Source organism: Photorhabdus luminescens subsp. luminescens (assembly GCF_001083805.1).
Classification (GTDB): domain Bacteria; phylum Pseudomonadota; class Gammaproteobacteria; order Enterobacterales; family Enterobacteriaceae; genus Photorhabdus; species Photorhabdus luminescens.
On the sequence record NZ_JXSK01000001.1, the window covers coordinates 461,372 to 576,714 of the forward strand.

Here is a 115,343-nt window from a genome sequence, read left to right on the forward strand (position 1 = left end):
TGCGGCTATGTGTTATCAGGAAGAAAAAACACCATTAGCTATTATTGCGGGTAAAGAATATGGTTCCGGTTCGAGCCGCGACTGGGCAGCGAAAGGGACTCGGTTATTGGGCGTTAGAGTGGTGATTGCGGAATCATTTGAGCGTATTCATCGTTCGAACCTGATTGGTATGGGTGTATTGCCATTGGAATTTCCTCAGGGCATAAATCGTAAAACGCTAAATCTGCAAGGTGATGAAACAATTGATATTGAGGGGATGAATAACCTCAAGCCGGGGCAGATTGTACCGGTGAAAGTGACTTATGTGGATGGGCGTAAGGAAATCATTAATGCTCAGTGCCGTATTGATACCAGAACTGAATTAGATTATTTCCGCCACGGTGGCATTTTGCATTATGTTATTCGCCACATGTTGAAATAGTCTTTACAGTATATACTAAAGACGGCACTGATTATTTAAGCGCCGTCTTTTCCGCTAGCTTACTGGAAAACTAATTTTTCTCAGGTAACAAATGACCCATTTTTCTGGCTTTGGTATCCAGATAATAAGCATTTTTAGGATTACGGCCAGTAATTAATGGAACACGTTCTACAATGTTAATCCCTGCTTCGGTCATAGTTTCCACTTTTTGGGGATTATTTGTCAGCAGACGAATAGCTTGAACGCCGAGTAATTTATACATATCTGCACATAAGGTAAAATCACGTTCATCAGCGGCAAAACCTAACTGATGGTTAGCTTCTACGGTATCGATACCGTTATCCTGTAATGCGTAAGCTCGAATTTTATTGATTAAGCCAATATTACGACCTTCTTGCCGATGGTAAAGTAATACGCCTCGTCCTTCTTTAGCAATCTGAGCAAGGGCGGCTTCAAGTTGAAAACCGCAATCACAACGTAGACTAAACAGGGCGTCACCGGTCAGACATTCTGAATGGATTCTGGAAAGAACAGGCTCATTGCCAGAAATAGTACCGTATATTAGTGCGACATGATCTTGACCTGTGGCGACTTCTTCAAAGCCGACCATTAAAAAATCGCCCCAGGGAGTGGGTAACTTGGCTTCAGCGACTCGTTTTAATTGCATTTTATTGTTCATATGTTGACTCAGACTCGTTACAAGACATAGATGCGAAAAACAATACCGGTCTGGGAAATTCAGCGGACACTGCGTAAAAGATTTTCTCTGATTATAATGTGGCGATATTTTGCCATATTTACCGCAAATTATCTGTCAAAAAATTTCAAATAATCATATATAAATGGCAGCTATGGCACTAACATGTTAACGCTGAACAGGTTTTTAAAATGTGTATAAAAATAGTCTGGTGTTAGATATGAGTCAATTTATCAAACCTATTGTTATCGCAACATTGATTTTATTGCTACCGCCTGTAGCAGTATTGATGTCAGGTTGGCAATGGCAGCCTATGGGAGAATATTTATGGCTTGAAATACTGTATTGGATTACTAATACTTCTGGTAAGCCGTGGTGTTATCTGGTTTTTCTGTTTTTTATTTTAGGGCTGCTGCTGTTCGCTACTTCGGCCAGACAGGGGGGAATATTGGTTGCTATTGTTATAGCGCTCCTTTTAACAGGGCAAGGCATAAAGGTTTTGGTAAAAAATACCACTAAAGAGCCTCGCCCATATGTTGTTTGGTTAGAAAAAAACTATCGGGTGCCGACAGATGAGTTTTATCAGCATCAGCGAAAACAGCGGGCCGAGTTGTTGCAACGCTATTTAAAAGCTGATGACCGTATTCCACAATGGCAACTCACGCATTGGAAAAGAGAGACCGGATATGCTTTTCCTTCTGGGCATACCTTGTTTGCTGCCAGTTTGTCACTACTTTTAGTAGGTTTTTTATGGCCGCGTCGTCGCTATATTTTATCTATAATTGTGACGATATGGGCAATGTGTGTTTTGATTAGCAGGATGGCATTAGGTATGCACTGGCCGCAGGATATTATCACATCAACGTTAATTAGTGCGGTATTAGTGATGGCTATTTGTTATCTCACAGAAAAACGGCGGTTGATTAACGACAAAAAGGATTTTGTGGTGTAATTGCTTCTTATTTACACTTAATCGATGGGAAGATATCGTAAAAAAGCTGAAAGACGCATTTATCATGATAAATTGCTTCCTATATCCAGACTGGAAATGCTAATTTAATGAGCCGTTATCCAGCATAATGTCCAAGCAACAATAGATAACAGGAAGAAATGTGAAATATTTTCTGATTTTATTACTGGTGTTGGTGATCTTTGTCATTTCGGTGACTCTTGGATCAAATAACGATCAGGTTGTTACATTTAACTATCTGATTGCTAAAGGGAATTACTCTGTATCTACACTTTTGGCTGTATTGTTTGCTAGCGGTTTCGTGTTAGGTTGGGTTATTTGTGGATTATTTTATCTTCGTGCTCGTTTGTCATTAGGAAGAGCGGAACGAAAGATTAAGCGACTTGAAGCGCAACTGGAGCAACCTGCTGAGCCTTCGGTTACTCATTCATCGCTTGCACTTAGCAAGGAATAAACTCCTATGTTAGAGCTGCTGTTTCTGTTGCTTCCTGTGGCCGCTGCTTATGGCTGGTATATGGGGCGCAGAAGTGCTCAACAAGATAAGCAACAAAATGCTGATCGCTTATCACGGGAATATGTTGCCGGAGTTAACTTTCTCCTTTCAAACCAGCAAGATAAAGCCGTAGATCTGTTTCTTGAAATGCTTAAAGAGGACAGCTCCGCTTTTGAAGCGCATTTGACCTTGGGGAATTTATTCCGTTCCAGAGGGGAAGTAGAGCGGGCTATCCGTATTCATCAATCTCTCATGGAAAGCGCTTCTCTGACATTTGATCAGCGTCTGCTTGCGACGCAACAATTGGGCCGCGATTATATGTCTGCGGGTTTGTATGATCGCGCTGAAAATATGTTCGCTCAGTTGGTGAATGAAAAAGATTTTCGGGAAAATGCGCTTCAATCGTTGCTGGCTATTTATCAATTAACCAGTGATTGGAAAAAAGCCATTGATATCGCTGAAAAATTAGTTAAATCCGGCAAACATGATTTACGGGAAAAAATTGCCCATTTTTATTGTGAACTCGCTTTGCAGGAGATGAGCGGCGATGATCTTGATGAGGCTATCAGTTATCTCAATAAAGCGGTTCAGGCAGATAAAAACTGCGCCAGAGTTTCTATCATGTTGGGGCGCCTGTTTATGGCCCGACAAGAATACATCAAAGCGGCGGATGCTTTAAAATCTGTTCTTGAGCAAGATAAAAAGTTGGTTAGTGAGGTGTTGCCTATTCTCCAGGAGTGTTACCAGCATCTGAATCAGATTGATGAATGGGAAGATTTCCTGAGACGTTGTGTAGAGGAAGATTGTGGGGCCACGGCCGAGCTTTTGCTGGCGGATATTATTGAGCAACAAAAAGGACATGAAGTCGCGCAAATTTATATCAACCATCGATTAGAGCGCCATCCGACCATGCGCCTGTTTTATCGCCTGATGGATTACCATTTAGCTGAGGCAGAAGAGGGGCGGGCGAAAGAAAGTATTATCTTGTTGCGGGACATGGTTGGTGAGCAAATTCGAACCAAACCTAATTATCGCTGCCACAAATGCGGCTTTACTTCCCATTCACTTTATTGGCACTGTCCATCATGTCGTTCGTGGGATTCAATTAAACCAATCCGTGGATTAGATGGTCAGTGACAGTGTCACTATAATGTTGCTTTGTTAGTCAAAAAGGTTAAAAAATGACATCTCATACCTTAACATCGTTCGGTAGACAGATTAGCTCGCCTGTCATTGTTGCTTTAGATTACGACAATCAGGATGCGGCGCTGGCTTTTGCCGACAAAATTGATCCACAGGATTGCCGTCTGAAAGTAGGTAAAGAGATGTTTACCCTTCATGGTCCGCAGTTTGTTAAGTTGCTGCGCCAACGTGGTTTTGAAGTATTTTTGGACTTGAAATTCCATGATATTCCTAATACCACCGCCAGAGCGGTAGCTGCTGCTGCTGAGATGGGGGTTTGGATGGTAAACGTACATGCTAGTGGCGGCGCCAGAATGATGACAGCGGCGAAAGAAGCTCTGCGACCTTATGGTCATGAGGCGCCGTTGTTAATTGCTGTCACGGTATTAACCAGCATGGAACAATCGGATCTACAAGGTATTGGTATTGATATGACACCAGCGCAACAAGCTGAAAGGTTGGCAAAACTGACTCAGGCATGTGGGCTGGATGGTGTGGTTTGCTCTGCGCATGAAGCTCAGCAACTGAAAAAGGTTTGTGGTCAGAATTTTCAATTAATTACTCCCGGAATTCGCCCGACGGGCAGTGATGCAGGCGATCAGCGGCGTATCATGACCCCAGAGCAGGCGATATTGGCTGGCGTTGATTATATGGTTATTGGGCGCCCGATTACCCGTGCCGCTGATCCTGCGGCAGCATTGCGTCAGATTAATCAATCTATTGCAGGAGTTATTAATGCAAGATAGTAATTCACGGTTAGTCTATTCCACAGACAGAGGGCGCATTCAGGAAGAAACAGTTAAACCTCAGCGTCCAAAAGGGGATGGCATTGTTCGTATTCAACGTCAAACCAGTGGCCGTAAAGGAAAAGGGGTTTGTGTAATTACCGGGATTGATACTGATGATGAAACGCTAGCTAAGCTGGCGGCTGAGTTGAAGAAAAAATGCGGCTGTGGTGGTTCAGTGAAAGAGGGTGAGATCGAAATTCAGGGCGATAAAAGAGATTTATTGAAACAGTTACTTGAAGCCAAAGGCATGACAGTTAAATTAGCTGGCGGCTGATAGAAGGGCGAATATTCGCCCTTTATTTATATTCCTGATTTTAATTATTGGTAGTATTTTAAGATATTTAATAATAATATTCCTGACTATTTAAATTAAAATTTATTAACGATAAAGAATCAAGTTTTATTATATGGAAATAATTTTATGATATTATTTTTTTTGCGCTTAAAAATAAATTTCAATTTTTAATTGAAATAATAAGTAAAAAACAGCAGTAGGAAATTTAATATTATTTTCTCATTTCTCTGATAAGATCATTATTTAAAGCTATTCTCATGTATAAATGAGCAGTTTTGATGATAAAGGCAGAGAGTATTATAATTACTTTTTAAATCATAGAGATAACAATTTAAATCCATTTTTTTAGTAAAGAGGTTGACTATGGAGAATGATCGTTCTACCATGAAAAACATGGAAGGTGAGCAAGTGCCTAACATCAGGGAAAACATGTTGGATGCTGTAGAGGAATTAATTTACACAAGGGGGATTGCGGCTACAGGTATCGATCTGATAACGCGCACAACAGGTTCTTCACGTAAGACGATTTATCGTTACTTCGGTACGAAAGAGGGGTTGATTGAAGAAGTTCTGCGTCGGCGAGATGAACGATGGATGCGGTGGTTTACTTCATCACTAGCTGAATATAAAACGCCTAAAGAGAAATTGCTGAATATTTTTCTGATATTACAAAGATGGTTCGCAAGTGATGATTTTCGAGGATGCGCATTTATCAATACATCCGGTGAGCGCCCTAATCCTGATGATCCGGTAAGAATAATTGCTAAGGAACATAAAGAGAAAGTTTTTACTTACGTACTTTCTATTTGTGAAGAAATATCGCCAGATTCATCGGTGGATTTAGCGAGGAAATTCCTACTTTTAATGGAAGGCGCAATTACAACTGCGCATGTAATGAATGATACACATTTTGCTTTAGAGGCAATGAATATTGCCAGGGCATTGCTGAATAAATGCGATGTGAGTTAATGAAATTAAATTGTAATTAATCAGGAGACAATATGTCTGATACAAAAGAAATTCGCCAGCCGGTACCGCCATTTACCCGGGAAACTGCTATTCAAAAAGTCCGTTTAGCGGAAGATGGATGGAATAGCCGTGATCCTGAAAAGGTTGCATTGGCTTATTCATTGGATACCCATTGGCGTAATCGTGCTGAATTTGTGCGTAGCCGTAAAGAGGCTCAGGATTTATTAACCAGAAAATGGGCGAAAGAGCATGAATATCGCTTAATTAAAGAACTTTGGGCATTTACTGATAATAGAATAGCGGTTCGTTATGCTTATGAATGGCATGATGATTCTGGTAATTGGTTTCGTTCGTATGGTAATGAAAACTGGGAATTTAACGAAGATGGCTTGATGTATAACCGCTATGCTTGCATTAATGACCTTCCGATAAAAGAGTCTGAACGTAAATTTCATTGGCCTTTAGGTCGCCGTCCTGATGATCATCCTGGATTATCTGAATTGGGATTGTAATTTAATCGCAGATATAAAGCCGTAGATTTGGTTGCCACCCTTTTCAGGAGACGGCCGGGACGCTGCCGATATGCGGTACTCCCTGCCGTTGGTCTTCTGATTAACAGAAGAATCCAGAAGGCCTGTACCTTGAATTTATCGTTTTAAACAGGACAGATTTCGGTTAATGCAGTCCGTGACCTGATGAAGTTCATCAGTGGGAATATCATCAGTTACATTCTGTGCAATATGAGCGAAGTTGGCGACGATATCCGCTACTTCATCAATGATGTTGTTCATTCTGGCCGACGTGATGCTCGCATCTTTGGCAACCTTCAACAACATGGTGCGGGTGATATCTGTTCCGTGGCCAGTCACTGAGGTTTGATGCTGTCCGCCGGGGCCGTCCGCAAAGGTCAGGTCATAGGCGGGGGAAACTATCCACTCATTGTTTTCATTCAAAATGAAGGAGAAATTCTTCACATGATCATCACGATTATGCATTAACACATTGAACACCATACGCCGGGCCTGGATTTCTCGCTCAATAACAGAGCGCGTTATGGAGCCAGTCGCCCGTAAGATATCTATGTAATCCATACAGGGTAATCGGAAGTCGGCATGTAGGGCGCCGGCCATACTCAGTACTGGCACTCGCATGCCATTCTCACGATCAAACCGCCGGACACCGAATGCAGCAAGTTCCCCTTCAAGGCGGAAATAGCGACTTGTGGGGAAATCAATGCCCGCCATTCTGGCGGTACAGGCATATGCTTCTTCAAGGGCGCAGACCCAAGGATTTTCCTCTGCTGCGGGGAATTTGACCAACCAAGGCTCACTTCCTGGGAACGCAGTCGTTTTCATCTGGCTGGTGGATGGATTATATTCTACCTGTGCTTTTGGTCTGGCCCCGTGAGGCGAACCGCCAAGCAGGAAAAGTTCACGCAGCGCCTCCGAGTCCTGACTAGTTACTTCCTGACGGATTTGTTGGGCCAGCCCGGTCAAGTTCAGAATACTATATTTGTCTTCTTGATCGTCTGGTAAAGGCAGAGTAGGTTGATAGGTTAGAGCCCCCATCGTGTTGTCGCCTAGCAATGCCAGGCGTTCCAGGACGGAAATCCGACCAGGATCGATGTGATTACGGCGAAGGAACCGGTCCATAAGCAGCCGTCCCCACCCATCTGGCAGGGAATCTGCGATGAAGCCGGGGAGCCAGTCTTGAAAGTATTCAAAATTCGCGTAAGTATCAGTGGAAAGCGGTAGTTGTAGAGGCGAGAATTCGATGCCGTTATCAAGAGCTTTGTGGGTGTACTCAAATAAATAGCGGCCACGCCCGGTACTTTCGGCCAGATGACCCAATACCCACTGTTCTCCATGACCGTGGTAGATCACCTGTAGTTGGCCCAGTGACCGGTACTGAAAGTTTCGCGTCGTCATTTTTTTGCGTCTCCTGATTGATGAGCGGGGCCATTGCCGGAGGGTTTCCGCGATGAACGTTGGATTCGCCGAGCGCGCTGGCGAACCGGCGCTTTCATGGCTTCGAGCTGCGCAATGCTGGCCGGTTGTAGCATAAACAGGGACTTAATTTCGTTCTCCAGCCGCAGAGCAAAGACGACCTTCATAAAATTCTCAAGCGTGCCTCGCCCGTTGGCTTCAAGTTTTTTGAGCGCAGAGACAGAAATACCGCTCCTGCGAGCCAGTTCTGTCTGGAGCATGTTACGTCGTAGCCGATGTTCCCGGAGACGGCGCCCAAGTTCTGCCAGCAACTCTGATTCGGTATAAAGCATTAGAGCCACGAATACATCTCCTAATGTTCAATTTTATGGTTAAGAGATTCTATTATACCTCTTATTTTGCCAAAATTTGATATTAAAAGATAATATCATAAGAGTGTTATTTGAAGCTTATAAATGTATTTTTTGTATTTTAAAGCTTTGTATGAGTCTTTTATAAAATAAATGTCAGCGATATATTAGCCTACTGGTAGGCAAAACCGGTAATGTTTACTCGCACGTGAGCTGACTAAGCATAAATCTATCGCGGGTAGTTCACGATGTTAAGGAAAAACAGAAACTGAGGGACGAGGATGATGTGGTTTTATCGGGATAGGCCATGTCGATTATCCTAATGAATGGGCAGCTTGCAGTTATCTACAGCCAGTCGACCAAGAACGACTACCGGAGTAGAAATCACAGGATGATTTTTGGATGGTTAAACCCCTAAAATAAGCAAATCAAAATATAGTTTAAAATAAATAAGGCGAGAAAACATTCCTCGCCTCCATTTAGTTTAGTATTTCAAGTAATACCAAAAGACCTTTTAATTATCTATAAATAGGAAAGGGGCTATACCGACGATTTTTTCCGTTATGAGATTATGATGCAGATTTACTGCAATAACAGAATAAATTATTGCTCCGTCGGGCGTGAGGGTTGCCGATCGTTTTGAACGTGAAAGAATTACCGTTGGTTGTAGTTTGGGTTCATAACCACCGCCAAGGCCAGTATCATGTACTGATTTCATGTTTATTCTATTCAATTCTTCACGACAGGCGACAAAGGTTATTTCATCATATTTTGCCATCCTTTCGTCGGTTCTCAGCAGCGTAAAAATATCGGATAATTTTTTACGATTTCCAGCTTCCGGGCTGACCAATAGCGCGTCATATTTATTGATATTCGTACTGTCTGCTCTGTTTTTCCATATTGCCGCCTTCACTTCCTCATCCGGCATTTTCTCATAATATTTGATGCCGTAATTTCTTACCTTACCATGATTGGTTGTATTGGCTTCTACTCCAGTGGCTAGCAGATAATTTTCAATATCATTGGCAGCCATATTCTGAATATCGTTCACGGTAAATGTTTTATCACCTATTTTTACACTGGCTGAACCTGCTTTATTGCCTGATTCTATCGTTGCATAAGGTTGTATCGTAAAGCCACTATTACCTAATGTGACATCAAAAGGGGAGTTTAATGGATTTTCCGGTGCTTCTAATAATGTCTGACCGTGGGGACCAAAAAATTGAATCGTTTTTCCCGCAGGAACTTGCGTCGCGGCACTATCAGAGAAAAAATAGCCATGTGAACTCAACATCAATTTATTCGCAGATTCATTAGGTACTGTCCATAATTCGAATGCGCCACCAAGTTCAATTTTTTGCGGTTCAAATTGAGGGTATTCTTTTTGTAAAAGCCCAATTCTGAATTGTGCTTTTGTTTTTCTAATATCACTTGATCCAATATCTATATCCAGCTCTGGCTTTTTATTGGTTTTTCGCCATTCTCTCACTCTATTACGGTAATCAGTAGCTGATTCACCGGGCATTTTTTCAGGTTTTCCACTACCGACACCCATGACATTGCGGTGTGATTCATTGGTACTTATTTTGATGCTTGTCAATGGTATCTGACTATCGCCTTTACCATAATAAGGTTGAATAACATACTCATTTTCACCTTTGAACAAGGAATATTCAGCTCTGAATCTATTTTCTGTCAACAAGGCTGAATTATTTTCCAATAAATAGTCAGAATTACTGAAATCAAATAACGTATTTTTATCGTTGGCGTAATATTTTGTTCCCACAATCCGTGATTCTTCCAGCAAAGAAGAACCGCCACTAACTTTTTGATCAATTATTTTATTATCGATAGAAGTAAACCATGTTGGGTAACGATTATAATAGATATGTAGCATCTCATGATATAAAGCGATAGCCGGTTCACGGGAACGCCAAGGCTCCTCGGCAAGTTTCTCTTCTGTGCCAATCAGGTGATTCTCTGGATCAAAAGCAATACTGCTACCGGCACTATTACGGGCATAAAATTGACCATCCTTTTCACGCACAATGGCATCCATTGTCGGCGGTTTGATATTTAAACCCTGTTTTTCAAGTTCTTGAATAACGATATTTCCGGAAGGAATTTCACTTATTTCATCTAATACGTGAGTGACTTTATTAATAAATAGATCATTGCCTGTTATTGTGATCCCGACAGGGGGAATGTCTACACGGTTACCCCCTATGGATGTATATTGTATCGTTTTTTGGATATTACCCGAAGAATACTTTGGCATCGGTGTGCTAGATATTTCTTCAATGGCAAGGGCGATTTTATTGATTGCTGATGCATTAGGTAATTGATTTTCAATCGGATAGATTTCCTTCAATAAATAAGGCAGTTCGGTTTTGATGGCATTAATTTTTTCAGCCGAAATACTGAGATTATTCTGTAATGGCAAGGTGACTTCACGTATCCAAGCTTGTTGGATATTCGCTACTTTTATGTTTAGTAGGGCTTCTTTATTGCCAAGTTTTAGCGATTTTTCCAAAAAATGGGTTAATGTATCAGTAATATCCGATAATTTATCGATATCATACTTTTCATAATTTCTGAATGCGGTATTGATATGAATAAATGCATCCACTGTTTTATCGTTATTCATATTACTGCGTGCTGCTTCAAGTTCCTGATCTATTTTTTTACTTTGTTCCAGAATAAGAAGTTTATTAGATACATCGGTATGAGTAACCCAATGTCCATTTTTATCTAATTTCACCGCAGGCCAATAACTAAATTGTTGCGGATAAGCTGGGTTGGCTACGCGCCAGGTGTGGTTTGCTTCATCCCACTTGACTTGATAATTCGCGCCAGATTCCTTTATATAGTAGTTCTGCTTAACTGCTGTTTCTATATTAGCAGGGCGGATTGAATAAATTCCTTTATATATTCTTTCATTTGTATGAGGTGCCATTCCATTGAGTGATATATTGCTGACTTGCCATTCATTTTTAAGTTTGCCAAGCCCTCTGGTACTTTTGCTAAAAATATCAGCGAAACTTTTCTCAAGTTTAATGCTATTTTTTATCGCACCTACTGCGCTGACGACTCCTCGGTAAGTTAAGGTCAGCGTTGATCTAATGGGTAAAGGTTCGATTAAATCGATTAATCCGCCGAGCAGAATGCTAGAAGATTGGCGTAAAGTGATTATGCCATGTTCTGGTAATGTTCTGATAACTGCTGTAATTAATGCTCTTCCGGTCAGACCGGCTTGTCTGAGGCTCAATGTGGTTTGTGCGACTTTTGCAGTCATTGATTCAGTCAATGACATACCCAAGGTAGCAACAACTAACAGCACATTTGCTGTATCAAAGACAATTGAGCCAATATCTTCCCCAGTTAATTTATATTCACTATCGGTTGTTGCTTTATAGATAACATTATAGAAAGGAATAAGAATAGTTGCTGCTATATGCCAGCCAGAGGTAATATCCAGCGCTTGTTTGCTTTTTATTGCAATATCATTTAAACCTTGTTGAATTATCGTTGTGGCAACAGAAAGTAAGTTCTCTTCTTTATAAAAATTAAATTTAGGTGAACCAGTGAAGCTAATTCCTACATTCATTCCTGAAGTTATACCGTAATAATCATTCCAAAATGCGTCGTAGGAATATTTATATCTGCTTGTTTCTGCGAAACCACTTAGCGTTTTAGCTCGTTCATAGCCAATCGGAAACAGTCTTTTTCCGGTATTGACCATCATATTTGGCATTAACATGCCAATGCCTATCTCCATTTTTCGCTCAATTAAAAATAGTGTATTGGGTTTGGACATAGCACGTAAAGTGGGTTGGCTATCAACTTGCTGTTGCGAATACTTTCTTGCTTTCACTCCTCCTTGTATCGTTGAGACCACCAACCAATTACCTTGATACATTTTTATCATGGCGACATTTCCCATACCCTGTTCGACTGAATAGAGAAAAGCCTCTTCTGGGGGATTAACAATCTCTTCGGCCGTTAATTGCGCAGCCGGAGATGAAAGTATTAATCTACTGAGTGAAATGGATTCATAATGACTGTATTTGTTTTTATAGACATTGAATTGCTCATTAAAATTATATTGTGAATCAAATTTATCTCTTTTTTTGAAATCGATAAAAGAAAAGTATCCTGCGGGTTTTACATTATTTTTATTGAAAGGATTAAGTTTTTGCTTGTCATTTTCAAATAATTTTATTGTTTCTAATGTAGAATACTTAAATGCTTGCTCTACATTAGCATTCTCTTTTCTCATTCGATAAATGATTGCTGCGGTTAAAATAATGCAGCCTTCCATTTCAATATGTTTTGATTCTTGGGTAAGAATATGATCAGTATCATAATGAATATTATGTTTTTTAAATAATAACTCAGCCTGATCTTGAGCAAAAATAATATCGCGATAATCACCATGACCTTGAGTCATTTCTCCGACTTTAGGGGCAATCTGATATAATATGGCGCCTAATGAGGATAAGACTAATAAATGATACTTAGCAGCTTGTAGAGTTTGCAGTTCAAAAATATCTTTCTGGCTATATTCGGTACGATATTGTTTTTTTAATGTTATCTCCTCTTTGGCTAGTAGAGCTAATAATATGTCATCTCCAATGCTGATACTTTGGTTGGTTTCTGGGTGAATAATCGGAATGCCTGGATGAATATTATTAACGGCAATTAAACTATTTACCTTTTCAATGCCTTCTTTATAGGATTTGAAAAGATCTTCTTTATCTTTGATTCTTTGGTTATAATCTGATTTTTCTTTATCACTTAACGCTACATTGCCATCTGATATAAAAGTTAGCAATGTATCTGAATAGACCTCATCATCGATCTCTCCGGTAGAGAATGCCTGACGATATATTTTCAGTAAAGGTTCTTCGGCATTGATACCCAATTCATGCCATATGTCGACTTTATTTTGAACGGAATCAGATTTATCCTGATTTATTCTTGCTATTTTTTCATGAATTTCTATTTTTGATATTAAGATATTGATTGCTGTATCGATATCAGGGCTATTATAATTTTTTATAAAAAAAAGATTGAATATATTGTTAATGTTATGCAATAACTCAGAATATTTTATTTCTGAATATTCATTGAAAACAGCGTCCACAGCTTGTTTTAATGTTTGTTGTAATTTAGTTGAGTATTCATTATAAGAAAATAAATTTTCTATAATATATAGACTTACTTCTTTAATATCAGAGGTTATCCAAGTTGGATAGTCTTGATTGCCTTTTAGCAATGAAACAAATGGTTTATCATCATTTTTGTTATCATCTTGCTTATATTCCCAGTATTTCCCATTAACTACGGTATATTCCGTTTTTGTTGACTGATTGGCATCGTTTTTATCTGCGATATCATATTCAGAATGTGACATATAATCCTCCTGGTTGATTAAATTTATTATTTATTTAGCTATATATAGCTACCGCATCCATCTGATTTATAGAAATGATTGTTTATATAAAAATATTATTTTTTAATTTTAAAGTCACAATCGTAAGGCAGGGTGATTATAGTTGATCTTGGTTAATATCAAATATCAATTAATAACATTATAAAATTATTAATTAGTATAACTATATATAAATATTTATTCATAGTTTTTTATAAAGTGGCTAAATATAATTCAGTATCTCCGTTACCAGTTGATAACTGGACTGAAAGGCTTCTGTGGCTAATACGGGATGTTTATTAAAGTTACTCTATGGTGAGTAGTAAACAGTAGAAATAGTAAATGTTTGTAAAGAGGTGGAGGGGGAAATGTTATCGCTATGAGGGGATAATGCTAATTAAGTGTTTTGATTGGAATACAGCCGTATATTTGGGAAATAATTTAATTAAATTACGGCTGCAAAATTTAAAATAAACTTTTATATTAATTTTATCCGTTATTATTTTTATCGATATTAATTGCTGTGGACGCTTTTTCTGATGGCTCGCAAATGATCTCTTTTTCAATACAGACTTCGCTGTCACAGCAATAGTCCTGTTTCATAATCACATGTTCGGCTGCTGATTCAATTAATGTGATTATTTTTGCAACGGTAGCTTCAAGATCGAGAAAAACAGGCGCCGCCTGAATGGCGGCAACACCTGAGTTGTGATGTTATTTTTTGATCATTGAAATTAAAAAATCCCTGACAATATTCGCCAGAGATTTTTTATAACGTACTATTTTTATATACTCTATGGATTTCAAGATGCATCGCGACGGCAAAGGAACGAATCCCCGGGAGAATAGAGAGCTATGTGACCGGGGTGAGTGAGTGCAGCCAACAAAGAGGCAACTTGAAAGATGACGGGTATACTTAATTAATAGCAGTTTATTCTTCTTTACTGCCTCTTGGTCCATTCAGGGGGTCTGATAACCAGTCGATCAATTTTTTTGCTATTGAACTCCTTGTATTCCTTGCGAAGGGATAATAAGAAATCTGGATCTTGTGCGGTGTAGTACAAATATCGTGCTGATAGGGTAAATGAATCGGCATTTTCCAGCGCTTTTCTGGCGCCCGCAGCTCGACGTTGTTTCTCTGTTCGATCCTGCTCATTTGCCGGCGGCATAAGAATATGGAGTAAATCGGTTAAATCGTGTGAGCCAGGGCTGGAGAGAACGCCAATATATTTATGATCTTGGGTCTGCAATACGCCATGTGAGAGCTCATGAATAGCAATATGTGCAACATGTTCACGTCCTAATAGCGGATCTTCATAGACTCTTTTCAGCGTATCAGTATACACATTGAGATAAATACTCTTATCGCCTTTTGACCGTTGTTTATATTCATTAACATCCAAATCGGCGACGGTACTGGATGAACCTGATTTATCCTGTTGATAATTAATATTTTTTGTAGTTTTCAGCTTATCTAATCCATGAATAACTCTGTCAATACGTTTTTTCCATTGCGGTAGTTGATCCGCCTCCTGATGACTACCGAAAAATATCCTGTAGATTTCAAGAGCGCTTTCATCATTTTTGCTCTCTTTCAAAAAGTTGCTGGCTATTTTGAGTTGTTTAATGGCTGTTTTTTTACCTTGTTTAAAAGTAGCTTGAGCTTTATCGTGGGCATTGGCGCCAGACTCATCCTGATAACGAAGCGGGTTATTCTTGACCATGCGGTATAGGTTCAACCCGTCTACGGTTCCCGCGGGATCGGCGCTTAACCACCTTCCCATCCACGGCTGATAGTAACGATATTGGTAGTAATACAACCCGGTTTGGTCTCGCTCTTTACCTGAATACCTGATGGTTTTATAACTGGCTTCAGTTTGGTTTCTGGCTGTCCATATTGCTGTGCCTCCATATGGATAATACTCTTCCTGACTGATAACTTTACCTCTGGCATCCAATTCCACCATGCTGCTGCCAATCAGATTGTTATAACTGTAGCGTATTTGATCTTTGTTGATGTCATTGGACTTTATTGCTTCCCAGTGTAGTACCCGAACTTGTGCCCAGCCGGCTTGCCCAATGGTAATGACTTGTAGGCTTTCGGTGATCTCGGTGCCTGATTTTGTTTCCCGTAGTTCTAGTCCGGGTAGATAAATAACCCGTTGCTGTTGCGTATTATGACTTGTCTGCTGTTCGCTTACTTTCAGCACTCGCGTTGCATCTGCGTTGTAGCGGTACCATTCCTTATCCGTTGCACTATTATTATCGCCCCGATTGATCGTAGTGACCTGTTGCAGTTCGCCTCTTCGGTTCCAGTTTAGGTTTTGTCCTGTTCCGAGTGACATCTGATGCCCTCCGGCATCAAATTGTGCATCGATATTATCTGGCGTTATTCCGTGCTTACTCAGCATGGCTCGATTGTTGCGGTGAGATACGGTGATCTCTGTCGTATAAATATTGCGAGTTGCCGGGGCATTATGTTGGATTTGCGTCAAATTGTTACCTCGGTCATAACGGTAGGTACGGATGTATTTGGTATAGGTATTGTCATCAGAGGGAAGGGGAGCGATAGGAGATGGGAACCGGCGGTTTTGCTGACCTATGTTAGCCATTTCACGGCCGGTAGATTCGATAAGTTGATACAGGGAATCATAAGTGTAGTTATTTTGGCAGGGCACCTTCTGATTACGCCAGAAACGGGTTTCTTCTGCGCTATTACGAATGCTCACCACGTTGCCTACCGGGTCATATTTATAGCGTAAAGATTGTAATAATTTCTCATTAAAGAGGGGTTTTTTGGCACGTAGCATGGAGATATTGATTAATCGCTGAGTTGCAGATTCATAATTGTATTTGGTGATTATGCCGTTACCATGCTCTTCACGTAGTTTTTGGCCTGCTGCTGAATAAGAGAGGGAACTAACTATTGTCTGCTCTGGTTGCCCTTGGATAGTTAACCAACGACCTTTCAATTGTCCGGCGACATTGTACGCCAAACGTTGCATATTGCCTTTAGCATCGATTTGTTTCAGGGGCGCGCCGGTAGCATCGGTGATACTTTTTGTGGTGTAAATCTTATTTTCCAATTTGCTCTGCCAGTCTGATCTGTTATCACCGCTCCAGTCCGGTATTTGATCGTCATTGAGCAGTTGTCGTGATTGGGATTGGCGTACACCGGTCAGAGAAAAACTATTGTATTGATTCAGCCCTGCGGTGTCATAGTGACGCATATACTGACCGGCCAGATTAAGATTTTTTTCTGCCGGAGAATGACTGGCCCAAATAAAACGTTCGATAACTTGTGGTATTTCTTCATCAACGGATTGCTCACTGACTGCTAACAAGCGGCCAGGTAATGAACTATTTTCATACTGCCAGGTTTGCACTGTGCTTGTTGCATTTACATTAAAAACCGGGCGAGCTTCGATATCTCTCAGTGTCACGGTACATCCGGCATCAGCGCTTATTGTGCGTAGTACCGAGCCTGTCAGATCATATTGCCAGTGAAAATTAGGTTGTACCGTATCGTCTGCTTGCATCAAATCATATAAACGTGGGTCAATGCTTTGAGCCAGATTGCCGCGTGAATCATATTGATGGCGAGTAATAAGTATATCGGTATCGTCGGCCGCTTCGGCACGATGGAAAGCAATTTCCCTTACGGTCAGTCCTCGGTTATCCAATATATTGACGGTAGGCGTGCCGGCATATACGGCCGGATCGAAGGTGGATGTCATTTTATTTATGCTCCTTGATTTGATGGTTATCCTAATAGGTGAAAAGGTAAAATCTTTTTCGATTGCGTTCCTTTATCTAGTTGATGCTAAAACAGTCATGGAATTTCAGCTTTAATTCAGCGCGTATATTATTATATTCCTCCCAAAAAAACCGTTTATTATCGGTTATCATTTGTATTGCACGGAATAGCTTATTTCGTCCGGTTTTGTTAAAGGAATTCTTCGATGCTTAATACTTATCTTACAAATTTAAAATATCGCGAGACGGATTATTTTGTTTAGTTGGAGGTAAATCTAATCCTTGTTCAAATTCATTTCGACTAAATTATTTATCTTCGTTAAAAAATTACATTTCATGTAAATCTTTTCTTTTAAATTCATTAATATTCGCATCCTCCTTTGTATTTTATATCCCGCTCTGCATAGAGAGCGGGGAAGAAAATATATCAGGCTGTTTTTTTCATACTCAATTTTCTTACCTTATTAGTCTGTCTTCATTAAACGTCGATTATGTGCTTCAATCGTCTCTATAAATCTTGAGGTTGCACTATGAGTGTCACCGATATAATCCGCACTGATTATTCCCGCATGAGGGATCTTCTCAACAGCATCAGCTAAAACGGCATTATTTCTAGATAGGTAACTTTTTACTCCTGAAGTAAATTGTCTACGTCCAATAGAAGCTACTGGGATATTTGTCTGCATAACATTAAGTTTACCTTCAGGTGCAGGGTTTGCGTGAAATTCACTAAGGAACTTGGCTGTACCTCCTGCGTTCGCTCGATTAGCCCACTTTGTGTGAACTTGTTCTTTGTAGGCCCAATGTGGCTCAGCTCCGTCATAACCATGCACCATAATTCCGATGTTTTTTCCTTTACCCAATAAATCAACCGTTGCTTCGCTTAAACTCGGCGTGTCATTACGGGTAATAAGATTATCACGATGACCTTCGAGTACATTCTCCAAAAAGATATCTGAATCCGACGTTCCAGAAGCGGTGTTCTTTTTCTTACCTTCTCCTTTAAATACAAATTTAATGAGATAAAAATTATCGGTATCTCCTGTTGCATGACTCAACAGTTCCTTAACATCGGCAATGGCATCCCCGGCCGCAACACTAGGGCCATGAAAAAAGCTAAATGAGCCATTTTTGTTCCGTGCTACGCGAATATCGAAGTATTTTGTCCCCGCCTCTGCTTGTTCTCTCAAACTCTTATTTTGGGTTTTAAATGCAAAGGGCAATGCAGCTCCTAAGCTACTGAACATTCCATTTCTTTTTCTACTGTAAGCATAGGTACCTGCATCATGGCTACCTAGCATAGCTATTTGAGATAGCTGAGTGTCAGCAGGTAATTCATTGTGATTTACGGAAGTACGCCCATCCATGATATGACCTGAGCCATTGTTTTTTGGAGCCGTATTTAGTTTTAATTCTAATGAATCGCTTTCATGATGAGTCTCATTCTTTGGCTGTGATGAGCGTCTTTTTTGCCTTTCTTTATATTCATGTTCCATGTTATCACCTACCTATTAGTTTTAAGTAAGAAATGCTTTTGAAATAAACAATATGCTTAGTGATCATATCTAATGCAATAATCTTGTCCCACAGCATAATTATATGTATTTTAACGGGTTATCTCAGATAGCGATTAGATTTTTTCTTTAACTATTTGTTTCAAAATGTGTAATTGGTTTTTGACTTCTGGTGTGTTAAATCTCCCCTTATCTCCCCATTCTTTTAGAAAGAACTTAAAATGCTCCTTGAGTATTTCATTAAATTTACGTATATGACGTTTGACTTAGTTTCATCATAGACTCATTTAGCATATCAAATTCATATGACAGTTTTATTTCCTCTTTGATGAAACCTTCAAATCTATTAATTTTCTTTTTAAATAAATTTTGAGTTGTGCTATTTATATGATTTTAATCATATTCTAGTAATATTCTTTCAGGTAAGATGTTGTTATAAAAAATTTATTGAATGAAATACAATTTTAAATTGGCGATTCTTGCGATGCTTTGTATTGAGCTAATGTTAGTGAGAAATTACTTCCTGCACTGGCTACCTTACCCGTTATAACGTTGGCTGGTGTTGATAATATTCCAGAGCAATTATGGCAAGCAGCAAAATCATCTCCAGCTTGTTTGGTTGTCAGTCGTTGGGTAAAGATGGATGATTCCAGCATATCCCGCATATATTCTCCTATCTTGCGGCTGCCAATCGGTTTTCCTGCTCTTTCATCCGCTAAGATCAATAAATTGTTAAGGGCTTGCACCTCTGCATGTAAACCGGCAATACCCGCCATTGTGGGTAATACGCCTTCGTTGTTAGCAATATGATCTCTGATCAGGGATTCGGTTATTGGATGTAAAGGTTTATTTGCTTGCTTATACATATCTTTTATTTCTGAGATAAAGGATTCAATATTATTGACCTTATAAGCTTCCGCTTCATCTCTTAATTGTGTTTCCCATTTTTTGGTTTTTTCATTTTTTACTTTTGATAATTTCTGGCGTTTAATTAGATTAATGCCAGGGAATAACTTCCCATCTGCTAAATTTTTTTCATTATTCTTAAGATTGACAAATTCATCGTCATAGTGACCATGATGCTCATATCCCGCATGGGCAGCGAAATTTTCCAAAGATTTTTTTGCATAGGTAAATCGTCCATCAGAAATACCATCGGCTTTTAGGCCAGCTTTAGAAAAGCTACGTTGCTTCGCTGGTTTCAGTTGTCCAAATTCTTTTGAGGCATTGAGGATTAATTGTGTTTTTTTACTAAAATCTTTTAACTCAGGGATATGTTGTTGATAAGCTGATGTTACCGCCTTATTATCAGGAAGTTCCAAGTGTAATCCGTCTAATCTAGTGATATCTGGATTTTTATCTTTGAAATGCAATTTTTTAATTGCTTTTTCACGAATATTATTTTTAAACATTTATAAACCTCTCGTTATGGTTGCTTGTATTTTTTATTTAATTGAAATCTAAATCGGCACATAATTTATCAAATAAAGTTTGATCTATCTATGAATTATCTAGAGTTGATTTTTGTTCTACAGATGCAGAAATTTGGCTAATTGGTTTTATATCGTCTTTATTGTTTTGCAGTTTTACCGGGGCAGTAATGGAATATAATAAAGAAAGGCGAGGGCGATTGCCGAGCGCTTGCCAAAAGTTGCCTAGACTATTTAAATTCTCTTGCGGTGGGATCACTCTGGTATATGCGCCAGGAATTTTAGGTAATTGTCGGTTATTAATTAATGCATTCAAAATAGCTGTCATGACTCGCGCAGCCTGATTATTAGGTTGACTGTCAGGGCTAGAGCCATCTCCTGGTGATTGACGCGAATGCCAGTAAGTAATTAAATAATTATAATTAATATTTACCCATCCTGGTAATAGTGAGCTGGTGGTAGGATTATAACTCCTTGGTTCGGCAGAACGTAGTTGTAGGTCTTCGTGTATATCATAAAGAAATACGCTGACTGTAGGCTTAGAAGGGATTGAATTAATTTCAGGTAGATCAAAACGGATATCAATTCCTTGATTAGAAATGTTGGGATGCTGAGATAAGATTTCATCTAATGCGGTATTCACTGCAATAATAGCATCATTAGGATCAATTATATTTTTCATATCGACTCCAATCTTATTAAACGTTTAAAAAATTAACCGGCCAGTTTTATTCAATTCGAGAATAATTGCCCGTTCTATATGTTTATTTTCAACTCTATTATTATTACCATTTACCGATAATATTGATGATAATAGCGCAATATTTCTGATATTTGCGCCGGTTAGATCGGCCTGTTTAGCCAAATATTCAAAATCAATCTCATCCGATAAATGCAGTTGTTCAGGCCAAATTGTTTGCCACATTTGTTGACGTAATATTTCATCGGGATAAGTAAAATGGGTAATAAAGGTGAAACGGCGGTTAAAAGCACTATCTAAATGACTGCGGTTATTAGTGGCTAAAATCACCAATCCGGGGTAATCTTCCAATCGTTGTAGTAAATAAGAAACTTCAATATTGGCATGTCTATCTTGGGCATCTTTGGTTTCGCTGCGTTTACCAAATAAGGCGTCGGCTTCATCGAAAAACAGCACGCCGGAATCCGCTTCCGCCAGATCGAAAATTCGAGAGATATTTTTTTCCGTTTCACCGATATATTTATTCACCACGGTAGAAAGATCGACTTTAATCAGATCAACGCCAAGATGCCCGGCAATCACTTCTGCGGCCATCGTTTTTCCGGTACCAGATTCACCGTAAAATAGGGCGCTAATACCGGTACCATAACCTATTTTTTCCTGAAAACCGGAGTTTAATATTTGGTCACGGTAATTAATCGCGGCAATAATTTCTCTCAATTGTTGTGTTAATCCTTCTGAAACGACTAAATCATTAAAACTGCGTTTTGGGGTTATTCGTTGGGCTAATTTACCGAAATTTTGCTGAGCGCGTAGACTTAATGCCTTACGTAAATCAATTTCTGCTAATTGTCCTTCTGATTGCCGTAATATTTGATATTGAATGGCTTCTTTAATAATTAAAGGTAACGTTTCGGGAGTAAATGAAAAGCGCTGACATAACTGAGTAAGATTAATGTCCCGATCGGCATTATCCGGCAAATTTTCTTTCATCATCGCTTTTTTTTCTGCCAGTGTAGCTACCGGCATCTCAATTTGTACCATTGGCAGGTGTTGAATCCATACAAATGAATCGCTCGGTTCTGCCAGACAAACCACGCGTAATTTGGGTTGATTTAACAGGGTGGATAATTGGCTTTGCCATATTTTTTTTTCCTCTGCAAGCAAAGAGAAATTACGGATTAATAAGCAGGCATTGTGTAGCTGAACTTCCCGTATTGCATCGATTAACAAGTCAGGTATTGTATTAGTGTTCTCTTCGTCCGGTAGGCAGGCTAAATCAAGAATTAAGGTACTGATGTTATGCAATGCCATAATATTACTGACCGCTAATTCTCTGGCGCTATCCTGTTTTCCTTTGAGGATCACCAGTGGGCGTACTTCGTCTATTTCATTTAATAATATTTTCTTAAATGAATGATAAAGGGTTTGCGGATACCAAGTTTGTGGAGTAGAAGAATACCAATAAGCACAAGTTGTCAAGGGAGGAAGAATAACTCGCTGGCCGGATAAGAAATGCCAGACAGCGCTGTGCGTTAAGAATTGCGTTTGCAGCCAAATAGATTCCTCGTGGTTATTGAGCCGTAACAGACGGTGATTGATTAATGGTGTTTGCGGCAGAAAGCTATTTTGTAGTAATTGCCAATCACTTTGGCGTTGGCTAAATAATTCAATCGCTAAAGCAAAACTTGGCCACTGTTTTTTACTGTTACCATGTAGAAAAGCAAACAGTACATGATAACGGCTGTCAAAATGGGGTAATAAACCTAACAGTAAAATATCACGCTCAAATTCAGTGAGTTCAAAACGTTCTATCAACAATGATATGGTACCAGAAATAGATTTATTCTCTGTTTTCCCATGATTAATGATGTCATTCTGTTTTAACCAATGAGGTATGCCTAATGGTTTTATCAAACGTTGTTCTATTTCATCTTCGGTCAGTAAAAAGCTTTCTGGTAAGGAATCGTGCCAATCTCGCTTTTGATAATAGTAGCGTTGTAATAGCAGATCAATACGCTCCAAATGAGGATAAATCCAATGTAATTCTGCTGCCATATAATGGCTATCTGTCAGAGGAAATTTCATATAAACCTTTTAAATATTTTTCCAGTAGATTAATAAAGGTCGATCCAGCCAAGGTAATTTGGCGATATTTAACGGCCAGGGCCAGTCAGTTAATAGTGCATCAAATGGTTGAGGCTGGATTGTAATTTTGATTTCCTGTTCATTTATTCGTAATTCTCCCGGACGTTGCAGAAACAATTGGCGAGCATCATTGCGACTTAATTTTTTCCAGGCAGGAAGTTGGGCGATAACCGTATCCAGCCACTGTTCTACTACCAACTTTTTTTCTGGTTCAATAGGCATTGATTCGATATTTTCATCAGTCATGAGTCCGCATAAAATATGATTTAATCCCTTACGTTCTATCGGTGTCTTTTCGGTTCCCCAAATTAGATAATCAAGCAGGACAACGGCACTGAATTGAGCTTGATGATGGATAAATTTTTGCTTTTCAAGTAGACCGAGTTGATTAAATAGGGCAGGTAATATCGGCCATAAAACTAATATTCCAGCATTGTTTACCTGACGTGGTAAGGCTTGTTCAGGTAATGAAGTCGGCTCAGGTTGTTGTGTGTCGTCAGTTAGATATTGGTTATGGTTATTTTCTCCTGTTGTAATAAAGTATTTTGACAGGTATTTGTATTCTTCAACCGATAGATGTTTTTTACAACGTTGTGAAATTGGTGATGCTTGCCAGAGTTGTTTTAACCAGTCATTTAATGGGATGTGATGGGCTACAGCATGGTGAAATAATTCAACAATAGATGTTATATTAATCGCACCGTTATTAAGTTCAGTTGTAATACGTGAGATAATTTTCGCATCGGGTTTGGGAATTTCTTGCGTATTATGTTGTTGTATATATTTCAACGCATTTAATATCAGTTGGCAGGAGGAAACAGGTTCCTCCTGATGTTGCGGTGTAATTATGCTTTCCGATAACTTACGATTAATGGCAGTTAATAAAGCGGGTTCTCTGGTAGCCAGAAGTTTTTGTAGACTGTGTTCGGATAAACAGATTTTTGCTAATAATAATGCCCAGTTATTTTGTACATGTGTTAATTGATTAATGAATTGTTTAATGTTGATATCAGTAATTTTACTATTCTTCATTATTTCCATTGAGTTTGATGTAGAGTCTTTCTGATGTAAGTAATGAATAAAGTTCTCAATATCCGTTTGATTATTTATCTGATATTGGTTTAATGCTTGACTTAATTTATCGTTAAGTCGAGTAGAAAACAGTGAATTAAAATCATCTAATCTTATTTCTCCAAGGTTCAGAATGAGTTCCTCCAAATAGATATTTGTATTAATGGTAGATAAGTTAAAACAGGAATTGATTAACTTATTTATATTGAATTGATTAAGCAAGGAGCCATGCAATATTTTTTTAGCTACCTGTGTGTTATTGGCTTCAATAATAATGATTATCCGGTTTAACAGATTTATATTTGACCTCATATTAATATTCTCTTTTCTTAACTAATAAATATGGGGAAATTGGTCATTATAGTTAATAATCATTAAGGTCTACTTCAACTATATTGTAGGTTATGTCTTCTGAAATAGAAGGTTTTTTTCCTAGCGTTAACATTTCTAAAATGTTGTATGCTTGATCCCCTAAAGGTGCGCCATTATTTTGCCAATGTTTGTATATCTTGGCAAAGTTGTTGAAGTGTGATTCTGGTAACCAGTGAATAACTAATGAGATATGAGCAGGTAGCTCAGCTAAAATCTCATATTTTACCCAAAATTCTAATTTGTAAAGATTGATTGTGCTATTCTCAAATAATCCTTGATTCAGTACTACACTAATTACAAATGAAAAGCGATCGGCTTTGATATATCTATTGCCGGAGAAATACCATTGATAATTCGATGCATTGCTTTCTTGTGGAAAATCGTTTTCTTGATTTGTTATTTTTTCAACTAATATTTTTCTATTAATGCGATCAAATTCTTTTACCTGCACTTTAAGTGTGTCATTGTTAATTTCTAGTGTAATTTCGTCATTCTTTTCGATCATGGCAGGGAAGGAGTTTTGGTTATTAATAGTAATCCATCGTTCATTTTCTGTTGCCTTTTTGGTGTGTATTTTATTATCATAAACTAATTGATACTTCATATCTTCCAGCCATATTTTGCTGTTTTTCCAGCTCAGAGCATATTTTTTTCCGCTATTTTACTCAATGTGTTTTTCAGATCCTCACTGTTATCCGCATTTAGGGTGAATCTGTCTTCTCTCACTTCTGTGATCATTAGATTATTCGCTGTGATTGTCTCTTGGTTGAAGTTAAATTCTAGGTCAATTAATTGATGTTTCTGTAATTTGGCTTCACCATTATTTTTCCACATGATTTCTAATTTATTATTTTCAACCACCTTAAAATTAGCTTGTTGATCCTCATTGAATTTATTATGTGGTTTTACCGGCAAGAGTTGACGATGCTCAATCAGATAAAAGGGAAGTTTATCCAGCTCCGGGTTTTCACTGAAACATTCTCCTCCCAGACCAAGTCGGGCAGCAATGCGTTTCTGAAGGGCTGATACCCGATCAATACGAATATTGTTACGTTGGTAGGCTAGGTTAGGTTGTTGAGTAAGATATTCTCGCTGGGTAGATAGAAAATCTTCTTTTAGTGCCAGAGATTGCTGTGAGTTTGCCTGTAGGAGAGGGATTGAACATTGAGCTCCAAAATATCGTAACAGATAATCTATAATTACCAATTCTCTGGCATAGTTTTTATCATTATTTTCGATTTTCGCCCCATTATTTATCTGATCAATTAAATTAGGTTTTATGCTTTGATGAATATTCTGACCCACACTATTTTCTTTAAAAGGCCATTGAGTTCCATATACAGTATTTCCTCGTTGTTTAAAAGCCAATAATTTTGGTAATAAAGCGAGATCAGCACAGCTATTAGCCAGCATTTGTTCAAAAGGCAACATAAACTGGTGTAATGGTATTTGTTGATGGGTATTAGTTTGTAATCCATAGCAAGAGGGTAATTTATTGCTTACCGGATGGTAATTCAGAACCTTACGATGTTTACCCCAATTCATCAATTCAGGTTGTGTATTAATCAGTGGCTCTGGAATAATCTTGTTTTCTATATCTTGTTTAGAAATCGTAACTTTAATCCCACCTTTAGCGGTAATAGTGAGTGGACTGTCTGGTGAGGTAATCAATTGTAAGGGATTGTCGCCCCATAATCTGGGGTAGTGCTCTTTTTCGATTGTCCAAGACCAGTTATCATTTTTTTCTTGATTATGTTCATCTAATGTGAATTTGGTAATGCTCTTGATTCCTTTGATCCTTAATAATTGATTAACCAGAGGACTTAAATTTAATTCTTTAGGTTCGGTGTAATCTTTGATTGAAGGTAACTTAGGTAGCCAACCATGACGTAAATAAGGTCCATCAAAAATTTCTTCATTACTGTAACCCATTTCTTTCATAGCTTGGATAGTATAACGTAGTGGCTTTTCAAGAACCATTTGTTCCGCTGTTGTATAAATTTTAGCGAATATATCAGCGATATCTTTGACATCATCATTAAGCTGAATATCAATCTTCAATGATATATCGGTGGGTTTTAGCCAAATAATTTTACTGACGGATTCTCCTAAATTGCGGTTATCTTCCAAGAAGGTCTTTAGTTTTGTCTGAGCGAGTGTATTATTAGCCTGAGTTTCCCGGCTAGGTAGCAGATAAAGCCAATAGTTTCCCCTTAGTGTTAATTTTAACTGTTGTGTATCTCTGTATTTGTCTTTGGTGAAACTGTATTGTCGTTCTTGTTTGTTATACCAGTATGTGTAGCGTTGATCTTCAGGTTCTCGAATAAGCTGTGCATCATTAAAGAGAAAATAACCATTACTTTGATCGTTGCTGTGCAAATCTAATAAAGCCCGGCGATAATCCTCTGCGGTAATGGGACCACAGGTCAGCGTTTGTTGTGGGCCAAACTCCTTAGGGAAAATACCATCGCCGGATGTCTGTTGATTTTGTTCAGGAGTAAGAAGATCTTTCAATGGTAATGAATGGCGGTAAGCTAAATCTGATGCGCCATAACAACAGGCTTCTAATAAGGTAATGCCGGGGTCATTTTCCCCCGTATCATTCCAATATTGACCGGATTGTTGTTCAATAACGGTTTTTGCCTGAGCAAGTAAGGTATCAAAGGTAATATCGTCTTTAATAATGGGAAATAGCGTATCTCGATTATTCATTTTTTAACTCCTTCGTTTAGGGGGTTTTATTCCAGACTAAAATCAATACTTCGTTATCGTCGGCTTCTACGCTTTTACCTGCGGCATCAGTGGATGGACTGCCTTTTTTTAAAGTCAAGCTAGTGACCCGTTCAACCCAAGGTGATTGTTGAATCGTGGCTAATAACTGGTAATAATCAATGTGATTACCTGGTGTTACGTTAATAGCCGTATTTTCTCCCCACGGTATGTAGATTCGACTCAGTTCCTGCTGTAATTGCTGGCGGCCATAATCGGGATTAACATTTGGAGCAAATACCAATTCATAGTTAATTGTGACATCAGCGTATTTGGGGTTCTTAATTTCAATGGTTGTCCAGGGACTGCTTAATTGATCTAACCATTCGACCATTTCAGTTAATCGGGCTTGATTCAATTCTGGGCGGAGTGAATCATCGTTATCTTTGTAGCGGTTATCAGGGATGACAATTAATTGGCGCTTTTCTGGCGCGGGTATTTTGGTTAATTCACTGGTTGAAGGATATTTAACATCAAATATACTGACAAACCGCTCTTTTAATAAGGTGACAATATCGTCCCAATTCAATGCCCGGTTACGATGAGACAATCGGGTGGGAACCCGTTTCAGGAAGGTTTGCTCATTTTCTTTCGGCCGACCGTTCCAAGATGCCCAAGGTTGAGTGACTTCACTGATTGCATAGGATGAATTCACCGGCTGTTTAATGCTGCCGGCGGCTAATCCATTTAGCAAGTGATCCGACTCAATAGTTTCTGCGTTAATTAGAGTAGCGGTTATAGCGTTATACAACAGTCCTTTAATTTTTGGATAATTAGGTGGTTTTTCACTAGGTATCTTTGGCGCCATATTAGCTTTTAGCCAGTATTTATCTGTTGGCATTAGAGAGGTTTGGTTTGAAGCATTTTGTGGTAATAACGTTCGTAAGGTTCCCCGATCAAACAGGTTGCGAGTTTGGTCGTGAACCAGTTGGGTTAATGGCTGCCATGTATTGTTTCTACTAAGATAAAACCAAGATATGGAGAATTGTTCAAAGCCTTCTAACTGCCAGTACAGGGATAAAGTTTGTCCCGGTAATACATCGGTAAAGCCTAAATAGAATGTATCATTGGTTAATGACGATATATTTGCTTCTCCCCAATCTATGGTAGTAGATTGAACTCTGGCATCGTTGGGTGTTGCGCTAAAAAGCCGAATACCGTTTTTAGGTAATTTAATGTTATCTGAGTGGCTTAATATTATTGCTGATTTCCAGTCGGTGTTGTCTTTCCGATACCAACGTAGGTCGGTTAATTTCCCTTGGTTCGCTAATAAATCAGCATCTGATGCATACTGTAACGGGTTTCCGGCGCTGTCCTGCCCGGCATCAAACAGGGTCCCTTTTGGGATAAGATATTCTGCATTATCTGTATTTAAGGTAATGCCTAAAGCAACGTTATCCGCTTGGGCATTTCTGGGTTTTAAACCTAATAATTCCCGGTAATAAAGATCACGATGTCGTGCCGGAAAAGTATTAAATAAAACTTTGGTTGTTTCTAACAGTTTTAAAAAAGCTAATATAAAAGCTTGATGAGCCGGTAAATGTCCATCTGCTTTATTAATGTTTTGGTAAATATCCGCTAATTTCTCAGGAGTATTTTCCTGAATAAAGTAGAAACTGTCCCAGAATTTATTTCTATCTTGATCAAAAGGGATTTTTGCCGCATATTCTTTAAGCCAATTTAAAATATCCAGTGTACTTCTTTCATCAAGTTTAAAATCTGTCTCTGGTACGATAGCGGCGAGTTTATTTTTTAATTCGGTAAGTCCCATATTATACCACCTGTTATTTGAATATATTGCTGATAGCTTTGTACAATAGGATGGTTATTTAATAATGAATTTTAAGGAGTTATTTATCCGGCACTGACAGCATATTGGCTGGCAATAAAACGGCCTTTTCCCATACTGGGTGTTGTTATATCCGGTACGCCTGACGGATTAATCGCTGGTTGTGTCGGGGTAAAACGAGCAGTAAATTGTTGCCCGACAATAATCACTGAGTCAGGGCTACAGCAAAAGTTTACTTGCTGGCTGGTATCCAATTGGGCAATGGTGACTATACCCATGCCGAGTGTTGGATGGCTGGAAGTAATGTATTGCGCTTGAAGTTGTACCTTTTTTTCATCACCCACAATGGCGATCTTTTTGCCCTGTATTTGCGCGTGTCCGCTGCCTTTAATAATTGCTGGTCCCAAAATGGTGACCTGCCGATTACCAAATAATGGCTCAAATAGCAGACTATCACCATCGATGATCAGTTGTTTGCTCATTGGTTCACCTTTGCTTGACCTTCATTGACTTCAAGAATGCTTTCAAGTTGTTGAGTGATTTCGCTACCTCTTAGGGCATAGGTCACTTGAATATGTAGGGTATTCGGTGAGTCTGTCTTCTGAGTGACCTGAATATCGGTGATTTCTGCTCTAGGTTCATAACGTAATACTCGTTCTTCAATGCGGGTTTGAATCTCCGACAGTAATTCATCACTGATGTTTTCAAACATATAATCATTTAAACCACAGCCATAATCTTCACGCATAATCCGTTCGCCGGGCTCAGTTAAAAAAAGGATTTTCATACTTTGGCTGACATTTTCGGCGCCTTCGGCCATTGCTATTCCGGTTTCAAGAGAAAACTGCGGCGGAAATTTCCAGCCGCGACCATAAATATCGGCTAATATTTGGTTTGTCATTCCAATACCTCATTACTGTGTTAAGTTAATTTTCGCACCTTTAATATCTACCGCGGATTTTCCTGTGGCGGATAAAGATTTTTCCGCTTGTATATTAATTTCCTGGGCCTGAGTGATGAGATTTTTCGTTGAATTGAGCGTAATATCTTTATCCTGTTGCAGAGAAACTTTATTTTCTCCGCTATTAAGCGCCACGGTGTTTTCTTGGTTATCGAATATTAATGCTTGTTGTTTATCTCCGTGCTTAATAACTAAAGTTTTCACCGGATTTTTTTCACTGGGTTCTAGCGGTGGTTTATTTTTAGGATTATGCATGGAACCTAATATCACCGGAAAACGGGGATCGCATTCAAAGAATCCGATAATTACTTCATCTCCCGGTTCTGGATAAAAGCAAAATCCGCTTTCATGACTGGCGTAAGGTTTACCTAGCCGGGCAAACAGGACACCCTGAGTTAGGTTTAATGCCGGTATTCTGACTGGAATACGGCCTAGCGATTGGCTGTCTTGCTGGTATTTTTCTACGATGCCGATATGCAACTCTTTCACCTGTGGCACCGGGGGTTCCACATCTGGCAACATGCCTAAGGTTAATCGGGTGCGCCAGCCTTGCCTCTGGTTAATTATCTGATTTACGCCAGTGATAATCCCTTGTCCATCCATCCCCTGACCAAAACCGTTTAATGCCAGTACATCTCCTGGTTGATAGCGGTGATTGCCTTCGATTTCAAAACTGCCGGATATATTATGGCTTCGCAGGTTATCCATGATGCCTTGAGCAAGATGTTTAGCTTGTTCATTATCTAGCGGATAGCTGTAAGCCCATTGCCACTCTTTATCAGCCAGTGCGGCGATACTGTCCACGGCCAATTTATGACTGCCAAGTCGGCTATTTTGGGTATTGATTGCTTGAGAAAGTTTCTGTTGCGCAATATTCCAGGCGCGTACACTCACTGTTTTGGGGCTATGTTGGTTATTCCACTGGAGATCCGCCTCAAATAGCACAATATCTTGATCGTCGGCCTGTCGATTAAGAGTATGTACCGTTGACTGATTCAGGGCCTTAGGCGTTATCAAGGTAACCGATTCATTGCCCGGCAACAGCCAGATGTTAGTAGCAACCAATCGGCTTTTTAAGAATGCCCAATCATTGCAACGAAATTGCACCATTTGTTCATGCACCGCTTTAAGCTGAGGCGCCTGCTTTATCGTCGTTTGGATACCATTCTGATTGAAGAGTTTCTTGATAATCGCTTCATCACTCTGTTTATTAAATAGCTGTGAGTGAAAGCTGTGGGTTAATTTTTGCAGATGATGTTTTGCTGTCAGGGTAATGATGCTGTCCTGACCTTTAAGCCCCAGTGTTTGCCGAACAATGACGCCTTTAAACAATACGGTTTTTTGCATCTGTACAATAAGCTCATGATTCGGGCGGCAGTTTGCCAATTCAGTCTGTGTTTTGGCGTCAAAAATATGGCTGGCGTCACCGGCGATTCCTAGCGTGATGTTAGCCGAAGGGATGCCGTTGATGTGATGGTTGGTTGTCAGACTGATCACAGTAAATTGATTGAGCGTTTTACCATCTATCTTGATGGTTACTGAGGGTATTTTCATGCATCCCCCTTAGCTTGTAGGGTTTGGCCGGGGGTAAAGTCATCAAGATTATCTAAACCGTTCTGCCAAGCCAATGAGAGATAATCGATACCACCGGCCAGCGAAGCGCCAGCACCTAAGGCGATTAAGGGTAGGGAAAGCATATCGGTTACGCTAACAGCAGTAGCCGGAGGTGATTTTAATTGCCGTTCGGTGGCCTGAATAACAAAGCTTTCGTCTGCCACCAAGGATAAAGTCGCACTGGCCCGTAATGGGGTGGCGTCCCGATCAAACAGAGTGTAATTGATGGTAAGTCCACTGGCCCGGCAGGCAAAATAACCTTTGTTTTCCCAGCGCATTTTGCCCCATTTGATTTTAAGAAAGTGGGGCACTTTGGTGCTGGCATCAACCGCACACAGGGATTTCAGAGTTGCCAGTTGGGTTTCTATGGGCGTGTTATTGCCGGGCATTGATGCATCAAACAGCAGGACTAACGATAATCCGGCAGGTTGGGATAACATATAACGGCTGCTTTGGCTGGCTCGATTAACACTTTCATCCTGTTGGTAGCGGGTTTGGTAATCAAGCTGAATGGTATCGGGGTTATACATCGCCTGTAAGCTACCCACGGAAACTTTGCCTTCCCGATCTTTGAAGGCTGTCAGGGTGAGTCTGGATAAACCACGTTCAATTAAACTCATAATCGCCTCCTGTTTCACGTAATGCCTCTAACACCTCCCGTTTCACCATCTCAATCAAACGGGCATTATCCAGTTTTTCCTGAGCTAGTGTTCGTGGGGAGCATTGTTCACTCGTAGGATCAGTAACTTTCGCCTGAATAATCAGTTCCTTAATTTCGACAGTCATGCTTTTACTCCTAACCAGCGCATATCCTGATAACGTAATTCCAGAGAGCTCACCAGCACGGTGTTGCTATTGGCATCAAAGTCGCTGGTGGACCAACGAACCGGCAGCGCGTTACTCACCGCCCAGCTCGCCACTGGTAGAGCGTTTTCGTTCAGTAGCATGATGACGACGTCGGCATACACCGCTTTCTCGCCACGCAGCACGCGATCAAATACCAAGGTGAGGGGGGTGATGGTCATGACGCCACGCTCCAACACTAAACTGCCATGTTGAATTTTTTCGGCCAGCCAGACGTTTCTGGCATTTTCCCCACCTTGACTGTGTTGGGTGGTTTGCAGTTCTCGACTCAGGCCCGATATACGCTGAAAGGCGATATCGAGCGGGCTTGGAATGTTATTAAACAGAAAACTGGCGATAAAACGGTGTGATACTGACGGGGTGTATAGATTGTGCATGTTTTTCCCCTGTTTAGATTAGCTAGATACGGTGTTGTTACGGATATCAAACGTCAAACTCAGCTCAATAAATTCCGTTGGAATTAACAGGGCCAGCTTGATTTTCATGATCATTTTTCCGGCCAATATATCTGCTTCGCTCATTGATTCATTGACACCCAGTAATACCTCAAATGCCTGATCTTCCTGAGTGCCTCGCAATCCACCTTTTAACCATAATTGCCGCAGCCAATTGTGGGCCTGACCTTTAAATTTCATCCAAGTGATGGCGTTGTTGGGTTCAAAGACAAAGGCTTGGCCGAGTTGGGTCATATGGGTTTCGATATAGGAAACCAGACGACGCAGTTGGGTATAACGCCAGGGCGAAGCGGGATCGTTGTCCAGAGTACGGCAGCCCCAGATTTTAATGCCTTTGCCGGGGAAGCTGCGAACCAGATTCAACGCAGGGCCTTCTTGATTAAACAGGACTCCAGCTTCAATGAAAGAGCGCACCGGACCGATCACTTTGGCTAAAGCGACATTGGCGGGAGCAGTCCATACCCCTTTATGATGGTCGTTATGTTGAATGACGGCAGCAACCGCAGCGGTAGGGGAAAGTACGATATGTTTACCATCTTCTTGGTAGGTGGTTTTTAGCCTTGGCCAGTATACGGAGCCCCATTGGCGATCACTTGAGGAAAAATCAGCCAGACAATTAGCGGCTAATGCCGGATCGTCTGGAGCATCCAATAATCCCATGATGCCGCGCCGACTTTTGCAAAGATCGAGTATTGATTGCCATGCTTGTTGCCAAAGGGCTTTTTGCGTGTCGGTATCATTAAAATGGGCAAGATCAGGTACGACAATTAGCGTAATTTCGCTTTCTGCGGAGATCGCTTGTTTTACCTGCTCCTGTTGTAGAGCGGTAACTAATGATTGAAAATCGGTTAGCGATTTATTATGACCTAGTGATAGTACATAGGCTTGCTGTCCGCCGTTTTCGAAAAAGTGATGCACGGAGTAGTACATTAATCCTGCTTTACCAAAGGGTTGGGTAAACTCGGTCAGGCTGTTTAACTTGACGGCGGTTTTATTGCTTGGGCTTTCTTGGGTATAACCAATAAAAACCGGTATACCGATAAATTCATTGTTTGGCGGCAGGGATATACGGCTTTCCGTTATCGTGACGCCCGGCTGTTTTATTTCCATTATCATCTCCTCAATGACTGAATAGACGCGGTGTTAAACCGCGCCTCAATACGGTTACTGTGCTACGTATTGCGAAAATTGAAGGATAATAAATTCAGCAGGACGAACCGCGGCCATACCGACTTTGACAATCATTTTTCCTTGCTGAATGTCGTCTTCAGACATGGTGATATCTTTACCAATCTGGACAAAGTAGGCTTCCTGCGGTTTATTTCCTGCTAGTGCGCCTTGTTGCCAAAGTTGATAGAGGTAGTTGTCAATGGCTGTTTGTACTCGTTTCCAGGTAGGTTGGCTATTCGGTTCAAAGACAGCAAATCGCATTGCCCGCTTGATATCTCGTTCCGCTGTATTAAATAAACGCCGTACCGGAATGTAGCGCCAGTTGTCCGTTTGATCTAATGTGCGTGCTCCCCAAATCAGTGTGCCTTTGCCGGTAAAGTGACGGATAGCATTAATACCTGCGTCATTCATGGCGCCTTGGCCAGAATCGGTAATTGCTACAGCAGGTTTGGCATTATTCAGTGCTACATTAGCGGGGGCTTTCCAGACGCCACGACTGGCATCAGTTGACGCATAAATACCCGCAACAGCGGCGCTTGGGGTAAGGTAATTTTAGTGGTTTTCAATACGTCATCGACCGCCTTTTTAGCTTTAGTGTGTTCGTCTGGAGAAGCAGTTTTCAGTGCTGCCAGGGTATCGATACCGTCATAACCGCTTAGCGTAATATGGGCATCTGCCGGTTGGCTGTAAGTAAAAGAGGTTTCTAAATTAGGGTAATAGACAGCGGTTTTATCTGGTTGGGTATTGGGTTTATCTGTTTCATTTTTACTATCAGCAATTAGGAAGTAACCTACTTTTTGTTGCAATAAGGAGTTTACTGCATCGTAGACCGCTTGTTTTGTGCAATTTACTAACGTTGTGTCTGTTTCAGAGCAGACCAGTAAAGTGATTTCCTGTTGTTTTTCAATCACCTCTGGTAGTGCCGCTAATTCTGCTGTTGCAGTACTGCTGCTAGCTTCCAGCGGCAACAGATAACAGACTCCACCGCCGTTGTTAAAATAGTGTTGTATTGCAAAGGCGCTCAAAGAAGTGGCTGTGACAGTGGCGACATAGGTATAGGTTTTTTGGGAATTTTCACTCTTACTTGTAGCTTTCACTGACACAGCCGGTGAAAGTGAAAACTGTGAAATAAAATCCAACCAACTGGTGATTCTAATACAGCTCCCCTTTGTGGGTTGACTCCCGTCTTTTTTAAAAAACTTACCAATAAAGACAGGAATGGCGGTTGGGCTATTGCTAATCGATAGCGATAGTGAGGCGTCTTCTTCAATATAAACGCCGGGATGGGTTGTTATTGTCATATATATTGCCTCCAATTATCTGGCGGTATTTTGCATGAACTGTAGCATGAGGAATTCAGCCGTTATTTTGGCGTTTTAAGCTGCCTGAATCATTACTCTATCCGCAGTTAGTTTTATTTCTTGAACTGCAATATCATTGCTGGTGGCATCAAAAGAAGGGGAGGTTAATGAAGTTGGGAACGCATTTGCTACGCTCCAGCTCATTAAAATTTCGGTGCCGGCTTCATTAGTCAGGCTAATTGAAACATCTTTTTTCTCAACTTGATTAAGCTGAATGGAATTAAGCCAATCAAAAAGTTTTGTATCCCCAGGAAATACCCCTTTACGTAGCGTAATATTGATCAACTGACGTTGTCCCGGCATTTTATAGTGATTACCGGTACCATCTTTATATTCTATTACATCATAACTGATATCGAGCCCAGAAACGTTGTTGAAAGGGATTTGTTCATCACCAACGGAAACAACAAATCGATAAGTTGGTATTGGATAATCAACCGCAATTTGTTCTGTAGTTACGGACATGGTTTATTTCCTTAATTTGTTATTTATAGAGTAGGTCAGTGCGGTTATCGCTATACCCTTCATCTTTCAAGCTGCTGCTTTGTTGGCTGCTTTCACTCACCCCAGTCACATAGTTATCTATGCTCCTGGGGATTCGTTCACTTGCCGCCGCGCGGCAACTTGAAATCTATTAGGTATATATTTCTCTTAGCATTTAGCGATAGACAATAGCTACCGCACTAACCTGTTTTGCCTTGGTTACTATTTATATAGGAGCGTTTTACATAGGAACGTTATTTGGTGAATCTAAGATCACATTAATGATCACGGTAAATTATAATCAACGTTTGTTAGTTTTAAATATCAATTGTTAATACATGTGATTATTGGTTATAAAAACAATTCATATTGAAATTGTTTCTTAATCATATTGTTATACTTTTCTAGCAAAGCATGAATAAATATTGTGTTATAACTTTTGACATGAAGGTAATGATTCTTTGTTAATAAAATTATTTATTAACAAATGGTTATGTATTATTTTTTTGGATTTAATCCAGCAGGGCGCTTAGTTTTAATAATGGGAGGTTCATGAAATGAGGATCTCGTTATCTATCGTTAGTCAGCTATGATTCATATCGTTTTGGTTTTATGCATAAAGTTATATTTGATTCGATAGTTAAATATTGCTAAAGGAATATTACCTTATGAATTATAAATACTTACTAGCTATTTCAACCGCAGTGTCGTTTACCCTTTTTACTATGCCAACATTGAGTCACTCTGACCGTTCTCTTCCAGCGACTACAATAACCAAACAAGTCAATGCTGAAATGGCATCTACTTTACCTTTCAACGATAAATCTGATTTTGATGATGCTAAACGTGGTTTTATCGCTAAACCAGATTCTCTGATTATTCGTGATGCTAACGGTAAGGTGGTATTGGATCTTGACAGATATCGTCAATTTATTACCGATAAAACGCCAGCTCCAGATACCGTTAACCCGAGCTTGTGGCGTAATGCCCAACTCAATATGGAATATGGGCTTTATAAAGTGAGTGATCACATTTATCAAGTGCGCGGCTATGACATATCTAATGTGACTTTTGTTGAGGGAAATACCGGGTGGATTGTTTTAGATCCGGCTACGTCTGCGGAAACAGCCAAAGCAGCCTATGATTTAGTCAGCGAAAATTTAGGTAAAAAGCCGGTGGTGGGGGTAGTTTATAGCCATTCTCATGTTGACCATTACGGTGGTGTGCGCGGCATTGTCAATGAGGATGATGTTAAAGCAGGTAAAGTTCAGATCCTAGCGCCGGAAGGTTTTATGGAACATGCCGCTAGTGAGAATGTGATTGCGGGTAATGCGATGGGCCGTCGGGTTGTTTATATGTTTGGTACCTTATTACCCAGTAACCCTCAAGGCAGTGTGAATTCTGGCTTAAGTGCAACAGTACCGACTGGAACGGTAACATTGATCCCACCAACACAGACTATCAAAGTAACCGGTGAGAAAGTGACGGTTGATGGTGTTGAGATGGTATTCCAGATAACGCCTGGCACGGAAGCCCCTTCAGAGATGAATACTTGGTTTCCGCAATGGAAGGCGATGTGGATGGCAGAAAATACGACTAATTCCATGCACAATATTTTATCGTTGCGTGGAGCTCAGGTGCGTAATGCTTTGGCTTGGTCAAAATATATTAATCAGACCATCGATTTGTACGGCGATCAGGTTGAAGTGAAATTCCAGAGTCATAACTGGCCAATGTGGGGCAAAGAGCGGGTGGTGGATTACTTTAAAAAACAACGTGATTTATACAAATATATCCACGACCAGACGGTGAATCTGATGAATAAAGGTTACACCGGTGAGGAGATTTCCGAGATGATAAATTTGCCATCAGAGTTGGCGAGTTATTTTCCGAATCGTGGTTATCATGGCGCATTGCGTCATAATGCCCGCGCGGTTTATCAGTTCTATATGGGGTGGTATAGCGGGAATCCCTCTGATCTAAATAACCTGCCGCCTAAACCTTCTGCGATTAAATATGTGGAATATATGGGGGGCGAGGCAGCGGTAATAAAACGTGCCCAAGCTGATTTTAATAAAGGGGAATATCGTTGGGCGGCACAAGTGCTTAAGCATGTTGTTTTTGCTAATCCTGATAGTGTGGCAGGAAAAAGATTGCTAGCTAAAACCTATGAGCAGTTAGGTTACCAGTCTGAATCAAATTCCTGGCGGTCGGCTTATTTGCAGGGCGCTGCGGAGTTGCGTCGTGGTGTGCCAAAATCCGGTAGCTTGGATATTGCCAGCCCGGATACTATTCGTGCTATGTCGCCTGAAATGTTATTTGATTATTTGGCGGTACGGTTAAACGGGTCTAAGGCTGCCGGTAAGAAATTAGTGATGAATGTTAATTTCACTGATCTCAATAAGCATTACACGTTGACGGTGGAAAATGGTGTGCTGAATTATACTGAGAAGCAGGCGGTACAGGCGGATGTTACCTTGACGTTGACGAAAGCTGTTCTGGATAAGATTCAGTTGGGGGAAGGTAAATTTGACAGTGAGGTGCAAAAACAGAATGTGAAGATTACGGGAAACCGAGCCAAGTTTGATGAATTTATCGGCCTGTTGGACAGCTTCCCATTCTGGTTCAATATAGTGACGCCCCGTGCAGAATAGAAGGTAATGTAACCTGAGGTTTGCTTAAGAAGGGAACTCAGCGCCTGAGGCACGATCAAAGTTTTTGTCAAAGAAAACAAAATCGTGGAGATCCTCAGGCATGCCTAATTTAGAAGAACTTTACTGCTGTGTCGATGATTTTTGCCAACAATTTATCCCTCTCTGGCATCAACAGTTAATTGCAAATAAAATTGGTTATTTTTTTACCCATCCCCCCGATAGGGTTCGCAAGTGCAGTATCAACAAAGTTGATACTTGAAATGAACACGGATAGAGTATCTTCATTGTTGATACTATGAGGATTTAAATATGGCAAAAGTCGTCGTGAAAAAATGGGGAAACAGCCCTTCTGTACGTCTTCCGGTCGCTATTATGCAAGCTGCTTCGCTAAATGTTGATGATACGGTTGATATTGCTGTTGAAGATGGTCGAATTATCATTATTCCGGTCAAAGCGAAAGAGTATTCTCTTGACGCACTATTAGCTGGAATTACACCCGAAAATATTCATGAAAAAATGGATTTTGGTGCTCCAGTTGGTAAGGAATTGATCTGATGGTTTCTCGTTTTGTGCCTGATTCTGGTGATATTATTTGGATTGACTTTGATCCTATGGCTGGGCACGAGCAGGGAGGCCATCGCCCCGCAGTCGTACTGAGTCCATTTGCCTATAACAATAAAGTGGGATTGCTGCTCTGTGTTCCTTGCACAACTAAAGTGAAAGATTATCCTTTTGAAGTTGAATTATCAGGAAGCCGTAATAGTGTTGCCTTAGCTGATCAGGTGACATGTGTTGATTGGCGAGCCAGAAAAGTAACAAAAAAAGGTCATGTTAATTCTTCAGAACTGGAGGATATAAAGGCTAAAGCAAAGGCGCTTATCGGATAACAGGGCACTTTAGGCGGCTTAATTGCTTATACATTCCCACCTAAAAAACCGAGCTTGAATTTACGGGATTGTGATATCGCTATTTTTAAACGAAACTGAGGTTAATGTAATCATTCGCCTTGATTGCGAATTTTTAATATCAAACTACAGCGATTGAGCTGTAGTTTGACGCAGAAAGGGGTTATGAGAAAAATCAGGCCGTAGGGCGGGCGACGATATTACGGGTTTCCATTCTGACTTCCTCAATACGAACATCAATGATATCGTTTAATTGGTAAGCGACTTCACCTTTGATAATCACAGTGCCGGTCTCTTGGCTACATTGCAGTTCATCACGCACGGCATGTAGGAATGGCGCCGGTATAAAGGCCACCGCACCGTTATCGACCAGTCGGACACGTAAACCACCACGGGTAATATCAATGATTTCTGCGGTAAATCGTTGCTCGGTTCCTGCATGTGGTTGCAGGAAGCGTGCATACAGCCAGTCTCCTACATCACGTTCGGCCATACGATTCAATCTGCGACGTTCAGCCAGTTGCAAACAGGTTTCTTCTGAGGGTTGTTCCGCGCCCGTTTTTTGAATAATCGCTTTCAGTAAACGATGGTTAATCATGTCGCTGTATTTACGGATCGGTGATGTCCAGGTGGCGTAAGCATCAAAACCGAGACCAAAATGAGGACCGGGTTCAGGTTTAATTTCTGCGAAAGTCTGGAAACGACGAATGCGACTATCAAGGAATTGGGTTGGTTGTTTATCCAATTCACGGCGTAATTTGCAGAAGCCGTTTAAGGTCAACAATTCTTCTGTGTTGGCATCGATACCATTTTCTTGCAGTAATTCAACTACTTGTTCAATTTGCAGCGGCTCAAAGCCCATATGGACATTGTAAATACCAAAACCTAACTTATCGCGTAGTATTTTTGCGGCGCACAGGTTGGAAGTGATCATTGCTTCTTCAACAATACGGTTGGCTGTACGGCGTTGTTCTACCACGATATCCAGTACGTAACCATTATCATCGAGGATGAAGCGATAATCAGGACGATCTTTGAAAATAAGCGCATTTTGGTGGCGCCATTGGTTACGGCGATCACTCATTTCTTTCAGGAGAGTGATTTGAGTCTTAATCGCTTCAGAAGCAGGTTTCCAAGTTCCGGTTTCTTCCAGCCAGTCAGAAACTTCGTCATAAACCAATTTAGCTTTTGATTCAACCCAGGTAGAAAAAAACGCAATGTCATCACCCAGTTGACCATCTGCCAGAATCGAAACCTGACAAACCAATGCCGGGCGACGGGCGTTAGGGCGCAGAGAGCATAAATTCTCTGACAGGTCGCGGGGCAACATGGGGATATTAAAACCGGGCAGGTAGTTGGTGAAAGCACGTTGATGGGCGATTTGGTCCAGTTCGCTGTCAGCCGCAATATAAGCAGTTGGATCAGCGATGGCGATACTGAGTTTCAGGCTACCATCATTTTGCTTAGCGATATGTAAAGCATCGTCCATATCTTCCGTGGTTGCACTGTCGATAGTAACAAAATCCAGCGACGTTAAGTCAATACGCTCAAGATCGCCATCGTTCATCTGGCAATCAGCAGTCATGGAGGGAGCCTCACGTTCCAGATTATGGCGAGTGAGTGTTACCCACCAAGGGGCGTAGTGATTGTTACCCTCAGTAATATAGCCGGTAATTTCCGCATGAAAACCACGACTGCCTTTCAATGGATGATGGCGCATTTCAGCGACCGCCCAATCACCATGCTGAAATGGATGAATGACCTGATTGGCCGGCCGGCAAGGGATAGCATCTCTTAGCAGTGGGTGATCAGGAACGATCCATAAACGGTTATCATTTTCTTTTTTCTGGATACGGCCAACGAAACGATTGAGAAATGGTTCAATCAAGGTTTCTGGTTCGGCGATCTCTCTTTCTTTATCAGTATGAATAGCGGCAGTGACTCGATCGCCATGCATAACTTTTTTCATGTGTGGAGGAGGAATGAAATAACTTTTTTGCCCATCGACTTCTAAGAATCCGAATCCTTTTTCGGTACCTTTGACCAAACCTTCTACTCGAAGTGTTTGGGAATGAAGTTGCTGTTTTAGCTGTGCAAGCAGCGGGTTGTTTTGAAACATAATATCCGCGGAGAAAGTTGAGGGTTATTATCAGATAGTTTTTGGAATAACAGTTTTACGCGAATTGGCGGTGTCGAGCAAGCAACATCTGCAAAATAGCGTAAGACAGTATGGAAATTGCATTGAAAATTACAATAGTTACTCAGGGTAAATTTTTTCTTTAAATTCGCATAGATCTTCAATAATACAAGAACCACAACGAGGTTTACGGGCTATGCAGGTATAACGACCGTGTAAAATAAGCCAATGATGACAATCAACTTTAAATTCGGCCGGGACGACTTGCAGTAATTTATTTTCGACTTCATCAACATTTTTACCGGGCGCGAATTGAGTACGGTTGCAAACGCGAAAAATATGGGTATCGACCGCAATAGTCGGCCAGCCGAAAGCGGTGTTTAATACCACATTGGCTGTCTTGCGGCCAACACCTGGCAATGCTTCCAATGCAGCGCGATCTTCAGGAACCTCGCCAGCATGTTTTTCTAGCAATATTCGGCAGGTTTTAATTGTGTTTTCCGCTTTGGTGTTATAAAGACCGATAGTTTTTATATACTCTTTTAGCCCATCTACACCAAGGTCAAGTATTGCCTTTGGGGTATTAGCAACCGGATAGAGTTTTGCTGTGGCTTTATTAACACTCACATCTGTCGCTTGTGCTGAAAGTAGTACTGAAATAAGTAACTCAAATGGTGTTGTGAAAACTAATTCAGTTGTTGGCTTTGGGTTGTTATCCCGTAAACGCGTTAGAATTTCGATACGTTTCTGTTTGTTCATATCAAATGGAACTCTCTGATCTTGGTGACACTGTTATTGCACTGCTTTTTTCTTTTATTGCTCTGGTTTTCATTTTTTCGTCAATAAGATATTTCACTGCCAGCATTAATCCTAAACCGATAAAAGCGCCGGGTGGTAAAATCGCTAACAGGAAAGGGGAATCCATATGAACGATTTCTATTCGTAATACTTTAGCCCAATTACCCAGAAGTAAATCCGCGCCATCAAAGAGGGTTCCATTACCGAGAACTTCTCTAATCGCACCGAGAACAAACAGCGCAAAAGTGGCTCCTAACCCCATAGCTAAGCCGTCAATCGTGGAAGGCATAATCGGGTTTTTCGCGGCGTAGGCTTCAGCGCGACCAATAACAATACAGTTAGTCACAATCAGCGGAATGAAAATTCCTAATGATTCATACAGGCCAAAAGCATAGGCGTTAATCAGCATCTGAACAGCACTTACAACCGAGGCGATGATCATAACATAAATTGGAATACGGATCTCATTGGGCACCCAACGACGCAAACTGGAAACTGCAATGTTGGTACAGACAAGAACCAGTGTCGTTGCCAGTCCTAAACCGAGGGCGTTGGTTGCCGTGGAAGATACCGCTAACAGTGGACATAATCCTAGCAGTTGTACTAAAGCAGAGTTATTTTTCCATAACCCTTGGATAAATAAATTTTTGGTTTCACTCATGATTTTTCTCCACAAGATTCTAGAGAAGAGAGATGTTCAGGTAGGGTTTGTAAATAAAGCGCGGTCCGTTTAACGGAGTTTACCACCGCGCGTGGGGTAATAGTGGCGCCGGTAAATTGATCAAACTCACCACCGTCTTTTTTCACCGCCCAGTGCCGGTCATGATTGGATGTGATGGTTTTCCCTGAGAATACATTAATCCAGTCTGAAATCCGGGTTTCAATTTTGTCCCCCAGTCCTGGGGTTTCATGATGTTCTGTAACTCGGACTCCTAGCACTTTTCCTGAGAAATCTGCTCCAACCAGTAACTGAATGGCGCCGGAATAACCATCCGGCGCCGTACTTTCTAGTGCTGCCGCTACGGGCTGACCATTTTTACGGGCCAGGTAGAGACGATGAGGCAAGTTATTGCCCAGAGCATCAGCATTGACTAGATAGCATTCGTTTTGTATATCGTTGTCGTATAAAACAGGCGGAATAACCTGATCAAGCAGCGACTTGTGTTGTAATGCGGCCTGTTCTGCAATAGTACTTTTAGTGAGTGAATTCACGACAGCCGTCAGCCCGGTGGTAATTGCAGCAAAAATGGCTAGCGTGATGCCGTGACGTCGCATGGTTTCTAACATAACGGCTCCTTATTTATGCCCGTAAACGCGGGGTTGGGTGTAATGGTCAATGAGCGGCACGGTGATATTCGCCAATAAGACCGCAAACGCTATGGCATCAGGATAACCACCATAAACACGGATAAGCCAGACTAACAAGCCAATCATGGCGCCAAAAACCAAACGACCTTTAGGTGTCGTGGAAGCACTGACTGGATCGGTTGCAATAAAGAATGCGCCTAGCATGGTTGCACCGGAGAACAGTTGTAATAATGGCGGCGAATAACGGGATGGATCAATCAGCCAGCTTGTAAGTGCGCATAAGCCTAATACCAAGATAAATGCCACAGGAATTTGCCAGGTTATCACTTTTCTGTTCAGTAGAATAAGCCCGCCAACAAGATAAGCAATGTTGACCCATTGCCAGCCAATACCAGCCAGAGATCCTTGTAATATGGGTTGGCGAAGAACGTCATCAATATTGTGAGTCAATAAACCGGTTTTGAAACTATCCAGCGGTGTGGCCTGGCTAATCCCGTCAAAGCCTTGTTGCAATTGCTGTAATGTTGTTCCATCGGGGGTATGGCTGGTGAAAATCACCATCAGGCAGTCTAGTGGTGTAATTTGTGTTGCCAGTAAATCCATCGGCGGCAACCAACTGGTCATTTGCACTGGAAATGATATTAGCAGTACGACATAACCCACCATTGCCGGGTTGAATGGATTTTGACCAAGACCGCCATATAAGTGTTTGGCAATAATCACTGCAAAGGCAGTCCCCAATACAATTAGCCACCAGGGAGCCAGCGGCGGAAGGCTGATTCCTAAAAGTAAGCCTGTTAGTAACGCCGAATTATCCTGTAAACGAGGCATAATTGCCTGTTTACGCAACGACAGGGAAAATGATTCCGCAAGCAGGGCAGTAATCACTGCGAGTAGGATCTGGAACAAGGTACCGTAACTAAAGAAGTAAGTTTGTACGGCAATACCGGGTATCGCTGCCAGCATAACCCACAGCATGATGCGGCTGGTACTTTGCTGATTGTGTGTAAAAGGCGAACTTGCGACTTTTAGTTTTTTGTTGTCAGTCTGAATGGGTCTGAATTTCATTTATAACAATCACTATTCTATTGAAATTTTCTGTTGTTCCTGAGCGTCTTTTTTGGCCTTAACCCTGGCAATGGCAGCAGCGATCGCGGCTTTACGCGGATCAGTTTCTTCCGCTGGCGGTGCTTCTGACTGAATTTCAGTTAATTGCTGTGTTTGGGCTTTCTTAGCTTTAACACGAGCAATAGCGGCGGCGACAGCGGCTTTACGCGGATCAGTTTCTTCCACTGGCGGTGTTGCTGGCTGAGTTTCAGTTAATTGCTGTGTCTGAGCTTTTTTGGCTTTAACGCGAGCAATGGCAGCGGCAACGGCGGCTTTACGCGGATCGGTTTCTTCCACTGGCGGTGTTGCTGCCGGAGCTTCGGTTAATTGCTGTGTCTGGGCTTTTTTGGCTTTAACGCGAGCAATGGCAGCGGCGACGGCGGCTTTACGCGGATCAGTTTCTTCCGCTGGCGGTGTTGCTGGCTGAGTTTCAGTTAATTGCTGTGTCTGGGCTTTTTTGGCTTTAACGCGAGCAATAGCAGCGGCGACGGCATCTTTACGCGGATCTTGTTTTTCACTAGCGGTAGATTCTGGTTCTCTCGCTTCTAGTGAGGGTGCTACTTCCTGATTTTGAGCTGCTTTCTTCGCTTTAGCTCTGGCAATTGCCGCTGCTAATGCGGCTTTGCGTGGATCTTCCGCACTTGTTGGTTCAGATGGAGCAATACTAATATCTTCCGCCGCCTGTTTTTCCGCTTGGCGAGCGCGAAGCTGTTCTTTTCTTGCCTGACGGGCCGCTATTGCTGTGGAATTATCGGGTACTTGTCCTGGTTCGATAGTGACGGTTTTACCCGCGTTAGCCTGTTTTTCTTTCACGCGGGAAAGCGCATTTTGTACAGCGCTTTTATCTTTATCATCAACTTGAACAGCCGATTTTTTATGTCGTTCCTCTCGGGCCAGTTTTTCCCGCTCCATACGAGCCTGTTTAGCTTCGAAACGAATTTTGGCTTCGGTTGAACGGCGGTTTTCCTGATCCAAAGCCCGAATTTCCGCTTTTTCCTGGCGATAATATTGCACCAGAGGAATATTGCTTGGGCAGACATAAGCACAGGCGCCACATTCAATACAGTCAAACAGATTGTGATCTCTGGCTTTTTCGTGCTCTTGTCCACGACTGAACCAATAGAGTTGTTGCGGCAATAAACGGGCAGGGCAGGCTTCCACACATAATCCACAACGGATACAAGCCTCCTCCGCTGTATTTGAGTCCATTTCCTGATGGGATGGCGCCAGAATACAGTTACTTATCTTAACGATGGGTACGTTGAGGTCAGGTAGAGTGAATCCCATTAAAGGGCCACCCATAATGACCATCTGTTCTGATTGTGGTTCAAACCCGGCTAACTGGAGAAGAAATTGTACCGGAGTACCGAGCCGCGCCCAGAAGTTACCCGGTGAGGCGACTGCTTCGCCAGTAAGCGTAACGACTCGCTCAATCAAAGGTTCTCCATCAATAATGGCGCGTTTGATCGCAACCACTGTACCCACGTTTTGCATTAGTACACCGATAGTAGAGGAACGGCCGCCGGAGGGGACCTCTTTACCGGTCAGGATCTTGGTCAGTTGTTTGGCGCCCCCGGAAGGATATTTGGTTGGAATAACCCGGACAATAATCGATTTATCGCCTTTTAGGGCGGTTTTAAGCGCTTTTATCGCTTCGGGCTTATTATCTTCGATACCAATCAGGATCTGCTCTGGTTTAAGCAGATGTTCCAGAATACGAATGCCCTCAATAAGTTCGCCAGCATGTTCCTGCATCAGGCGGTCATCCGCGGTAATATAAGGTTCGCATTCTGCCGCGTTAATAATCAGCGTCTTAAGACCATGACGGCCGCTTTGTAGTTTGGCGGCGGTAGGAAAACCGGCTCCCCCTAAACCTGCGATACCTGCCTGATGGATTCGGTTCAGGATCGTCTCTGTATCCAGTGCTTGATAATCAAGTGTCTGAATGCGTTCACACCATTGATCGGCACCGTCAGGGCATAAACGAACACATAGCTCTTTCAACCCGGATGGGTGCGCGGTAATACACGGTTCAATAGCAATGATGGTGCCGGAAGTCGATGCATGAACCGGTACAATACGGCCAGTGCCAAATGTTAAAGGTTGGCCTTTAAGCACCTTATCACCCGCTTTAACCAGCAACTCGCCTTCCGTACCCAAATGTTGTTGCAATGGGATGATTAACTCTTCTGGTAGTGGCGCAATGCGTAAAGGAGCTTGGCTGGATTGCAGCTTCATTTCAGGTGGATGAATACCACCGGCAAAATCCCAGATTTTGTTTTTATTGAGTAAGTTGAAGAGATTAAACATGATGTTCAGCCTCAATATTTTTAACTGGGATACTGTTGGCGGAAATCGCGTACGACGGCTGAACAGGAATATTTTTGACTGGAATAGCTTTTAAATCCCATTTCCAATTAGCAGTGGTTGTGACTACAGGGATCATCGTAATACAATCTGTCGGGCAAGGAGCAACGCACAGGTCACAACCGGTGCATAAATCTTCAACCACGGTATGCATAGCTCGGGTAGCACCGATAATAGCGTCTACTGGACAGGCCTGAATACATTTGGTGCAGCCAATGCAATTTTCTTCATCAATAAATGCGACTTTGCGAGCAGGGTTTTGTATGCTTGCATCACCGTCTAATGGTTGCGGATCGACACCGAGCAGCTCTGAAATTTTCAGCATGGCTTGTTCGCCGCCGGGTGCGCATTTGTTAATCATCTCACCATTATTCGCTATGGCTTCGGCATAAGGGCGACAGCCAGGGTAACCACATTGCCCACACTGGCTTTGCGGCAAAAGATCATCAATGTTTTCAACAATGGGGTCCTCTTCCACCTGAAAACGGCGGGCAGCAAACCCCAGGATTAACCCAAAAATTAACCCTAGCGCACTGAGTGCGCCAATAGCAATCCATAATGATGTCATCAGAACTTCACCAAACCACTAAAACCCATAAAAGCCAAGGACATTAAACCCGCAGTGATAAGACCAATAGATGATCCCTTGAAAGGGGCGGGTACATCAGCAACAGCCAGACGTTCACGAATAGCGGCAAACAGTACCATAACAAGAGAGAAACCGGCGGCAGCGCCGAAACCATAGATAGCGGATTGTAAAAAATTGTGTGATTGATTGATATTCAGTAGAGCCACACCAAGTACAGCACAGTTAGTCGTAATCAACGGCAGGAAAATACCCAATAACCGGTATAACGTCGGGCTGGTTTTGCGTACAACAAGCTCGGTGAATTGCACGACAACCGCAATGACAAGAATAAAGCTCAGGGTACGCAAATAGATTAAGTCCAGAGGTAATAAAATAAAGGTATTCACCAGCCATGAACATACAGAAGCCAGTGTCATAACGAATGTTGTTGCAAATCCCATCCCGATAGCAGTTTCCAGCTTTTTAGATACGCCCATAAAAGGGCATAAGCCGAGAAATTTCACCAAGACGAAATTGTTAACCAATACGGTTCCAACAAATAAAAGAAAATAGTCAGTCATTGCTGTGCCTGAAAATGGGTTTGTTGACTTTTTATTAAATTATAAGTATGCCCTCGTCTTACCAGGGGCAATCTATTGTTATGATAACAACCAAAGAAAGTTGAGGTTATCGATCTTGTGTGAAAGTCATTTTGACTCGATGAGAGCGTTTAATGTAGGGGACAAAAATAGCGGTTGCCAATAGTGGCCATGCTAATGCACGTAAAGCCATTTGATCAGGAATAGGGGAGAAAGCGAAAGTTTTCAATGCGATTAATACGGTAATAATAAGCCAAATAATAAAAGCTTGCGGGAATTTTTTTGATCGAGTGAAAAGCAGTTTCAATACCCATAGGGTGAAACACCACATTACCGCAGTAATGGCGACAGAAAGAAACCACATTAAAGTAAAGTGATTATTCCCGGCGCTCAGTACATTGTTTTGACTGAAAAATGCCATGATATATAGGGCAAGCATTACACTGGCGCTGAGAAAGGTCATAATCAGATAAGCCGCCGGAGCCAGAACCCAACCATTAATTCGGTGGTAATCATTGGTTTGATACATAAATCATTCCACTTGAAGCTATACGAAAGAAGAATAATAGGCGATTCTAATGACTTAGGAAATAGATTGATTGAAAGATCTTCAAGGCTGGACTTGGAGATAATTTGCGAAACGGTCATCACCGATGATATTTTTTACGGATGCTGAAATTGCTGCATATTATTAATGAGTTTGAGGGGCTGTTATGCGTGAGCTGTTAAAGGTTGGGTTGGTGGGGTATGGTTATGCGAGTAAAACGTTCCATGCACCATTAATTGCTGGCGCTGCTGGTATTAAATTGGCCGCCATTTCCAGTAGTGATGCTGAGAAAGTGAAATCAGATTGGCCAAATATTCCAATGGTATCCTGCCCTGAGGATCTTTTTAATGATCCCGACATTGATTTAATCGTTATTCCGACACCTAATGATACGCATTATCCTCTAGCACAGAAAGCATTGGCAGCGGGTAAGCATGTTGTGGTGGATAAACCATTTACCATCACAGTTGAACAAGCGGAATCTTTAAAAGAGCAGGCAGAAAAGGCGAATTTATTACTTTCTGTATTTCATAACCGCCGTTGGGATTCCGGCTTTCTAACCATAAAATCGTTAATTAAAGAGAATCGTCTGGGCAAATTAAAATATTTTGCCGCCCATTTTGATCGTTATCGTCCGGTTATACGTCAAAGATGGCGTGAAGCGGCGGGGCAAGGGAGTGGGATTTGGTATGATTTAGGTCCTCATTTACTCGATCAAGCGGTTCAACTGTTTGGTAAACCGCAATTTATTACGGCTGATTTAGGGATGATCCGCCCACATGCGGAAGCGGTAGATTATTTCCACGTGTTGTTGAATTATCCGGATATCAAAGTGGTTCTTCATGCAACAACAGTGGCAGCGGCTGAATCTGCTGTTTATACGTTGCATGGTATGGAAGGCAGTTACGTAAAATATGGTCTTGATCCTCAGGAAGAGCGATTGAAAGCAGGGGAAAGGCCCCCGCATGCCGATTGGGGATATGATATTCGTGATGGTATTGTGACGCTGTCACGTGGAGAGGAGTTAGTGACTGAACATGTACCGACTTTGCCTGGTAATTATTCTGCTTATTATGCTGCTATCCGTGATGCGATTACACTAGGTAAACCTAATCCAGTGACGGCAAGTGAAGCAATTCAAATCATGAAATTAATTGAAGCTGGTATTCAATCGGCAGAACAACAACGTACAGTAGCAATTTAAGCTATTTATTGATTAGCCTGGTTTGCCGGGCTAATTATTTGCAAAGCAAGGAAAATGATAAATGATTTGGTGGCAAAGGTTAAGAATAGATCCTTTTTTGATGATATTAGTGACGGTAGTCGTTATTGCGACATTCTTTCCTTGCGAGGGTGAAATTAAAGTTTGGTTTCAACGATTAACCACAGCGGCTATTGCTCTGCTGTTCTTTATGCATGGCGCCAAATTATCTCGTCAAGCTATTATTGCCGGCATAGGACATTGGCGACTTCATTTGTTGGTCTTTCTCAGTACCTTTGTCTTATTTCCGATTATTGGATTAGGATTGAATTTTCTAGTACCCGAAATCATGACGCCAACGGTTTATTGGGGATTCCTTTATCTTTGTGCATTACCGGCTACGGTTCAGTCAGCTATTGCTTTTACCTCGGTTGCTGGTGGTAATGTTGCCGCTGCTATTTGCAGTGCTTCGGCATCCAGTATTTTGGGCGTGTTTTTGTCGCCAATATTAGTTGGACTGATGATCCATATCCAGGGTGAAGGTAGCCCCGATACGTTAGAGGCAATAAAATCTATAATTCTTCAATTAATGGTTCCTTTTATTATCGGGCATCTGTCACGGCCATTAATTGCACGTTGGGTGGAGAAACATAAAAAACTGGTCAATATGACTGACCGGTCATCAATTCTTTTGGTGGTTTATGTGGCGTTTAGTGAGGCGGTTGTAGAAGGTATTTGGCATAAGATTGATGGTTATTCGTTACTGATGATTGGGGTTATTTGCTGCATTATGCTGGCGATTGTGCTGATGATTAATACTTATACTGCTCGCTGGTTGGGTTTTAATAAAGAAGACGAAATCACGATTGTTTTTTGCGGTTCGAAAAAGAGTCTGGCTAATGGCGTGCCAATGGCGAATGTTCTATTCCCGGCGGCGACAGTTGGCGTAATGTTGTTGCCGTTGATGATTTTTCATCAAATTCAGTTGATGGTGTGTGCGGTATTAGCGCAACGTTATGCTCAGAGGTTAAAACGGAAATAGATATAAATCTATAATAGGAAATTGTTGTAAATATATATTAATGATGACGAACGCTCATTAACAAAAGACGCGTTATTGCAGGTCTGGAGGCAGCTAACCGGAGAGAAAAATGAGGTGGACGGCCTTTGGCGATCACGGGTGAAAAATTGGATGCAATCCTTATAGCATTGGAAGGTGGGATGTCTAAAGCTGCAATTTGTCGTAATTTTGGCGTAAAAAGAACAACACTAATTGATACATTGAATCGCATAGATAAAACAGAAAATACAAAGAGAAATTATGTTGAAGATAGTTAAATTGATAACATGAATTTTGGTTAAAAATTAAAATCTTTATATTCAGTAAGTTACCCTTTCGTATAGACCGATTTAAAATCAATTTTTCTTCTTAAAGCCAGACGTAGCAAGGGCTGGGAGGGAACGAAGGAACAAATGGGGCTATGGTCGGAAAACCTCTTACAGGCGAATCAGCTCAAGCATCCACATTAGCTGCTTTTCGCCTATGCTAATTATGTTGTAATACACCACATTAATAGTTAATGTATATATATAACTATAGATTAAAAAATCCAATCAGACAACTACTTAAAATTAAAATTGACAGATGCTTAGATGTATATCTGGACAAAACTTTCGGAGTGTAAGAATATGTCTTACACTATGGAATGTTAATTAATTATCTGAATGAGGTGTACTATGGTATCGCGTACAATGACAGTAGATACCGGCGAAGAATTACGTGGTTTTGTAGAAAGCCTAGTTAAATCAGGTTATTACAAAACTAATAGTGAAGTCGTTCGGGAGGGATTACGGTTATTACAGGAAAAACAAGCTGAGTCTAAACTTGAAGCACTTCGTCAGCTAATTGATGAAGGTGATAACAGTGGAGAAGTTGTAGCGTGGGATCTCAATACTTTCCTTACACGTATGAAAAATAAAACACCCAATGTCCAGTAAAACATTTTTTCTAAAGCCTAAAGCTGAACAGGATTTAGAGGCTATTTTTGAATACAGTTATCAAGAATTTGGCCTGGAAAGAGCGTATCAAGATATTGAATTACGCAGCCATATTGTAACAATATTAATAGTATATATATCCTTTAAACTGAGTCATAAGAAAAATTTATTTTTTGTACATTCAGTCTGGCATCCAATTATATTGTATTTTATATTCCAAATATATAACTACATGGCACTCAGCATAATCAGGAATGGAATTTCCATTCCTGAACTATTTGTATTTAACGATTTGCTGCTTTCACTTGTAATGCTTGTTTTTCTGCATCACTGATAAAAGCGGTTTCCAGCCCATTTATCTGAGCCTGGCGAATTTGAGCAATAGATAAACCGGCGGCAGGGGCGGCAACTTCATATTCATGGCGGATGTCGATACCTTCAACGGCTGGATCATCTGTATTAATGGAAGCAAGAATACCTTTTTCCAAGAATCGTTTGAGTGGATGGTCCAATAAAGAATTAACGGTGCTGGTTTGAAGGTTTGAGGTTAAACAAGATTCAATACCAATACGGTTTTCAACCAAATAATCCATCAATAAGGGATCGGTTATGGCTTTTACTCCATGACCAATACGAGTAGCGCCTAATTCCCTAATTGCTTGCCAAATACTTTCAGCGCCGGCATGGATGGTGAGCTAAATAAGATATATGGACACCGACTTTATTCATTCCTGATTTTTGCTGTGCTGAAATCGATTCCAAGAAAATATCAACATAGCTTAGCAATAGCTACATAGATTGACAGCTATGGTTCCGTGTGGCTGTCTCATGCAACGATTGCTTTTATTCAACTAGGGGGAATAATTCGGTAAAAATAAAAGGGTAAACTTTGGATTCTATTCCAACTAGTCTTTGACTTTATTGACTGTTAAGGTAGTCTGCAAGGTAATAGTTTGGGATTCTGTGATTTTTGTGTGAGAGATAAATTGAGCAATTTATTGGATGGTATGGGTTATTAGGACTTCCAACCAGTAAATTTTTAAGCCCTTTTTATTTACTTTCAATATCGTTGTTTCCTGAAACTAATCCAAATGGGTTCCACCGAAATCAGTCTTCAATGTGTTTCCTATTATTCGCACAAGTAATGGTGGTACAAACAATTAAGAATAAAACGCCAAAGCGGAAATGAGTGACTTTGGGAAACAGTCTCGGAGCTTGTATGCAGCTAAGATAATGTGCAAATACATCAGTAGGCATAATTCGGTCTCCTGTAAAAGGAAGCATAAGGTCATATGTTTCCGTGTGGGGCAAGTCCTTTATGATTTTTTTAAATATCCGTAATTTTGTCTTAGTAGGTAACTATGATGGAAAATAATATATTTAATATTTTACTTCATAAAATAATTAAATTTAACATATAAACTATGAATTAATATAATCATGAGATTGTTATCACAATTTGAAAGTTGTTTTTCTTAAAATTTTCATGTGTTAATTAGGAGGGATTTATAATTTCTTTATGAAAATTTTTATAAGTGTTTTATTATTGATAGGATATAATGTTAAATGATGGCTATATATATTTATTTTTATAAGAAAAAGTGATTTTCACCTATGAATTGGATTTTTATTTTAAATCTTTGATTGTTTTTTTTAATTTTGTATTTATAATGATGATGCGTTGTAAGTGAGCTAATAAGTATTCACATTTATATATCTCAATTATGTTGAGATATATTAAATAGCATTTCGTAATATCGATACAGTAATTAATTTGATTGGCGCCTGAGCTGTGGAAGTTTGACGCCTGATAAACAGTACTAATTCATGGTCTTGCTATAGCTAGTATTCCTTGTTGTACAAGTTATTTTGCAAAGTGATCTAATATTTTGAAAGCTTATTTAGTGCGTATTAGTCTGAAAATGGAGGTGAGGTGAAAAAGTCAAATATTTTAATTGTTGGTTGTGGTTATGCTGCAGATTTCTATGTGTCAAATCTTAATGACTATGATTGCCTAAATATTGTTGGCTGTGTCGATAGAGATAGCAATCGACTTGAAGCTTTCTCAAACTATCATGGTTTCGATGCTTACTCTTCGGTAAGCGATGTGTTAGAAAATGTAAATGTTGACATATTGCTAAACTTGACGAATCCAGAGGAGCACTACAATGTGTCATTGGAAGCTGTGGCTAATGGAATTTCAGTATACAGTGAAAAGCCATTTACTATGGACATTACAGAATCAAGAAAATTGGTAGAAGTTGCCAAAAATAATAACTGTATTATAACAAGTGCACCCTCCTTATTATTAAATCCGCCTATCATCAAGGTAATAGAGATATTGAGCTCTGGCGAAATTGGAGAAATACGTTTAATTAAGAGTGCGATTCATGAGGGACCAGTTCATAAAATGAACTTTGGTAGTTGGATTAGTCCTTCAGGCGCACCTTGGCCGGCAAAGAATGAATTCGAAGTTGGTTGTGGCTTTGAACATGGTTCTTATGTGATTGATTTAATTTTGGCTTTAATGGGGACGCCAGATAGCATGAGCTATAGCTCTGCCTTAATCTACCCGGATAAAGAAGTTACAGATTCACCTGCCCCTGATTGGATTGATCTCACTTTGGAATATTGTGATAGTAGAAGAGCAAAAATTGAGCTTAGCATTGTTGAAAGTGAGGATCATAGTTTTCGGATAATTGGAGATGAAGGTGAAATAATAGTTGAAGATTTATGGATGGCGAATTCTCCAATAATTTTAAGAAAGAATAAAGAAGATAAAATCGATCGCCCCCAGAACACTTTTCGCTAAGAAAAACGCTTCACCCCTACAAGATAGACAGAAGATATGATGATACCCACTTTATTGACCAAGCTACTGGAGTCTTAGATTTAGCCATTTCACTAAATTACAAATTAGAACCTTTACTTGATATTAAACGGTCTTTGGAGTCCATCAATATCATAGAAACAATAATGACGAATAGTAAATTTAGGCCGCTTACTAAAATGAATGAGACGTTATTAGATATAGAATTATTTTCATCAAGGATAAGGAGGTTCTTCTTATGATAACTCTAGGGATTAGCGGTAGTTTCGAAACATTTGAAACACCTGTTATTGGGGATATACCAAATTGGTTTGGTCATGATGCCTCAGCTGCGATCATCAAAGATGGTAAGATTGTTGCTGCTGTGGAGCAAGAGCGTCTGGATAGAATTAAACACTCTAATCAGTTTCCTATTGATGCCATTGTTGAGTGCTTAAAAATCGCACAAGTTGAAATAACTGATGTTGACAAAATTGCATTTTATTTTGAAGAGTTAAATACAGACACGGGACTTGGCTTACAATATATTGAAAGAAAAAATCTTGAGGTTGAAACTTCTAGAAGTTTAATTAACAAGATACTTGTGCGTAAATTTGGTGAAGAAGTTAGAAATATCCCAATTGAATATGTGCGTCATCATGACACCCATGCTATCATGGCGGCTGAAAATTCTGGCTTCGATAGTTCATTAGTTATTGTAATAGATGGAAATGGGGAAGATGAGTCTACATCAATCTATTCATATATCGATGGGGTTGTTAGAAGTATATATAGATATCCAGTTTCTTCATCACTAGGAAGATATTACCTCGATTGTATATCTTTACTAGGATATGAACGATTTGATGAGTATAAGGTAATGGGATTGGCTTCTTATGGCAAACAAAATCAATTTGATGAGCTTTTCGAAGAACTTATAAATTTTGAAGAAGGTGGAAAGGTTTCATTTAATCATACAAATATACCTGCTTACTTTTTAGATAGAGGTATTTTGCCAAGGAGAGAAAATGAATACATTTCAGAAAATCATCAAAACTTTGCGCATTCCATACAAAAGTACCTAGAAAAGATGGCATTCCATATAATATCTTTCTGGTCACAGAAGCTAAGTCAGAGAAACCTATGTCTCAGTGGTGGAGTAGCTCTAAACTGTACATTGAATGGAAAGCTCGCCTTCAGCGAATTGTTTGATAACATTTTTGTTCATCCTGCCTCACACGATGGTGGAAGCGCTGTCGGTGCTGCCATGTGCGCAATGTATCCTAACGCTAGGATTAATGGGAATAAGATCGAGAATGTTTACTTAGGACCTGATATAAATAGTAAATATGCGCTTGAAATAATAGATAGAAACCAAGATATTATAGAAATTATTAATGCTGAAGATGAGTTTCAATTTCTTGCGAATGAAATTAGTAATGGCAAGATAATAGGATGGGCTAGAGGTAGAATGGAATATGGTCCAAGAGCTCTTGGTAGTCGTAGTATTCTAGCTGATCCCAGACCTATTGAATCAAAATATAGAACTAATCAAATTATTAAGCAACGAGAATCCTATCGTCCATTTGCACCCATGGTGTTGGTGGATGAAATTTCAGATTGGTTCCTAGTTCCAGATTGCAAAGTGAACTTGGAATATATGGTATTTAATCTCCCAGTTGTTAAGAAAAACCAACAAAAACTTGCAGCTATAACACATATAGACAACACAGCGAGAGTTCAAGTTGTTGGAGAATATAATAAGGATATCTACCAGCTAATAAAGAATTTTAAAGAAATTACAGGGGTTCCTGTTTTGTTGAATACCTCATTCAATGTAAATGCGGAGCCAATTGTATGTGACGCGTATGATGCTATACAGTGCTTTCTACTTACAGACTTGGACTATCTGGTTGTCGGCGATTTCATTATTAAGAAAAGAATTCGTGGTGATAATCTATACGAGTTATTGCGGCCAATAAAAAAAGAGTTTGTAACTACTATCAAAAAAGTTACAAGTGAATCTTGTTCATACTACATCAATACAGCAACATACAGCGAGTGGGTTACAGAGACAGAGTTGTCCTGTTTTGATGCCGCCGATGGTATTAAAACAATTAGTCAATTTCTACTGGATGGACGTATTCGAGAAGGCGATATCATAAGTGCCTACAAGCGGTTGTTAAGCAAGAGGCTATTAAATTTGGCGTTATAGGAGGATGCATGAAACCTTTTGAGATGAATTGGCCGGTGTGTGATGTTGATCTGCTAACTGATGTAGAAGGAGCACTTAGATCTACGCGTTGGACATTGTCAGGCCAGTCTGAGACATTGCCACACTTTAGTACTCTTTTCTCAAGAAAATGGGCAGACTATATAGGTACTAAACACGCCATTCCATGCACTTCTGGAACAGCGGCGTTGTCCATCGCACTTGAAGCGATAGGTATCTTACCTGGAGATGAAGTTATAGTACCAGGTATGACTTGGGTTGCAGTTGCTCAAGTTGTGTATAATCTAGGTGCCATTCCTGTTTTGACTGATATTGATCCTTTAACCGGACAAATATCAGAGAAGGCAATACGAGAGAATATTACCCAAAACACCAAAGCCATTATTTTGGTACATGCTTATTGCGGCATGGTAGATGTGAAAAAAATTGGTGTTATTGCAAGTAATTATGGTTTAAAAGTTATTGAAGATTGTTCACAAAGTCATGGGGCAACGTGGAAGTCAAAGAAGGCTGGTTCTTTTTTTGATATATCTGTATTTTCTACTCAGCAATCAAAACTGCTTACTAGTGGGGAAGGTGGAGTTATTGCTACGAGCTCGGATGTTTACTATTCCATAATACAAAATTTGATGATGGATGGAAGAGCTAGAACTGATAGTGTAAATCCAAGAAATCTTATGGTTATTTCCGGTAATGGAGAAGTGCAAGGAAGGAACTACAACATTACTGAGATGCAGTGTGCTATTTTGTTAAATGGCCTTAAAAGATTAGATTGCGAGAACGAAAAGCGACGTTTAAACGCCATGGTTCTTGATGACTGCCTTAGAGAAAATAAAATATGTAATATCCTTGACGCAGACGAAAATATTGATCAGAGAGTATATTGGCGTTGTGTCGTGGACTTCAACTGTGAAGTTAAAGATGAACAAGTACAAGAAATATCGAACTATTTCTCAGAGAAATATCGAATACCTTTTGAAAGGCTTGATAAACCTTTAAATAACAATCCACTCTACCAACCAAGTCGAGTTGATAGAAACAAATATTATAGCCATTTTGAAAGGCTGAATAGTATAAATTATAGTCTTCCAGGAGCTGAAAATTTTTACAATCGAACAATGGCGTTCCCTCATCAAGTGTTACTTCAGCCGAAGGATTGGATAGTTGATTTTGCAAAAGAAATAAATAAGGTTGCACATAAATGTCAAATTGGTTTGTGATTCCTCATCATGCAAAGAGCAAGCGAGGTAATGATTATTTGATTGAAACCTTATTTTCAATACATGCTCAGTCAACCCCAGATTGGTGTGTTGTAATAGTGGATGATAATTCAAGTTTCTATGATCGATTGAATGTCAGAATAAAAGACTATTTTCCGAGCGATATAATTGATAATAGATTTCATTTTATAGTTAACGAGAAGAGTGGTGGGGTGTCGTCAGCAAGAAATATTGGGGTTAAGTATGCTCACAAACACGGTGCTAATATCATTTTTTTTCAGGACGATGATGATATTGCTCATCCATATCGTATAGAGAAAACGTTATGTGCTGTAGAACAGATTAATCAACCAGACTTAATTATTAGTACAACCTTTACCGGAATTGATGGAAATAGTAATTCGGTTTCTCTCGAAAACTTTAGGAGTGATATGTTCGACGTCGCTGTTCAGCATAGTCGGTATACTCCAGAAGGAAGCAATAAATACCTAGATATGATTAGGTGCTGTGGGTACATATTTCCGACGTCAGGAACGGCAGTCAATGTTGACTTGGCGCTTAGATGTCCATTTCCAGACTTTTTAGTTTCGGAAGATCATGTCACTTGGATGAATATGGTTGCAGATGGAGCATTTATTAAAATACTAGAAGACATTCCATTTAAATATAGATTCAAAGGAGATGCTGTACATCGTCCTGATACCTTTTTAGCGGAGAAGTATAAGAACGATATTGAAGGCTTTATAATCTCAATGAATTTATATATTGAAAAGTTTGGTGCTTATTTCAATATTAATGAAGTTATAGAGGAATTCCTAAATAGATTAAATAATTGCTTATCTCTGCAAGGAAACTACACCCTATCAGATATGCATAATTTTAAATCCTCTTTTCTTGGAATAAAAAGTAAGATTAAGGAATAAGAAATTTATGACTCTAAGTATAATCATCCCTTCTTATAACAAAAAAGAAAGTCTAATGTCTTTGCTCTCTTTACTAAACAAGCAAAGTGCGGACTTTAATGAATTCGAAGTAATAGTTGTAGATGATGGTTCTAGCGATGAGACTTGTCTTGCTGTTACTAAACGAGTTTACAACTATAAACTCAAGTATATATATGTACCCGACGAAGGTTTTCGTGTAGCCCGAGCGAGAAATATTGGAGCTAAAAATGCAAAAGGGGAGCTACTAGCTTTTGTTGATGCTGACGTACTTTTGCCGAGCTATTTCGTTAAGAGAGTGATCAGGTTCCATAGCTCTAACCCACAATCAGTTTCGATTGGAAATGTATACGGTCTGTACTCTGAAAATAAGTGGGATCTAAAAGTTGACCTGGATGATATAGATAGCACAATTAAAAGGATGAAAGAATTTGATGTTGGCAAAGATATTCGTCAAAGCTCGTACGCGAGATTCAACTATAAATTATGCTCCATGCCTGCACCTTGGGTTTTTTTATGGGGAACAATATTTAGTGTAGAAAAAGAACTCTTTGAAAAAGTGGGCTGTTTTGATGAACACTTTAAATCATGGGGTGGTGAAGATATTGATCTTGGTTTCCGGCTTCACAAAGCTAATTCTGAATTTCATTTATTTGAGGGGATAGAAGGTGTACATCTGTCTCATCCAGAAGATGATGATGTAAACTATAAAACTAACTTAGAAAATAAAAAATATATTTCTGAGAAGTATAGTAATGAAATGACAGATTGGCTTGTAAAAGAAGAGAATATATTTAAACTAAATGATTTAATAATTTCAAAAAACACTAATAAAAAGGATTCTTAATATGATTAACGTTGCTATTGCAGGTATTGGAAATTGCTGTTCGTCTCTTTATCAAGGGATTTATTTTCACTTAGATAGCGATCCAATAATTAATGATCTAGGTATTTCAATCAAAGATATAAATGTCAAAGCTGCATATGATGTTGACTGTAGGAAAGTTGGCTTACCAATATCAAAAGCAATTTTTGCAAAACCCAATTGTGCAAGGGTATTCTGCACCGATTTGCCAGAAGGTCCGATCGTCGAAAAAATTGAAGTTTTTGATGGTGTATCTCTGTATATGAGCAATCAACCAGAAGATCGCGGGTTTCGTGTATCGAGTGATCAAAAACCAATTAACTTGGTTTCTAGCCTTAAAGAAAACGAAATAGATATATTGATAAATTATTTACCTGTTGGCTCTCAAAAGGCTACCGAGTATCTTGCTGAATGTTGTCTGGAATCTGGTGTTTCGTTGCTTAATTGTATCCCAGTTTTCATAGCGTCTGATCCAGAGTGGGATAAAAAGTTCTACGATAAAGGCATCCCTATCATAGGTGATGATATGAAGAGTCATTTAGGTGCGTCAATTTTGTCGCAAGTATACCAGGAATTAGCACACTCAAGAAATCTAGCTGTTGACTATCACCAGCAAATTAATATTGGAGGAAATACTGATTTTAATAATATGATGGTTCAAGATAGATTAACATCAAAAAAAATTTCGAAAGAAAATGTTATTAGAAGTCAAAATGAAATTGCAGGAGTGAATGTCCTTGAGGATTCTATTTTTGCTGGACCATCGACTTATATACCTTATTTGAAGGATAACAAAGTTGCGCATATACGTCTGGAGCTTACTGGGTTTGGCGGAAGCAAAGTCGAAATTGATACTAAATTATCGGTGCAAGATTCTGAGAATTCAGCTGGTGTTGTGATTGATGCTATACGTTATTTGAAGATTGCTAGAAACATGGGACTAAAAGGTGCTTTAAAAGGCCCTTCAGCATGGACTCAGAAAACACCCCCTGTGCAATTAAAAATCGAAGAAGCAATTTCTGAGTGTCAAAAGCTGGCAGCCTTTGAAGTACCGAAACACATGCTTTAAGTTTGAGGGAACTATGAACAAGCCAATTTATGTTTTAGGTTCTGGGTTATCACATGACGGATCAGCATGCTTAATGAAGAATGGTAAAATCATCGTTGGCATTGAAAAGAAAGAATTACGAAGATTAAGCATGATGGATTTAATGATAATGATGCTATAAGGTATTGCTTAGATGCAGCAGGAATCACTTTTAAGGATGTAGATTTATTTGTTGAGAAATATACGGTAAATGAAAAACACAAGCCTGATGATCTAATCAAGCGTCGAGGTAGAATTATACCCGATTACCTCCCCGTTGTTAGAATCGGCCACCACATTGCGCATGCATACAGTGCAGTTGGTACGTCTCCATTTTCAGAGTCTGCCGTGATTGTATGTGATGGAATGGGAGGAAGTATTGATAGTTGCCTAGATCATGACATAAACCTAGTTCCCAGCGATATAGCAAAATTATCTAGATCGGACTATATCGACTATTTTGAAAAGGAGAGCTACTATAAGTTCTTTAATAATAATATAATACCAGTATTTAAAGATTACTCAAGATTTCATCTTAATGACCTAAATAGATATAAAATTGCTCCTTATGATATCGAACATTCTATAGGTGGGCTATATGGAGGTGCTAGTAAGTTTGTATTCGGTAACGACTTCAACGAAGGAAAATTAATGGGTTTAGCACCATATGGTAAGAGTGGAAGATTCTCAGGCGAACTATTTCTGATGGAGGATACTAGGGTCAAAATAAACTATGACCTAATTGAGAACTTGGGCCTAAAAGATACAAATATCAAAGATGACTTCCAGTATTGTGCTGATTTATCTAAGTGGGTGCAAGAACAAACTGAGGAAGCTTTATTTTACCTGCTTAATGAATACCACAAGATGTACTCGTCAGATAACTTATGTTATGCGGGTGGATTAGCATTAAACGCAGTAGCTAATGGTAAAATAACACATAATACGCCATTCAAGAATGTTTATATTCAGCCGGCTGCTGGTGATAATGGCCTCGCAATCGGAGCATGTTATTACGGCTGGATGAAAGTGCTTAATAAAGAAAAAGTCCCATTTAATGGAAACCCATATTTTGGCATAAAGTACGATACCTTTGAGTCTAGTTTACGTAAATGCTTGGATGACAACTATGTAATAACTAATCCAGATAATTTGGAAGAAGTTGTCGCAAAGCATATTAGTGAGGGAAAGGTAGTCGGGTGTTTTAGAGATGGATCTGAATTTGGGCCTCGGGCTTTGGGGAACAGGAGTATATTAGCTGATCCAAGAAGAAAAGAGATGCTTGATTATATCAACATTGAAATCAAGAATCGTGAAGAATTTCGTCCATTTGCGCCTTCAATTTTAAAGGATAGGTATTCAGACTTTTTTAGGTTTGGCAATGAAGATAGCGATTATATGGTCAAGGTTTCACAAGTAATACCGGAGAAATCAGAGCAAATTGGAGCGGTAGTACATGTCGATGGAACTGCTCGTGTCCAAACAGTGACTAGAGAATTAAACAGAAATTACTATAATCTTATTAATGAGTTTTACAAACTTACGGGTGTGCCAATTTTGCTGAATACCTCCTTTAATGGCAAGGACACTCCCATTGTAGAAACTCCCGAAGATGCGATTAATTTCTATAGGGAAAGCAAGTTGGATTTTTTAATTATAAATGACTATCTCATTCATAGGAAATAGAGAAGTATGTTAAAGAATGAAAGGTTTGTACATGCCAAGCAAGTTATTGCAGGTGCAGGAGATATTGCACTCGAAATGTTCAACAACCTAGCTTTTATATGTGAACATAAAAAAGAAGGAGATGTGCTTACCAGCTCTGACCTGATTGTAGATGAATATATAAAAAGCTCCATTTCAGATATATTTCCTAGTGATACGATTATTTCTGAAGAGTCTTCCTTTCACCGCTTTACAGATACAAGCGAATATACCTGGCTAATTGATCCAATTGATGGAACTCATAGCTTTTCTACAGGTGTGTTTGGATGGTGTATATCTATTGCTGCCTTTAGGAAAGGCAGCATATTATTTGGTTTAATCTACGATCCAATTCGTAAAGAATGTTTTAGTGCTTACCATAGTCAAGGTGCTTTCTTAAATTCCACAAGATTATCTGCAAGCGCCCAGCCGCTCGTAGAGCAGGAACATAGTCCTATGCCTTACTTAGCGTTTGGTACGTCTTATCGTGATGACAAGAGGAAAATTTCAAAAGCATTAACAAGTTTATTTGAACTTGGCTATTTGCCCTATAGAAATGGTAGTGCAGCTCTCTGTATGTCATACGTTGCTGCAAACCGCTTGCTTGCCTTCTTTGAGCTAAATTTGTATCAATGGGATGTCGCAGCGGGATATATTATATTAAAAGAGGCAGGCTTTCAGGTACATTACTCCTTTAGTGATATAAGCAGTGCTCAAGCATTGATATGCGGTAGGCATGACATTGTAAAAATGATTAAAAGTGAGATATTTTAGGCTGGCTTATTATGATTATCAGTATTATCATTCCTTGTTATAATAATACCATTCAATTGCTATCGACTATATCATCTTTAGATAATCAAATACTATCAGATAAAGTTGAACTGGAGGTGGTTATAGTTGATGACGGTTCAGATGAGTCTATAAATGTAAGCAATATTAATTGCACGCATGAAATAATTGTCGTTTCTCAAAAGGATGATGGATTTCGAGTTGCATTAGCTAGAAACCGAGGGGCAAGGATTGCCAGTGGTGAAATTTTATTGTTCGTTGATTGTGGAATATATCTAGAAAAAAATGCCGTTTCGAGTATTATCGAACCTTCTTTATATGATAAATGCTGTGTCTCTTTAGGAAGTATTTACGGAATCACTAACTGCTCTAACAACAAGAAAATCATTCTTAGAGATATTGAAAATTATGGAGTCGAAGGTGCATTAAAATTATATATCTCAACTTCCACTTTTCCTGATCCTAGAATCTATCATCTTTCATATCATGGTATGGATATGCGGAATTTACGTGCTCCATGGGTATATTGCTGGGGTGGGGTAATAGCTATACGCAAGTCTTTATTTGACTCTATATCTGGATTTGATGAGTCGTTCAGATCTTGGGGAGGAGAGGATATCGAGTTGGGTATTAGACTTATGAAAGAGGGGGCAATATTTAGTTTCGTTTCTAAATCAGCTTCGATACATATTCCTCAACCAGAAGATGTTGTCAGTAAAAAGAAGTCTAACTTTAATGCCTTTGAATATATACACTCTAAGCATTTACTAGATGAAACATACTTGTTATTACAGCATGAGTATTGGGGGATTGAAGAGATACTTCGTCAAAGATCAGTTTTGAGGCGGCACCAATGACGTCTCGCGTAGCCACTGATATTTATCGAATAACTAAGCTTGCGTTGCCGATTACGGCTCAGTCGATATTGTTTACTTCGATGTCAATTATCGACACGATAATGATTGGATATATAGGCACAGAAGAGCTAGCTGGAATGGGATTGGCAACTAGCATTATGTTAGTTTTTTTGAGTGTAGTCTATTCTTTTTCAAATTCAGTATCAGTTATAGTTGCTCAAAATAAGCACTTTCCAAACACTCTAAAATTGATTGTGACTAATGGGCTTGTACTTAGTTTTACTTTATCATTTTTTATTTTTTCTATTGTTAAGCTGTTTAATAAAGATGTTATTTTGTTTTTTTGGGGAGAAGGAGATTATACCTCTAAAGCAATAGACTACCTTGATGTCATTTCATATACAATTTTGACGTCCGCCATCATTCAAGTTTATATAGGTCTTCTCAATGCGCTCGGTAACACATCGTTAACGTTTTTGATATCTGCAAGTGGTGTTGTTGCTAATATCTTTTTCAGTTATTTTTTGGTTTTTGGCATAGCTGATGTGGATGGATACGGAGTGATTGGAGCTGCATTGGGTTCAGTTCTTTCAAAGTTAATAGAAATATTCCTAATCATATTCTTTCTATTAAAAAAGTACAATGGATTGTACCTTGACTTTTACAAGTTTAATTATAAGTGCAAATCCTCTAGAGAGTTGTTGAATATAGGAGGTGCGCAAGCTATAAATGCTTTACTGTGGGCGGCGAGTATGAGCCTATACACTTTAATAATTGCTTTTCAAGGCAAAGATTTAGTGGCTTCAGCAGCGGTGATCTCCTCAATTATTAACCTAGCCCATATTTCTTATTGGGGGATTGCAATCGCAGCAGGGATAGTGATAAGTGAAGCGTTAGGCAAAAAGGAGTATGAAAAAGCCACGGCTATATCACGTTTGTGTATAGTGTTAGGTTTGGCATTCGCTTTACCACTCACAGCCCTGCTCTATCTGCTAAATGGGTTTATTTTATCCTTTTATCCTGAGTTATCACAAAGGTCTATTGACTTTATTCATGACGCTTATGTTATTGTGTTAGTTACTATTATTATCAGGTCACTTTCAACGATAAATATCGTTGGCGCTCTCAGAAGTGGGGGAGATAATCGCTTTATCATCATTATAGATATGGTAGCAGCATGGTTCTTTGGTATACCTCTTTGCTACATAATACTTTTCTATACAGATTTACCTTTGTTTTTGGCTTTCTCTGCACCAATGGTGGAAGACATGGTAAAAGCGGTCCTTTCAACCTTTCGAGTGATTGGAGAAAAATGGCAGAGAACTATTAGTGTGTCTTAGTAATTCAGTATAAATATCTTAGCCCAAATAGGTATCACTACATTATGCTTACATAACCTAATAAAATCAGATAAATGGCTAAATAAAAATAAAGAGCCTGCTGCGGTTGATATTACAGCCGCAGGGTGAAGAAGTCATCTTCTGAGACTGGCTCTGAGTTGCTCCTGAATTTTTGTCTGTGCGCGACGCTTGGGAGAAGTAGAACATTGGGAGCGTTCTGATGGTCACGGTTTTGTAATGTTAATAATACGGGAGGATGGGGAGCCGAAGTCATATTTTATCAAGCAGTTACATCGTTATTTATGATAAAAATGTTCAGGATAGAGATCGTTGGATATATCCTTTAAATTGAGTAATGAGAAAGAGCTTATCGTTTTTATATTCAGATTAGCATCCAATTCTATTGTATTTTATATTCCAAATATATAACCATAATCAGGAATGGAATTTCCATTCCTGAACTATTTGTATTTAACGATTTGCTACTTTCAGCCGTAATGCTTGTTTTTCTGCATCACTGATAAAAGCGGTTTCCAGCCCATTTATCTGAGCCTGGCGAATTTGGGCAATAGATAAACCGGCGGCAGGTGCGGCAATTTCATATTCATGGCGGATGTCGATGCCTTCAACTGCTGGATCATCTGTATTAATGGAAGCAAGAATACCTTTTTCCAGAAATCTTTTTAGTGGATGGTCCAATAAAGAATTAATGGTGCTGGTTTGAAGGTTTGAGGTTAAACAGGCTTCAATACCAATACGGTTTTCAACCAAATAATCCATCAATAAGGGATCGGTTATGGCTTTTACTCCATGACCAATACGAGTAGCGCCTAATTCCCTAATTGCTTGCCAAATACTTTCTGCGCCAGCGGCTTCGCCGGCATGGATGGTTATATGCCAACCAGCATCACGGGCTTTATTAAAATGGGATTGAAACAGATGACCGGGAAAACCTAATTCGTCACCCGCCAGATCCAGTGCAGTAATATGTTGTTGGTGAGTTAACAAGCTAGCTAATTCCTGAGTACAGGCTTGCTCACCGAAAGTTCTGCTCAAAATGCCGATAAGACGAATGTCGATATCGTTATTTTGACGGGCAGAATGGATACCATCAATAATCGCCTCAACAACCCCTTCAATTGGCAATTTGTGGTTCATCGCCATGTAATAAGGGGAAAAACGTAATTCAGCATAGTCGAGCCCAGTATTGATGGCATCTTCAACATTCTCAATAGCAACACGACGACAAGCGTCCAAATCAGCGAGTACCGCCACTCCCCAATCAAGTTTTTGCAAAAAGCTTACCAAGCTCGGTTCATTTTCAATAATTTGTACGTGAGGGCGGAGTGATTCCAGATCATTTGCTGGAAGCTGAATATTATGCTGGTTGGCAAGATCTAAGATAGTCTCCGGCCGAATATTTCCGTCGAGATGGCGGTGTAAATCTGTCAGTGGGAGTTTTGTGTCAATCATATTCCGGTCCTTTTTATATAAAAATGCCAGTCACATGCATTGACTGGCAATTTAACAAAACATTTATGGATGCGTTTTATTGTGCAGGTTGCTCAGTACCTTCTTCTTTCACCTTTCCACTGTCGTGGGTATCACTTTCTGGCGCTATTTGCTCTGGCGCTTCACTATCATCGGAAGGGTCAGATAAACCGTATTCAGACATGAATTGATGTAAGGACATTTTCTTACCATTCATTTCTACATTACCATCTGCATAGTTAAATTTAATGCTGATAGCATCTTTATCAACCGTGGTAATTTTAAACAGTTGTCCTAATTGTTCAAACTGTTTTATCTGTTGTTCAGCCTTTTGTTCAGCCTTTGCTTTGTCCATGCCATTCACTATCATTGACTGGGTGGAGAACTCAATCATCATAGGTCTTGGTAATGTGACATTTAGAGACATGTTTTGAATTAAAGTGCGAATAGCTTCTTCTGTTTTCATTGAATAGAAGCTACTTTTATCTTTCGGTAAGTTCTTCAAACTCACTTGGTAATTAATGGTGCTTTCACCTTTGGCATTTTTCCAAGTTAATGGTTCGATACCAAATTGTGGATTGTTTTTCAGCAAAATAGGCAGGTTAGAAGCTACTGCATCAATAATAGCGGTATTTGCCGCATCGGAAGAGAGATCGCCGGAAGAGAGCGATTTAGCTGTGGCATCATTGTAAGCTTGAGTAAATTTACGCACGGCTTCACCATCCAGACGATCCGCAGTAATTACAAATTGACCAGAACCAAAATCGATATTTTTCAGTTTGAGACCATCTAAACTGTAAGTGATTTTCCCTTTCAGATTGGTTTCATCTTCACCGATATTTGAATCTATTTTCACACCGGAAAGTATCATATCTTCATTACCGATGCCTTTTAGGCTGACTTCCTGAATTTTAATGCTTTGATCGCCAATATAGATATCAAATTTGCCTTTTTTATTGGACAGATTTAAATCAATACCTTTGGCAAGGAAATTTTCGTTATTTTTATTGATGGCTAACTGGTCACTCTTGATTGCCAGTGATATTTCTTTCAGATCACGGCTGAGATCGGAAGTGAGTTTGGCGCCGGAAAAATTGAACTTAGCGCCATTTTGTTCAAAATCGACAGGGACGATATCAACATCAGAAATAACAGAACCACTATAACTAACACGTGAGTCAGAAGTGAACAGTGATTTTCCTTTAGTGATTGCAAACAGCGGTTTTAAAGCTTCATTATTCTCCAGTTCGGAATGAACGGAAGCCAGACTAGGGATTAAGGTTAATTTTTTCACTTGTGTAAGTGGGAAAGGGCCGTGATCAATCACAGATTTAATTGAAATCTCTTCACCTGGTTTAATTTCTGCGTTTTTAACACCATCTTTAGTTGTCAAAACGATACGAACGTCAGAACTGAACACACCTCGGTGGAAATCTTTACTCTGTAACATCAGACCTGTTTCAGGGAAGGCTTTTTTCATCTCAGCATTAGCGCGGGAAATTGATTGATCTATACGTTTTTCAATCTGTTTACCTGTATACCATGAAGCTCCAGTCCAGGCTGCGCCTAAGGCAACAATAATGCCTACGGCCACTAACGATTTTTTCATAATGGAAATCCATCCTTTTAGCACATACTTTGCAAGTAAGTAATATGCGCTCTCTTAGTATAAAAATGGCCGTTAGCATCACTTGGAATTTAAACAGTTGCTTAACGGCCTGTGAATAAGTTTTAGACCCGGATTGGCATTATTAATTAAAAACCTGGGCGGTAAAACCATCACCGTGAATAATCACAGCCTTTTCGGCAGCAGATATAAATACTGACTCACCTGGGAAAATTCTTAATTGGTGTTCTCCAGATTGTATAACTGTTTGACCTTCAACACAAAAAACAATCGATGCTGAATTGTTATCAAGCATAATTGGCTGTTCTGATAGAGAATAAATAGAAAATGCAAAATCATCCACTGGAATAGGGAAATTTTTCGCTGTTTTTTCCTGCTCTGGTAGCGTAAATAGAGTGTTTGTCGGCTTTGATACAAAATCAATGTTTGCCATTAACTCAGGAATATCCATATATTTGTTGGTCAAACCCGCTCGTAGGACATTATCTGAGTTTGCCATAACTTCTAGAGCAACCCCTTCCAGATAAGCGTGAGGCGTGCGTGCACATAGAAACATGGCTTGACCAGGCTCAAGTTCGATAACATTAAGTAAAAGTGGAATAAACAGGCCATTATCGTCAGGGTAAAACTCTGTCATTTTCTTGATGGAATCCCAAGGTTCGCCGAATCGACTGTTTAACGCCGATTTTAATACACCAAGAGCTAATTGCTTTTGTTTACCACTCATATTGAGCAATTGGGAGAATAAGCAGGCAAGACTCTGTTCGTTTGGTGTTTGAATAAAGAACGGAATCTTGGGATGGGCCGCAGTAACAAATGCCAATAATTGCGCGATTTCGTTTAATGGACGGAATCCATTCATTGCCCGAAAAGGGGTAAGAGCATAAACCAATTCAGGCTTATGGTTATCATCTTTGTAATTTCTTTCGGGTGAATCTAACGGAATACCCGCGATATTCTCTTTGGCAAAACCTTCTTCTGCGGATTTTTTATCAGGATGAACCTGAATTGAGAGAGGTTGAGCCGCGCACAATACCTTAAATAGGAAAGGCAAACGGTGAAATCTATCTGAAACTTTCTTCCCCAGATATTTTTCTGGATCACTGGCGATTAATTCATTTAAGGCAATTGGTTTTCCCGTTTCAGGATTGGCTACGAGTGAACTGCTTTTAGGATGGGCGCCCATCCATAATTCAGCCATTGGTAGATTATCTGGATTTTCAACACCATAAATATCCGTCAGGGCAGTTTTACTTCCCCATGAATAGTGCTGGATCTGATTTATCATCTTCAACATGGCCGTTACTCTCTTTTTAAAAAAATCAATCTATTTCCTTTCCGCCACAATACGATAAATACGACTTGGTTGGCATAATCAGGAACTAATATGTGGCATGATAGCAGAATGCTAATCAGTTTATCTGCAAAGACCGATTATGCATATTCGATTATTCTGTGTGTTAAGGAGAGATAGTAATGGCAGCCACTCGCATTGAAAAAGACTCAATGGGGCCTATCGAAGTACCTGCTGACCAATTGTGGGGAGCGCAAACTCAACGCTCACTTGAGCACTTCCGCATTTCGCAGGAGAAAATGCCGGTTGCATTAATTCATGCTTTGGCATTAACCAAACAGGCTGCGGCCAGTGTCAATATGGATTTAGGCCTTTTGCCGCAAGAACGTGGAGAAGCAATTATTGCTGCTGCGAAAGAAGTGCTGGAAGGTAAACATCCGACAGAATTTCCGCTTGCTATCTGGCAGACCGGTTCTGGAACACAAAGTAACATGAACATGAACGAAGTGTTGGCGAACCGTGGTAGCGAGATCCTTGGTGGGGTGAGGGGGAATGAACGCCTTATCCATCCTAACGATGATGTCAATAAAAGTCAGAGTTCTAACGACGTTTTCCCAACAGCAATGCATGTTGCCGCTGTTATCGCGTTGCGTGAACACCTTATTCCTGAGCTGAAAATATTACAAAAAACATTGGCTGATAAAGCTGAAGCTTATAAGGATATCGTTAAAATTGGTCGTACCCACCTGCAAGATGCGACGCCATTGACCCTTGGTCAGGAAATTTCAGGTTGGGCGACAATGTTAACGCATAACTTGAAACACATTGAAGACAGTATTCCCCATGTTTGTGAACTGGCTCTAGGGGGAACTGCGGTTGGCACCGGTTTAAATACTCATCCTGAATATGCTGTTCGTGTTGCTAAAAAATTGGCTGAATTGACCAATCATCCGTTTGTTACTGCGCCAAATAAATTTGAAGCACTGGCGACTTGTGATGCGCTGGTTCATTCTCATGGGGCATTAAAAGGTCTGGCGGCATCCATGATGAAAATCGCAAACGATGTTCGTTGGTTGGCTTCCGGCCCTCGCTGTGGTATCGGCGAAATTTCAATTCCAGAAAATGAGCCGGGCAGTTCAATCATGCCAGGTAAAGTTAACCCAACTCAGTGTGAAGCGGTGACGATGCTTTGTGCCCAGGTGATGGGTAATGATGTTGCTATTAATATTGGTGGCGCGTCAGGCAATTTTGAGCTGAATGTGTTCCGCCCAATGGTGATTAATAACTTCTTGCAATCTATTCGCTTGTTGGCTGACGGTATGCGTAGCTTTAATGAACATTGCGCTGTTGGTATCGAGCCTAACCGCGATCGTATTACTCAGTTGCTGAATGAATCTCTGATGCTGGTGACGGCGTTGAATACGCATATTGGTTATGACAAGGCCGCGGAAATTGCTAAGAAAGCCCATAAAGAAGGGCTGACATTGAAACAGTCGGCGATGAAACTGGGTTATCTGACAGAAGCTGAGTTTGATGAGTGGGTTCGTCCAGAAGATATGGTTGGCAGCTTGAAGTAATTGTTATTTAGTCATGAAAAATTAACCGGAGACGAGTGCTCCGGTTAAGGCTCTTCTGTACCATCGATCACCAGAGCAGCTTTATCAAATGTATAAAGCGGCGAGACCGATTCTTTGTTTTTTACTCCATACCGCTGAGACTTATTGACTATCAATGCGTCTGCAAAGTCGGCCTGCTTAGTTTTGCCGCCGCATTTAATCGGTTTGGCATTGATGTAATCATCCAATGCACACCAGAGCGCATGACCATCTTCGAAGACAACATTAGGCTCTTCAATGAGTCTGTGTAACACCTCTACCAGCGTCTCTTTAGGTAGCAAGTAACGCTTGCCTCTTAATGTCCAAATTGTCTCAACTAAGACCACGTCTGTGATCAAGATTTTTTGCTTACCTTCAAAGAGTGCATTGGCCTTTTGAGACTGGTTAGCGTCATCTTGCAGCAAATATCTGAGTACAACATTTGTATCTACCGCAATCATCAGTGTATGGCACTCTCAAGTGATTCTTCTTCACTTACTTGGTGATCAACCAAGATACCCTTCAATATCCCCTTTGCGGCCCCCTTGCGTTTTGTAACAATTGAAATGACCCCTTTTCGGCTGACGAAACTCTCATATTCATCACCTGGTTGAATGCCAGCTATCGAACATTGCTCAAGCGGTAACGTTACCTGTCTTTTCTGACTAACTATTGGCATAAAAATACCTCTTTACTAAATTTAAAAAGTAAAGATATATACATCTTTACATATTGTCAATAGTAAATACCTATCCTTTTCTGTGAAGTTATCCGCAGAACTTTCTGATAATGTTGTTTTAATAACGACCCCTTTTTCTTCGTATTCTGTCATTAAATCTCTCGATATAAATGTAGCCTTGGAATAATCAATTCCAGTGGTTTGGCTTTGGGTTTATAGCGATGCACTATGGCGTTGGCATCGTAATTAGCAAGTCTCCCTATCTTTGGTTGATTATCACCATAGTTAACATAAAACGCGATTATTGGCAGGGGACAAGCATATTGCACCTGTTTTTGTTGTTCCGCATACCAGACTCGTGCAATGGGTTGCACTTTCACTGGGCGCTTGATTTTTAAAACCACATCATCAGGCAATTTTTTTATATCGGTGATTTCCTTGCCAACCAATGCTACCCATTGTTCACGAGAATAAGGGGGAACGGCACGACCCGCGTTATAACTTTTTTCCAAACGTTGCAGAATTTGATCTTTTGTCACTTTATTGATGATATTTTTATTTGCCCAACCAAAACGAACTGAATCAGGATTGAGAAGGGGAGTGATGGTTCTGTAAGCGTTTAGAGTTATCAAGCCATGTAACTGACTGTGGACAAAATCAAACCGTTGCTCTTTATCCACCCCTGATTGCACAGTTACGATATGTTCAAGTTCTGCTTTTAACTTATTAATTTCTTCAACCAATAGTAAAGCAGAGTGATATTGTTGTTGGTTCATTGAAAAACATAATACACCGGGAAGACGAACGGCAGCTTTACTGCTGATATTTTGATTATTGTGATATATAAATAGCTTCTGATAATGACTTAATCCTAAATTTAGGGCGTTATTACCCGTCGTTTCATTAACAATTATTTCTGTTACAGCATCGTGTTCACTGCCTTTTTCTACATCAGGCAGAACGAACACATGGGCGGCCAACAACGAATAGCTACGCAATTGTTCATACAATTGTTTCAGCTTACTCTCTTGTTTTTGAAAACAACTAGTTAAATCTTCAATTGATAAATATTTACTCATTTGAATAACAAAATTAGTTACAACATACTATTAATTATAAAACAAAAGGTGCAAACATCAAACTCACAAGTCGCATTTAAACGCAAACCACACAAAATAAGGGAGAAACTGGCAGTTCCGCCATTATTAGATTCATTATTTTTGTAGGAATTTTGACATAACCCATGATTAATCCGTTTTTGTGTTTCGATTATGTTGATGATAGATTAATTAATTTAATGTAAGAGGAAAAAATGATGAAACGAAAGACGGGGTTTTTCTTTGACGAACATTGTTTTTGGCATAGTACTGGCGCGTATGTAGTTACTCTGCCTGTCGGAGGTTGGGTTCAGCCTTCTTCTGGGACTGCACATGCTGAATCGCCGGAAACAAAAAGACGGTTGAAAAATTTGATGGATGTATCAGGCTTGAGTCACTCTTTGCACCTTTCTTCGGCATCACCTATTGATGAACCAACATTACGTAAAATTCATCCAGAAGAATATCTGAAACGGTTTAAGCAAGTCAGTGATAATGGCGGAGGAATGCTTGGTATAGAAGCACCTTTGGGACCAGGAAGCTATGAAATTGCTAAACTCTCTGCCGGCCTTGCTTGCGCTGCGGTGGAAGCTGTGCTTAGCGGTGAGCTTGATAATGCTTACAGCCTTTCTCGACCGCCAGGTCATCACTGTTTGCCTGATAAGCCAATGGGATTTTGTTTTCTAGCCAATATCCCATTGGCAATTGAACAGGCAAAAGAACGTTTTGATTTAAAACGAGTGGCGGTCATTGATTGGGATGTTCATCACGGTAATGGCACTCAACATATTTATTGGGATCGTTCTGATGTTTTGACCATCTCGATGCATCAGGATGGTTGTTTCCCTCCAGGATACAGTGGTGAAGATGATATCGGGGAAGGGGAAGGGACTGGTTATAACCTGAATATCCCACTACTTGCAGGAGCCGGACATCATAGCTATATCTATGCAATGACACAGATAGTCCTTCCTGCGCTTGAACGTTTTAAACCGGAACTGATTATTGTTGCCTGTGGCTATGATGCGAATGCAGTGGATCCTTTGGCAAGAATGCAGCTCCATAGTGAAAGTTTCCGAGAGATGACCCGGCTAGTGCAACAGGCCGCAGATAGTTTATGCGACGGAAAACTAGTCGTTGTACACGAAGGCGGGTATGCGGAGTCTTATGTACCATTCTGTGGATTGGCTGTACTTGAACAGATGAGCGGCATTCGTACTGAAGTCAAAGATCCAATGTTAGATTCTATACGTTTGCAGCAACCAAGAGAGGAGTTTGAGTTATTTCAACAACAGCAGCTTGATAAACTAAAAGAAAAATTCGGTCTTTAAGCTAATGGCAGAGGCTTTTCATTTGCCTCTGCCTGAATAATTATTGCGCTGGCAAAAATAAAATTTTACCTATGCGAGCAATAGCCTCATTACTCTGTGCAATGGTCGCTTCAGTTTGTGTAATATAAATAGCGACGATTAGTGGGCTGCTATCTTTCGGCCAGACGATGCTGATAATTGACCGCGAACCATAATCGCCTGCCCCGGTTTTGTCAGCAATTTTCCACCCGGCAGGCAAAACGGAGCGCAGCAATGCATCCGCCACCTTATCATCACGCATCCATTCTACAAGCTGCTGACGAGATGACGGTTTCAACACCTCTCCCAGCGTCAATTTCTGTAACGTCTGGCTGACAGCTACGGGCGTGGTGGTATCGCGCTTATCGCCGGGGATGGCACTGTTTAATTCCGGCTCATAACGGTCAAGATGCGTGACGTTGTCGCCTAAACCAGAAAAGAAAAGGTTCATTGCAACCGGTCCTCCTACCTTTTTCGCTATCAGATTTGCGGCCGTGTTATCGCTGTAGCTAACCGCCGCGCTACACAGTTGTTGCCAGTTCATCGAAGCGGGCACGACAAATTTCTCACTCACCGGTGAATATTCCACAAGCTCAGTTTTATCAAACTGAATGGCGTCTGTAAGCGCTACCTTGCCTTTGTCCACCTCGCTGAGTAGTACGCCGCATAGCAACGCCTTAAACGTGCTATTCAGTGGGAAACGCTCGTTGCCGCGATAGCTGACCATTTTGTCTGACGCCGTATCGATAACGGCCACTCCAATGCGGGCATTCAGCGTCTGCTCTTCCTGTTTTACCACCGTAGCCAAACGGGCGCTATCAATGGGCATTGCATTAATACTGGCTGAGATAAACATCAACAGAAAACAGATTGATTTAGAAGGGGAAAACATAAGTATAATCCTTTATAAGGTAAAGATTTAGTGACTGACATAAACGAGTGCCAGCAATATATAACGTAGCAGTAAAATAGAGAATAGCAATCGCATTGCTGATGATGAAAAAACAGGTTTAGTTTTCACGCCCGTTTTCATACTCAGCCTCTTTACCCCAAAAATTCTTTATCAAAATATTTTCCAGTTGACAAATATGTCTCATATAATAGCGCATTCAATGCGCGGCCGAATTCGATAAACAGGAACAGCATCATGCTGTTCCCGATAATAGTTATTTTATAAGATGTACCAAATATCAAGCAGGGCTAATCGTTGTATCAATCACTTGGTAAAATGCATTTAAGGTATCTGAGATTGTCCAAACACCCAGTATAATGTGATAGCCTTGATAACCCTCTGGTAAAGTACATTTATTAATAACTCTGCTGCCCGGCATTTTTTCCTGATAATCCTCAAAACAGAAAGGTGTGCTATTAAATTGCTCTCTGGTTAAAGGTTTATTGGGATCCCAATCAGGTTTGGTAATAAAATATTCCCAACTTGCGGTTTTGTGTTGAATCACAATTTCCCACTGGAACTCAATATCACCGGCAGTAATAGGAATTTTTTTCCAGCGATCTTCGGTTTGAACATCCAATGCGCCAAAATGACCTATACCAGCGCTGGCAATATGACCATCTTCCGGGCCAGATTGTGGAAAGCCTTTCTTGGCTTCAAGAGATTGAGGCTCATATTTGACCAACCCACAATCCGTATTTTGTCCATTTCCCTGTGCAGAACAAAGGAATGCACGACTTCCTGGGCTATCAATATAACCATGAGCCCATGCGCTATTAGATAAAGCTGTCATCATCGTAGCGGCTAAAGTCATTACTTTCACTTTATGTTGTTTATACATAATAGTGTCCTCCATTTTACAGGATGATTTATCTACGACAAATAAAGCCCCAGGACTTAATTATTTATTCTAGATGAATATAATATGATTATCCATTTCATAAATTGATTAATAATCTAATTATATTAAGTTATTGAAATTTTGTTTAAAGTATGCCTGTTACTATTTTTTGTAATATAAAACGATATGATTTTCCTAATTTATTTGACATAGTTCATATAATAAATGATTTTTGCGTTTTAATTATCATCAGGTAACTAGAAAACACTTATTTATAGTTATAGTGATGTATTCCTATCAGTCTATTCTTATGCAGATAATCTCAATGAAAAATTTACCGATATAAAATTCTAATGAAATTAATTGATGAAAATATAAAATCATATCGTAAAAATACTATCTGAAAAAAATATTAATATTATAAAATAAAATCTTTAACCACAATTCACCTTTCCTTTTTAATTTTATTTCACCAGAATTTAGCCAAGATTCTCTTTGGAAAAGTGAGTTAGAACACGATGTTGGTGGAATATGGGGTGATTGGAGTGACAATGTTACTACTCCTCAAGGTTTAATTGAAATTTTAATTGAATATCGTTATGTCTTCGATATTCCTAAATTGGAAGAGTGGTGCGAAAAAAATCAGGAATATTGCGATGATCGTTATGGATCTTTGGCAGTCTTCATAAATATATGATTAAAGGAAAACAGTTTATCTACTTCCGTTTTCTATTAATGGTTAATTTACCATATCTATAATATATTTTTGTCTACATATTACGGTTTAAAACAACCAAACTGTTCAAAACCGTAATATCCACCTAAATACTAAAATAATATTCTACTAATTCTTAATAACATAAAGATCTTTTGTCGATACAAAACCCAATGGACTCATATAATACCCACCAATATAAGGTTTAACTAATCTGACGCCGATATAGTAATAAACAGGAATTGCCGGTACATCTTTTGCCAGAATATCTTCTGCTTGCTGAAAATATTTTCTTTCATTTGTTGCTTTAGCTTTATTTATCAAATCATCATAAGCAGGATTGCTATATAAGAATGTATTATTAGAACTACCAGTAACAAAATTATTTAAAAACGAGGCAGGATTATCATAATCAGCAATCCGCGCATATCTCACCATCTCAAAATTGCCTTGACGAATAACATCTAACATAGCTTTTCGTTCTTGGTTCTGCAAAACAATATCTACATCCAGACTTTTTTTCCACATTGAAGTCGCCGCAATAGCAATCCGTTTATGCTCTTCTGATGTATTATAAAGAAGTTTAAATTTCAATGGGTTATCTTTATTATAACCCGCTTCATTTAATAATTTCCTAGCTTTCTCAATTCTTACTTGTTGTGTCCATGATGCATAATCAGGCTGCCCTAAATCCATTCCTCCAGTATTGGGCGGCGTATGATTATAAGCGGGTTCTTGTCCTTGCCCTAAAACCTTATTCGCGATGATCTCTTTATCTAAAGCCAGATTTAATGCCTGTCTGACTCTGACATCATTAAAAGGCGCTTTTTGATTATTAAAATCATAATAATAAACACCTAACGCTGGCGTAATATGAACCTGATCACCTAATTTGGTTTTTAAGGATTTAAATAAAACTGATGGAATATTCTTAGTGATATCGATTTCTCCGGCCAAATAACGATTTATATCTGCTGTTTCTGATGCTATTGGAAGATAAGTGACTTTATTAATAACAGTGTGGGCATTATCCCAATATTGTGAATTCCTGACGCCAACAACTTTCTCATTAACAACCCATTCGGACAACTTAAATGGCCCGCTACTAACAAATACATCGGCATGAGTCCATTTTTCGCCATATTTTTCAACCGCTTTTTGGCTAATCGGTACCATGACAGGATACGCCAGCATCTGTAAAAAATAGGATACCGGTTGTTCTAACGTCACTTGCAAAGTCAAGTTATCCAGTGCTTTTACACCTAATTCATTTATTTTTTTCTTACCAGAAACAATATCTTTAGCATTGACTACGTGCATATTTCCAAGATAACTGCCATACGGAGACGCCATTTTGGGATCAACTAAACGCCGCCAGCTAAAAACCACATCATGAGCAGTAATAGGGGAGCCATCAGACCACTTTATTCCCTTTCTTAGATGAAATAACCACACTTTATTATCTTTGGTTTCCCAACTGACGGCTAAATCAGAATTGATTTTTCCATCGCTGCCTGCGCTGACTAATCCACTGAAAAAATCATGAACAATATTAAATTCCACATCATTTTCAACTTTATGAACATCAAGAGACACAGGTTCTGAACCATTATTGCGGACGATATCTTGATTAACTGATAATAATGTACCTGCCGGAATAATTGCGGCATGAGATAATGCCAGATTACCAAATATAATGCCTGTGAATAAGGATATATTCCTTAATGTTTTATTCATCGTTTGTTCTCCAAGAAGATCTCATTTTGGGGTATCTGTTTCAGGGGAGCCAGTTATTTGATAATTAAGGTTTTTATGCAATATTGCAAACCAAACTTCCGAATGTTGATGACTATGACAGATGTTAAGTTAAAATTATATGACTCTATTGAATACCCTATTTTGAATGCGAGAGGTATAACTATCATTAGGTATTAGTATAAAATATTTAGCGCTACTCCATCAATATCATGAAATCTAAATAGTAAATTTATATACATCCTGAAATATTCACTCATGATATGAGTTATTTTAAGACATTCATTTCAGCACCAATTTGTTAATTGTTAACCAGATTTAGCAAAACTTTTCAATAAAATGTGATCTATACCCTATGGATTTCAAGATGCATCGCGACGGCAAGGGAGCGCAGCCAACAAAGAGGCAACTTGAAAGATAACAGGTATAAATAACATCCAACGAAAGAGATGCAATGTGGAGGCGAATATGAAACACAGAAAAATAAACCATGAAGCCAATAAACAGAATGATAACCTGACCGTCATCCGTCATCGTTTTATTCAAGCGAGTGCGGCGCTTATATCTATTCCTTTTATTTCTACCCGCCAGGCAACCACCGAAGAGAAAACAAACCAGGGCTCGCTACCGATTCATGTTATTGATGCGGGAGAAACAAAAGTCGTACCTACCTGTAGCACATTTGATTGCGGAGGAAGATGCGATATCCGAGCTCATGTTCGAGAAGGTGTTGTCACCCGCATCACCACCAGACCTGATCATGAACTTGATGAATCAATGCCGATCATGCGAGCTTGCATCCGCGGCAAGGGTTATCGCAAATTTGTTTATCATCCTGATCGCTTAAAATATCCGATGAAACGAGTTGGTAAGCGGGGAGAGGGGAAATTTGAGCGAATCTCTTGGGATGAAGCGACAACCATTATTGCGGATAAACTGAAACACATTACTGAAAAATATGGCCCAGCTTGCCGCTATGTTAGCGTTAATACCGCAGTAATCGGCGGTGTATCATCAGGTGATAAAATGTTACGTCGCTTACTCAATATTACCGGCGGGCATTTACAATTTTACCATTCCGTGAGTATGGGCAATACAGCGGCAGCGACACCTTATACCTATGGTGTGGCAACTTCAGGCAGTACATTAGATACTTTGGAAGATACTCCATTAGTGATTCTTTGGGGCCATAATCCGGCTGAAACTATTTTTGGTCACACCAATCACTATTTCCAGAAGATGAAAAAGAATGGCGCCAAATTTATTGTTGTCGATCCTCGTTATTCTGATTCTGCTTCCTCGTTGGCTGACCAATGGATTCCTTTGCTACCAACAACTGATAACGCATTAATGGATGCAATGATGTATGTAATTGTCAGTGAAAACCTGCACGATAAAGAATTTATCGATCGTTATACGATTGGTTTTGATGAAGACAATATGCCGGATGGCGTTCCTGCCAATGAATCTCTAGTTGCTTACCTGACAGGCGCTAAAGATGGGATTGTGAAAACAGCGGAATGGGCCGAAAAAATCACTAAAGTGCCGGCGAATATTATTCGTCAGCTTGCCCGTGAATATGCCAGTACTAAACCCGCAGCCCTGATTCAGGGATGGGGACCACAACGTCATATCTGTGGTGAGCGTGTTGCACGTGGTTCAACAATTTTAGCCGCAATAACCGGCAATGTAGGTAAAAAAGGGGGATGGGCCGCCGGTTTCGGTGGTATCGCAGGTAATAAATCCCTCTATGGACTTGATCTTGGTAAAAACCCGGTAAAAGAAAAAATCTCCGTGATGAACTGGGTCCAGGCAGCCGATGATGCCAGTAAAGTCACCCCGGCAGACGGTTTAGTTGGCGCCGATAAGCTGAATACCAATATCCGAATGCTATTCTCGCTGGCCGGTAATTACCTCGCAAATCAAAACCCAGATATCAATCAAGCAGTAAAAATATTAGCAGATGAATCTAAAATTGAATTCATTGTTTCCAGTGACCTTTATCTAACACCAAGCGCCCGCTATGCCGATATTTTATTACCGGAAACCAGTTTTATGGAACGCTGGAATATTGCCTATCCTTGGGGTACCGGCAGCTATTTCATTCTGTCATCAAAATTGATCGAACCTGAATTCGAACGGCGTTCTGATTATGAATGGATACGCGAAGTGGCAGCAAAACTGGGCGTTGAGCAGGAATTCAGCCAGGGACGTGACGAAAAAGCGTGGATAGCCCATATTATGGAATCTAATCGTCAGGCTATGCCAAAAGAAAATTTGCCCACTTTTGAAGAATTACAACAAACACACAAGCATCTTTTCAAAATACCGCCTTATGTCGCTTTTGAAGAAAATATTCGTGACCCAGAAAATCATCCATTTCCAACGCCTTCAGGAAAAATAGAGATATTTTCTAAGCGCCTGTATGACATACAAGATCCTGAAATCCCTGCGTTGTCACATTATGTGCCGGCATTCGAAGGGCCGGAGGATAAATTAACTGAAAAATACCCACTGCAACTAATTACCTGGAAAGGGAAAAACCGCTCCAATTCAACACAATATTCAAATCCTGGGTTAAAGGAAGTACAAACGCAAAAGTTGTGGATTAATCCGCTGGATGCGCAGAAACGCAAAATTAAACAAGGGGATTTGGTTCGGGTATTTAATGACCGCGGTATTTCTATGATCCCGGCGGAAGTGACTCAACGTATTATCCCCGGCGTAGTGGCAATGCCAACCGGCGCATGGTGGCAACCGGATAAGAATGGTGTTGATTGGGGTGGTTGTGTCAATGTGCTGACATCATCCCGTAAAACCCCACTTGCACATGGAAACTCCCATCAAACATTACTGGTCGAGGTCAATAAAGCATGAGTGAATTCAATCTGTTATCAGTAAGACAACAATAATAGATTTCTATCCTTATTATTCACTATTCACAAATATGCCATCCTCGCCAGCGGGAATCAGTAGCTGGCAAACCTATTTTATTGAAGGACATATTTGGCTCGTCATCAATATGGAATAGGTAAAGTATAGTCAGAAATAATTTATTTAGAAAATATTCTGGTAGAAATAAAATCATTTCTTGATAGATGATTTTATTATGGATGTTGGGCAATTTGTTAGTAATGATATCATTTCAAATGAATCATAAATTACTCTATAGATTCGACGTAATGCAGTTAATCTGCATTATTTCAATGCTTCCATCCTAAATAAAAAGGTAATGATAAAATGAGAGAGAATAAAAAAGAAATAATCGTACAGGGTAACGGCTTAGCTAATGAATATAAAAGAATCCAGCGAAGAATTTTTGCACATAGTGAACTACAACCTACAGGGTTTTACATTACGGCCGGACAGGAGCTCATTATCAATGTTGAAGGAGAAATACGTGGTGCTGTAAATGCCGCGATTGGTGTGCCTGAGTTGAATAAACCTGTGAAATATTTGCTAACGAAAGGGTTAAATAAACTCAGACCGAGAAATGAAGGTTTACTCTGTTTTTCTAACAATAATAATAATGGTTATGTAAAGATTACTGTTGAATCAGAATTACAGCAAGTCCCGTCATTTAAACTAAATGAAACCAGTAATGCAGATTGGGAAAATATGATGGAGTTGTATTCTGATGCGCCTGTCGTTCAACTTAGCAGTGAACGAGCCATAATTGTTGTAAGATACCAGAGCGCTAAAAAATATCTTACTGATCCCAATGTATTAATGAAATATTACGATGACTTTATTCGTTTTCAGGATCGCATATCAGGGGTATTAGAAAACGGAAAAGCAGATTATAAGGCAGACCCAAATAAATCATTATATGTAGAATCAGATCGCTTTTATATGTTCGCTACACATGGACATATGGGTTTTAATGGTGATGCGGCCCTGAAACGATTATTAACGACCAATAATGGTTGGGGGATCTGGCATGAAAGTGGGCATCAAAGACAACAATTTCCTTATAGTTGGAGCGATGGAACAGGAATGATGGAGGTTACAGTGAATTTGTACTCTTTAGCTGTTCAAGAAGGGATTCATGGTAGAGCAGGTCAGCTAGACAAACATTACCCGAAGATTAAAGAGTATTTAGCTGCGGACAAAAAGAATTTTGACACTCAGGATGTTAATATAAAGTTAGGAATGCTATGGCAATTAAGATTAGCATTTGGTAACGGGTTTTATCCTCAGCTCCATCAGGTTTATAGAATGATGGATTCACTACCAATAAACAATAGCGATAAAAAACAACAATTTATAATATCATCATCTCAATTGGCGAATATTAATCTGGCAACTTTCTTTAATAAATGGGGTATTACACCTAATGAGAAAACATTAGAAATATTAAAAACACTGCCGCCGTTAGAGAAAAATATATGGGAAAATGATGACAAAAATTTAATTACAATACAAATTCCACAGGAAAAGTATATTCCCGAATTGGCTTATTTCAAGAAAAGTATAAAGAAAACGTCATTAAGCGAAAATCAATTTGAATTCACTATTGATCGTGATTGGTACACACCATATCAATATGTTATTAAAAAGAATAATCAATATCTTGCAGAGATAAAAGAGGGCAAACCATTTGATTGCACTGTAAATTTAGATGAAAATGGCTTGAGTGTGAAAGTTTCTCATCATTTCATTTTAGATGATTTAATTGAAATTGAAGTCAGGTTTGCTGGAGACAAATATGCCATTTACAACATGAAAGTTCATGATGTTACATTATGATATCTTTAAAGTTATCCAACCATATTATTAAACTATCTATATATTGAGGATGAATTAATGTCTAGTTTCTTCAAAAGAATAACTATTGCCCTGTGGTTATTGGTGGCTACTACTACTAATAGTTATGCCCAATCTAATACAGCACAATCACCATGCTCTAATAAGGCTGATATCAATTTCACCAATGTACTTCCTTGTTATCGAGAGGAATTAGCAACCCAGCCTCTTAAATATTCGCTGTTAAGTAAAGAAAAACTGCCCCAGATTGAGCTACGTCACTATCAATTGACATCACAATTCTGGTCTCCAGGGAATGTTATTCTACCCGCCGAATGGCAACACAATGTTGATATATTTATTCCTGATCATCCGCTTTCACAACGAGCACTTGTCATTGTGAATAACGGAACTAACTATAATAGTGGGTCTGAGGCGCCTGTTTTGCCAACAGATTTCAGCGCGACAACCTTGGCGGCTATTGCTCGTGCAACAAATACGATAGTTATCTCGATCAGTAATATTCCTAATCAATATCTTGTGTACCGAGACGACGGTAAACCCCGCAAAGAAGATGATAGTATTGCTCACAGTTGGACATTATTCATGAGCGAACCAGAAAAGCAGTCGTTGATTCCTTTGCGCATTCCTATGGTTACTTCTGTTTCTCAAGCGATAACTTTGGCGCAACAAGAGTTAACATCGTGGAATATTAATAAATTTATTGTTTCTGGCGCATCGAAACGAGGTTGGACAACTTGGTTATCAGCAATAGCAGATACACGCGTTGATGCAATAGTACCTTTTATTATCGATATACTTGGTACCCACGCAGCATTCAAACATGTCTATGAATCTTACGGAAAAAACTGGCCGATTGCTTTTTATCCGTATTATCAGGAACATGTCGATGAAAAAGTAGATACTCCTGCATTTGCTAAATTAATGCAGATAGAAGATCCGCTGCAATATTTGGGATCAATTTATGAATCTCGGCTTGCCATTCCTAAATATATTGTTAATGCCAGTGGGGATGATTATTTTGCTCCTGATAATGCGAGATTCTATTATGATACTCTTCCTGGGGACAAATCTTTACGAGTAGCCCCCAATTCGGATCATCGTGGCATTAGGAACTTTACAGAACAGTCATTGATTACATTTATTAATCGGCTACAGCAATCTATTCCTCTGCCAAAGCTTAATGTAACTCTGCATGCACAACAGAATTCGCAAATACTAACCGTCACTTTTTCAGAAAAGCCTGAAAAAGTAATACGTTGGACTGCTACAAATCCAATCTCACGAGATTTTCGTTATGCATGCGGTATCCGATATAAAGCGTCACCATTCGATATGAGTACAACGCAACAAATTGAAATTTCGTTAAACTCCCCAAACATAGGATGGGAAGCGACTTATATTGAAGCGACTTTCAGTGATGGATATGTGGCGACAACACGAGTTTACATTACCCCTGATGACAAATATCCAGTAACCGCTCCTTTATCAAGCGGACCAACATGCCAAACATTGCCAGGTCGAGGGTTAGGTTCGGAATAAGGTAAGAATGATAAAGCCTGAATAAGCTATTTGTGAAACATTGGACCTCCGGCGTTTTCTAACGGTAACCGGAGGTCTGAATATGTTAAGCGTTTAGGAAAAATGGGACATAATTCATAAAATCAACATTACTTTACCGATATGTCTTAAACGAGCACTCCTGGAGTAACCCTCTATAAGTATTCTGTGTTTCACTAAGCAATTATTGATAACGTCACCGTATGATCTGTCTCAAATAGCGCCTGTGATAGCGCGATACAATGAGGAACATCAAAATGGACCGTATGCTAGAAGGTAAAGTTGTCATTGTCACTGGCGGCGCAAGTGGTATCGGAGCAGGTATTGCTTTAGCGGCGGCGCGTCATGGCGCGGCAACTGTAATTATCGGAGATATCACTGATCAACCCCGAGAAGGAGGAGCGCCGGTACTTCAGCGTCTTAATTCGCTTGGTACAAAAGCCATATTCCACCAGTGTGATGTCACCTCACGGAGCAATATGGATGCATTGGTCGATGTTGCTACACCATTCGGCGGTGTTGATCTGATGGCTTGCAATGCAGGAATTGCATTAGCTACTGATGGCCCACAGATTAGTGCGGATGATTTTCACAAGCTGCTTACAGTCAACCTTGATGGCGTTTTATTTGGCGCACAGGCGGCGGCTGAACAGATGATAAAACTGGGCAAACGCGGAAGTATTGTAGCAACGTCAAGTATGGGGTCCATTAGGACAGGCCAACTTACAACTGCGTATTCTACGAGCAAAGCAGGGGTGAACATGATGGTGGCCGCATTGGCCGATGCTTTCGGACCATCAGGAATTCGTGTTAATGCAGTATGCCCTGGACTGATCAATACCGCACTTCCTCTTTCCTCGCCGGAAGTTGCGAAAATGTTTGATGGGTTACGGGAGAGAATGCCTCTCCGAAGATTAGGAGAACCGGAAGAGGTAGGAAATGCGGTCGTATGGTTAGGATCGGATCTTGCGTCGTTTATAACCGGCGTATCACTGCTAGTCGATGGCGGACAAACAGCAGTATTGTGAGAACACGCATTTTAAGGCAGTTGGTATATTCCGAAGGGGGGTAGGGTTAAATGGCTGTTTTTCAGTGATATGCTGGAATTGTTTACATAAAATCAACAGAACCGAAGATTTTCGCCAGTTTTACCAATTGAGCAATTTCATTATTGGAGGCGCCATTTCTGAGGATATCCAGTACCGTCGAGGATTCAGCCAGATCGATACCAAGATTCAATGTTTTGATTTTACGGAGGAAAAAACCGCACTTTTTTACACCGCTGACTGGACCTAGATTAGCCAGTATTTCTGGCACACCTTTTAAATATCCCTTATTGCTAGTTTTTTTATTTACCGAAAACTGGAATACAGGATATAAATTCTCTACTCCCCAATTTAATACAATGAGTTTATGATTTTCACCATATTTATTTACTGTCGGGCGGGTCACCCCTAATATATCAGCAACCTTACTGGACTTATAAACACCACCATATTCCCCAAGATGGGCAAGAAAAGCGTTTCTGCTTTCGATAAATTCCTCATGTTCTTTCTTTTCCAATGTGATATTTTCCACTATTTCAATATAGTTAGCTCGTCCTTTGACTTCGGCCCAAAATTCATCATCAGGTAGCGTTAACAACTGAGAAATACTCTCCGAGTCTTTATTTTTAAGCACATTAATAAAATGTTCCGCAAGATTGATGATGCGTGCTTTAACCAGTTCAGATTGTTCAAACCCGCTTTTCGGTTTTACTGTCCGGTCATCGGATTTTTTTGCTGATATTTCCATTAGCACCTCAATGGTATTTTGCAATTTCGAAAAATTAGCTTACAGGAAGGAAAGCTTTTTCACCATTCTCTTTTTAAAAAGCCATACTAGTCGGTAATGCGGTTCAATTCTTCCAACACCGTACGATTTTCCTTTTACCACTTTAATTCCACCCTAATTTGATGATAATTTAGCTAGATTATGCTAGTCAAATATTATTATCTTACTATAACTAGAGATCATTTTATTGACTACCTTTGAGTTTGATTTTCTATTGAAAGAAAAATCGAAGAGGATGTGGATACCAAAAGTTGAAATTTACCAAGATCATCTACCGATGGTTCAATCGCAAAAATGGTGAATATTAGTTGACTTGAACAAAGTTACAACTGATCCTTAAAACGCCAAGCTATCTAGCAAAATGGAAAAACCTGTTTAAATCTCCACTTATCATATTAAACGTAACCCAATAAAAAGGATCGTCAAAAGAAATAAGAGGTATATATGCACAGCCAAATTAATTCGTTACCCCAATATATGTCAGCGATCAGCATCATTAAACCCGGAGGACCGGAGAAATTGCATCTGGTTCAGGTTCCGCTGCCACGGCCGGGAAAAGGCTACTTGTTGGTAAAAGTGGCTGCGGCAGGCGTTAATCGGCCTGATATATTTCAGAGAATGGGTTCTTATCCACCACCACCTGATGCATCGCCATTGCCGGGTTTGGAGATTGCAGGAGAGGTGGTTGCCAAAGGTGAAGATTGCGAACGCTGGAATCTTGGCGATAAAGTTTGCGCCCTCGTTGCCGGAGGCGGTTACGCTGAGTATTGTCTGGTGCATGATTCCGTTGCTTTACCCATCTATGGCTTGGACTTTGTTCAGGCAGCCGCATTGCCAGAAAACTTTTTTACCGTCTGGGCTAACGTTTTTCAGACCGGCAAGTTGAAACACGGCGAAAACTTGCTGATTCATGGTGGTACTTCTGGGATAGGCAGTGTCACTATTATGTTAGCAAAAGCCTTTGGCGCTAAAGTCATTACTACCGTCGGCTCTGATGAGAAAGCTAAAGTTGCACACAGTTTAGGTGCCGATTTTGTTATTAATTACCGTAAAGAAGATTTCGTTGATCGAGTATTGAAAATCACGGGCAATCATGGAGTTGATATAGTTGTTGATTTAATCGGTGGTGATTATGTTAATAAGAACTATAAGGTTGCTGCTAAATTCGGGAGAATTATTCAGATCGGTATGATGAAAGGAAACCCGGAAAATCTTAATCTGATGCCCTTAATGTTAAAACGTCTGACCCATACGGGTTCTACATTGCGTTCTCGCAGTGTAGAGGAAAAAGCTGAGATAGCCAGGGAGTTGGAAAAACACGTTTGGCCATTATTGAAATCAGGAAAAGTCAGCCCATTAATTTGTAAAGTTTTTGATCTGAAAGATGCCGCTGATGCACATCGAATGATGGAAGCCGGTGATGTTATCGGCAAGGTTATGCTGGTAAATGTATCATCTTAATAGTACTTCTGCTTAAATCAGGGCTATTTTAACTTGTAGCCCTGCATTCTATCTACTAACCATTTCACGTTAAAACAAATCCTTATAATTAATAAGCTTAATCACTGATAAATCATCATTTCCCTCTGTTTTTTGATCTGTTTTTATTCGTTCTTTGTCCTTGCGCACAAAATCAGAATTTATATTTAATGTCATTGTTAATATTTTAACAAATATAGTCTATATCTATTAACAAGTGCTCATTTATAGATATGTTAATGACTAATCTAGTTCACCTGATAGATTTTTCTTAATGTCTAGAATAATGAGGTATGACCAGCTATCAGTAGGTTAGGTGGCATATAATTTTCTGTCTACCCATCAGAGAATGATAGTGATTTCATTAACAAATAAAGAATTTCATAATCTCTCTGTTGCTGACAGCCGTTTTTGTTAGTTTAAAGGGTATGTGATTATGACCAAGCAGTTTACTTCGCACTTAAACATTGATGCGTTGTTTTTAGGCCCTAAATCAGAAAATACGGTTTTTTTCAGAGAAATGATGGAATATGCCGTAAGTGAGCACATGCACTGGCGTTCTGATTTTCACCCAGAAGATCCCGCCTTAGTCACCTCGGTTGATCGTTACGCACCTGATTATAGAGAAACACTTTATCGGACAGAGGGTATTCTGAACCAGCTATCCGCTAAACTGAAAAACACCTCTATTCCCTGGTTTTCTCCTCGCTATATGGGGCATATGAATGCCGATACCCTGATGGTTTCCAATCTCGCTTATGTCATGGCGATGATGTACAACCCGAACAATTGTGCCCACGAGTCATCACCGACAACAACGGAGTTAGAAATTGAAGCAGGGCTGGATCTATGTCGGATGTTTGGTTATGACCCTCGCCGAGCATGGGGGCACATTACATCAGGCGGAACCGTCGCCAATTATGAAGGGCTATGGGTTGCGCGTAATTTAAAAACCATGCCTCTTGCCATTGCCCAACACCCGCAATCCAGCGATCTGGTCGCAAACAAATCAGAACAACAACTGCTGAATATGTCGCCATCAGATATTCTGGATTTAACGGATGAATTAAAAAAACGGGGCATTTTCGAAGAAGTTCGTGAACTTTCCTGCCGTGGCGTCGGGATAAAGCAGGGGATGTTTGGCAAGGTACTGGTTCCACAGTCGAAACACTATTCATGGATGAAAGCAATGGATGTTCTGGGGATTGGTCAACAGCATATCGTGCCATTGCCAGTCGATGCGAATTATCGCACCGATATTGAAAAGATGCGTGAAATTACGTTCAGTCTGATAGAGCAGGGGGAACCTATTCTGGCAATGGTAACCGTAGTTGGAACGACGGAAGTGGGAGCCATTGACCGAGTTGACGAAGTTATTACGTTGCGCAAAGAGTGTGAGGAGCGCTATGGCGTCTCATTTTATGTGCATATTGATGCTGCTTATGCAGGTTATGCCAGCGCGATGTTCCTCAATGAACGGGGAGAATTCATGGAATATGATGAACTTATCCGTCGTTATCGTGAATTGGCAATCATTCCCGAAGATATTATTTGGCCTAAACCTGAAATTTACCAAAGCTTCCGGGCCATGTGTCAGGCTGATTCAATCACCGTCGATCCGCATAAAGTTGGATTTATTCAATATGCCGCCGGTGCAATATGCATGAAAGATAAACGTATTGTTGACCTCATTTCCTACCGTGCAGCTTATGTTTTTGAAGATGTTGATACTCAATCTGAGCAAGCCGCTGTTAACCGACATGTCGTACTCGGCGCCTCTATTATGGAGGGATCTAAAGCCGGAGCTATCGCCGCGGCAATTTGGGCCGCACACCGATTGGTTCCTCTTAATATCAGCGGCTACGGAAAAGTGATTGCTGCCGGTATTGTGACAGCGAATTGGATGATTAAAAAACTTTTAACCACAGAACCATTGGTTGTTGGCAAACGCCGGTTTGAAATTCATACCATGCCGACCCCCGATTTCCATATGGTCAATTTTACTTTTAAAGAGCAAGGAAATAACAATTTAAGTCACCACAACCGTCTTAATAAACGGATGTACGAGCTTTGTTCATATACCTCTGGACGTAGTTATACCAATGATTTTTTAACTTCTTCCACCTCCCTTGGTTACGGAGAGTATGGTGATACGCCTTGGCATTACGTTGAAAGTTGCGGTTTTGAACAACAAGAATGGCAGAAAGTCCACAGTTTATATGTCCTACGTGCTGCTGTGATGACCCATTGTTTACGTAATGCTGACGATTTTGACGAGTATTGGGAAAGGCTCCAGAAAATTTTTATCCACAAACTGACTCAAATTGTTGATGAAGAAGAAAAAAAGAAAGTAGCCTGACTTTCTATTATTAAATATTTGTTATTGATTCGAAGGGAAAAAAACGTGAAGAACCGTACTTTTGGCAGTACTTTTATTATAGCCGGAACGACCATCGGCGCTGGTATGTTAGCCATGCCATTAGCCACCGCCGGTGTAGGATTTGGTGTAAGTTTAATCATGCTGATTGGCTTGTGGGTTTTGATGAGTTACACCGCATTATTGCTAGTTGAAGCTTATCAATATGAGTCTCCTGATACAGGATTAGGGACACTTGCTCAACGTTATCTTGGCAACGGCGGCAAAATATTAACGGGTTTCAGCATGATGTTTCTGATGTATGCGCTAACATCAGCCTATATTAGCGGCGCCGGGGAATTACTGACAGTCAGCCTCAATAAATGGCTTAATTTATCCCTTCCTGCTTCCGTGGGCGTTATCCTATTTACCGTGATTGGTGGAGGAATCGTTTGCATTGGCACCAGTTCAGTCGATATGGTCAACCGAGTTATTTTCAGTGCAAAAATTATTTTTCTGGTATTGATGTTGGGGCTGATGATGCCGCATGTCCAGCATATTAACCTACTGACATTACCATTAGAACAAGGGTTAATATTATCTTCAATCCCTGTGATATTCACATCGTTTGGTTTTCACGGTAGTGTTCCCAGTATTGTGAAATATATGGATGGCGATATCCGTCGCCTCCGTTGGGTGTTTATTATCGGCAGTGCAATTCCGCTAATTGCTTATATTTTCTGGCAATTGGCGACATTAGGAAGTATCCATTCCAACACATTCGTCGATATCTTAGCTGAAAATGCAGGATTGAATGGCTTATTACACAGCATTCGTGAAGTTGTTGCTTCACCGAAAACTGAACTTTCAGTACAAATGTTTGCTAATCTAGCGCTCGCAACCTCATTCCTCGGTGTCACACTTGGCCTGTTTGATTTTCTGGGTGATCTATTTAAACGCAAAGATAGCATAGCCGGGCGTATGCAAACGGGTTTGCTGACTTTCGTTCCGCCATTGATTTTCGCACTCTTTTACCCAAAAGGATTTGTGATGGCGTTGGGATATGCCGCCGTCGCGCTGTCAATTTTGGCGTTAGTATTGCCTAGCCTTCTGGCCTATAAATCCCGTCAGCAAAATGAACGTCGATATCGGGTACCTGGCGGTAAACCTGTACTATTGCTGGTATTTGCCTGCGGTATTGCAGTAATAGCAATCCAGATTGGCATAGTGAGTGGCATGTTGCCGGAAGTAGGGTGAATGCTGGGTTATCGAAGATAGCTCTTCTTTGACCTAAAGGGTATTCTCTGACAAACTGCTACATAAACTATCTGCATAGCATAATAGACCTATTAGTGGAGGCAATTATGAATCATACCCGTTACGAAACTGATGTGGTCGCTTGGGCAAATGAGCAGGCGGCGTTATTACGTGCCGGTAAATTCTCTGAGATTGACATAGCCAATATTGCTGAGGAGATTGAAGACGTGGGCAAGAGTGAACAGCGTGAGTTGGCTAGCCGCATGGCAGTATTAATTGCTCACTTATTAAAATGGAAATACCAGTCAAGCCATAGAGGAACAAGTTGGGAGAGAACAATTAAAGCGCAAAGAAAAGAGATTCTTTATGGTTTAAAAGAATCACCGAGCTTAAAGACAAAGTTAAATGATTCAGACTGGGTTGATGTTGTCTGGTCTAAAGCCGTTGCCTCAGCAATGAACGAAACCGGGTTGGACGTGTTTCCTGATGTATGCATTTGGAGTATGTCCCAGATACTGTCCCCTGAATTTTATCCTGACTAGCAAAAATCTATATGAGTTGAGCACCAGACAGTGCTGAATTGGGCTGAAAATCTGGATACTGATGGAACAAGCCGGGAAAGAACAATTAAAGGATAAGCACTTTAAAAACAAAATGGAGAAAAATTAAAAGTTATAATAACTATCTCTGTTTACCCGTGTGAAAAACTAATATTAATTATGAGGAGTTAAATCATGGCGAAAGAATTATTTACTGCCACAGTAAAATCTGTAGCTGGATTGAAAGTTGAATGTACATCAAGAGATTTCTCCTTTTATTTGGATGAACCGCGTAATTTAGGCGGTACTGATCAGGGGATGAATCCAGTTGAAGCTTTACTCTGTTCTCTCGGGGCCTGTAAATGTATCGTAGCAAAGGCTTTTGCTAAACTGCACAAAATTAACTTAATTGATATTCACGTTGATCTGGAAGGGGAGCTTGATACTGATGGTTTCACTGGTAGAAATAAACAAGCGAAATTAGGTTTCTCTAAAATAGTGACAAAATTTCATATTAAAGCTGATAATAGTGAAGAAGAAATTCACGCCTTTGTCGATTTTATTAATAAAACCTGTCCGGTTCACGATACCATCGAGAATGCGCCAAGTTTTGTCACTGAAATATATTGTGAATAAAGTAGGTGTTGTGCCAAAATAATTTAGAAAAGAAAATGTTGTTTACATTAATCTAAAAAATCCTCTACGGTGAAGTAGAGGATTTTATTATAAAGTTAAGTAAATCAATGTTTATCTATCTTTTATCCCATTGATAAAAACATAAGAAATAATGACTATTGTTTAATAACGTAAACCGTAGTGATATTACAACTTACGTTTTCTATGCCAACTTTAATATTCAAACCCTGTGCATAAGCTTGGCTTAATAGCCTATTAACGTTTTCAGCGCTTGATCCTGACCAAATATAACCAGGCTTTCCACAGTTACCGGCTAAGCTCCCGCTGAATGTATAAAAATAATGTGCAGGATTATCCCAATCAGCTTTGATTTCTGCGACTCTAACAATGCCGCTATTCGTTTCCGCTGAGAATGCAGGGGCGCTAATCATACCAATGAAAATAAATAACATAGATATCAATTTTTTCATGTTCTACTCCTAGTTAATAATAAAGAAAATTTGACGCATTTGAAGTGTAAATTACGCAAATAATCTTTGCACCCATTTCCTGTCAATATAAAAGGTATTCTGTCTGATAAATAATGTCTGGATATTTTCTTGCTAAAATTAATACTATGTTTTTATGATAATGATTTTTTTATAGAGAATAAGATAGCAATAATGATATAAATCGTATTATTCAAATTAATAAAAAATCCCCCACAATAAAGTAGAGGATTTTATTGTTAAACTAAAATGTTTAATAACTCAATATTACATTGCGGCTCTATTTGCCTCTTCTGCTAATTTATCAGCCACTTCTTTGGCAAACTGATTACCACCATCTAGTGCGGTATAATGCAAATGAATAATAATATCCTTTAATTTCCAACTACCATCCGTGTTTTTCAACACTTGATCGATAAACAAGACCCGATTTACAGTTTCCCCGCAGTTGTCAACGCTGCATGAATTGTTCTGAATGGTAACAACAGAGACAAATGAGCATCAGATAACGGAATTGCACCATAACTGGCATACCACTGAGCAACGCGCTCATTCTTGGCATCAATCAGCAATGCAACTCCACCTGCCTGAACAGCCACCAACAAACAGCGCCGACCAGCGGCAAGCAACAATTGACCACCGAGTCCTTGACTCTGTACTGAAAGATCTACCGCCAGGCGGCCAAGCCGAAATACCGGCACATCATGTCGAGCCAGACCGCGTTTAATCACCTCCGGCGCACGTTTATAAGCAATGGAGGCGGGACTTAGACTGTAATAGCCTAATATCTTTTCATTATTCTTGCTAACAGCAAGGTAAGTTTTTGCCCCACCTTTCTCATGGCTCTGCCTTGCATGGCGATGTAAAAACTGATTCAACGCTTCATCACCACAGTCAAAAGCACTGCGATCATGATGTTTGCCAATGGGTTCTTCGTGCCAAATCGGTAGCATTATGATTGTTTCGGCAAGGCAAATGCTGCGGACATCAATTTATCATTGGGCGCCGGTGGGTTATCTAAAAGATCCAGAACATGCAAACTATCTCTTTCGGTCAGCTCCAACCGTTCATTCTCGTTGATAATCTTCCGTGCTGCTGACATCACATTACGGATCACGAACTCAGTCAAGTTGGTATGCTGTAAAACGGCTGCACGCATCAACAGTGACTTTTCTTCTGAGGCAATACGTAGTGACATACGGTCGTTAGTTTCTATTGGGACCTGAGGCATGGTTAAGCTCTCCTTTTTGTACATATTGAAAATGTACGCTAAAGCAAGCTTACTTTCAATATGTACTCATTGAATTCATACGTAGTAGAAACGAACGTGTATGTGACAGGTATGATATGAACAATTATTACAATATCTGTCACCACTGGGCTGGGAACACATCAATCTGAAATCCTCCACAATAAAGTAGAGGATTTCATTGTTAAACTAAAATGTTTAATAATTCAATATTACATTTCGGATCTATTTGCCTCTTCTGCTAATTTATCAGCTACTTCTTTGGCAAACTGATTACCACCATCTAGCGCGGTATAATGCAAATGAATAATAATATCCTTTAATTTCCAACTACCATCCGCATTTTTCAACACCTGATTGATAACTTGTTTATCAGGGAATGTCAGATTCCAGGTTGAAATAGCGCCAGTTCCTTCAAATGGCAAATACCGATTATCATCAAACATTAAGGTGCATAACCAATTTTCGGTTGCTACCCGACCATCATCTTCCTGTACGGAGGAGAGAGCAATCTGTTGCTGGGCGCGTAAATTGGTTTTGATATTCTTATTACTTCCAGCTTGTCTCGTAGGATCATAGAGCCAATTAACGCCTTCAATATCGGTACTGACTAATGTTGAACTGCCTGTTTGAGTCAAAACCGCACAAATTTCCGGTGTAACAACTGGCTCAGAACCAGAATTTTCCAGAGACAATGACACTGAAATTCGTTTTATTTGGCGCAGATAATGTCCGGGGTAATTTTTATCAAAGTCCCTTGCATTCAGAGTGAAATTTACCTCTTGTTTTTCGTCAATTTGGCCAGTTATCTCTTTGAAGGAAGAAGCAGTACTAAGAAGGGAGAAGGTTTTTTTGATATTCAAATGACGTTCGTGACGTTGTAACCAGGCCGCTTCCATTTGCTGTAGATCCAATTGCAATGATTCACCTGCCAATAATCCCCGGTAAGAGTCATTCCAGGCATTGGTTTTGATAAAACCTTGTCGCTGGTAATCACCAACTTCATAACGCCAGCTAGCTTCAGCCATTAAACATAGTGATAAAACAGCATCATAAGCAGGCGCATATAAGGCAGAAAGTCGTCCCATCAGCCACTGATATGTCGGTACAATAAGGAAACTTGTCGTCATAAATTCATACAACTCGATAGCGGCGTTTCGCTGTGCTTTCGCTTCCCGTAATGAAGTTTGAGCAGTTTTAATCAGTAACTCCTGTTCTTTTAACTGCTTATCAATGATATTGATTTCACTTTGTGCTTGCTTCCACTCAATTTCCCAATCCTGACGACGCCGCTGATAGTTTGCCCCATCTTGCAGCCGATCCGCTGTCGTGCCTAATGTCAGGCCTGTGATTTCCGCAACCAGCGCTGTTTTTACCAGCGGGGCTGAATATTTACTCCCCCCGGCCGCCAGACCAAAAATATTGGGTAAAGTTTCCAACGCCGCACTCATGATATGGAAAGGAACCGCTGCCATTCTGGTGACTTCCGATGTGGTTTTAAGGGCTATAGCTGATATTTCCAGGCTGGAAAGATTCTCCTCATATAAACCATAGTAATGCTCATACCGTTGTTGTGCCATATTTTTACTTTCTTCTAAAGCTACTTTACCAGCCTGAGCAATTTCAATAGCTTGTTGTTGTAGTTCTATCGTGAAAGCAGACAACTTAACGATTTGCGATTGTTCCAGTACTGCCTGTTCAGCGTCAACCTCGCTTTCTATCGCACTAAATAGTCGGTGTCCCAGTTGTATCAGTTGTTTCACTGAATCACTCGCGCGTTTTAACATCACCGGGAAACGGTACGGAGGAACTTGTTGCAGCAAACTATTAGGCGTGCCGGTGACATTACCTGAACGTCGCCGAATCAGACTCTCTGCATCCTCAGATTCAGCATAGAGAGGCAGAGGTAACGCCTTACCATCCAGCGTTAACCCGTGACGAAGATTGTAGAGACGACTTTTCAGCGTTTTTTGATATTCAATTAGCCGGGTATTAAAAGGAGACATAAAATTGCTATCAACAGCCCGGATATTTGGCTTAAATTTTGCTTTGATCTTTTCAAGGTTCTCTGGATGCCAGCGAGTGGCAGTGACACCTTCCGGTAAGGTTCCTAATAGTTGTAAAGCTTGCTGATAACATAAACTGGCTTCATTCAGACTGTCTCGGGTCAGTTGTCGGTAAAGGTTGTCACCTTCTTGTGTCCAAAGCTTGATAAGAAATTGGAACAGGGCTTTTTGATAGTGAATTGGTAAATTATAGGCCACGACATCTGGATCATCATTCTTTATAGAAGGAGGAAGATTGCTGCCACGTTCATTTATCGGGCGCGAATTCCAGAGTCGGCTACCGTAAGGGTCAAACAAATAGCTAAAAAACCAGCGCCGGGCATCATAATAACGGCGTTCTTCTCCAAGCCGATGGGATACCAAGAAAGGCAGGTGGAAGAATAATTCCCAGAAATACTGTCCGTTAGCACCTCGGAAATCGACAGGGGATGATGAAGTAGATTGAGAGCCTGTACCTAATGGCGGTTCGGATAACCACTGGGTATCCCATTCCAAAACACGTTCTATTGATTGAGTTGCACGAGCGACTAGCTGTGTTCCAAATAGAGTGTTCAGGCGAATAAAGGGATAAGGGAATTTTAATGTTTGAATATCCAGATATTGAGCCTGTTGGCTATTACGGCGCAATGTAATAGCCGGAATCTTATCCATTTCTTCAATAGAAAGGGTATATTCACTTGAAATTTTACTGACGTATTCTTTTTGACCACCAGACCTAATGAATATTTCCTGTGTTGCCGTCAGGAAAAAGGAATATTGATTCACCGCTGACTCTATCGGGAAGGTTATTTCCCCGGTGGTAGCTGTGCCATTTAGTCGAGTTATTGCAGAAGAAAGCGTTTTTTGTCCAGAAGATGCGGTGACAACGCCAAGTTCCAGCTTTGATTCTACATATTCCCAATCAGCGGATATATCAAAATCAATACGATCAAATACTTTGTTATCCACAGATATGGAAAGTTCTTTGACAATACCGCTTTCTTTGATACTCCTTTGAAAGTAAAAGCCATTTATCCAGGAAAAATTAACTGTCTCAGAGATCTTATTATCTTCCCAATCTTCAGGAAGCAGATCAATAATCCCTCTTCCAGCATAATATATCTCTAATTCTTTTGTCGGCGGTTCCTTTCCTTGCCACTGAAAATTAAAAGTCTTGAAGGTAGATTCCCCTGCGGGAACATTGACCGTTATAGGGAAATCCTGACTTTTTATTGTCCAGTTAAGCTCTTTGGAAGAAAGAGGTCGTGGCCTATTTCTCCCCAGATACCACTCTATTGTCCCTAACTCTATAGGATTGCGTTTAATCAGAGTATTTGTACCCGTCAGGATAATTTTGGTCTTATCTGTACTCAGTTTTGCCTGAATTTCCAGATGAGAATCATTATTATCCTCAGGTTTTAATACGATGTATTTTGTACTGCCGGCATATTGATGCTGCAAGGTTCCTGAGTCCTGATATAACTTATACCAGCTAGATACCAAACTTTTTTCCTCCGTTGCAGTTAACGTTTTTTTGTCTACCAGCAGTAAGTCACGTAATTCCAGGAAATAGTCTTTGTTTTTTACCCAAATATCACTGTTCTTTTTCCCTGTATCGTAAAGCAACACCCCCATCCACGGGTTGTTCTGGCGCTGTACATCAACCATTGCGATCAAACCCGGTTTATAACTTTCATCTTTCATATAAGGATTAAGATTATCGGGCACACGTTGGTCAGTAGGAGGAATTTTGGGGTATTCGCCATTGGCATCTCTGCCATCCAGACGAAATAGCTTATTAGGAGCACTCCATTCACCGTTACTTTGTTTATAGATAAATTGCACATTGATAGCGCGGTAAGCTGACGGTTTTTGGTCTGAGCCAAGCAGGGGAGTAGGTTCACGTTCAACCCATACGGCATATTGACGCCCGGAGATAACAACCGGTCTCAATGCCAGAAGGTCTCCTGTCAGTGATAACGTAATTTTTTCCCACTCGCTCCAGGCCAAAGGCGTAATGAGATCCTGGCTATCACGCAATTTGATATCAAGAGTACGCCAATAATACTCCACCGGTTCAGCATTGTTTTTACCAATAAAGTGGTATCGGTCACTTTTGGGATCGGTGCCATCAATATAACCACTGACTAATTGGAGATTACTAAGCCGTTCAAATTCGGTCAGGTAACGCAAGATAGCCGTTTGTATCATGTCGTTATTTAACCGAGACTGGCTTAAATCGTTTTCCAGATCGGCAAAGGCGCGGGTTTTTCTCATCCTTTGAGTAGGATCGATAACGTTTTCCGGGAAATTATTTTGCTTTTGCCAGGCTTGCCAATGGGCGTATTGGCTAAGATAGCGATTCCAGTTTTCGATCTGTTCCACTGGGATAGTCATACTGCCATAACCGGGTTCCAGATGGGCAAAGAGACGGAAAAGATAGTGTTGCAAACTGGCGATACAGAAGGCTACTGGGCTGGTTTTTACCTCAGAAGAAACTTGTAAGTCGGTCAGGAAATAGGTTGATAATGCATCAATATCTGAAATATCAGACAATTTCTCATCAGAAGGCGCCCATTGACCTAGCAGATAGTCAACAAGAGCATCGCGCCAAGCGCTATTTAGTGAACCTTCGAGTGTAACTTGTTCTTCGGGAGAACAAGCTGCAATCAGAGCGCTACTTACTTGTTGCCAATTATCATAACTTGACGTTGGAGTCAGTCGAGTAACATCCAATAAAGGTTGAGCAGAAAGCTCACTTTGATTTGCTAGTGTCTGAATGCGCATGACAAAACTGATGCCAATAACACTTTGCGCCACGCTATGGTTGAAATCACGGGTTACCCTCAATACCTCGCTATTTGACCAACCGATTAACTCTGCCAGATTGTCGGCGGCTTGTTGTGGCGTCCAGATTTCTTCGTCCGGTGTCTGCGGTGTTTCTCCGATTCGGTTAGCCTGACGCAGATAATAGAGAATATCGTCTTCAGTTTTGGTTTCCGGCAACAAATTCAGCCAATCACCATAGCGGCTAAGGCGGTGCAGGGCAGTCAAATCCAAGGGGCGGAGCTTACCATCAGCCAAATTCAGTCCAAACCAAGCAGGATAATCAACCAGTGTTTGTATCCCTTTTGCCGTGAGTTTAAACAACTTACTCACCGTGACATAACGGCTCAGGTCGTACCATGTGATAACAGCGCTTGCTATCAGTTTATCCCCTTTAATGTTTTTCCCAAGCGCAAGCGATTCACGTATAAAATCCGCATGACTTTTGCCGGCCCAACCTAACAGTGGTAAAGAAAACAATTCATCTAAGTCAAAAGCATGACTGACAGATTTAATAATCAGATCTTCCTGAGCGACAAATGCATCCTGAATAAGCGTAGTCAGTTTCTGCGACCAAGTATCACCTTGTTCCTGCCATGCCGCTTCATCAGCCAATGGTTGCAGGATGGCTTTGACTTTTTCAGTTAGTACATCTTCCAAGGTTCTACCCGCAGGAATAACAATAGTTTCGATTATTCCTTGTGGATCAATCAATTCAAACAGTTTAGTTAGCCAGGTAAGATTGGGTTCCTTTGCCTTGAAACCCACCATCACAGTGGCAATTTTATCCTCACTCAGCAACGCATAATTGGGATCAGGCAAAATAGATTTAATCTTCTCAAACCAGTCGATATTTTCGATGTCCGCGTTTTCAGTTCCGCCGACATTGTAAGGTGTGAGCAAAGCATTCAATAACGGCGCAGACAGACGATGGCGTTTAAGCCATTGCGCAGCGTTCATAAAAGCGATTAATGCATCAAGGATATCAAAAGCCTTAGGTTCTTTTGTCGTATCAATTTTCTTTAATACTGGGATACCCGCTAGTTGTTTCAGATAATCTGAATTATCTCGATCCAGTAATAAGAATAAACCCAACCCATCTGCCAGAGGCAGTTTCAATAAACGAGGTAAAGAAACTAGCCGGTATAAAGCGGAAACCACAGAGAGTGAACGGGTAGGTTTTTTTATCCCTAACGCTTTTATTACCCAGGCCAGCAGAGTTTGGCAGGTAACATCATTAATATTCAGCCCAACACATAACTGATTAACGGTTAATGCATCCTCTCCTTCGGTAGCCGTTGGATCAAATTCACTGTTATCCAGATTAAGTACCGATGCTGAGGAAGCTCGTTTTGACAACCCTTGCGCATTGAACAGTCGATCAAAGAAGGAGAGATGATTATCTAGCGCATAAGGGGTGATTTCATTGATAAATGCAGAAAATTGTTCAGTATTAACCTGATATTCTCGATGAAAATGTAAAAATACGCCTAATGCACGTAATGTAGATTCGGTGATAGTAAAATTTTTCTGCTTTTCAGCTTGCCGCGCTGCTACCAATAATTGATCAAGTTGTTCAAAGGTCAGTTTCGATATCCGTTGAATATGTAGAAAACGCTGAATACGGTCAAAGTGATCATTCTTAACTCCTTTAATCCAGACCACTTTTTCTCCCGTTTCTTTATCTGTGATTTTTTCCAGATATAGTGCTGGATCGGTACCCGCATTGATAAATGATGCGCCGTAATTGGCTCCAGAAGGAAATTGTTGTCCGGTATTTGCAGGTTTAGCCACATTTGCAGAGAAAGTCACTGAGCTGTGCGTCAGGTTATTGTCGGTCAAACCATTGGTTGCCAGCAGACGTTCAACATCTTGGGGATTCAGACCCGTTTGCTGAGTGAATACCGTGAGTTGAGATAATGCCAATGCTGCCTTAGCGGCATCACCAGATATGCCATAATATTTAGCAAAGAAATCTTGCTGATTACTTTGGGAAGCTTCAAGCAGTAATTCCTGTAGTTTGGGCGCCAGAGAATTGCTGACCATCATGGCATTCTGTAATGAAGGTAGATGTAGATTATTATCGATAAAATTAGGAAACGCGCGATCAGCTTGCTGAATAAGCTCTAATAACGGGATCTTCTTTTTCTCCAATACAGCCGTTGTTTGATGGAGAGGGAAGTGAAATGGCAGTGAAAAAGGATAATAAATTTTTGCCAATGTATCGGTTAAGGGTTGATTATTGTTTAAATGAGCCTGCGCTTTTTGCGCTAAAACTTCGATGATAAGTGGTAATATGCTACTGATTTGGTTGATGCTTTTACTATCGAGTAAGAGTTTTTCAATATCCGGTCGCCGCTGGCTAAGCAGTCTGGCGCCATTTTTATCAGCGACGTTTTCAAAAATTAGCGCTTGTTGGTACAAATCAACCAAATAGGCCAAGGGCCCATCATTAGCTTCAGGTGAACCGGGAAAACAGTAAAGATCTTTATTGTCGTTAAAGAGTGTTTGATAACTAGGGGGTTTATCTAATAACTTAGCAGAATTAATATCATTTACCATAATGTTGTTCCTTAGAATAGAAAAATAAAGCGTGGTTATACTATGGCTTTAAAATTGATGATAATCAGCCAAAAAATATATTTGAACTATAACTTGTTTTAAAATTTTGTTAATTATTTTTAATTCAATTACAGGGTGATATTAAAAATTTTACTTTTAATTTTTTAGTGATTTTATTATATACGCAATTAATTTTTACTATTTATTATTAAATAACTTTTCAAAGTTGCATTTACTGAATAGTAGATTACTTGAAGAGAATTACACTCGATTTTTGCAATCTGAAAGCTTGTTAGATAATCTCAAGCGCTAATATTGTCATTCCTAAACACTCAATTAAGCTATTGTTTTTACAGGTTTACTTTCCTTTTCTGAATGTAATAAAACGCCTGTAGTAATTTTCACGCGAAACTGTAACATGCAACCATTATTGTTAGTTTATGAAGCATGAGATTTAAAAAATAAAGTTTTTGACAGTCACTTTGGTTAATAATTTTCTTAAATTAAAAGTATATGTTTCCGATGTATCCCATTACACTATTATTGCCTATCCCAATAGGGCTATTTTATTTGCCATTCTTTTCCATAAAGAGCGGACCTGGGTAGTGGTTCAGACAAAAGTAAGCTCTTAGATAAGTAATATGCAGATAGTTAACATAGATATTGTTATTCTAGTAAAGGTCTCGTCGATATATGAATAAATCATTATGCAATTCAGAGTCAAAATTAAAGTCTTATTTAGCCATAGAATATATAGGGATATCTGATAATCTTTTAGAAATACTTAAAAACAGTTGTGACAGTTACTCGTCATCAGTAAAAAAGTTCATAGAATTACTTAAATATATTCAAAATAATCATATTCATATGACATCATTCAAAGAGTTAGTTGCCCTGCATGAACTTGTAGCCCCCCATGATTCTGCTGTAGTTTCTATGATGTCAATTCATTTTAATTTAGCCATAGGTACTATTGCTAATTTAGGAGCGCAAACGCCATATGTGGAAGATCTCTACCAAAAACTTTGTTCCGGTCGTGCCATTGGAGTCTATCTGGCGACTGAATTGGCTCACGGTAATGATCTAATCGCAATCGAAACACAGGCTAATTATCTGCCGGAAAAAGGTGTATTCATATTGAATTCACCCGGCCCCAATGCATATAAATTTATGCCTAATACCACACCTTGTGAACTACCAAAAGTAGCTATAGTTTTAGCCCAGTTAAATGTATCAGGAAAGAAATATGGTATTTTCCCATTTATTTTCCCACTATCCGTTAATGGTAAATTAACTCCTGGCGTTAAAATTACTCCACTTAGTGATAAGCCAGGACTTTATTTAGATAACGCAATAACCTCATTTGATAATGTTGAAATTCCTTTTGAAGGACTCCTTGCTGGCAATATGATAACGCTGACCAAGGAAGGTAAAATATCATTGCATATTAAAGAATTAAAAGAAAGATTCTCGTTAATTACAAATAAAATACATTCAGGTAAGTTATGCATGGCAGTGAGTTCAGTCGCAGCAGCCAAATCAGCTCTTCATATAACCAGCACATATGGAAATAAACGAAAAACATTCGGTTATTCAGGTGCTATGCCAATAATTAATTATTCTCATTTTAAAGAGGGTATTGCTTGGGATACGCTGAGCACGATTATTCACGCGTTATATTTAAAAGAATTAACAAGAAAAGTTTCAGTTATATTATCAGAATCAGTTAAAAATTTTAAATTTAAAGATGAACTACTTATTGAAATCATTTCCGCTAAGTCCCTGTGCACATGGCGCACCCAAGAAATATTAATTAATTGTCGTGAACGTTGCGGTGCACAGGGTTTATTTACGCTTAACAAGATATCCCCTTATCTAATATCTAATTTTGGTGCGATTACTTCAGAAGGGGACAACCTTGTGTTATCACTAAAAGCGGGAGGAATGATTATTTCCAATAACATGAAAGAAATAGACGAAACATATTTCCAGTATAACCTATTTTCTATTTTAAATAATTACATGGACTTTTTATATAAAAAATTGAATAGATTAATAGTGAATAACAATAAAAAAATAAACTTAGATATACTTAATAAGTATAGTGGGGATTTTCTAGAATTAAGCCAAACATATGCCGTTCTATCTGTGGTGACGACAACTATTGATACGTATCATAATAATGATGATGAATTTGATATGATCATCGAAGGTTATCTTCTCGACTGGATTCATCGTACTATGAGCAATCTCCTGAGAAGTGAAGTAATCAATTTACAGGAATCTCAAAAAATAAACGACAGACGCATTGAATATATACATAAGCATGCAGACAGAATAAATGATTATATTTCTAGCTTTGGCGTGGATAAGGCTGGAATTGAAACGCCAATATCAAGTCATGATTATATTTCCTGGTATGCAGATAATCACCACCAATTAAATAACAATTAATCATAAAACAGGTCTAAATACGAGACACTGTTGTGAGCATATAGAAAATCCGGTGACCAGATAAAAGGTCACCGTTAATTAAATGACAATTACTTATACCCTATGGATTTCAAGTTGCATCGCGACGGCAAGGGAACGAATCCCCGGGAGCATAGATAACTATGTGACCGGGGTGAGTGAGTGCAGCCAACAAAGAGGCAGCTTGAAAGATAACGGGTATATATTATTTTTATTTTAATGCAACAATATACTGTAATAATCGTGGAAAAAATCGATTAAGGTATACACCGATGATTTCTCTATTACCTCCGGGATATATCTCTCTTTTTCTCTAATGATTGCCTTAACAATTTTTCTAGCGCATAAATCGACTGATATACCATGTTCCAGTTCACTATCAATGTGTTGATAAGGCTCGCCATTTCCAGTGAGGGATCTCATAGTAATATCGGTATTAATAAAACCGGGCAAACAAGCGTAACATTAATATTATCTTTCGTATGTTCAGCACGCAGAGACTCAAAAAACCATGTAATGCACTCTTCGATGCTGCATAGCCAGAGCGATTCGGAGTACCAAACTTACCTGCCACACTGGAGAGAACAACAAAATGTCCGCTCTTTTTCTCAATCATCGAAGGAAGTGCAGTTAATGCTATGTTAACAATAGATAAAAAATTTAAATTCATCAATTTGTCATAGACAAAGAACTGTGTGTCTGTGATTAAAGAGCGTTGACTGACGCCAGCAGTAAAAATGATACAGTCAATATTCCCCATCAGTTGAAGTACTTTATGTACCGCTTCTTTCGCTTCGTCATGATGTGTAATGTCGAAAGGGATAACATTTTCCTCTGGAAGATTAATTTCCGTCGCCAATTTTTTCAGCAAATCTTCTTTCCGGCTAGAAATAACCAGGTTTGTTGTATAAGAGCCAAGTTCCTTAACTAAGGCATGCCCAATCCCCATAGATGCGCCAATTACCCAGATGTTTTTTCCTGCCAAATTCATTTTATACTCCCTTATTATCAGCCAGACACCGCCAAACACCATTAACACCTTTCACAGGTCTGATAGTAATACCTGCTTTTAGTTCCGGATATCCCTGATAACTGGTTTCGAAAAATCCTCTTTTACAAAACTCACCGATAATAATCGGTAAAACCATGCGAGCATAATTCATACCCAAACATATTCTAGGGCCGGCGCCAAAAGGAATAAAAGTACGGTTAAGCTTATGGTTATATAGTTCGCCTAGCCAGCGCATAGGGATAAAGTCGTCAGCTTTTTCCCAGTAGTCTGGATGTCTCTGCAAACAATAAGGGGAAATAACCACCATTTTCCCTGCGGCAATCTTATATTCACCGATAGTGACATCTTCTTTAGCCGTCCGGGAAAAAGACCATACCGGAGGTAAAAGACGCATGCTTTCATTAATAACCGCGTTGGTATATTTTAATTCAAAAATATCATTGGTCTTTTCCAATACAGCTTGTGTATATTCATCTTTAATAATTTTATGCCAGCGTTCATAGCGGGAAATGAAATAAAATGTCCAGGTGGCTGCGGATGCAATCGTTTCGTAAGACGTTAGAAAAAAGGTAAGTAATTGATTCTTTATCTCATCATGATCAGTTTCATTTTCTAAGATCATATTTAACAGACAGTCTTTCCCGCTATGATGGTCATGATTTTTAATCATTTCAATGATTTGTCTGTCAAGTACAGATTTTTCCTTCCTGAATTTTAATGCAGCAAATGTAGGAATGTTAGGCGGCAGTTTAATAATCGCCTCAAGACGTTTAATGACATAATCAGAAGCATTTTCAAGCGCTATTGAAACGCTGTGCCTATTGATATCACTACTACTTTGTCCAAAGAGCGTTTTCAAGGCAATGTTCATGGAAAGATCAAGCATATCTTTGAATATGTCACGTCGATGCCCATCTAAAACAGTATTGTGAGAAAAGTTCGTGACGATATCTTTTATCGGAGCGATCAACGTGTTTAAACTGGATATAGTGAAAGCATGCCTGGCATTATCGCGTTGTTTTTTCCATACTTCACCTTCTGTAGTGACCATTCCCTGACCAAGCAATAACTCTAATTCGCGATAACTGGGGCTTTTAACAAAAAAATCCATCCTTTTTGCTAATATTTCTGCTACCCAATCTGGGTTGTTAATGAAAATGATACTCTCCGGGCCCATTCTTATTGTGCAAATATCCCCATTCTCTCTTGCTGCATTAAGGAATAGTGATAAAGCATCCGATTTATAATCCAATATTGAGCCAAATAAAGGTAAACCTTTTACTGCCTTAATCTCTTTATAGTTCACTCTTTTACACTCCTTTTATATTTTATCAAAAGTTGCCGATAATAAGAAAAGGCTTACGGATACCCGCTTTTTCAGCTTTCCTGCACTGATAATCGAAGTCGTAATATGCATGTTGCATCCGCTGAACGGTAGAATAACCATGAATGTTGAAAGAGGTATTGATTAACGCTGCATAACCAGTTTCATTTTCAACTTTCTTTAGCATTTCAATATCAACGTCTGATTTAACCACAAGCGGCCTGCCAGTGGTTCTACCATCATGCATTTTATGCATCACTCCTTCATATTTTTCTTCGGGTATATTATCGTTATAACTTAGCGCAATAATCATGCCATGAAGGGAGCCTGTTATTCTGTTTACTTCTTTAATGTTAAAGAGAACCGGCAAATTTTCTGATCTTAATACAGGGGCCATTGGCATATGGTCATCCCGGCCATTAAGAAGGTTAATTTCTTGCTTCAACTCACCCGTCGGTAAACACAGCGTGGAATTTGACATAAGTGCTCTGGGACCTAATTCCCCCCAGTTTTTTACTGTATTGACAATATATCCCTTACTCACATAGTGAGCTGTATTTTCAATAAAATCAGCTTGATTATCTGTATAAATGATATTCTTTGCATACTTACCGTTGTACGGCAAAGATAGATCACGCTTTAGCAATAACAGATTTACGCTTCTATGAGATAATGTATTATCAAGAATAACAGCGCCTGTCAGTGCATGCACAATATCACCAGCAAGGGGAGAGCAGCAGATATCTCCCTTTATACTATTCAATAAAACATTATTGAGTTTGACATTGAAATGAACGCCACCGCCAACAATCAGGTTTTCAGCTTTTTCATTAGCAATAAGTTTTACCAAGTAAGTTTCTAAAAATTTGTTAGCAATATAGGAGGAAATAACACGGATCTCATATTGACTTAATCCATTTAAGTGCCGCAACAACCACAACGGCATTCTCACATGCTTCACGGCCATTTCCTGCATATATTTAACAGAAAAGCCATGTGAAAAATGCTGATGTTCACTTTTTTCTAACAGAATTTCTGACGGAGACTTCTTTATCCCCAATAGGGTAACAGGCTTACGAGAACTGCTCCATTCAAGCTGGATTTTATTACGTTCGTGGTAATACGCCTTCTTTTTAGAAAAGTTTTCATCATTAACGCCGGGTAGGAAAGATTTAATATCACTTCTAATCGCTGACATCAAACCACATTGCTTATTTGACAGAAAACCATCGGATAATTTTATTATAATTCGGTTGAGTTTATTAAGTTTATTATCATCTAACAGGCGTGTTATTTCCGTTTCGTAACCAAGTGACTTATATTCGTCTTTCAACGGCGAAAAACCGGTATCGGCGTTGCATACTAGACGGGCAAATAATATTCCACATGAAAGATCTGCTGCGGAAATTCTTTTCACCCGCTGTAATGTCTTTATGCAATCTGCCAATGCTTTGTTTTTATCGATTATCACGGTATAGAGAGTTGTTGATTCATAATCATCTCCCGTACCATCAGTAATCAATATATGGTATTTTTTAGGTAGGCTGTTTTCTTTATGATGTTCCCAGGCTTCAATGATGCCATTTATCGCATGGGTAGCATGATGGTTTATTTTCAATTCATACAATTTTACTCTTTTTATGAATTTTTCAAATATTTCTCTATCGTTGCCACATAAAGCCTTTATAGTATGGTTATAATCAATCTCGCCAAGAAAATTAATGACATTCAATTCATCAATGTCATATTTCATCAATTTCAATATTGTGTGGATGGGGACATATTCTCCACCTTTTGAGCGACTCTCTTTTTCATCTTCAATGGCAAACATATCATCGGCATTATTCCATATGACCGCTGAAGCATTATGCCCTAAAAAGAGACATGCGTTCTTATAATGCTCTCTTTTTTTCATCATCGTGCTCATTGTTGGTTTCCATTATATTGAAAGTTAATTAAATGTGCTCTTTTATGATATTAAGAACTTTATTGATGTCCTCAACCGTGTGTCCATAGTTAATAAAAAAACGTAACCGAGCTTTATTCTCAGGTACGGCTGGATGCAAGATAGGCTGCACATTAATTAAATTCTCCCTCAACTTTTGATAAATATAGATACATTTATTCTCGTCGCCTATCATAAGAGGGATAACTGGGGTATCTTTACTGAATCCTGTATCTAAGCCAAGTGCATTCGCTTTATTAACGAAATATTTTGATAATTCTTGTACTTCATGAACTCGGTATTTTTCCTTTTGTATCACTTTAATGGCGGCAAGCGCCGATGCGGCGGCAGCCGGCGGCATGCCTGTGGTATAAACAAAACCCGGCGTCGTATATCGTAGATAAGTTATAAAGGATCGCTTGCCCGCGATATAGCCACCACAGCTTGCAAAGCTTTTACTAATTCCACCCATACAAATATCTATTTCCGATGGCATGACATCGCAATGTTCACAAACACCCCGTCCACTTTCTCCCAAAACCCCAATGGAAAGACATTCATCTATCATCAACAATACTTTATGCTTTTTCTTTATTTCGACAAATTTCTGCAAATCAGGAATATCACCATCCATGCTATAAGCACCTTCTATAAAAAGCATGACTTTCCTGTAATGTTTCCTTTTCTTATTAAGAAGTTCCTCAGCCATTTGCCAATTATTATGCGCAAACGGCAACATATCCGCCTGAGACAATTTTCCGCCCTGGAGAAGGCTGTCATGGCTATATTCATCGTACAAGATAAGATCGCCACGCTGCATTAAATGACCAATAACGGTAACGTTGCAAAAATTGCTGCTAACAAAAGTAATGGCGTCCTCATGACCGGTAAACTTCGCTATCTCGGCTTCCAAATCAACATGAACAGGGCGTTGACCCGCTACAATCCTTGCCGCAGAAGGGCTGGTGCCATATCGATTGATGGCTGCTATGGAGGCTGCTTTAACCTCAGGATGTTGAGCCAAGCCAAGATAATTATGGTTAGAGAAATTGAGGTAGCTTTTCTCATTCATTACTGTATGAGAACCATTCACGCCTTCATGGGTTGTAAAGAAGGGGAGACTAACGCCTTTCATTGATTCGAGACGAGCCTCAATTTCTTTTACACCTTTCAAATGTATAGGATTAAAGAACTCTTCGGGTATAGCATTAATATCTTCAAATACCTGATGATCACCTTCATTTTCTAGCTGACTCGTAATCTGCGTACGTAACTCAGGCGGTAGTTGGTTGTATCCGCTGATAAAATTGTAAATGGCTTCTAACTCATTTAAAAAAGACCCCAAATATTCATGACGCTCAAAAATATCTGAAGGTAATTGATGAGAGGTCAAATCTGAAAAATCGGCAAGCAAAGTCGCTTTCTGAAGTGAATCGATCCCGAGGTTATAGAGCTGAATTTCTCCAGCCGTTATATCAGGCAACCCTTCTCCCGTTTCTCGAATTAACCAGTTGTCAAACCAGTTTATAACGAAGGATTTATTCGTATCCTGATGGTTATTTTGCTGATCACGACTTGCAGACTGGGCATTCCATTCATCGATTACCGTTAATTTTCCAGAGAGAAGCAACTCCTGCATAGCCTTGCGACGTACTTTACCACTTGATGTCTTGAGTATTCCGCCAGGCCGGATAAGAATAATTTTACTAACCGAGACTTCATGGTTATTAGTAATATTAACTCTTATTTTCTTCATTATTTCTTTGACATCGATTTTCTTAATGTCGATTCTTTTTACTTCTTGTATGACGATGACCCCTTTTTCATCCGCAAAAGCGACACATCCCCCTGAAATAAGCGCAGCATCAGACATCTGTGACGTATTTTCTATATCTTGGGGATAGTGATTTTTTCCTCTGATAATAATGACGTCTTTGATCCTGCCACTAATATATAACTCTCCATCAAATAAAAATCCCAAATCGCCTGTTCGCAAATAAGGGCCTTTATTATCTGAGGTATACTGATTGAACGCACCGCTGGTGGCATTCTCATTATTCCAGTAACCGTAAGTCACGGAAGGCCCTTTCAACCAAATTTCGCCGACTTTACCTTCAGGCAATACATCTGCCATATCATTTTTGCAGATAATAATCTCTTGATTTTCGTATGGTTTGCCATGACTGACCAATGCGGTGTTGCCATTTACGCTGTTGGCTTTAATAGCGTTTCCTTCACTCAATGCTCTCGAATTAAAATTCTCTATTTTCATTCCGTAGTTATTAGTTACAGGCCCTGAAACATACAGGGTACTCTCTGCCAACCCATAACAGGGGTAAAGAGCGTTCTTGTTAAAACCGTGAGAGCTAAATCGTTCGGAAAAACGTTGCAGGATATCCGCTCTGACTGGCTCTGCTCCACTAAATGCATTCTTCCAATTTGAAAGATCAATAGACTCCAAATCTTTATCGCTTATTCTTTCAACACTTTGCTCATAGATAAAGTTAGGTCCGCCGGAAATGGTCGCTTTATATTTTGAAATGGCTTTTAACCACAATGCGGGTTGCTGAATGACTACGGTAGGCGGCATCAATACAACCGGAACGCCGCTATAGAAAGGCTGGAGTATACCGCCTAATAAGCCCATATCATGGTAGGGCGGAAGCCAAATAACGCCACAGGCCTCTTCTGAACATGCAAACCTATTTTTTATTGCCTCCAGATTATTGATTAAATTTTCATAACCGACCATGACGCCTTTAGGCTCACCGGTTGAACCCGAGGTATACTGGAGCAATGCCAGATTTGATCCGCCCCGGTAAGATACATCTTCCTGCGCCGCTATTAATTCATTTGCTGATATTACCTTTACTCCATTAAAACCGCTTTCTTTTGCAAATACTTCTTTTATTTTCTCACTCTGTTTTGAGGTTGTGATAACTAATCGGGCGCCACTATCCATTATAATTTTCAGAATAGTATCCCAACCTCTTCCCTCGGGGCGGGCGCTATTCACGGGTACCGCGACCACACTTGAGTATAAGCACGCGGCCATTGTCTGAACAAAGAGCAGACCGGAAGGCAACATAACTATTACCCGATCGCCAGGCTGACAGTATTGCTGTAAATAATAAGCGATACTTTTTTGACCTCGATGTAAATTCTTCCAGCTTAATTGTTCTTCTTCTCTTTCTCCGTCGGAAAGGAACTTAAAAATTAACTCGTGAGCATTTTCCGATGCTCTTTTTTCAATCATTTGACAAATGGTGTTCATTGATTAACCTTGTAGTGAAGCCCGCGTTGATGATTCAATGTTCTTTAATTTAGAATGACACTTAAGAATATGTAAAGTGTTGTACATATTTAAGCTTGCAAAGAGTTTGAGGACTAGTGGAACGAAAACGATACGCTAAAATCGTCAGAACACTTTCATTAACTGCTTGACTGAATGGCCGTAGTTCTCCTTTCATCACTTGCCCAGACCGCGTAAACACTGCACCCTAAAATAGAAAAAGGGATAGATCTTTCTATTTTAAATATATAAATAATGGTTATATTATGTATGTTAATCGCGGTTACGCCATGACTTTAAAATTGACGGTGAATAGCCAAAAATATATTTGTACTACAATTTATTTTAAATGATTTTAGATTAACGGTAATATCTGTTTATTCTACTATGATTAACCTTATAATATAATCACTATATTTTTCAATAATTACTTTACCGAATTTCCTATTATTAGTGAGTTTCTGATTTTTTCAGAATAATAGCTATACTTGAGAATAATAATGCCGCTCTATGCCATACGTTAAATACCTCTTAGATAACTTAAGTTAATATAGTGAGAAATGAATATGGATAATAACAGTAATAATACCGATGAAAAATTAGACATTGAGCGTTCTCTTTCAGGATGTGCTCCTAATGCTTGGATGGGACAATTGCATGATGATAATCGACTTTTGAGTCATATCACTATTCCTGGAACACATGAAAGTTGCGCTCATAGAAACATATCGGGGCTTGCTAAATGCCAAGATTTGTCAGTATCGGACCAATTGCAGCTAGGAATTCGCTATTTGGATATCCGATGTCATGCAGAGACGAATAATAGAGGATTTGTTATTGATGGCTATAAGGACAGATGGATTTTTGAAATGCATCATGGGATCATCAATGAATACATCGTATTCGATAAAGTCGTTATTGACTGTCAGAATTTTCTTAAAGCTAATCCATCAGAAACAATTCTGATGAGTATCAAGCAAGAGCAATCAACGGAACCAGACGAACTATTCAATGCAATTTTCAAGCATTACAAGGACAAATACTCTCCGCTCTTTCATGATGACAGCCAAATTCCAAAGCTTGGTGATGTCAGAGGGAAGATTGTTGTCATCTCAAGGAATAAAGGGTTGCCCGGGATTGCCTGGACATCAATAGATATTGAGGATCACTATGATGACCCTGGGAAGGAGGAGAAATATCATTTTGTCGTTGCTCATCTCGAAAAGGCGTTAAAGTATCGCGGGGATACTCTATATCTGACTAACACGAGTGCATACAGTGGCCCTGATTTCACTCTTGATTATGCTTTTTACATGTACAAAAGTCTTAAGAATTGGATCATTCACACCTACCAACCTGAACACCCGGGCCACGATAAGCCAACTCTCGGAATCGTAGCGATGGACTTTGTTGGCAGATGGAATAACGGCGATATAGTTTCCCTACTTTATGAAGGCTGCAATTCCAACAAAATACCAGGTTGTTCAAAGGAACACTAGCTGTCCTGATGCTGGTGTTCGGAGCCATCCACGGATGTTGTAGGATTTCAGCATCGGCAAAACGGTTCAACGCACTCTGTGCAGCGGGAACATGGTGTAGTTCTTCTTTTAGCATGGGGACTACATGATCGAATGAGTTCATAGTTGGGCCTATATTTTTGTTAGATTATTAATTCCCAATTCCGATACTCAGGATTGGAATGTTCAAGTTTTAGGTCAGACACTCAAATGATATATAAAGACTAGAAGCCCGTTATAGAATGTCAAGAATCGTTGAATGGTTTTAGAAAAATATCTTTTTATTTCCTTGATAAAGTTATTAAACATATAATTAATTTTTCATCATTTTAAATATATGGTTATCCCATTTTGTGCATAATCAAACGTAGTTTTTTATAAAAACGGGATAACGGTTGGTGTTTAAGAGGATAAATGTGGTGGATACAGTTAACAATAGCCAAAAGGCGATAACACTATTCATGGTAATGGATAATCATCGAAAAGAAAGGTTCTGAGAAGGAAATCATATTCAGTAATGGAACTAATTGATTGGCTGGAGGCAGATGATAATATGTTGTACATTGGTTGCGGATCTCTTCCAGAGATATTATAGCTTTGACAATGAGCAGCGATGACTAACTGATAAGACAGAGAAACGGATTGTGGCAAAGAAAGAAAAACAACCTCACCATGACGCGTTATTCAAACATTTTTTAACGCAGCCCGAAACGGCCAGGGAGTTTCTATCCCTTTATCTGCCCGAAGAGA

At 39.8% G+C, this 115,343-nt stretch carries 88 protein-coding genes and 4 pseudogenes (2 of these 92 running past the window's edge); 40 read left to right on the plus strand and 52 right to left on the minus strand.

Annotation, left to right across the window (positions count from 1 at the left end):
• A protein-coding gene (acnA, locus tag TI10_RS01835) for an aconitate hydratase AcnA (protein ID WP_049581459.1) crosses the window boundary here: on the plus strand, positions 1 to 421 show its 3' portion. Its footprint begins 2,255 nt before the window's first position; 421 of the gene's 2,676 nt are visible here — the last part of the coding sequence; its start codon lies off the left edge, out of view; its stop codon occupies positions 419 to 421.
• A gap of 70 nt (positions 422 to 491) precedes the next feature.
• Here acnA and ribA read toward each other — a convergent pair whose 3' ends face one another.
• The gene (gene ribA / locus TI10_RS01840; protein ID WP_049582133.1) at positions 492 to 1,088 is read right to left on the minus strand and encodes a GTP cyclohydrolase II; all 597 of its coding nucleotides are present in this window, start codon (positions 1,086 to 1,088) and stop codon (positions 492 to 494) included.
• Positions 1,089 to 1,338: 250 nt separating this feature from the next.
• On the opposite strand from ribA, the gene pgpB reads away from it, so the two are divergent.
• The 7 genes from pgpB (at position 1,339) to TI10_RS01875 (ending at position 6,327) form a co-directional block, all read left to right on the plus strand.
• A complete protein-coding gene (gene pgpB, locus TI10_RS01845) occupies positions 1,339 to 2,070 on the plus strand; it encodes a phosphatidylglycerophosphatase B (protein WP_049581460.1) in 732 nt (243 codons plus the stop codon).
• 160 nt (positions 2,071 to 2,230) lie between these two features.
• Positions 2,231 to 2,542 carry a LapA family protein gene (locus TI10_RS01850; protein ID WP_036805770.1) on the plus strand — a complete coding sequence of 104 codons (312 nt, stop codon included), beginning with the start codon at positions 2,231 to 2,233 and terminating at the stop codon, positions 2,540 to 2,542.
• Between the two features lie 6 nt (positions 2,543 to 2,548).
• Positions 2,549 to 3,718 (plus strand): lipopolysaccharide assembly protein LapB, encoded by a 1,170-nt coding sequence (lapB, locus tag TI10_RS01855; protein ID WP_049581461.1) that lies wholly within the window; start codon positions 2,549 to 2,551, stop codon positions 3,716 to 3,718.
• 44 nt (positions 3,719 to 3,762) lie between these two features.
• Positions 3,763 to 4,509 (plus strand): orotidine-5'-phosphate decarboxylase, encoded by a 747-nt coding sequence (pyrF, locus tag TI10_RS01860; protein ID WP_049581462.1) that lies wholly within the window; start codon positions 3,763 to 3,765, stop codon positions 4,507 to 4,509.
• Positions 4,499 to 4,825 (plus strand): stress response translation initiation inhibitor YciH, encoded by a 327-nt coding sequence (gene yciH / locus TI10_RS01865; protein WP_049581463.1) that lies wholly within the window; start codon positions 4,499 to 4,501, stop codon positions 4,823 to 4,825. The genes pyrF and yciH overlap by 11 nt, the downstream gene beginning before the upstream one ends.
• Before the next feature lie 384 nt (positions 4,826 to 5,209).
• Positions 5,210 to 5,815 (plus strand): TetR/AcrR family transcriptional regulator, encoded by a 606-nt coding sequence (locus tag TI10_RS01870; protein ID WP_049581464.1) that lies wholly within the window; start codon positions 5,210 to 5,212, stop codon positions 5,813 to 5,815.
• Between the two features lie 32 nt (positions 5,816 to 5,847).
• Complete coding sequence (locus tag TI10_RS01875; RefSeq protein WP_049581465.1) at positions 5,848 to 6,327, plus strand: nuclear transport factor 2 family protein; 480 nt, start codon at positions 5,848 to 5,850, stop codon at positions 6,325 to 6,327.
• Positions 6,328 to 6,462: 135 nt separating this feature from the next.
• Here TI10_RS01875 and TI10_RS01880 read toward each other — a convergent pair whose 3' ends face one another.
• The 22 genes and pseudogenes from TI10_RS01880 to TI10_RS01975 all read right to left on the minus strand — a co-directional run bounded on the left by TI10_RS01880 (position 6,463) and on the right by TI10_RS01975 (position 35,984).
• Complete coding sequence (locus TI10_RS01880; RefSeq protein WP_049581466.1) at positions 6,463 to 7,743, minus strand: type II toxin-antitoxin system HipA family toxin; 1,281 nt, start codon at positions 7,741 to 7,743, stop codon at positions 6,463 to 6,465.
• On the minus strand, positions 7,740 to 8,093 hold the full coding sequence (locus tag TI10_RS01885; RefSeq protein ID WP_074524816.1) for a helix-turn-helix domain-containing protein: 354 nt from the start codon (positions 8,091 to 8,093) through the stop codon (positions 7,740 to 7,742). Before TI10_RS01885 ends, TI10_RS01880 begins: the two co-directional genes overlap by 4 nt.
• Before the next feature lie 532 nt (positions 8,094 to 8,625).
• The gene (locus tag TI10_RS01890; protein WP_049581468.1) at positions 8,626 to 13,527 is read right to left on the minus strand and encodes a putative adhesin; all 4,902 of its coding nucleotides are present in this window, start codon (positions 13,525 to 13,527) and stop codon (positions 8,626 to 8,628) included.
• 959 nt (positions 13,528 to 14,486) lie between these two features.
• Complete coding sequence (locus TI10_RS01895) at positions 14,487 to 17,282, minus strand: RHS repeat-associated core domain-containing protein (RefSeq protein WP_049581469.1); 2,796 nt, start codon at positions 17,280 to 17,282, stop codon at positions 14,487 to 14,489.
• Positions 17,283 to 17,765: 483 nt separating this feature from the next.
• A complete protein-coding gene (locus TI10_RS01900) occupies positions 17,766 to 18,797 on the minus strand; it encodes a PI-PLC domain-containing protein (protein ID WP_049581472.1) in 1,032 nt (343 codons plus the stop codon).
• A 134-nt stretch (positions 18,798 to 18,931) separates the two neighbouring features.
• A pseudogene (locus TI10_RS24765) lies at positions 18,932 to 19,078 on the minus strand (IS1595 family transposase); the annotation flags it as partial.
• A 201-nt stretch (positions 19,079 to 19,279) separates the two neighbouring features.
• Positions 19,280 to 20,227, minus strand: coding sequence for a YwqJ-related putative deaminase (locus TI10_RS01905; RefSeq protein ID WP_049581473.1), 948 nt, complete (start codon positions 20,225 to 20,227; stop codon positions 19,280 to 19,282).
• 91 nt (positions 20,228 to 20,318) lie between these two features.
• Positions 20,319 to 20,927 (minus strand): annotated as a pseudogene (locus TI10_RS01910) (DUF4255 domain-containing protein); the annotation flags it as partial.
• A gap of 24 nt (positions 20,928 to 20,951) precedes the next feature.
• Positions 20,952 to 23,033 carry an ATP-binding protein gene (locus tag TI10_RS01915; protein ID WP_049581474.1) on the minus strand — a complete coding sequence of 694 codons (2,082 nt, stop codon included), beginning with the start codon at positions 23,031 to 23,033 and terminating at the stop codon, positions 20,952 to 20,954.
• Between the two features lie 9 nt (positions 23,034 to 23,042).
• Entirely contained in the window at positions 23,043 to 24,476 is a 1,434-nt protein-coding gene (locus TI10_RS01920) for a contractile injection system tape measure protein (RefSeq protein ID WP_049581476.1), read from the minus strand.
• Between the two features lie 52 nt (positions 24,477 to 24,528).
• Complete coding sequence (locus TI10_RS26425; protein WP_336431517.1) at positions 24,529 to 25,140, minus strand: hypothetical protein; 612 nt, start codon at positions 25,138 to 25,140, stop codon at positions 24,529 to 24,531.
• 32 nt (positions 25,141 to 25,172) lie between these two features.
• Complete coding sequence (locus tag TI10_RS01925) at positions 25,173 to 27,248, minus strand: hypothetical protein (RefSeq protein WP_336431518.1); 2,076 nt, start codon at positions 27,246 to 27,248, stop codon at positions 25,173 to 25,175.
• Positions 27,249 to 27,264: 16 nt separating this feature from the next.
• Entirely contained in the window at positions 27,265 to 29,076 is a 1,812-nt protein-coding gene (locus tag TI10_RS01930; RefSeq protein ID WP_049581477.1) for a baseplate J/gp47 family protein, read from the minus strand.
• Between the two features lie 83 nt (positions 29,077 to 29,159).
• Positions 29,160 to 29,576 carry a hypothetical protein gene (locus tag TI10_RS01935; RefSeq protein WP_049581478.1) on the minus strand — a complete coding sequence of 139 codons (417 nt, stop codon included), beginning with the start codon at positions 29,574 to 29,576 and terminating at the stop codon, positions 29,160 to 29,162.
• Positions 29,573 to 29,995 (minus strand): GPW/gp25 family protein, encoded by a 423-nt coding sequence (locus tag TI10_RS01940; protein ID WP_049581479.1) that lies wholly within the window; start codon positions 29,993 to 29,995, stop codon positions 29,573 to 29,575. Before TI10_RS01940 ends, TI10_RS01935 begins: the two co-directional genes overlap by 4 nt.
• Before the next feature lie 12 nt (positions 29,996 to 30,007).
• The gene (locus tag TI10_RS01945; protein WP_049581480.1) at positions 30,008 to 31,609 is read right to left on the minus strand and encodes a phage baseplate assembly protein V; all 1,602 of its coding nucleotides are present in this window, start codon (positions 31,607 to 31,609) and stop codon (positions 30,008 to 30,010) included.
• Entirely contained in the window at positions 31,606 to 32,289 is a 684-nt protein-coding gene (locus TI10_RS01950; RefSeq protein ID WP_049581481.1) for a CIS tube protein, read from the minus strand. The genes TI10_RS01945 and TI10_RS01950 overlap by 4 nt, the downstream gene beginning before the upstream one ends.
• Entirely contained in the window at positions 32,276 to 32,455 is a 180-nt protein-coding gene (locus TI10_RS01955; RefSeq protein ID WP_049581482.1) for a DUF5908 family protein, read from the minus strand. Before TI10_RS01955 ends, TI10_RS01950 begins: the two co-directional genes overlap by 14 nt.
• Positions 32,452 to 32,910 (minus strand): phage tail protein, encoded by a 459-nt coding sequence (locus tag TI10_RS01960; RefSeq protein ID WP_049581483.1) that lies wholly within the window; start codon positions 32,908 to 32,910, stop codon positions 32,452 to 32,454. The genes TI10_RS01955 and TI10_RS01960 overlap by 4 nt, the downstream gene beginning before the upstream one ends.
• An 18-nt stretch (positions 32,911 to 32,928) precedes the next feature.
• Positions 32,929 to 34,098, minus strand: a complete 1,170-nt coding sequence (locus TI10_RS01965; RefSeq protein WP_049581484.1) for a phage tail sheath family protein — start codon at positions 34,096 to 34,098, stop codon at positions 32,929 to 32,931.
• 54 nt (positions 34,099 to 34,152) lie between these two features.
• A pseudogene (locus TI10_RS26560) lies at positions 34,153 to 35,459 on the minus strand (phage tail sheath family protein).
• Between the two features lie 75 nt (positions 35,460 to 35,534).
• On the minus strand, positions 35,535 to 35,984 hold the full coding sequence (locus tag TI10_RS01975) for a phage tail protein (RefSeq protein WP_049581485.1): 450 nt from the start codon (positions 35,982 to 35,984) through the stop codon (positions 35,535 to 35,537).
• Between the two features lie 686 nt (positions 35,985 to 36,670).
• Between TI10_RS01975 and TI10_RS01980 the strand changes: the two genes are divergently transcribed.
• From TI10_RS01980 to mazF, 3 genes are all read left to right on the plus strand, one after another.
• Entirely contained in the window at positions 36,671 to 38,656 is a 1,986-nt protein-coding gene (locus TI10_RS01980; RefSeq protein WP_053093411.1) for an alkyl/aryl-sulfatase, read from the plus strand.
• A gap of 309 nt (positions 38,657 to 38,965) precedes the next feature.
• Complete coding sequence (locus TI10_RS01985) at positions 38,966 to 39,211, plus strand: AbrB/MazE/SpoVT family DNA-binding domain-containing protein (RefSeq protein ID WP_049581486.1); 246 nt, start codon at positions 38,966 to 38,968, stop codon at positions 39,209 to 39,211.
• Complete coding sequence (gene mazF / locus TI10_RS01990; RefSeq protein WP_049581487.1) at positions 39,211 to 39,543, plus strand: endoribonuclease MazF; 333 nt, start codon at positions 39,211 to 39,213, stop codon at positions 39,541 to 39,543. The genes TI10_RS01985 and mazF overlap by 1 nt, the downstream gene beginning before the upstream one ends.
• A 193-nt stretch (positions 39,544 to 39,736) precedes the next feature.
• Here the strand turns inward: mazF and TI10_RS01995 are convergent, their stop codons facing one another.
• From TI10_RS01995 to TI10_RS02035, 9 genes are all read right to left on the minus strand, one after another.
• The gene (locus tag TI10_RS01995; RefSeq protein ID WP_049581488.1) at positions 39,737 to 41,680 is read right to left on the minus strand and encodes an exoribonuclease II; all 1,944 of its coding nucleotides are present in this window, start codon (positions 41,678 to 41,680) and stop codon (positions 39,737 to 39,739) included.
• 138 nt (positions 41,681 to 41,818) lie between these two features.
• Positions 41,819 to 42,457: an endonuclease III gene (gene nth, locus TI10_RS02000; protein WP_049581489.1), complete on the minus strand. Its 639-nt coding sequence runs from the start codon at positions 42,455 to 42,457 to the stop codon at positions 41,819 to 41,821.
• A gap of 1 nt (position 42,458) precedes the next feature.
• Positions 42,459 to 43,157, minus strand: coding sequence for an electron transport complex subunit E (locus TI10_RS02005; RefSeq protein WP_049581490.1), 699 nt, complete (start codon positions 43,155 to 43,157; stop codon positions 42,459 to 42,461).
• The gene (rsxG, locus tag TI10_RS02010) at positions 43,154 to 43,783 is read right to left on the minus strand and encodes an electron transport complex subunit RsxG (protein WP_049581492.1); all 630 of its coding nucleotides are present in this window, start codon (positions 43,781 to 43,783) and stop codon (positions 43,154 to 43,156) included. The genes TI10_RS02005 and rsxG overlap by 4 nt, the downstream gene beginning before the upstream one ends.
• A 9-nt stretch (positions 43,784 to 43,792) precedes the next feature.
• Complete coding sequence (gene rsxD / locus TI10_RS02015; RefSeq protein ID WP_049581493.1) at positions 43,793 to 44,872, minus strand: electron transport complex subunit RsxD; 1,080 nt, start codon at positions 44,870 to 44,872, stop codon at positions 43,793 to 43,795.
• A gap of 12 nt (positions 44,873 to 44,884) precedes the next feature.
• Positions 44,885 to 47,221: an electron transport complex subunit RsxC gene (rsxC, locus tag TI10_RS02020; RefSeq protein ID WP_049581494.1), complete on the minus strand. Its 2,337-nt coding sequence runs from the start codon at positions 47,219 to 47,221 to the stop codon at positions 44,885 to 44,887.
• Positions 47,214 to 47,846 carry an electron transport complex subunit RsxB gene (rsxB, locus tag TI10_RS02025; protein ID WP_049581495.1) on the minus strand — a complete coding sequence of 211 codons (633 nt, stop codon included), beginning with the start codon at positions 47,844 to 47,846 and terminating at the stop codon, positions 47,214 to 47,216. Before rsxB ends, rsxC begins: the two co-directional genes overlap by 8 nt.
• Entirely contained in the window at positions 47,846 to 48,427 is a 582-nt protein-coding gene (rsxA, locus tag TI10_RS02030) for an electron transport complex subunit RsxA (protein ID WP_049581496.1), read from the minus strand. Before rsxA ends, rsxB begins: the two co-directional genes overlap by 1 nt.
• Before the next feature lie 106 nt (positions 48,428 to 48,533).
• Positions 48,534 to 48,974 (minus strand): DUF2569 domain-containing protein, encoded by a 441-nt coding sequence (locus TI10_RS02035; protein WP_049581497.1) that lies wholly within the window; start codon positions 48,972 to 48,974, stop codon positions 48,534 to 48,536.
• 184 nt (positions 48,975 to 49,158) lie between these two features.
• Here TI10_RS02035 and TI10_RS02040 point away from each other — a divergent pair, with 184 nt between their 5' ends.
• The 4 genes from TI10_RS02040 to TI10_RS02055 all read left to right on the plus strand — a co-directional run bounded on the left by TI10_RS02040 (position 49,159) and on the right by TI10_RS02055 (position 52,191).
• The gene (locus tag TI10_RS02040; RefSeq protein WP_049581498.1) at positions 49,159 to 50,196 is read left to right on the plus strand and encodes an oxidoreductase; all 1,038 of its coding nucleotides are present in this window, start codon (positions 49,159 to 49,161) and stop codon (positions 50,194 to 50,196) included.
• A gap of 61 nt (positions 50,197 to 50,257) precedes the next feature.
• Complete coding sequence (locus TI10_RS02045) at positions 50,258 to 51,235, plus strand: bile acid:sodium symporter family protein (RefSeq protein WP_049581499.1); 978 nt, start codon at positions 50,258 to 50,260, stop codon at positions 51,233 to 51,235.
• A 125-nt stretch (positions 51,236 to 51,360) separates the two neighbouring features.
• Positions 51,361 to 51,531, plus strand: coding sequence for a hypothetical protein (locus tag TI10_RS23390; RefSeq protein WP_437438538.1), 171 nt, complete (start codon positions 51,361 to 51,363; stop codon positions 51,529 to 51,531).
• Positions 51,532 to 51,930: 399 nt separating this feature from the next.
• Positions 51,931 to 52,191: a type II toxin-antitoxin system ParD family antitoxin gene (locus tag TI10_RS02055; protein WP_053093412.1), complete on the plus strand. Its 261-nt coding sequence runs from the start codon at positions 51,931 to 51,933 to the stop codon at positions 52,189 to 52,191.
• 284 nt (positions 52,192 to 52,475) lie between these two features.
• Here TI10_RS02055 and TI10_RS02060 read toward each other — a convergent pair.
• A pseudogene (locus tag TI10_RS02060) lies at positions 52,476 to 52,874 on the minus strand (adenosine deaminase); the annotation flags it as partial.
• 1,250 nt (positions 52,875 to 54,124) lie between these two features.
• Between TI10_RS02060 and TI10_RS02065 the strand changes: the two are divergent.
• The 11 genes from TI10_RS02065 (at position 54,125) to TI10_RS02110 (ending at position 66,039) form a co-directional block, all read left to right on the plus strand.
• A complete protein-coding gene (locus TI10_RS02065) occupies positions 54,125 to 55,003 on the plus strand; it encodes a Gfo/Idh/MocA family protein (RefSeq protein WP_049581501.1) in 879 nt (292 codons plus the stop codon).
• Between the two features lie 256 nt (positions 55,004 to 55,259).
• Positions 55,260 to 57,215, plus strand: a complete 1,956-nt coding sequence (locus TI10_RS02070) for a carbamoyltransferase family protein (RefSeq protein WP_049581502.1) — start codon at positions 55,260 to 55,262, stop codon at positions 57,213 to 57,215.
• An 8-nt stretch (positions 57,216 to 57,223) separates the two neighbouring features.
• Entirely contained in the window at positions 57,224 to 58,453 is a 1,230-nt protein-coding gene (locus tag TI10_RS02075) for an aminotransferase class I/II-fold pyridoxal phosphate-dependent enzyme (RefSeq protein ID WP_049581503.1), read from the plus strand.
• Positions 58,435 to 59,376, plus strand: a complete 942-nt coding sequence (locus TI10_RS02080; protein ID WP_049581504.1) for a glycosyltransferase family A protein — start codon at positions 58,435 to 58,437, stop codon at positions 59,374 to 59,376. Before TI10_RS02075 ends, TI10_RS02080 begins: the two co-directional genes overlap by 19 nt.
• Positions 59,377 to 59,383: 7 nt before the next feature.
• Positions 59,384 to 60,241 (plus strand): glycosyltransferase family 2 protein, encoded by an 858-nt coding sequence (locus tag TI10_RS02085; RefSeq protein ID WP_049581505.1) that lies wholly within the window; start codon positions 59,384 to 59,386, stop codon positions 60,239 to 60,241.
• Position 60,242: 1 nt separating this feature from the next.
• The gene (locus TI10_RS02090) at positions 60,243 to 61,328 is read left to right on the plus strand and encodes an inositol-3-phosphate synthase (RefSeq protein ID WP_049581506.1); all 1,086 of its coding nucleotides are present in this window, start codon (positions 60,243 to 60,245) and stop codon (positions 61,326 to 61,328) included.
• Positions 61,329 to 61,341: 13 nt separating this feature from the next.
• A complete protein-coding gene (locus TI10_RS24775) occupies positions 61,342 to 61,488 on the plus strand; it encodes a hypothetical protein (protein ID WP_155416453.1) in 147 nt (48 codons plus the stop codon).
• Between the two features lie 143 nt (positions 61,489 to 61,631).
• A complete protein-coding gene (locus TI10_RS02095; protein ID WP_279615312.1) occupies positions 61,632 to 63,032 on the plus strand; it encodes a carbamoyltransferase C-terminal domain-containing protein in 1,401 nt (466 codons plus the stop codon).
• A 6-nt stretch (positions 63,033 to 63,038) separates the two neighbouring features.
• Positions 63,039 to 63,824 (plus strand): inositol monophosphatase family protein, encoded by a 786-nt coding sequence (locus TI10_RS02100; RefSeq protein WP_049581509.1) that lies wholly within the window; start codon positions 63,039 to 63,041, stop codon positions 63,822 to 63,824.
• An 11-nt stretch (positions 63,825 to 63,835) separates the two neighbouring features.
• Positions 63,836 to 64,699 carry a glycosyltransferase gene (locus TI10_RS02105; protein ID WP_049581510.1) on the plus strand — a complete coding sequence of 288 codons (864 nt, stop codon included), beginning with the start codon at positions 63,836 to 63,838 and terminating at the stop codon, positions 64,697 to 64,699.
• Positions 64,696 to 66,039 carry an MATE family efflux transporter gene (locus tag TI10_RS02110; RefSeq protein ID WP_049581512.1) on the plus strand — a complete coding sequence of 448 codons (1,344 nt, stop codon included), beginning with the start codon at positions 64,696 to 64,698 and terminating at the stop codon, positions 66,037 to 66,039. The genes TI10_RS02105 and TI10_RS02110 overlap by 4 nt, the downstream gene beginning before the upstream one ends.
• Positions 66,040 to 66,510: 471 nt before the next feature.
• Here TI10_RS02110 and add read toward each other — a convergent pair whose 3' ends face one another.
• The 3 genes from add to manA form a co-directional block, all read right to left on the minus strand.
• Positions 66,511 to 67,512 carry an adenosine deaminase gene (gene add / locus TI10_RS02115; RefSeq protein ID WP_049581513.1) on the minus strand — a complete coding sequence of 334 codons (1,002 nt, stop codon included), beginning with the start codon at positions 67,510 to 67,512 and terminating at the stop codon, positions 66,511 to 66,513.
• 76 nt (positions 67,513 to 67,588) lie between these two features.
• On the minus strand, positions 67,589 to 69,139 hold the full coding sequence (locus TI10_RS02120) for a YdgA family protein (RefSeq protein WP_049581514.1): 1,551 nt from the start codon (positions 69,137 to 69,139) through the stop codon (positions 67,589 to 67,591).
• A 142-nt stretch (positions 69,140 to 69,281) separates the two neighbouring features.
• The gene (gene manA / locus TI10_RS02125) at positions 69,282 to 70,454 is read right to left on the minus strand and encodes a mannose-6-phosphate isomerase (RefSeq protein WP_049581515.1); all 1,173 of its coding nucleotides are present in this window, start codon (positions 70,452 to 70,454) and stop codon (positions 69,282 to 69,284) included.
• 179 nt (positions 70,455 to 70,633) lie between these two features.
• Between manA and fumC the strand changes: the two genes are divergently transcribed.
• A complete protein-coding gene (gene fumC / locus TI10_RS02130; RefSeq protein ID WP_049581517.1) occupies positions 70,634 to 72,028 on the plus strand; it encodes a class II fumarate hydratase in 1,395 nt (464 codons plus the stop codon).
• Positions 72,029 to 72,072: 44 nt separating this feature from the next.
• Here fumC and TI10_RS02135 read toward each other — a convergent pair whose 3' ends face one another.
• The 3 genes from TI10_RS02135 to tus all read right to left on the minus strand — a co-directional run bounded on the left by TI10_RS02135 (position 72,073) and on the right by tus (position 73,804).
• A complete protein-coding gene (locus tag TI10_RS02135) occupies positions 72,073 to 72,507 on the minus strand; it encodes a PIN domain-containing protein (RefSeq protein WP_049581518.1) in 435 nt (144 codons plus the stop codon).
• Complete coding sequence (locus TI10_RS02140) at positions 72,507 to 72,725, minus strand: hypothetical protein (RefSeq protein WP_049581519.1); 219 nt, start codon at positions 72,723 to 72,725, stop codon at positions 72,507 to 72,509. The genes TI10_RS02135 and TI10_RS02140 overlap by 1 nt, the downstream gene beginning before the upstream one ends.
• A 152-nt stretch (positions 72,726 to 72,877) precedes the next feature.
• Positions 72,878 to 73,804 carry a DNA replication terminus site-binding protein gene (gene tus, locus TI10_RS02145; RefSeq protein WP_049581520.1) on the minus strand — a complete coding sequence of 309 codons (927 nt, stop codon included), beginning with the start codon at positions 73,802 to 73,804 and terminating at the stop codon, positions 72,878 to 72,880.
• A gap of 236 nt (positions 73,805 to 74,040) precedes the next feature.
• Here tus and TI10_RS02150 point away from each other — a divergent pair, with 236 nt between their 5' ends.
• On the plus strand, positions 74,041 to 75,153 hold the full coding sequence (locus TI10_RS02150; RefSeq protein WP_049581521.1) for a class II histone deacetylase: 1,113 nt from the start codon (positions 74,041 to 74,043) through the stop codon (positions 75,151 to 75,153).
• 40 nt (positions 75,154 to 75,193) lie between these two features.
• Here the strand turns inward: TI10_RS02150 and bla are convergent, their stop codons facing one another.
• The 3 genes from bla to TI10_RS02165 form a co-directional block, all read right to left on the minus strand.
• Entirely contained in the window at positions 75,194 to 76,063 is an 870-nt protein-coding gene (gene bla, locus TI10_RS02155) for a class A beta-lactamase (RefSeq protein ID WP_049581522.1), read from the minus strand.
• Between the two features lie 298 nt (positions 76,064 to 76,361).
• The gene (locus tag TI10_RS02160) at positions 76,362 to 76,964 is read right to left on the minus strand and encodes a lytic polysaccharide monooxygenase (protein WP_049581523.1); all 603 of its coding nucleotides are present in this window, start codon (positions 76,962 to 76,964) and stop codon (positions 76,362 to 76,364) included.
• 844 nt (positions 76,965 to 77,808) lie between these two features.
• A complete protein-coding gene (locus TI10_RS02165; protein ID WP_049581524.1) occupies positions 77,809 to 79,416 on the minus strand; it encodes an ABC transporter substrate-binding protein in 1,608 nt (535 codons plus the stop codon).
• Positions 79,417 to 79,902: 486 nt separating this feature from the next.
• On the opposite strand from TI10_RS02165, the gene TI10_RS02170 reads away from it, so the two are divergent.
• The 4 genes from TI10_RS02170 (at position 79,903) to TI10_RS02185 (ending at position 86,789) form a co-directional block, all read left to right on the plus strand.
• Positions 79,903 to 82,311: a DMSO/selenate family reductase complex A subunit gene (locus tag TI10_RS02170; RefSeq protein WP_049581525.1), complete on the plus strand. Its 2,409-nt coding sequence runs from the start codon at positions 79,903 to 79,905 to the stop codon at positions 82,309 to 82,311.
• A 363-nt stretch (positions 82,312 to 82,674) separates the two neighbouring features.
• Positions 82,675 to 84,183, plus strand: coding sequence for a M60 family metallopeptidase (locus TI10_RS02175; RefSeq protein ID WP_053093413.1), 1,509 nt, complete (start codon positions 82,675 to 82,677; stop codon positions 84,181 to 84,183).
• A 102-nt stretch (positions 84,184 to 84,285) separates the two neighbouring features.
• A complete protein-coding gene (locus TI10_RS02180) occupies positions 84,286 to 85,743 on the plus strand; it encodes a PhoPQ-activated pathogenicity-related family protein (RefSeq protein ID WP_244161489.1) in 1,458 nt (485 codons plus the stop codon).
• A gap of 275 nt (positions 85,744 to 86,018) precedes the next feature.
• Positions 86,019 to 86,789 carry a glucose 1-dehydrogenase gene (locus TI10_RS02185; protein WP_049581527.1) on the plus strand — a complete coding sequence of 257 codons (771 nt, stop codon included), beginning with the start codon at positions 86,019 to 86,021 and terminating at the stop codon, positions 86,787 to 86,789.
• Between the two features lie 82 nt (positions 86,790 to 86,871).
• On the opposite strand, the gene TI10_RS02190 is transcribed toward TI10_RS02185, so the two are convergent.
• Positions 86,872 to 87,555: a hypothetical protein gene (locus TI10_RS02190; protein ID WP_049581528.1), complete on the minus strand. Its 684-nt coding sequence runs from the start codon at positions 87,553 to 87,555 to the stop codon at positions 86,872 to 86,874.
• Between the two features lie 483 nt (positions 87,556 to 88,038).
• Between TI10_RS02190 and TI10_RS02195 the strand changes: the two genes are divergently transcribed.
• From TI10_RS02195 to TI10_RS02215, 5 genes are all read left to right on the plus strand, one after another.
• A complete protein-coding gene (locus TI10_RS02195; protein ID WP_049581529.1) occupies positions 88,039 to 89,055 on the plus strand; it encodes an NAD(P)H-quinone oxidoreductase in 1,017 nt (338 codons plus the stop codon).
• A gap of 454 nt (positions 89,056 to 89,509) precedes the next feature.
• Complete coding sequence (locus TI10_RS02200) at positions 89,510 to 91,432, plus strand: pyridoxal phosphate-dependent decarboxylase family protein (RefSeq protein ID WP_049581530.1); 1,923 nt, start codon at positions 89,510 to 89,512, stop codon at positions 91,430 to 91,432.
• Between the two features lie 45 nt (positions 91,433 to 91,477).
• Positions 91,478 to 92,686: a tyrosine transporter TyrP gene (gene tyrP, locus TI10_RS02205; protein WP_049581531.1), complete on the plus strand. Its 1,209-nt coding sequence runs from the start codon at positions 91,478 to 91,480 to the stop codon at positions 92,684 to 92,686.
• 107 nt (positions 92,687 to 92,793) lie between these two features.
• Complete coding sequence (locus TI10_RS02210) at positions 92,794 to 93,228, plus strand: DUF29 domain-containing protein (protein WP_049581532.1); 435 nt, start codon at positions 92,794 to 92,796, stop codon at positions 93,226 to 93,228.
• A gap of 192 nt (positions 93,229 to 93,420) precedes the next feature.
• Positions 93,421 to 93,861: an OsmC family protein gene (locus tag TI10_RS02215; RefSeq protein WP_049581534.1), complete on the plus strand. Its 441-nt coding sequence runs from the start codon at positions 93,421 to 93,423 to the stop codon at positions 93,859 to 93,861.
• Between the two features lie 155 nt (positions 93,862 to 94,016).
• Here TI10_RS02215 and TI10_RS02220 read toward each other — a convergent pair whose 3' ends face one another.
• The 5 genes from TI10_RS02220 to TI10_RS02235 form a co-directional block, all read right to left on the minus strand.
• Positions 94,017 to 94,331, minus strand: a complete 315-nt coding sequence (locus TI10_RS02220) for a hypothetical protein (RefSeq protein ID WP_049581535.1) — start codon at positions 94,329 to 94,331, stop codon at positions 94,017 to 94,019.
• Positions 94,332 to 94,616: 285 nt separating this feature from the next.
• Complete coding sequence (locus TI10_RS24780; protein ID WP_155416454.1) at positions 94,617 to 94,754, minus strand: hypothetical protein; 138 nt, start codon at positions 94,752 to 94,754, stop codon at positions 94,617 to 94,619.
• Between the two features lie 26 nt (positions 94,755 to 94,780).
• Positions 94,781 to 95,305, minus strand: a complete 525-nt coding sequence (locus tag TI10_RS02225; RefSeq protein ID WP_049581536.1) for a GNAT family N-acetyltransferase — start codon at positions 95,303 to 95,305, stop codon at positions 94,781 to 94,783.
• Positions 95,302 to 95,580, minus strand: a complete 279-nt coding sequence (locus tag TI10_RS02230; protein ID WP_049581537.1) for a type II toxin-antitoxin system TacA family antitoxin — start codon at positions 95,578 to 95,580, stop codon at positions 95,302 to 95,304. The genes TI10_RS02225 and TI10_RS02230 overlap by 4 nt, the downstream gene beginning before the upstream one ends.
• A 230-nt stretch (positions 95,581 to 95,810) precedes the next feature.
• Positions 95,811 to 103,031, minus strand: a complete 7,221-nt coding sequence (locus TI10_RS02235) for a Tc toxin subunit A-related protein (protein WP_049581538.1) — start codon at positions 103,029 to 103,031, stop codon at positions 95,811 to 95,813.
• A 693-nt stretch (positions 103,032 to 103,724) separates the two neighbouring features.
• Between TI10_RS02235 and TI10_RS02240 the strand changes: the two genes are divergently transcribed.
• Entirely contained in the window at positions 103,725 to 105,485 is a 1,761-nt protein-coding gene (locus tag TI10_RS02240; RefSeq protein ID WP_049581539.1) for an acyl-CoA dehydrogenase family protein, read from the plus strand.
• 454 nt (positions 105,486 to 105,939) lie between these two features.
• Here the strand turns inward: TI10_RS02240 and TI10_RS02245 are convergent, their stop codons facing one another.
• From TI10_RS02245 to TI10_RS02260, 4 genes are read right to left on the minus strand one after another with little or no spacing between them, the layout of a single operon-like run.
• Positions 105,940 to 106,494 carry an SDR family NAD(P)-dependent oxidoreductase gene (locus TI10_RS02245; protein ID WP_049581540.1) on the minus strand — a complete coding sequence of 185 codons (555 nt, stop codon included), beginning with the start codon at positions 106,492 to 106,494 and terminating at the stop codon, positions 105,940 to 105,942.
• 1 nt (position 106,495) lies between these two features.
• Complete coding sequence (locus TI10_RS02250; protein WP_049581541.1) at positions 106,496 to 107,821, minus strand: cytochrome P450; 1,326 nt, start codon at positions 107,819 to 107,821, stop codon at positions 106,496 to 106,498.
• Positions 107,822 to 107,846: 25 nt separating this feature from the next.
• A complete protein-coding gene (locus tag TI10_RS02255; protein ID WP_049581542.1) occupies positions 107,847 to 109,766 on the minus strand; it encodes a carbamoyltransferase C-terminal domain-containing protein in 1,920 nt (639 codons plus the stop codon).
• A 28-nt stretch (positions 109,767 to 109,794) separates the two neighbouring features.
• Positions 109,795 to 113,040: an aminotransferase class I/II-fold pyridoxal phosphate-dependent enzyme gene (locus TI10_RS02260; RefSeq protein ID WP_162202210.1), complete on the minus strand. Its 3,246-nt coding sequence runs from the start codon at positions 113,038 to 113,040 to the stop codon at positions 109,795 to 109,797.
• Positions 113,041 to 113,642: 602 nt separating this feature from the next.
• On the opposite strand from TI10_RS02260, the gene TI10_RS02265 reads away from it, so the two are divergent.
• On the plus strand, positions 113,643 to 114,575 hold the full coding sequence (locus TI10_RS02265) for a phosphatidylinositol-specific phospholipase C (protein ID WP_074524801.1): 933 nt from the start codon (positions 113,643 to 113,645) through the stop codon (positions 114,573 to 114,575).
• Between the two features lie 662 nt (positions 114,576 to 115,237).
• On the plus strand, positions 115,238 to 115,343 hold the start of the coding sequence (locus tag TI10_RS02270; RefSeq protein ID WP_049581545.1) for an Rpn family recombination-promoting nuclease/putative transposase. It continues 797 nt past the right edge of the window; 106 of the gene's 903 nt are visible here — the first part of the coding sequence; its start codon is at positions 115,238 to 115,240; the stop codon falls past the right edge of the window.

Coding starts and splice junctions, on each gene's coding strand:
- TI10_RS01875 (WP_049581465.1), top strand. CDS start 5,848: ATGTCTGATACAAAAGAAATTCGCCAGCCGGTACCGCCATTTACCCGG.
- TI10_RS02075 (WP_049581503.1), top strand. CDS start 57,224: ATGAAACCTTTTGAGATGAATTGGCCGGTGTGTGATGTTGATCTGCTA.
- TI10_RS01880 (WP_049581466.1), bottom strand. CDS start 7,743: ATGACGACGCGAAACTTTCAGTACCGGTCACTGGGCCAACTACAGGTG.
- TI10_RS01995 (WP_049581488.1), bottom strand. CDS start 41,680: ATGTTTCAAAACAACCCGCTGCTTGCACAGCTAAAACAGCAACTTCAT.
- TI10_RS02245 (WP_049581540.1), bottom strand. CDS start 106,494: ATGAATTTGGCAGGAAAAAACATCTGGGTAATTGGCGCATCTATGGGG.
- TI10_RS02100 (WP_049581509.1), top strand. CDS start 63,039: ATGTTAAAGAATGAAAGGTTTGTACATGCCAAGCAAGTTATTGCAGGT.
- pyrF (WP_049581462.1), top strand. CDS start 3,763: ATGACATCTCATACCTTAACATCGTTCGGTAGACAGATTAGCTCGCCT.
- mazF (WP_049581487.1), top strand. CDS start 39,211: ATGGTTTCTCGTTTTGTGCCTGATTCTGGTGATATTATTTGGATTGAC.
- TI10_RS02090 (WP_049581506.1), top strand. CDS start 60,243: ATGATTAACGTTGCTATTGCAGGTATTGGAAATTGCTGTTCGTCTCTT.
- TI10_RS02160 (WP_049581523.1), bottom strand. CDS start 76,964: ATGTATAAACAACATAAAGTGAAAGTAATGACTTTAGCCGCTACGATG.
- TI10_RS01985 (WP_049581486.1), top strand. CDS start 38,966: ATGGCAAAAGTCGTCGTGAAAAAATGGGGAAACAGCCCTTCTGTACGT.
- TI10_RS02070 (WP_049581502.1), top strand. CDS start 55,260: ATGATAACTCTAGGGATTAGCGGTAGTTTCGAAACATTTGAAACACCT.
- lapB (WP_049581461.1), top strand. CDS start 2,549: ATGTTAGAGCTGCTGTTTCTGTTGCTTCCTGTGGCCGCTGCTTATGGC.
- TI10_RS01940 (WP_049581479.1), bottom strand. CDS start 29,995: ATGACAAACCAAATATTAGCCGATATTTATGGTCGCGGCTGGAAATTT.
- TI10_RS02200 (WP_049581530.1), top strand. CDS start 89,510: ATGACCAAGCAGTTTACTTCGCACTTAAACATTGATGCGTTGTTTTTA.
- TI10_RS02265 (WP_074524801.1), top strand. CDS start 113,643: ATGGATAATAACAGTAATAATACCGATGAAAAATTAGACATTGAGCGT.
- TI10_RS02110 (WP_049581512.1), top strand. CDS start 64,696: ATGACGTCTCGCGTAGCCACTGATATTTATCGAATAACTAAGCTTGCG.
- TI10_RS01905 (WP_049581473.1), bottom strand. CDS start 20,227: ATGTTTAAAAATAATATTCGTGAAAAAGCAATTAAAAAATTGCATTTC.
- TI10_RS02175 (WP_053093413.1), top strand. CDS start 82,675: ATGAGAGAGAATAAAAAAGAAATAATCGTACAGGGTAACGGCTTAGCT.
- TI10_RS02240 (WP_049581539.1), top strand. CDS start 103,725: ATGAATAAATCATTATGCAATTCAGAGTCAAAATTAAAGTCTTATTTA.
- TI10_RS02040 (WP_049581498.1), top strand. CDS start 49,159: ATGCGTGAGCTGTTAAAGGTTGGGTTGGTGGGGTATGGTTATGCGAGT.
- TI10_RS02230 (WP_049581537.1), bottom strand. CDS start 95,580: ATGCCTCAGGTCCCAATAGAAACTAACGACCGTATGTCACTACGTATT.
- TI10_RS02260 (WP_162202210.1), bottom strand. CDS start 113,040: ATGATTGAAAAAAGAGCATCGGAAAATGCTCACGAGTTAATTTTTAAG.
- TI10_RS01920 (WP_049581476.1), bottom strand. CDS start 24,476: ATGAGGTCAAATATAAATCTGTTAAACCGGATAATCATTATTATTGAA.
- rsxD (WP_049581493.1), bottom strand. CDS start 44,872: ATGAAATTCAGACCCATTCAGACTGACAACAAAAAACTAAAAGTCGCA.
- TI10_RS02105 (WP_049581510.1), top strand. CDS start 63,836: ATGATTATCAGTATTATCATTCCTTGTTATAATAATACCATTCAATTG.
- TI10_RS02055 (WP_053093412.1), top strand. CDS start 51,931: ATGGTATCGCGTACAATGACAGTAGATACCGGCGAAGAATTACGTGGT.
- TI10_RS02190 (WP_049581528.1), bottom strand. CDS start 87,555: ATGGAAATATCAGCAAAAAAATCCGATGACCGGACAGTAAAACCGAAA.
- TI10_RS02195 (WP_049581529.1), top strand. CDS start 88,039: ATGCACAGCCAAATTAATTCGTTACCCCAATATATGTCAGCGATCAGC.
- TI10_RS26425 (WP_336431517.1), bottom strand. CDS start 25,140: ATGAAGTATCAATTAGTTTATGATAATAAAATACACACCAAAAAGGCA.
- TI10_RS02045 (WP_049581499.1), top strand. CDS start 50,258: ATGATTTGGTGGCAAAGGTTAAGAATAGATCCTTTTTTGATGATATTA.
- TI10_RS02005 (WP_049581490.1), bottom strand. CDS start 43,157: ATGAGTGAAACCAAAAATTTATTTATCCAAGGGTTATGGAAAAATAAC.
- bla (WP_049581522.1), bottom strand. CDS start 76,063: ATGTTTTCCCCTTCTAAATCAATCTGTTTTCTGTTGATGTTTATCTCA.
- tus (WP_049581520.1), bottom strand. CDS start 73,804: ATGAGTAAATATTTATCAATTGAAGATTTAACTAGTTGTTTTCAAAAA.
- pgpB (WP_049581460.1), top strand. CDS start 1,339: ATGAGTCAATTTATCAAACCTATTGTTATCGCAACATTGATTTTATTG.
- TI10_RS01945 (WP_049581480.1), bottom strand. CDS start 31,609: ATGAAAATACCCTCAGTAACCATCAAGATAGATGGTAAAACGCTCAAT.
- TI10_RS02220 (WP_049581535.1), bottom strand. CDS start 94,331: ATGAAAAAATTGATATCTATGTTATTTATTTTCATTGGTATGATTAGC.
- TI10_RS02150 (WP_049581521.1), top strand. CDS start 74,041: ATGAAACGAAAGACGGGGTTTTTCTTTGACGAACATTGTTTTTGGCAT.
- TI10_RS01915 (WP_049581474.1), bottom strand. CDS start 23,033: ATGAAATTTCCTCTGACAGATAGCCATTATATGGCAGCAGAATTACAT.
- TI10_RS01975 (WP_049581485.1), bottom strand. CDS start 35,984: ATGTCCGTAACTACAGAACAAATTGCGGTTGATTATCCAATACCAACT.
- TI10_RS02135 (WP_049581518.1), bottom strand. CDS start 72,507: ATGATTGCGGTAGATACAAATGTTGTACTCAGATATTTGCTGCAAGAT.
- TI10_RS01950 (WP_049581481.1), bottom strand. CDS start 32,289: ATGAGTTTAATTGAACGTGGTTTATCCAGACTCACCCTGACAGCCTTC.
- TI10_RS01885 (WP_074524816.1), bottom strand. CDS start 8,093: ATGCTTTATACCGAATCAGAGTTGCTGGCAGAACTTGGGCGCCGTCTC.
- TI10_RS02120 (WP_049581514.1), bottom strand. CDS start 69,139: ATGAAAAAATCGTTAGTGGCCGTAGGCATTATTGTTGCCTTAGGCGCA.
- TI10_RS02170 (WP_049581525.1), top strand. CDS start 79,903: ATGAAACACAGAAAAATAAACCATGAAGCCAATAAACAGAATGATAAC.
- TI10_RS01900 (WP_049581472.1), bottom strand. CDS start 18,797: ATGGAACATGAATATAAAGAAAGGCAAAAAAGACGCTCATCACAGCCA.
- rsxA (WP_049581496.1), bottom strand. CDS start 48,427: ATGACTGACTATTTTCTTTTATTTGTTGGAACCGTATTGGTTAACAAT.
- TI10_RS02255 (WP_049581542.1), bottom strand. CDS start 109,766: ATGAGCACGATGATGAAAAAAAGAGAGCATTATAAGAACGCATGTCTC.
- TI10_RS01930 (WP_049581477.1), bottom strand. CDS start 29,076: ATGGGACTTACCGAATTAAAAAATAAACTCGCCGCTATCGTACCAGAG.
- TI10_RS02035 (WP_049581497.1), bottom strand. CDS start 48,974: ATGTATCAAACCAATGATTACCACCGAATTAATGGTTGGGTTCTGGCT.
- TI10_RS01895 (WP_049581469.1), bottom strand. CDS start 17,282: ATGACATCCACCTTCGATCCGGCCGTATATGCCGGCACGCCTACCGTC.
- TI10_RS01870 (WP_049581464.1), top strand. CDS start 5,210: ATGGAGAATGATCGTTCTACCATGAAAAACATGGAAGGTGAGCAAGTG.
- rsxB (WP_049581495.1), bottom strand. CDS start 47,846: ATGACATCATTATGGATTGCTATTGGCGCACTCAGTGCGCTAGGGTTA.
- TI10_RS02210 (WP_049581532.1), top strand. CDS start 92,794: ATGAATCATACCCGTTACGAAACTGATGTGGTCGCTTGGGCAAATGAG.
- TI10_RS02235 (WP_049581538.1), bottom strand. CDS start 103,031: ATGGTAAATGATATTAATTCTGCTAAGTTATTAGATAAACCCCCTAGT.
- TI10_RS01965 (WP_049581484.1), bottom strand. CDS start 34,098: ATGGAAATAAAACAGCCGGGCGTCACGATAACGGAAAGCCGTATATCC.
- TI10_RS01935 (WP_049581478.1), bottom strand. CDS start 29,576: ATGAGCAAACAACTGATCATCGATGGTGATAGTCTGCTATTTGAGCCA.
- TI10_RS01980 (WP_053093411.1), top strand. CDS start 36,671: ATGAATTATAAATACTTACTAGCTATTTCAACCGCAGTGTCGTTTACC.
- TI10_RS01960 (WP_049581483.1), bottom strand. CDS start 32,910: ATGCACAATCTATACACCCCGTCAGTATCACACCGTTTTATCGCCAGT.
- yciH (WP_049581463.1), top strand. CDS start 4,499: ATGCAAGATAGTAATTCACGGTTAGTCTATTCCACAGACAGAGGGCGC.
- TI10_RS24775 (WP_155416453.1), top strand. CDS start 61,342: ATGAACAAGCCAATTTATGTTTTAGGTTCTGGGTTATCACATGACGGA.
- TI10_RS02080 (WP_049581504.1), top strand. CDS start 58,435: ATGTCAAATTGGTTTGTGATTCCTCATCATGCAAAGAGCAAGCGAGGT.
- nth (WP_049581489.1), bottom strand. CDS start 42,457: ATGAACAAACAGAAACGTATCGAAATTCTAACGCGTTTACGGGATAAC.
- TI10_RS02140 (WP_049581519.1), bottom strand. CDS start 72,725: ATGCCAATAGTTAGTCAGAAAAGACAGGTAACGTTACCGCTTGAGCAA.
- TI10_RS02165 (WP_049581524.1), bottom strand. CDS start 79,416: ATGAATAAAACATTAAGGAATATATCCTTATTCACAGGCATTATATTT.
- TI10_RS02185 (WP_049581527.1), top strand. CDS start 86,019: ATGGACCGTATGCTAGAAGGTAAAGTTGTCATTGTCACTGGCGGCGCA.
- rsxC (WP_049581494.1), bottom strand. CDS start 47,221: ATGTTTAATCTCTTCAACTTACTCAATAAAAACAAAATCTGGGATTTT.
- TI10_RS02085 (WP_049581505.1), top strand. CDS start 59,384: ATGACTCTAAGTATAATCATCCCTTCTTATAACAAAAAAGAAAGTCTA.
- fumC (WP_049581517.1), top strand. CDS start 70,634: ATGGCAGCCACTCGCATTGAAAAAGACTCAATGGGGCCTATCGAAGTA.
- TI10_RS02215 (WP_049581534.1), top strand. CDS start 93,421: ATGGCGAAAGAATTATTTACTGCCACAGTAAAATCTGTAGCTGGATTG.
- add (WP_049581513.1), bottom strand. CDS start 67,512: ATGATTGACACAAAACTCCCACTGACAGATTTACACCGCCATCTCGAC.
- TI10_RS01955 (WP_049581482.1), bottom strand. CDS start 32,455: ATGACTGTCGAAATTAAGGAACTGATTATTCAGGCGAAAGTTACTGAT.
- rsxG (WP_049581492.1), bottom strand. CDS start 43,783: ATGTTAGAAACCATGCGACGTCACGGCATCACGCTAGCCATTTTTGCT.
- manA (WP_049581515.1), bottom strand. CDS start 70,454: ATGTTGAAGATGATAAATCAGATCCAGCACTATTCATGGGGAAGTAAA.
- TI10_RS01890 (WP_049581468.1), bottom strand. CDS start 13,527: ATGTCACATTCTGAATATGATATCGCAGATAAAAACGATGCCAATCAG.
- TI10_RS01925 (WP_336431518.1), bottom strand. CDS start 27,248: ATGAATAATCGAGATACGCTATTTCCCATTATTAAAGACGATATTACC.
- ribA (WP_049582133.1), bottom strand. CDS start 1,088: ATGCAATTAAAACGAGTCGCTGAAGCCAAGTTACCCACTCCCTGGGGC.